Source organism: Pseudacidovorax sp. DMC4 (assembly GCF_056314265.1).
Genome location: NZ_JBQUYR010000017.1, coordinates 1 through 114,610, shown reverse-complemented (window position 1 = coordinate 114,610; position 114,610 = coordinate 1). Strand labels below are relative to the sequence as shown.

The 114,610-nt window shown below is 69.3% G+C and carries 94 protein-coding genes, 1 pseudogene and 1 riboswitch (1 of these 96 cut by a window edge); of the genes and pseudogenes, 42 read left to right on the top strand and 53 right to left on the bottom strand.

The genetic code is table 11. The features are described from left to right. On the top strand, positions 1-889 hold the 3' portion of the coding sequence (locus ACT54X_RS25615; RefSeq protein WP_476349390.1) for an AraC family transcriptional regulator. The gene continues 155 nt to the left of window position 1, outside the view; the window shows 889 of its 1,044 coding nt (coding positions 156-1,044); the start codon falls outside the window, past its left edge; it ends in the stop codon at positions 887-889. 86 nt (positions 890-975) lie between these two features. On the opposite strand, the gene ACT54X_RS25610 is transcribed toward ACT54X_RS25615, so the two are convergent. The 4 genes from ACT54X_RS25610 to ACT54X_RS25595 form a co-directional block, all read right to left on the bottom strand. Further along, positions 976-1,902 (bottom strand): class I SAM-dependent methyltransferase, encoded by a 927-nt coding sequence (locus ACT54X_RS25610; RefSeq protein ID WP_476349388.1) that lies wholly within the window; start codon positions 1,900-1,902, stop codon positions 976-978. Between the two features lie 45 nt (positions 1,903-1,947). Then, complete coding sequence (locus ACT54X_RS25605) at positions 1,948-2,934, bottom strand: rhodanese-like domain-containing protein (RefSeq protein WP_476349386.1); 987 nt, start codon at positions 2,932-2,934, stop codon at positions 1,948-1,950. Positions 2,935-2,944: 10 nt separating this feature from the next. Then, entirely contained in the window at positions 2,945-3,766 is an 822-nt protein-coding gene (locus ACT54X_RS25600; RefSeq protein ID WP_476349384.1) for a DUF3047 domain-containing protein, read from the bottom strand. 335 nt (positions 3,767-4,101) lie between these two features. Further along, the gene (locus tag ACT54X_RS25595) at positions 4,102-4,308 is read right to left on the bottom strand and encodes a hypothetical protein (RefSeq protein ID WP_294375095.1); all 207 of its coding nucleotides are present in this window, start codon (positions 4,306-4,308) and stop codon (positions 4,102-4,104) included. A 203-nt stretch (positions 4,309-4,511) separates the two neighbouring features. On the opposite strand from ACT54X_RS25595, the gene ACT54X_RS25590 reads away from it, so the two are divergent. Continuing rightward, on the top strand, positions 4,512-6,458 hold the full coding sequence (locus ACT54X_RS25590; protein ID WP_476349382.1) for an alkaline phosphatase PhoX: 1,947 nt from the start codon (positions 4,512-4,514) through the stop codon (positions 6,456-6,458). Continuing rightward, positions 6,455-8,185 carry a hypothetical protein gene (locus tag ACT54X_RS25585; protein WP_476349380.1) on the top strand — a complete coding sequence of 577 codons (1,731 nt, stop codon included), beginning with the start codon at positions 6,455-6,457 and terminating at the stop codon, positions 8,183-8,185. Before ACT54X_RS25590 ends, ACT54X_RS25585 begins: the two co-directional genes overlap by 4 nt. A gap of 131 nt (positions 8,186-8,316) precedes the next feature. Here the strand turns inward: ACT54X_RS25585 and thiC are convergent, their stop codons facing one another. Then, on the bottom strand, positions 8,317-10,182 hold the full coding sequence (gene thiC / locus ACT54X_RS25580; protein ID WP_476349378.1) for a phosphomethylpyrimidine synthase ThiC: 1,866 nt from the start codon (positions 10,180-10,182) through the stop codon (positions 8,317-8,319). Positions 10,183-10,298: 116 nt separating this feature from the next. Continuing rightward, positions 10,299-10,407, bottom strand: a riboswitch (TPP riboswitch). A gap of 256 nt (positions 10,408-10,663) precedes the next feature. Here thiC and ACT54X_RS25575 point away from each other — a divergent pair. The 8 genes from ACT54X_RS25575 to ACT54X_RS25540 all read left to right on the top strand — a co-directional run bounded on the left by ACT54X_RS25575 (position 10,664) and on the right by ACT54X_RS25540 (position 22,492). Beyond that, the gene (locus ACT54X_RS25575; RefSeq protein ID WP_476349376.1) at positions 10,664-13,768 is read left to right on the top strand and encodes a type I restriction endonuclease subunit R; all 3,105 of its coding nucleotides are present in this window, start codon (positions 10,664-10,666) and stop codon (positions 13,766-13,768) included. Then, positions 13,758-15,023, top strand: a complete 1,266-nt coding sequence (locus tag ACT54X_RS25570) for a restriction endonuclease subunit S (RefSeq protein ID WP_476349373.1) — start codon at positions 13,758-13,760, stop codon at positions 15,021-15,023. Before ACT54X_RS25575 ends, ACT54X_RS25570 begins: the two co-directional genes overlap by 11 nt. Further along, entirely contained in the window at positions 15,020-16,240 is a 1,221-nt protein-coding gene (locus tag ACT54X_RS25565) for an AAA family ATPase (RefSeq protein ID WP_476349371.1), read from the top strand. Before ACT54X_RS25570 ends, ACT54X_RS25565 begins: the two co-directional genes overlap by 4 nt. Then, positions 16,237-17,238 carry a virulence RhuM family protein gene (locus tag ACT54X_RS25560; protein WP_476349369.1) on the top strand — a complete coding sequence of 334 codons (1,002 nt, stop codon included), beginning with the start codon at positions 16,237-16,239 and terminating at the stop codon, positions 17,236-17,238. The genes ACT54X_RS25565 and ACT54X_RS25560 overlap by 4 nt, the downstream gene beginning before the upstream one ends. Beyond that, a complete protein-coding gene (locus ACT54X_RS25555) occupies positions 17,235-18,845 on the top strand; it encodes a type I restriction-modification system subunit M (RefSeq protein WP_476349367.1) in 1,611 nt (536 codons plus the stop codon). Before ACT54X_RS25560 ends, ACT54X_RS25555 begins: the two co-directional genes overlap by 4 nt. Before the next feature lie 307 nt (positions 18,846-19,152). Further along, on the top strand, positions 19,153-20,130 hold the full coding sequence (locus ACT54X_RS25550; RefSeq protein ID WP_476349366.1) for a Bug family tripartite tricarboxylate transporter substrate binding protein: 978 nt from the start codon (positions 19,153-19,155) through the stop codon (positions 20,128-20,130). 10 nt (positions 20,131-20,140) lie between these two features. Continuing rightward, complete coding sequence (locus tag ACT54X_RS25545; RefSeq protein WP_476349364.1) at positions 20,141-21,889, top strand: thiamine pyrophosphate-requiring protein; 1,749 nt, start codon at positions 20,141-20,143, stop codon at positions 21,887-21,889. 84 nt (positions 21,890-21,973) lie between these two features. Further along, complete coding sequence (locus ACT54X_RS25540) at positions 21,974-22,492, top strand: MarR family transcriptional regulator (RefSeq protein WP_476349362.1); 519 nt, start codon at positions 21,974-21,976, stop codon at positions 22,490-22,492. Positions 22,493-22,579: 87 nt separating this feature from the next. Here ACT54X_RS25540 and ACT54X_RS25535 read toward each other — a convergent pair whose 3' ends face one another. Continuing rightward, complete coding sequence (locus ACT54X_RS25535) at positions 22,580-23,440, bottom strand: LysR family transcriptional regulator (RefSeq protein WP_476349360.1); 861 nt, start codon at positions 23,438-23,440, stop codon at positions 22,580-22,582. Positions 23,441-23,563: 123 nt separating this feature from the next. Between ACT54X_RS25535 and ACT54X_RS25530 the strand changes: the two genes are divergently transcribed. Together ACT54X_RS25530 and ACT54X_RS25525 are read left to right on the top strand one after the other, a co-directional pair. Beyond that, positions 23,564-24,406 (top strand): oxidoreductase, encoded by an 843-nt coding sequence (locus ACT54X_RS25530; RefSeq protein ID WP_476349358.1) that lies wholly within the window; start codon positions 23,564-23,566, stop codon positions 24,404-24,406. Between the two features lie 48 nt (positions 24,407-24,454). Next, positions 24,455-25,867: an MFS transporter gene (locus tag ACT54X_RS25525; RefSeq protein WP_476349356.1), complete on the top strand. Its 1,413-nt coding sequence runs from the start codon at positions 24,455-24,457 to the stop codon at positions 25,865-25,867. A 52-nt stretch (positions 25,868-25,919) separates the two neighbouring features. Here ACT54X_RS25525 and ACT54X_RS25520 read toward each other — a convergent pair whose 3' ends face one another. The 7 genes from ACT54X_RS25520 to ACT54X_RS25490 all read right to left on the bottom strand — a co-directional run bounded on the left by ACT54X_RS25520 (position 25,920) and on the right by ACT54X_RS25490 (position 32,177). Continuing rightward, entirely contained in the window at positions 25,920-27,158 is a 1,239-nt protein-coding gene (locus tag ACT54X_RS25520) for a PrsW family intramembrane metalloprotease (RefSeq protein ID WP_476349354.1), read from the bottom strand. Beyond that, positions 27,155-27,775, bottom strand: coding sequence for a hypothetical protein (locus ACT54X_RS25515; RefSeq protein WP_476349352.1), 621 nt, complete (start codon positions 27,773-27,775; stop codon positions 27,155-27,157). Before ACT54X_RS25515 ends, ACT54X_RS25520 begins: the two co-directional genes overlap by 4 nt. Before the next feature lie 106 nt (positions 27,776-27,881). Beyond that, positions 27,882-28,214: a hypothetical protein gene (locus ACT54X_RS25510; RefSeq protein WP_476349350.1), complete on the bottom strand. Its 333-nt coding sequence runs from the start codon at positions 28,212-28,214 to the stop codon at positions 27,882-27,884. A 59-nt stretch (positions 28,215-28,273) separates the two neighbouring features. Continuing rightward, entirely contained in the window at positions 28,274-28,972 is a 699-nt protein-coding gene (locus ACT54X_RS25505) for an HAD family hydrolase (RefSeq protein WP_294375151.1), read from the bottom strand. A gap of 155 nt (positions 28,973-29,127) precedes the next feature. Next, positions 29,128-29,901: a citryl-CoA lyase gene (locus ACT54X_RS25500; protein ID WP_476349440.1), complete on the bottom strand. Its 774-nt coding sequence runs from the start codon at positions 29,899-29,901 to the stop codon at positions 29,128-29,130. Positions 29,902-30,005: 104 nt separating this feature from the next. Continuing rightward, entirely contained in the window at positions 30,006-31,205 is a 1,200-nt protein-coding gene (locus tag ACT54X_RS25495; protein ID WP_476349348.1) for a CaiB/BaiF CoA transferase family protein, read from the bottom strand. 3 nt (positions 31,206-31,208) lie between these two features. After that, a complete protein-coding gene (locus ACT54X_RS25490) occupies positions 31,209-32,177 on the bottom strand; it encodes a Bug family tripartite tricarboxylate transporter substrate binding protein (protein ID WP_476349346.1) in 969 nt (322 codons plus the stop codon). 185 nt (positions 32,178-32,362) lie between these two features. On the opposite strand from ACT54X_RS25490, the gene ACT54X_RS25485 reads away from it, so the two are divergent. Next, positions 32,363-33,265: an IclR family transcriptional regulator gene (locus ACT54X_RS25485; protein WP_476349344.1), complete on the top strand. Its 903-nt coding sequence runs from the start codon at positions 32,363-32,365 to the stop codon at positions 33,263-33,265. 60 nt (positions 33,266-33,325) lie between these two features. Here the strand turns inward: ACT54X_RS25485 and ACT54X_RS25480 are convergent, their stop codons facing one another. The 10 genes and pseudogenes from ACT54X_RS25480 to ACT54X_RS25435 form a co-directional block, all read right to left on the bottom strand. Then, positions 33,326-34,102 (bottom strand): alpha/beta hydrolase family protein, encoded by a 777-nt coding sequence (locus tag ACT54X_RS25480; RefSeq protein ID WP_294375160.1) that lies wholly within the window; start codon positions 34,100-34,102, stop codon positions 33,326-33,328. Beyond that, positions 34,086-35,252 carry a DUF3182 family protein gene (locus ACT54X_RS25475; RefSeq protein WP_476349342.1) on the bottom strand — a complete coding sequence of 389 codons (1,167 nt, stop codon included), beginning with the start codon at positions 35,250-35,252 and terminating at the stop codon, positions 34,086-34,088. The genes ACT54X_RS25480 and ACT54X_RS25475 overlap by 17 nt, the downstream gene beginning before the upstream one ends. A 70-nt stretch (positions 35,253-35,322) precedes the next feature. After that, positions 35,323-35,562 (bottom strand): DUF3606 domain-containing protein, encoded by a 240-nt coding sequence (locus ACT54X_RS25470; protein ID WP_234197810.1) that lies wholly within the window; start codon positions 35,560-35,562, stop codon positions 35,323-35,325. Between the two features lie 95 nt (positions 35,563-35,657). Then, positions 35,658-40,757: a malto-oligosyltrehalose synthase gene (gene treY, locus ACT54X_RS25465; protein ID WP_476349340.1), complete on the bottom strand. Its 5,100-nt coding sequence runs from the start codon at positions 40,755-40,757 to the stop codon at positions 35,658-35,660. Positions 40,758-40,946: 189 nt separating this feature from the next. Continuing rightward, the gene (treZ, locus tag ACT54X_RS25460) at positions 40,947-42,857 is read right to left on the bottom strand and encodes a malto-oligosyltrehalose trehalohydrolase (RefSeq protein WP_476349338.1); all 1,911 of its coding nucleotides are present in this window, start codon (positions 42,855-42,857) and stop codon (positions 40,947-40,949) included. A 283-nt stretch (positions 42,858-43,140) separates the two neighbouring features. Further along, positions 43,141-43,797 (bottom strand): annotated as a pseudogene (locus tag ACT54X_RS25455) (mechanosensitive ion channel family protein); the annotation flags it as partial. Further along, complete coding sequence (gene treS, locus ACT54X_RS25450; RefSeq protein WP_294375174.1) at positions 43,794-47,147, bottom strand: maltose alpha-D-glucosyltransferase; 3,354 nt, start codon at positions 47,145-47,147, stop codon at positions 43,794-43,796. The pseudogene ACT54X_RS25455 and the gene treS, both read right to left, overlap by 4 nt. Positions 47,148-47,180: 33 nt before the next feature. Continuing rightward, positions 47,181-49,250, bottom strand: coding sequence for an alpha-1,4-glucan--maltose-1-phosphate maltosyltransferase (locus ACT54X_RS25445; protein WP_476349336.1), 2,070 nt, complete (start codon positions 49,248-49,250; stop codon positions 47,181-47,183). Next, positions 49,247-51,181, bottom strand: coding sequence for a 1,4-alpha-glucan branching protein GlgB (gene glgB, locus ACT54X_RS25440; protein WP_476349334.1), 1,935 nt, complete (start codon positions 51,179-51,181; stop codon positions 49,247-49,249). Before glgB ends, ACT54X_RS25445 begins: the two co-directional genes overlap by 4 nt. 253 nt (positions 51,182-51,434) lie before the next feature. Continuing rightward, the gene (locus ACT54X_RS25435) at positions 51,435-51,983 is read right to left on the bottom strand and encodes a DUF3455 domain-containing protein (protein WP_294375181.1); all 549 of its coding nucleotides are present in this window, start codon (positions 51,981-51,983) and stop codon (positions 51,435-51,437) included. A 239-nt stretch (positions 51,984-52,222) separates the two neighbouring features. On the opposite strand from ACT54X_RS25435, the gene ACT54X_RS25430 reads away from it, so the two are divergent. From ACT54X_RS25430 to ACT54X_RS25420, 3 genes are all read left to right on the top strand, one after another. Continuing rightward, a complete protein-coding gene (locus ACT54X_RS25430) occupies positions 52,223-52,801 on the top strand; it encodes an RNA polymerase sigma factor (RefSeq protein ID WP_476349332.1) in 579 nt (192 codons plus the stop codon). A 43-nt stretch (positions 52,802-52,844) separates the two neighbouring features. Beyond that, on the top strand, positions 52,845-53,600 hold the full coding sequence (locus tag ACT54X_RS25425) for an anti-sigma factor (protein WP_354321402.1): 756 nt from the start codon (positions 52,845-52,847) through the stop codon (positions 53,598-53,600). Positions 53,601-54,365: 765 nt separating this feature from the next. After that, the gene (locus tag ACT54X_RS25420; RefSeq protein ID WP_354321401.1) at positions 54,366-54,932 is read left to right on the top strand and encodes a fasciclin domain-containing protein; all 567 of its coding nucleotides are present in this window, start codon (positions 54,366-54,368) and stop codon (positions 54,930-54,932) included. Between the two features lie 178 nt (positions 54,933-55,110). Here ACT54X_RS25420 and ACT54X_RS25415 read toward each other — a convergent pair whose 3' ends face one another. Further along, on the bottom strand, positions 55,111-57,645 hold the full coding sequence (locus ACT54X_RS25415; RefSeq protein WP_476349329.1) for a YbcC family protein: 2,535 nt from the start codon (positions 57,643-57,645) through the stop codon (positions 55,111-55,113). 35 nt (positions 57,646-57,680) lie between these two features. Next, positions 57,681-59,234: an NADH-quinone oxidoreductase subunit L gene (locus tag ACT54X_RS25410; RefSeq protein WP_476349327.1), complete on the bottom strand. Its 1,554-nt coding sequence runs from the start codon at positions 59,232-59,234 to the stop codon at positions 57,681-57,683. Between the two features lie 98 nt (positions 59,235-59,332). Between ACT54X_RS25410 and ACT54X_RS25405 the strand changes: the two genes are divergently transcribed. After that, the gene (locus tag ACT54X_RS25405; protein ID WP_476349325.1) at positions 59,333-60,241 is read left to right on the top strand and encodes a LysR family transcriptional regulator; all 909 of its coding nucleotides are present in this window, start codon (positions 59,333-59,335) and stop codon (positions 60,239-60,241) included. A gap of 21 nt (positions 60,242-60,262) precedes the next feature. Here ACT54X_RS25405 and ACT54X_RS25400 read toward each other — a convergent pair whose 3' ends face one another. The 5 genes from ACT54X_RS25400 to ACT54X_RS25380 form a co-directional block, all read right to left on the bottom strand. Further along, positions 60,263-60,529, bottom strand: a complete 267-nt coding sequence (locus ACT54X_RS25400; protein WP_476349323.1) for a hypothetical protein — start codon at positions 60,527-60,529, stop codon at positions 60,263-60,265. Positions 60,530-60,634: 105 nt separating this feature from the next. Beyond that, the gene (locus ACT54X_RS25395; RefSeq protein ID WP_294375204.1) at positions 60,635-61,633 is read right to left on the bottom strand and encodes a TRAP transporter substrate-binding protein; all 999 of its coding nucleotides are present in this window, start codon (positions 61,631-61,633) and stop codon (positions 60,635-60,637) included. A 56-nt stretch (positions 61,634-61,689) separates the two neighbouring features. Next, positions 61,690-62,970, bottom strand: coding sequence for a TRAP transporter large permease subunit (locus ACT54X_RS25390; RefSeq protein ID WP_476349321.1), 1,281 nt, complete (start codon positions 62,968-62,970; stop codon positions 61,690-61,692). A gap of 10 nt (positions 62,971-62,980) precedes the next feature. After that, positions 62,981-63,475, bottom strand: coding sequence for a TRAP transporter small permease (locus tag ACT54X_RS25385; RefSeq protein ID WP_294375211.1), 495 nt, complete (start codon positions 63,473-63,475; stop codon positions 62,981-62,983). Between the two features lie 131 nt (positions 63,476-63,606). Beyond that, on the bottom strand, positions 63,607-64,284 hold the full coding sequence (locus ACT54X_RS25380; protein ID WP_294375214.1) for a TetR/AcrR family transcriptional regulator: 678 nt from the start codon (positions 64,282-64,284) through the stop codon (positions 63,607-63,609). Positions 64,285-64,345: 61 nt separating this feature from the next. Here ACT54X_RS25380 and ACT54X_RS25375 point away from each other — a divergent pair, with 61 nt between their 5' ends. Further along, positions 64,346-64,657 (top strand): ATP-binding protein, encoded by a 312-nt coding sequence (locus ACT54X_RS25375; RefSeq protein ID WP_476349319.1) that lies wholly within the window; start codon positions 64,346-64,348, stop codon positions 64,655-64,657. On the opposite strand, the gene ACT54X_RS25370 is transcribed toward ACT54X_RS25375, so the two are convergent. From ACT54X_RS25370 to ACT54X_RS25330, 9 genes are all read right to left on the bottom strand, one after another. Beyond that, positions 64,633-65,082 carry a YchJ family protein gene (locus ACT54X_RS25370; protein WP_476349317.1) on the bottom strand — a complete coding sequence of 150 codons (450 nt, stop codon included), beginning with the start codon at positions 65,080-65,082 and terminating at the stop codon, positions 64,633-64,635. The genes ACT54X_RS25375 and ACT54X_RS25370 overlap by 25 nt on opposite strands. A gap of 11 nt (positions 65,083-65,093) precedes the next feature. Continuing rightward, complete coding sequence (locus tag ACT54X_RS25365; RefSeq protein ID WP_476349315.1) at positions 65,094-66,893, bottom strand: hybrid sensor histidine kinase/response regulator; 1,800 nt, start codon at positions 66,891-66,893, stop codon at positions 65,094-65,096. A gap of 30 nt (positions 66,894-66,923) precedes the next feature. Then, a complete protein-coding gene (locus tag ACT54X_RS25360; protein WP_476349313.1) occupies positions 66,924-68,054 on the bottom strand; it encodes an acyl-CoA dehydrogenase family protein in 1,131 nt (376 codons plus the stop codon). A 51-nt stretch (positions 68,055-68,105) separates the two neighbouring features. Then, on the bottom strand, positions 68,106-68,738 hold the full coding sequence (locus tag ACT54X_RS25355; protein WP_476349311.1) for a pyridoxamine 5'-phosphate oxidase family protein: 633 nt from the start codon (positions 68,736-68,738) through the stop codon (positions 68,106-68,108). A 13-nt stretch (positions 68,739-68,751) separates the two neighbouring features. After that, on the bottom strand, positions 68,752-70,002 hold the full coding sequence (locus ACT54X_RS25350) for a glutamate carboxypeptidase (RefSeq protein ID WP_476349309.1): 1,251 nt from the start codon (positions 70,000-70,002) through the stop codon (positions 68,752-68,754). Between the two features lie 252 nt (positions 70,003-70,254). Next, positions 70,255-71,439, bottom strand: a complete 1,185-nt coding sequence (locus ACT54X_RS25345; protein WP_294375233.1) for an acetyl-CoA C-acyltransferase — start codon at positions 71,437-71,439, stop codon at positions 70,255-70,257. A gap of 35 nt (positions 71,440-71,474) precedes the next feature. Further along, positions 71,475-73,391 carry a bifunctional isocitrate dehydrogenase kinase/phosphatase gene (aceK, locus tag ACT54X_RS25340; protein ID WP_294375236.1) on the bottom strand — a complete coding sequence of 639 codons (1,917 nt, stop codon included), beginning with the start codon at positions 73,389-73,391 and terminating at the stop codon, positions 71,475-71,477. A gap of 34 nt (positions 73,392-73,425) precedes the next feature. Continuing rightward, complete coding sequence (gene can, locus ACT54X_RS25335) at positions 73,426-74,136, bottom strand: carbonate dehydratase (RefSeq protein WP_294375238.1); 711 nt, start codon at positions 74,134-74,136, stop codon at positions 73,426-73,428. Between the two features lie 33 nt (positions 74,137-74,169). Then, on the bottom strand, positions 74,170-74,574 hold the full coding sequence (locus ACT54X_RS25330) for a MerR family transcriptional regulator (RefSeq protein WP_294375239.1): 405 nt from the start codon (positions 74,572-74,574) through the stop codon (positions 74,170-74,172). Between the two features lie 139 nt (positions 74,575-74,713). Here ACT54X_RS25330 and ACT54X_RS25325 point away from each other — a divergent pair, with 139 nt between their 5' ends. Beyond that, complete coding sequence (locus ACT54X_RS25325; protein WP_294375241.1) at positions 74,714-75,802, top strand: MBL fold metallo-hydrolase; 1,089 nt, start codon at positions 74,714-74,716, stop codon at positions 75,800-75,802. A gap of 106 nt (positions 75,803-75,908) precedes the next feature. After that, entirely contained in the window at positions 75,909-77,231 is a 1,323-nt protein-coding gene (locus ACT54X_RS25320; RefSeq protein WP_294375244.1) for a leucine-rich repeat-containing protein kinase family protein, read from the top strand. Between the two features lie 51 nt (positions 77,232-77,282). On the opposite strand, the gene ACT54X_RS25315 is transcribed toward ACT54X_RS25320, so the two are convergent. Continuing rightward, a complete protein-coding gene (locus ACT54X_RS25315; RefSeq protein WP_294375246.1) occupies positions 77,283-77,927 on the bottom strand; it encodes a pyridoxamine 5'-phosphate oxidase family protein in 645 nt (214 codons plus the stop codon). 70 nt (positions 77,928-77,997) lie between these two features. On the opposite strand from ACT54X_RS25315, the gene ACT54X_RS25310 reads away from it, so the two are divergent. Continuing rightward, positions 77,998-78,774 carry an AraC family transcriptional regulator gene (locus tag ACT54X_RS25310; protein ID WP_294375249.1) on the top strand — a complete coding sequence of 259 codons (777 nt, stop codon included), beginning with the start codon at positions 77,998-78,000 and terminating at the stop codon, positions 78,772-78,774. A gap of 40 nt (positions 78,775-78,814) precedes the next feature. On the opposite strand, the gene ACT54X_RS25305 is transcribed toward ACT54X_RS25310, so the two are convergent. Continuing rightward, positions 78,815-80,413 (bottom strand): OpgD/OpgG family glucan biosynthesis protein, encoded by a 1,599-nt coding sequence (locus ACT54X_RS25305; protein ID WP_294375251.1) that lies wholly within the window; start codon positions 80,411-80,413, stop codon positions 78,815-78,817. 169 nt (positions 80,414-80,582) lie between these two features. On the opposite strand from ACT54X_RS25305, the gene ACT54X_RS25300 reads away from it, so the two are divergent. Continuing rightward, entirely contained in the window at positions 80,583-81,353 is a 771-nt protein-coding gene (locus ACT54X_RS25300) for an SDR family oxidoreductase (RefSeq protein WP_294375254.1), read from the top strand. On the opposite strand, the gene ACT54X_RS25295 is transcribed toward ACT54X_RS25300, so the two are convergent. Next, a complete protein-coding gene (locus tag ACT54X_RS25295; RefSeq protein ID WP_476349303.1) occupies positions 81,299-82,273 on the bottom strand; it encodes a DMT family transporter in 975 nt (324 codons plus the stop codon). The genes ACT54X_RS25300 and ACT54X_RS25295 overlap by 55 nt on opposite strands. Positions 82,274-82,339: 66 nt before the next feature. Between ACT54X_RS25295 and ACT54X_RS25290 the strand changes: the two genes are divergently transcribed. From ACT54X_RS25290 to ACT54X_RS25275, 4 genes are all read left to right on the top strand, one after another. Continuing rightward, a complete protein-coding gene (locus ACT54X_RS25290) occupies positions 82,340-83,263 on the top strand; it encodes a LysR family transcriptional regulator (RefSeq protein WP_476349300.1) in 924 nt (307 codons plus the stop codon). A 7-nt stretch (positions 83,264-83,270) separates the two neighbouring features. Further along, positions 83,271-84,164 (top strand): LysR substrate-binding domain-containing protein, encoded by an 894-nt coding sequence (locus tag ACT54X_RS25285; protein WP_476349298.1) that lies wholly within the window; start codon positions 83,271-83,273, stop codon positions 84,162-84,164. A 290-nt stretch (positions 84,165-84,454) separates the two neighbouring features. Then, positions 84,455-86,116 (top strand): L-lactate permease, encoded by a 1,662-nt coding sequence (locus ACT54X_RS25280; RefSeq protein WP_017760114.1) that lies wholly within the window; start codon positions 84,455-84,457, stop codon positions 86,114-86,116. 54 nt (positions 86,117-86,170) lie between these two features. Then, the gene (locus ACT54X_RS25275) at positions 86,171-87,325 is read left to right on the top strand and encodes an alpha-hydroxy acid oxidase (RefSeq protein WP_294375271.1); all 1,155 of its coding nucleotides are present in this window, start codon (positions 86,171-86,173) and stop codon (positions 87,323-87,325) included. Positions 87,326-87,970: 645 nt separating this feature from the next. On the opposite strand, the gene ACT54X_RS25270 is transcribed toward ACT54X_RS25275, so the two are convergent. The 5 genes from ACT54X_RS25270 to glyQ all read right to left on the bottom strand — a co-directional run bounded on the left by ACT54X_RS25270 (position 87,971) and on the right by glyQ (position 93,550). Further along, positions 87,971-88,900, bottom strand: a complete 930-nt coding sequence (locus ACT54X_RS25270; protein ID WP_294375278.1) for a M48 family metallopeptidase — start codon at positions 88,898-88,900, stop codon at positions 87,971-87,973. Between the two features lie 26 nt (positions 88,901-88,926). Continuing rightward, on the bottom strand, positions 88,927-89,661 hold the full coding sequence (locus tag ACT54X_RS25265) for a lysophospholipid acyltransferase family protein (protein ID WP_294375280.1): 735 nt from the start codon (positions 89,659-89,661) through the stop codon (positions 88,927-88,929). Between the two features lie 118 nt (positions 89,662-89,779). After that, positions 89,780-90,427: a D-glycero-beta-D-manno-heptose 1,7-bisphosphate 7-phosphatase gene (gmhB, locus tag ACT54X_RS25260; protein ID WP_294375282.1), complete on the bottom strand. Its 648-nt coding sequence runs from the start codon at positions 90,425-90,427 to the stop codon at positions 89,780-89,782. A 42-nt stretch (positions 90,428-90,469) separates the two neighbouring features. Then, positions 90,470-92,608 (bottom strand): glycine--tRNA ligase subunit beta, encoded by a 2,139-nt coding sequence (gene glyS / locus ACT54X_RS25255; protein ID WP_476349294.1) that lies wholly within the window; start codon positions 92,606-92,608, stop codon positions 90,470-90,472. A gap of 3 nt (positions 92,609-92,611) precedes the next feature. Then, positions 92,612-93,550, bottom strand: a complete 939-nt coding sequence (gene glyQ / locus ACT54X_RS25250; protein ID WP_476349293.1) for a glycine--tRNA ligase subunit alpha — start codon at positions 93,548-93,550, stop codon at positions 92,612-92,614. A 200-nt stretch (positions 93,551-93,750) separates the two neighbouring features. On the opposite strand from glyQ, the gene ACT54X_RS25245 reads away from it, so the two are divergent. From ACT54X_RS25245 to ACT54X_RS25225, 5 genes are all read left to right on the top strand, one after another. Further along, a complete protein-coding gene (locus tag ACT54X_RS25245) occupies positions 93,751-94,719 on the top strand; it encodes a diacylglycerol/lipid kinase family protein (RefSeq protein ID WP_294375289.1) in 969 nt (322 codons plus the stop codon). 17 nt (positions 94,720-94,736) lie between these two features. Further along, positions 94,737-95,585: a metallophosphoesterase family protein gene (locus tag ACT54X_RS25240; RefSeq protein WP_294375297.1), complete on the top strand. Its 849-nt coding sequence runs from the start codon at positions 94,737-94,739 to the stop codon at positions 95,583-95,585. Positions 95,586-95,624: 39 nt separating this feature from the next. After that, on the top strand, positions 95,625-96,455 hold the full coding sequence (locus ACT54X_RS25235) for a phosphatase PAP2 family protein (RefSeq protein ID WP_294375300.1): 831 nt from the start codon (positions 95,625-95,627) through the stop codon (positions 96,453-96,455). An 84-nt stretch (positions 96,456-96,539) separates the two neighbouring features. Continuing rightward, positions 96,540-96,839, top strand: coding sequence for a type II toxin-antitoxin system RelE/ParE family toxin (locus ACT54X_RS25230; protein WP_294375303.1), 300 nt, complete (start codon positions 96,540-96,542; stop codon positions 96,837-96,839). Further along, entirely contained in the window at positions 96,836-97,153 is a 318-nt protein-coding gene (locus ACT54X_RS25225; protein WP_294375305.1) for an addiction module antidote protein, read from the top strand. Before ACT54X_RS25230 ends, ACT54X_RS25225 begins: the two co-directional genes overlap by 4 nt. Positions 97,154-97,442: 289 nt before the next feature. Here the strand turns inward: ACT54X_RS25225 and ACT54X_RS25220 are convergent, their stop codons facing one another. Continuing rightward, positions 97,443-98,513 (bottom strand): type II asparaginase, encoded by a 1,071-nt coding sequence (locus tag ACT54X_RS25220; protein ID WP_234197856.1) that lies wholly within the window; start codon positions 98,511-98,513, stop codon positions 97,443-97,445. Positions 98,514-98,744: 231 nt separating this feature from the next. Here ACT54X_RS25220 and ACT54X_RS25215 point away from each other — a divergent pair, with 231 nt between their 5' ends. The 8 genes from ACT54X_RS25215 (at position 98,745) to ACT54X_RS25180 (ending at position 106,868) form a co-directional block, all read left to right on the top strand. Next, on the top strand, positions 98,745-99,425 hold the full coding sequence (locus ACT54X_RS25215) for a TetR/AcrR family transcriptional regulator (protein ID WP_294375310.1): 681 nt from the start codon (positions 98,745-98,747) through the stop codon (positions 99,423-99,425). A gap of 124 nt (positions 99,426-99,549) precedes the next feature. Beyond that, complete coding sequence (locus ACT54X_RS25210) at positions 99,550-100,137, top strand: NAD(P)H-dependent oxidoreductase (RefSeq protein ID WP_354322360.1); 588 nt, start codon at positions 99,550-99,552, stop codon at positions 100,135-100,137. A gap of 81 nt (positions 100,138-100,218) precedes the next feature. After that, the gene (locus ACT54X_RS25205) at positions 100,219-101,514 is read left to right on the top strand and encodes an amidohydrolase family protein (protein ID WP_476349288.1); all 1,296 of its coding nucleotides are present in this window, start codon (positions 100,219-100,221) and stop codon (positions 101,512-101,514) included. A 28-nt stretch (positions 101,515-101,542) separates the two neighbouring features. Further along, the gene (locus ACT54X_RS25200) at positions 101,543-102,397 is read left to right on the top strand and encodes a creatininase family protein (RefSeq protein WP_476349286.1); all 855 of its coding nucleotides are present in this window, start codon (positions 101,543-101,545) and stop codon (positions 102,395-102,397) included. A 272-nt stretch (positions 102,398-102,669) separates the two neighbouring features. Further along, complete coding sequence (locus ACT54X_RS25195) at positions 102,670-103,671, top strand: ABC transporter substrate-binding protein (protein ID WP_476349284.1); 1,002 nt, start codon at positions 102,670-102,672, stop codon at positions 103,669-103,671. Next, on the top strand, positions 103,668-104,486 hold the full coding sequence (locus ACT54X_RS25190) for an ABC transporter ATP-binding protein (RefSeq protein WP_476349282.1): 819 nt from the start codon (positions 103,668-103,670) through the stop codon (positions 104,484-104,486). Before ACT54X_RS25195 ends, ACT54X_RS25190 begins: the two co-directional genes overlap by 4 nt. A 74-nt stretch (positions 104,487-104,560) precedes the next feature. Beyond that, positions 104,561-105,484, top strand: coding sequence for an ABC transporter permease (locus tag ACT54X_RS25185; protein ID WP_476349280.1), 924 nt, complete (start codon positions 104,561-104,563; stop codon positions 105,482-105,484). Positions 105,485-105,509: 25 nt separating this feature from the next. Further along, complete coding sequence (locus ACT54X_RS25180) at positions 105,510-106,868, top strand: FAD-binding oxidoreductase (RefSeq protein ID WP_476349278.1); 1,359 nt, start codon at positions 105,510-105,512, stop codon at positions 106,866-106,868. A 27-nt stretch (positions 106,869-106,895) separates the two neighbouring features. On the opposite strand, the gene lnt is transcribed toward ACT54X_RS25180, so the two are convergent. The 5 genes from lnt to ACT54X_RS25155 all read right to left on the bottom strand — a co-directional run bounded on the left by lnt (position 106,896) and on the right by ACT54X_RS25155 (position 111,796). After that, positions 106,896-108,434 (bottom strand): apolipoprotein N-acyltransferase, encoded by a 1,539-nt coding sequence (lnt, locus tag ACT54X_RS25175; RefSeq protein WP_476349276.1) that lies wholly within the window; start codon positions 108,432-108,434, stop codon positions 106,896-106,898. Then, on the bottom strand, positions 108,434-109,312 hold the full coding sequence (locus ACT54X_RS25170) for an HlyC/CorC family transporter (protein WP_017758362.1): 879 nt from the start codon (positions 109,310-109,312) through the stop codon (positions 108,434-108,436). Before ACT54X_RS25170 ends, lnt begins: the two co-directional genes overlap by 1 nt. A 97-nt stretch (positions 109,313-109,409) precedes the next feature. Next, on the bottom strand, positions 109,410-110,156 hold the full coding sequence (locus tag ACT54X_RS25165) for an N-acetyltransferase family protein (protein WP_476349273.1): 747 nt from the start codon (positions 110,154-110,156) through the stop codon (positions 109,410-109,412). 110 nt (positions 110,157-110,266) lie between these two features. Beyond that, entirely contained in the window at positions 110,267-110,740 is a 474-nt protein-coding gene (locus ACT54X_RS25160) for an Lrp/AsnC family transcriptional regulator (protein ID WP_017758360.1), read from the bottom strand. Between the two features lie 105 nt (positions 110,741-110,845). Continuing rightward, positions 110,846-111,796 carry an esterase/lipase family protein gene (locus ACT54X_RS25155; RefSeq protein ID WP_476349271.1) on the bottom strand — a complete coding sequence of 317 codons (951 nt, stop codon included), beginning with the start codon at positions 111,794-111,796 and terminating at the stop codon, positions 110,846-110,848. A 33-nt stretch (positions 111,797-111,829) separates the two neighbouring features. Here ACT54X_RS25155 and ACT54X_RS25150 point away from each other — a divergent pair, with 33 nt between their 5' ends. After that, positions 111,830-113,536, top strand: coding sequence for an AMP-binding protein (locus tag ACT54X_RS25150; protein ID WP_476349269.1), 1,707 nt, complete (start codon positions 111,830-111,832; stop codon positions 113,534-113,536). An 11-nt stretch (positions 113,537-113,547) separates the two neighbouring features. Continuing rightward, a complete protein-coding gene (locus tag ACT54X_RS25145) occupies positions 113,548-114,540 on the top strand; it encodes an MBL fold metallo-hydrolase (RefSeq protein ID WP_294375337.1) in 993 nt (330 codons plus the stop codon). The last annotated feature ends 70 nt before the right edge of the window (positions 114,541-114,610 follow it).

Below are 114,610 nucleotides of genomic sequence, written 5' to 3'. Positions count from 1 at the left end.
CCGCGTCACCGCGGCGCAGTTCGAGGCGCTCAACGAGCATGCGATGCAGGAGCTGGACGACGAGGCCCTGGGCTGGTTCAGCCGCCGCCTGCCCTGGGGCAGTCACGGCATGCTGTGCCGCGCCTCGATCACGGCGCCCGACCTGGGCGTGGCCATCAAGCGCTGGTGCCGTCACCACCGGCTGCTGGTGGACGACATCGCGCTGCGGCTGGAGGTGGAGGACGAGGTCGCCTCGGTGTGGATCGAGGAGCGGCGCCCCCTCGGCAGCTTCCGCGAGTTCTGCCTGGTCTCCAGCCTGCGCTTTCTGCATGGCTTTGCCAGCTGGGCCATCGACTCGCGGCTGTGGCTGCAGGAGGCGCACTTTCCTTTCGAGGCGCCGCCGCATGCCGACGCCTACGGGCTGATGTTCAGCGGTCGGATCCACTTCGGCGCGACGCAGGCGGGCTTTCGCTTCGACGCGCGCTACCTGGCGCTGCCGCTGCTGCGCGACGAGGCGGCCCTGCGCACCATGCTGCGCCGCGCCCTGCCGCTCACCGTGCTGCAGTACCGGCGCGACCGGCTGCTGGGCCAGCGCGTGCGCGAGACGCTGCGCACCCACGGCGCGCAGGCCGCGACCGCGGAGGGCCTGGCGGCGCTGCTGCACATCTCCAGCCGCACCCTGCACCGGCAGCTGCTGGCCGAAGGGCTGAGCCTGCAGGGCCTGAAGGACGAGGTGCGCCAGCAGCAGGCCATCGAGCTGCTGCAGCGCACGGCGCGGCCGGTCAAGCAGGTGGCGCTGGCGGTGGGCTTTCGCAACGAGAAGAGCTTTTCGCGCGCCTTCCGCGAATGGACGGGGCAGAGCCCCGGCGCCTTTCGGGCCGCGGCGGCGCAGCAGAAACCGGAGGGCTGATGGGCAGTCCCTTCTCTGTCGTCACTGGCCTGGCCTGACCGCCTCGCGCATGACCGGGCCACCCATCGCTGAATGACGCCCGCGGCCTACTCGCCGGCAGGCGCCGCGTACACCAGCACCTTCAGCGCCCGGTCGGCCGACACATCCGCGAAGGCGGCCGGGTTGGCCACGCGCTCCACGAACCGCAGCGAAGGCGCCAGCTCGGCCATCTGGTCCTGCAGAAAGGCCACGCCCAGCTCCGGCGCGTTGAGGCACAGCAGCGCATGGCCGCCCGGCGCCAGCAACTCGGGCAGACGGCGCATCAGCCGCGCATAGTCCTTGGTCGCCACGAAGCTGCCCTTCTGGTAGCTGGGCGGATCGACCACCACCAGCTCGTAGGGCCCGCCGCGCGTGACCTTGCCCCAGGTCTTGAAGAGGTCGTGGGGCAGAAAGCTGGCGCCGCCTTCCACGCCGTTGAGCCGGTGGTTCTGCTGGCCGATGGCGATGGCGCCGGCGCTCATGTCCACATTGACCACGCGGCCCGCGCCGGCCTGCAGCGCCACCACCGAGAAGGCGCAGGTGTAGGCGAAGAGGTTGAGCACCGCCGAGCCCGGCCGCGCGGCCACGTGCGCGCGCACCCAGCGCCGGCCCCCGGCCATGTCGAGGAAGAGGCCGTGGTTCTGGCCGCGCAGCACATGCACGCGGTAGCGGGCGCCGTCCTCGGTCACCACATGAGGGTCGGGCACTGCGCCGGCCATCAGGCGCGTTTCGCTGCGCCCCTCGTGCCGGCACTGGTAGACCCAGTTCAGCGGCTCGCCGGGCGCCACCTCGGCCCATCGCGCCTGCAGGGCCTCACCGATGCGGGCCAGGTCCTCATCGGCCAGCGGCTTGAAGCTGGTGAGCACGAAGACCGGGGGATAGGCGTCGAGCACCAGGTGCTCGCAGCCGGCGTGAAGGCCACCACGGCCGTGGAAGATCCGCCGCGCGTCAGGGGCGGGCGCTAGGGAATGGATGGCGTCGAGAAGGGCTTGCATGAGCCGGCGAGGTTGCCACGAAAACCTCGCCGCCTTGCCCAGGCCTCAGGCGGCGCCGGTCGCGCCCAGCGATGCGGGAACGGGCAGCGCCGCCTCGACCGCCCCGCCATCGCCCACGTCGGCGGCCGCCCAGGCCGACAGGCCACCTTCCAGCACGCGCACCCGCGGCAGCCCTGCCGCCATCAGCGCCCGTGCCGCCGCGATGGCCGATGCATCGGCCGGGCAGTCGCAGAACACCACCAGGTCGCGGCCATCGGCCAAGGGGCCGAGCGCATGCGGAAGCTCGGCCAGCGCGAAGCCCACCGCGCCCGGGATGGCCCTGGGGTCGATCGCCCGCACCTGATCGCCACGCACGTCGAGCAGCGTCGGCGCGCGCCCCTGCGCCAGCGCCGTGCGCAGGGCGTCGACGCTGATCGTCACGATGTCGTCGGCGCGGCGTGCCATCCGGCGCTGGTGGTAGCGCCAGAGCACGAAGGCCACCAGCAGCACACCGCCCACCACGGTGGCGGCCAGCCCGATGTTGGCCAGCACGGCCAGCACATCGCGGATGGCGGCGTGGAACACGGCACCCAGCAACAGATAGCCCAGCGTCCAGACCAGGGCGCCGGCCGTCTCGAAGGCCAGGAAGCGCGCATTCGACATGCCCAGCGCGCCAGCCATGGGCGGCGCCACCACCGACACGCCGGGCACGTACTTGGCCGCGATCAGCGACAGCCCGCCCCACCGGCCGAGGATCGCTTCGCTGCGCGACACGCAGGTGTCGGCCGAGAGCGAGACGCGGCACAGCAGCCGCATCACGGCATAGCCCCAGCGCCGTCCGGCCAGGAACCAGGCGCCGTCGCCCAGGATGTTGCCCAGCAGCGAGGCGAGGACGATGGCCACGGCATTCAGCACCGTGCCCCCCATCGCCAGGCCACCCGCCACCACCAGAAACGGCACGGCCGGGACGGGCGCGCCCAGCCGGGCGGCCAGCGTCACCACCAGAACCACGGCGGGGCCCTGGGTGGCGAGCAGCGAGATGACGTCGTTCATGGCAGTCCCCCTATTCGGCCATGCCACTGGCCGTGGGCCGCGCTTCGGCGCGCACGCCGGCGGGGCCCACGAGGCTCAGGTCGGAGAAGTACGCCAGGCCGTGGCCGTGCGTGTTGTCGGCATCGGCCGAGACCACCACCGCCGCCACGCCGGGCGTGGCGCCCTGTGCCTCGGTGCCGAAGGCGCGGCGGTAGTCGGCCAGCAGGTTGCGGCGCTCGCTCACCCAGGTGCCGGGCTGCGCGGCGGGGCCGGATTCGAGCACCACCATGTGCATGCGGTTGGTGAAGGCGTTGACGAGCATCTGGCCTTTGGCCTCCTTGCCGTCCCAGACGTAGCACAAGGCCTCGCTGGGCACGTCCTCGCCCGAGACGCTGCGCGCCACACCCAGGCGCGTGCGCTCCAGCAGCGGCAGCCGGTCGGTCGGAAAGTCGAAGAAGACGCAGAGCTTGGCCGCGCCATCGTCACCCGTGCGGGTGCGCAGGTCGGCGCCATCGACGAACTGGTCGACGCGCCAGCGCCAGCTGAGCACCGTCGACTCGTTCAGCGGCAACTGCACGCGGTGCGACAGCAGGCTATAGGAATCGTTGGCCTCGACCTTGAGCACGCGGCGCCCGTCTTCCGAGACGACGTCGAAGTGGGTGGGCGTCTTGTTGGGCAGCGTGCTGAAGTGCCAGGGTGCGGGCGGAGTTGCGCCGGCCGCGGCCGAGAAAGGCGTCAGCGCATTCGGCTCCTGTGCCTGCACGAGCGGCGCAGCAAGCGCCAGGGCCAGCCCGGCACCGGCCAGCGGGCCAGCGCCACGGCGAGCAGAGACGAAAACGGAAGCGATGTGCATGGACGGGCCCCGGGGTGACGCCTCGCGCTCGGATGGCAACGAGACGGCATGGAACCGGTCGCGCGCGGGCAGCCGAAAGTGTGCCGCAGGGCCACCCACAGATAAATCCCGCAAAAGGAATTACTTTGTCTCCCGCATGGGGACAATCCAACGCCGGCGCGCACACCGCCGGGGCGCGCGGCACATGCACGCACCCGAAGGTGACGTCCTCGCCAGCGCCATGCGGCTTGGACACTGGCCCGATCCTCCGACTCGCCTCGCTGGGACCGGCGTGTCGGAACTGGCAGGCCCCCTTCAGCGGCGCGTACGACGCGCCGAAGGCTCAGACATGCCTATCAGGCATGCGACGGCTCGCCCTCGCGCAGAGCCGTCTTCAGCGCCCGCGTTCCGCTGGCCAGCGCGGCCTCGTAGCTGTCCGCGGGCGACTCGCACTCGCGCACGGTGCGCCGGGGCTGCCCCTGCGCATCCGTCTGCTGGAGCTTCCACACGAAGGCGCCGGGTTGCGGCTCCTCCACGATGAGTTGAAGAGGTGGATGGTTCATGTCCGCGATGGTGGACCTGTTGCTGTGCCCCGGCTGTAGTCGCAGGCCTACGGGCTGCCATCCAGAGGGAACGGTGCGATGGCTGCCGCCAAGCTGACCATGCGAGTCAGCTTCCGGTCACTCCGCTTTCATGGCCGGGAACCAGACTCCGCCGCGAGCGAGGAGCTCAGGAATCACCCCACATGAAAACCAGAACCCCAACCATGTCCCTCCAGAAACTTTCCACCCGCCTCGGCGCGGTCGCGCTGGCTGGTGTGACCATCCAACTCGCCGCCTGCGGCGGCGGCTCGTCGTCCGTCTTCACGCCCGTCGCCACTCCCACGCAGAGCGGCAGCACCAGCAGTACGACCACCTCGTCTTCGAGCAGCAACACTGGCGGGTCGGTGCTCACCGCCATCGCCCAGGCCTTCGACGCCGCCTTCGGCAGCATCACGGCCGCCTTCACCGACAGCGAGAAGCGCCAGGTGCGCGCCACCAGCTCGGCCACCATCAACGGGCAGACCGTGCCCACCGGCTTCAACACCATCCTGCGCTCGGGCGACCGCCGCGGCAGCGACGCCAGCCTCAACACCTACGGCCTCATCCTGGACAACCAGATGAAGCCCATCCTGGCCTCGGACGGCTCGACCACCATCTCCGACGCCAACGACTTCACCTCGATCCTTAAGGTCGGCAGCAAGCTGTTCTCCGTCGCGCACATGGAAGACATTCCCGGCGCGCTGTACCTGACCGAGCTGTCGCAGGACAAGCAAAGCGGCGCCCTCACCGCCGTGAGCACCCGCGCGCTGGACCTGTCGGGCATCAACGGCATCGTCAGCCCCTGCGCGGGCAGCGTCACGCCCTGGCAGACCCACCTGGGCAGCGAAGAGGACGCGCCGGACGCCCGCGCCGGCCGCGCCGGATACATGGCGACCTACTTCGGCGGCGGCACCACCATCGGCGGCGATGCCTCCAAGAGCAACCTGTACTTCTGGGGCTACCCGGTCGAAGTGGCGGTGGACGAATCGGCCAACGCCACGGTGACCAAGCACTACAGCATGGGCCGCATGTCGCACGAGCTGTCGTACGTGATGCCCGACAACCGCACCGTCTACCAGTCGGACGACGAGACCAACACCAGCTACTACATGTACACCGCCGACAAGGCGGGCGATCTGACGGCCGGCACGCTCTACGCCATCAAGGTCAACCAGACCACCCCGGCCGGCACCACCGACCTGGTGGACGCCAACGTGTCGTGGATCAAGCTGGGCCACGCCAGCGACAGCGAGATCAAGACGCTGATCGACGCCGGCACCAAGTTCTCGGACATCTTCGACACGGCCACGCCGGATTCGAATGCGCAATGCGCCACCGGCTTCAAGTCCGTGAACACGACCTACGGCCTGGAGTGCCTGGCCCTCAAGTCGGGCAAGGAGAAGGCCGCCGCCTTCCTGGAGACGCGCCGCTACGCCGCCTACCTGGGCGCCACCATGGAGTTCCGCAAGGAAGAAGGCATGACCTTCGACCCGGACGGCAAGCGCATGTACGTGTCGTACAGCTTCCTGGAGCGCGGCATGGAAGACAACCGCAAGCTGGGCGTGGCCAACACCCAGTACGACCGCGGCGGCAACAACGACATCAAGGCCATCTTCAACCACTGCGGCGCCGTCTACGCCTACGACATGGGCAGCGATGCCACCATCGGCAGCGACTACGTGGCCAAGTCCATGCACGGCGTGCTGGCCGGCATCATGACCGCCAAGGCCGACCCCAACCGCCTGAACCCGCGCACCGTCGACGCCTACCCGAGCGGCCCGAGCGTCGGCAACGTCTGCTCGCTCGACGGCATCGCCAACCCGGACAACATCACCTTCATGCCGGGCCAGAAGACCCTGCTGATCGGCGAGGACTCCGACGACGGCCACCAGAACGACATGACCTGGGCCTACAACATCGAGACGAAAAAGCTCACCCGCATCATGACCACGCCCTACGGCTCGGAAGTGACCAGCCTCTACTACCACCCCAACATCAACAACTTCAGCTACATCCTGAACGTGGTGCAGCACCCGTATGGCGAGAGCGACCAGAGCATGGTCAGCCCCACCAGCGCGGAGCGCCGCTCGTACTTGGGCTACATCGGCCCGCTGCCGGTGCTGAAGAAGTGAGGGGCCGCCAGGGGCGGGCAAGCGCGGCGCTGACGCCCCTGCTGGTCGGCGCAGCATTGCTGCTCGCGGGCTGCGCCGACCCGGACGATGGCGGCGTGAGCCTGGAGGGCCGCACGCTGGAAAACCGGCTCGCCTACATCCCGCCGCAGTGCTACACGATCGCCAAGGTGGCGGCGTTGCGCCACAACCCCTGCTACGTCTGCCATGCCGAGGCGCCCGAGCCCAATCCCAACGGCCAGCCCGAGCTGCAGCAGGAATATTCCTTCCCGCAGTTGCAGGCAGGCATGGCGCCACGCAACCCCTGGACCAACCTGTTCAAGGACCGGCGGTCCGAGGTCGCGGCCATCGCAGACGCCGACATGGCCCGCTATGTCGCCGAGGACAACTACCACGGCGCCAACGGCACGCTTCGGCTGACCGAGCGCCTGGCGCAGCTGCCCGCCCGCTGGGACGCCGACGGCAACGGCCGCTGGGACGGCTACCGCCCCGATGCCTGGCTGAACTTCGACGCCCAGGGCTGGGACCATGCGCCCGACGGCACGCCCACCGGCTGGCGCAGCTTCGTCTACCACCCCTTCCCCGGCGCCTTCATGCCGACCAACGGCTCCTTCGACGACGTGGCGATCCGGCTGCCCGCGGCCTTCCGCCGCGACGCGCAGGGCCGCGAGAGCCTGGCGGTCTACACCGTCAACCTGGCCATCGTCGAGTCGCTCATCACACGGCAGGACGTCCTCATCGACCCGGTGGACGAGCGCGCCCTGGGCACGGACTTGGACGGCGACGGCCACCTGGGCATGGCCGACCACATCGCCTACATCTGGCCGGCAGGGCCGCAGCGGCGCATGCGCTATGCCGGCCAGGCCGGTGACCAGCAGGCGGCCGGCCGGGTGCACCTGGCGGCGGGGCTGTACCCCGAAGGCACGGAGTTCCTGCACAGCGTGCGCTACCTGGCGGTGGGCAACGACGGCACCGTGTCCGCATCGCCGCGCATGAAGGAGCTGCGCTACGCCCGCAAGGACGGCTGGCGCACCTATTCGCAGCTGCGCCACACCGCCTCCATCGAAGGCAAGGAGCAGGCGCTCAAGCCCGAGAACCCGGAGGTCTTCCCGGGCAATGCGGAGCGGGGGCTGTCCAACCGGCAGGGCTGGGTCTACCAGGGCTTCATCGAGGACCGCCGAGGCCAGCTACGGCCGCAGAGCTTCGAGGAAACCGTCTACTGCATGGGCTGCCACAGCGGCATCTCGGCCACCGAGGACGGCAGCTTCGCCTTCGCGCGCAAGCTGCGCACCGGCGCGGCGCATGGCTGGCTGGCCTGGAGCGACATGGTGCACCAGCCGCCCGTGCCCGACCCGCTACGCACCGATGGACAGCCCGAGTACGCGAGCTACCTGCGCGCCAACCATGCGGGCGACGAGTTCCGGGAGAACCTGGAGCTGCTGACCAAATACTTCGGCCCCGACGGCCGCGAGAAGCCCGAGGCCTTCGCGCGGCTCGCCACCGACGTCTCGTCGATGACGCTGCCCAGCCCGCAGCGCGCCATGGCGCTGAACAAGGCCTACTGGCTGCTGGTGCGCGAGCAGTCCTTCAAGGACGGCCGCAGCCCGGTGGTGGCCCCGGCGACAAATGTCTACCAGGAGGTGCCGCAGGACGCGACCACCGGCGTGGAAGAGCCGCTGCCCGCGCCGCGGCTGGCGGCTGCGCGCGCCGTGGCGTACCCCGCGCACTGAACGGGCCGCCCCGGCAGGCAAGGTGCCTTGCCCCCTCTCCCGCGGGGGAGAGGGCCTGTAGGCGACCGCCGCCTTGCGACGCGCTCCGCTCGTCGGACCGGCATGCGGCCCGCTCGCACGCCGCTCAGGCTTCAGCCCTTGGCCGGCTGGATCGGCACGTAGAACTCGCCGCCGCCCTCGCGGAACTCGCGCGACTTCTGGTCCATGCCCTGGGCGGCGTATTCGCGCACTTCCTGCGTGATCTTCATCGAGCAGAACTTGGGCCCGCACATCGAGCAGAAGTGCGCCACCTTGCTCGAATCCTTGGGCAGCGTCTCGTCGTGGAAGTCGCGGGCCGTGTCCGGGTCCAGACCCAGGTTGAACTGGTCTTCCCAGCGGAACTCGAAGCGCGCCTTGCTCAGCGCGTCGTCGCGCGCGCGGGCGCCCGGGTGGCCCTTGGCCACGTCCGCGGCGTGGGCCGCGATCTTGTACGCAATGATGCCCTGCTTGACGTCGTCGCGGTCGGGCAGGCCCAGGTGCTCCTTGGGCGTCACGTAGCACAGCATGGCCGTGCCCATCCAGCCGATCATGGCGGCGCCGATGGCGCTGGCGATGTGGTCGTAGCCCGGGGCGATGTCGATGGTCAGCGGGCCCAGCGTGTAGAACGGCGCCTCGTGGCAGTGCTTGAGTTGCTCGTCCATGTTGGCCTGGATCATGTGCAGCGGCACATGGCCCGGGCCTTCGATCATGGTCTGCACGTCGTGCTTCCAGGCGATCTGCGTCAGCTCGCCCAGCGTGCGCAGTTCTGCAAACTGCGCCTCGTCGTTGGCGTCGGCACCGCAGCCGGGGCGCAGGCCGTCGCCGAGCGAGAAGCTCACGTCGTAGGCCTTCATGATTTCGCAGATCTCCTCGAAGTGCTCGTAGAGGAAGCTCTCGCGGTGGTGGGCGATGCACCACTTGGCCATGATCGAGCCGCCGCGCGAGACGATGCCCGTCATGCGCTTGGCCGTCATCGGGATGAAGGGCAGCCGCAGCCCGGCGTGGATGGTGAAGTAGTCCACCCCCTGCTCGGCCTGCTCGATCAGCGTGTCGCGGAAGATGGCCCAGGTCAGGTCTTCGGCCACGCCGCCCACCTTTTCGAGCGCCTGGTAGATCGGCACGGTGCCGATGGGCACCGGCGAGTTGCGCACGATCCAGTCGCGCGTGGTGTGGATGTTCTTGCCCGTGCTCAGGTCCATCACGTTGTCTGCGCCCCAGCGGATGGCCCACACCAGCTTCTCCACCTCTTCCTCGATGCTCGAGGTGACGGCCGAGTTGCCGATGTTGGCGTTGATCTTGACCTTGAAGTTGCGGCCGATGGCCATCGGCTCGACCTCGGGGTGGTTGATGTTGGCCGGGATGATGGCGCGCCCGCGCGCCACCTCGTCGCGCACGAACTCCGGCGTGATGATCTTGGGGATCGAAGCACCGAGCGGGTTGCCCGCCACGCGACGTGCGCGCTCCTCGTCGGCCAGGTACTCGGCCATCCATTCGCGGCGGCCGTTCTCGCGCAGGGCCACGTACTCCATCTCGGGCGTGACGATGCCGCGGCGGGCGTAGTGCATCTGCGTGACGTTCATGCCGCTCTTGGCCCGGCGCGGCTGGCGCTGCAGGGCGGCCGCCTCGGCGCGCAACTGGGTGATGCGCTCGTGCTCCTGCGGGGCCTGCTGCTCGGCATGCTTGGCACCGTCGTCCAGCGCCTGGCGGATGCGGCCTTCGTAGCTTTCGGTGTCGCCGCGCTCGTCGATCCAGGCGGCGCGCACGCCGGCCAGGCCGCGGCGCACGTCGATCTCGGCATTGGGGTCGGTGTAGGGGCCGGAGGTGTCGTAGAGCGACACCGTCTCGCCGTTGGTCAGGCGCACGTCGCGCACCGGCACCCGCAGGTCGGGCCGGCTGCCGGCGATGCGGCCTTTGGTGGAAGCGGGAAAGGGCTCACGCGTCAGCGCGAGCAGATGGGCGAACTTGTCGGGGGCGTTCATGGGGCGGACTCTCCAAAGCACATGGGTGGATGGATGCCCCGCCATCGGCGCCAAGAGGGATGCGGGTGAGCCCGGCCCCGCCGATGGATCGGCGGACGGATGGACGGACACACGCGCCTTGGCGCTGCAGCTCTTCTTACGCTGGTACTAACCAGATCAAGTTCGCGGTTCCGGCGGTCAGGTCCGCCGTCTCAGCACGCCATACGTGCACCCCGGAGCGGGGGCGATTCTAGGCGGGGGGTGGTGATGGGGGTCAAGACAGACCCTTTTTGAAAGTAGCTGGCGCTCGCCGTCGGATCTGCGTTGCTGCTGATCTAAAGCCGCACATCTCATCGCAACCCTGTCCGAGGGCCACGGCATGTCGACATGCATCGCTTCGAATGGCCGCGTCGGACGGATATTGAAGGTGACGAACAGCTAAAGTTCGCAGGAGTAGCCCAACTTGCGTTGGCGCTTGCGCCGACACAACGCCCGTTCTCCCATGCCGCCATCCAAGCCTCCCTACGATCAGCCGTCCGGCACTCAGAGCCACTACGTCAAAGAAGAGCACCTCGAGTACGGATTCGTCGGCAAGCTTCAGAACCTGAAGTACGAATATCGCAGTGACATTGGAGATCGCGCCGGCCTGGAAAAGAACTTCCGCGAGAAATTCAACGCCCTCAATCGGGTCACGCTGACCGACGCCGAGTTCGCCAGGCTCCTGGACGAAATCGTCACGCCGGATGTCTTCGCGGCCGCCAAAACCCTTCGAAGCGTCAATGCCTTCACCCGCGACGACGGCACGCCGCTGAACTACACGCTGGTGAACGTCAAGGACTGGTGCAAGAACCACTTCGAGGTTGTTCGCCAACTGCGCATCAACACCGACTACAGCCACCACCGCTACGACGTTCTCATCCTCATCAACGGCGTGCCCTGCGTGCAGATCGAGCTGAAGACGCTCGGCATCAATCCACGCCGGGCCATGGAGCAGATCGTCGGATACAAGCAGGACCCCGGCAATGGCTACAGCAAGACGCTGCTCTGCTTCATGCAGCTCTTCATCGTCAGCAACCGCGACCGTACTTACTACTTCGCCAACAACAACGCTCGGCACTTTGCCTTCAATGCTGATGAGCGCTTTCTGCCCATCTATGAATTCGCGGACGAGGCCAACCGCAAGATCACCCAACTCGACGAGTTCGCCGACCACTTCCTGAAAAAGTGCGACCTGGGCCGGACCATCAGCCGCTACATGGTGCTGCTGGCCGGCGAGCAAAAGCTCATGGTCATGCGGCCGTATCAGGTCTATGCCGTACAGAACATCATCAAGTGCATCGACGAGGACAACGGCAATGGCTACATCTGGCACACCACCGGCAGCGGCAAGACGCTGACCTCCTTCAAGGCGTCCACCCTGCTGAAGGAGAACGAGCACATCCACAAATGTGTGTTCGTCGTGGACCGCAAAGACCTCGACCGCCAGACGCGGGAGGAATTCAACCGCTTCCAGGAGGGCTGCGTCGAAGAAAACACCAACACAGGCGCCCTGGTGCGCCGGCTGCTGTCTGACGACTACGCCGACAAAGTCATCGTCACCACCATCCAGAAGCTGGGCTTGGCGCTGGATGAAAACAGCAAGCGCAACAAGCAACGCAGCAAGAGCGGCCAGGCAACTTACAAGGAACAGCTCGAAGCGCTGAAGGACAGGCGCATCGTCTTCATCTTCGACGAGTGCCACCGTTCGCAGTTCGGCGAGAACCATAAGGCCATCAAGACGTTCTTCCCCAGGGCCCAACTCTTCGGATTCACCGGCACACCTATCTTTGGTGGCCCCAACGGCAACGCCAGCCGCGTCAAGATCGACGGCGAGGTGGCTTCGTACCAAACCACCGAAGAGCTCTTCGAGAAGCAGCTCCACGCCTACACCATCACCCACGCCATCGAGGACGGCAACGTCCTGCGCTTCCACATCGACTACTTCAAGCCAGAGGGCAAAAACCCGCCTAAGCCGGGCGAGCCCATCCCCAAGAAGGCCGTCATCGACGCGATCTTGGCAAAGCACGACGCCGCCACCGGCGCGCGCCGCTTCAACGCCATCCTCGCCACGGCGTCCATCAACGACGCCATCGAATACCACGCCCTCTTCAAGGCCATGCAGGCGGACAGGCTGGCCGCCGACCCCGACTTCAAGCCGCTCAACATCGCCTGCGTCTTCTCGCCGCCCGCCGAGCTCGCCGAGAACGAAACGGCAAAGAAGGACATCACCCAGTTGTCCAGCGATCTTCCTCAGGAGCAGGAGGACAACAAGGTCGATCCGGAGAAGAAAAAGCAGGCGCTTGAATCCATCGTTGGCGACTACAACGCCCGCTATGGCACCAACCACCGCTTGAGCGACTTCGACCTCTACTACCAGGACGTGCAAAAGCGCATCAAGGACCAGCAGTGGCCCAACGCGGACTACCCGGCCGTGGAGAAGATCGACATCACCATCGTCGTGGACATGCTGCTCACGGGCTTCGATTCCAAGTTCCTGAATACGCTCTACGTGGACAAGAACCTCAAGCACCACGGCTTGATTCAGGCCTTCTCGCGCACCAACCGCGTACTCAACGGCAGCAAGCCTTACGGCAACATCCTCGACTTCCGGCAGCAGCAAGAAGCGGTCGATGCCGCCATTGCCCTCTTCAGTGGCGAAAAGACCGCCGAACAAGCGCGGGAAATCTGGCTTGTGGACAAAGCGCCGGTAGTCATTCAGAAGCTGGAAGCCGCCGTGCAGAAGCTGGGGGACTTCATGCAGTCCCATGGCATGGCCTGCACACCCTCCGCCGTGGCCAACCTGAAGGGTGACGCGGCCCGCGCCGCCTTCGTCACCCACTTCAAGGAAGTGCAGCGACTCAAAACCCAGCTGGACCAGTACACCGATCTGACCGACGACAACAAAGCCGCCATCGAGAAGGTGCTGCCTGATGAAAACCTGCGCGGCTTCAAAGGCCAGTACCTGGAAACCGCCAAACAGCTCAGAGACCAGCAGAACCAGACCGGCGGCCAAGACAGCAACACCACCGACGACCCGGTGGACCAGCTCGACTTCGAGTTCGTGCTCTTCGCCTCCGCCGTCATTGACTACGACTACATCATGGGCCTCATTGCCAAGTACTCGGCGGGCGAGATGGGCAAAGGCCGAGGCAAGGCCACGATGACACGCGAGGAACTCATCGGCCTCATCAGTGCTGACGCCAAGTTCATGAACGAGCGCGAGTCAATCGCCGAATACATCGGCACGCTCAAGGCCGGAGAAGGCCTGTCTGAGACCGCCATCCGCGACGGCTACGCTAGCTTCAAGGCAGAGAAGAGCGCCAAAGAACTCGCTGCCGTTGCCGCCAAGCACGGCCTGGCCACCGCCGCCCTGCAAACCTTTGTGGACGACATCCTCGACCGAATGATTTTCGATGGCGAACAACTCAGCGACCTCATGGCCCCACTCGACCTTGGCTGGAAAGCCCGCAGCCAAGCCGAACTTGCCTTGATGAAGGACCTGCACCCCTTGCTGGCTCAACGGGCTGGCGGCCGCGACATTTCAGGACTCAGTGCTTATGAGCAATAACACCAAGATTGCCACTTCGAAAGAAGACGGAAAGTCAGCTCTCGTCCCGAAGAGGCGGTTCCCGGAGTTTCGGACCGCACAAGGGTGGACTCTGGAAGCCGGCAATTCGTTATTTGATCAGATCAACGATCGGAATCCTGAGTGGGGTCTTCCTGTTCTTGCAATCACCCAGGAGCACGGGGCCATTCCCCGACACATGATCGACTATCACGTGTCGGTTACTGAAAAAAGCATCGAAAGCTACAAAGTCGTTCGTGTTGGCGACTTCATCATTAGTCTCAGATCATTCCAAGGTGGTATTGAGTATTCCCGTTACCATGGAATCTGCAGTCCGGCGTACGTTATCCTTCGTCGTCGCGACGAAGGAAGTAACGAATATTTCCGCCACTACCTCAAAACTGACGAATTCATCCGCGTTCTTACCAAGAACCTTGAAGGGTTGCGGGACGGGAAAATGATCAGCTATGCACAGTTCTCAGAACTGATGCTCCCGGTCCCAAAACTCGCCGAACAACAGAAAGTGGCCGCCTGCCTGAGTTCGGTGGACGAGCTAATAGCCGCGCAAGCGCGGAAAGTAGACGCACTAAAGACACAAAAAAAAGGGCTGATGCAGAAGCTCTTCCCCTTCGGAAACGAAACCCGACCCCGCCTCCGCTTTCCGGAGTTCCAATACTCTGGGGATTGGCTGAATGAGCCACTGGCGGGGCTTGGGGAAATCATCACCGGAAAAACACCTAGCACTAAAGAGCCTGATCTTTGGGGCGGCGACATCCTTTTCATCACACCGACAGACATCGACGAGGACGCCAAATACCAGCACATTACCGCCCGGAAAGTTAACCAAACGAAAAGCACTAAGGTGTTGCCAGAGGGCAGCATTGTGTACACATGCATTGCCTCCATAGGAAAAATGGCGCTCACGGTAGGCCCAAGCATCACCAATCAGCAGATCAATGCCGTAGTGCCGAATAGGAAGACGGTCGGAGAATTTACTTATTACGCGCTGCTCAACCTTACGCCGAGGATCAAAACCATTCCGGCATCGTCCACATTGCCCATTATTAACAAAACTGAGTTCTCCAAAATAGAAATCGCTTATCCTGAGGACACAGCCGAGCAGCAACGCATAGCTGGCTGCTTGAGTCGCCTCGACCGCCTGATCACCGCCGAAACTCAAAAGCTCGAAGCCGTCAAGACACACAAGAAGAGTCTAATGCAGCAACTTTTCCCATCGCTGGAAGAGGTTGAGGAATGAGCGCAACTCCCTACGCCAATCTGAGTGCCCTAGCAGTGGATTTCCGAAGTCAATTGGAAATCAAGAGGTTCATTCTGCTCTATGCCTACAACGGCACAGGAAAAACGCGCTTATCTGGCGCCTTTAAGGATGTGGGAAAGCAAGCGGGGCAGCCCGACACACTTTACTTCAACGCATTTACCGAAGATCTGTTCTCTTGGCACAACGATCTCGATGGGGACAGCGAGCGCTATTTGATGCTTCATCCATCTTCCAAGTTCTTTGCCGGTCTTGAGGAACTTGAAATGGACAATCGGATTCGTCCGCTGTTGCAGCGCTACGCTGATTTCGACTTCAAGCTGGACACCATTCCTTTGAAGAACGATGAAGGAAAGACTATCGGTGAGCGCAGGATTGTCCGATTTTGGCGTCACATGGTGAATGAAGGATCCACCACCACCGTGGACAATATCAAGATTTCACGAGGTGAAGAGAACATCTTTATCTGGTGCTTTTTTCTCGCTATCGTCCGGCTTGCAATGGATGACGATGGCACTGGACCCTACAACTGGGTTAAATACATCTACATTGACGACCCGATTTCATCACTGGACGAGCATAACGCTATCGTGGTCGCCAATCATCTAGTACAGCTATTCCGTGAAACGCCGAATCAACTCAAGACGGTCATCTCTACGCATCACATCCTGTTCTTCAATGTTCTGAGTAACGAGATCAAAAACCTGCTGAACACGCGGGACTTTCCGCAATACTGCCTTAACAGAGATCGAAATGGTGGAGGCTACAAGTTGCACCGGCAAAAGTCCGACACACCATTCTTCCACCACGTCGCTTCAATGGTGGAGCTCTATGAAGCGGCACAGAGCGACAAAATCTACACTCATCACTTCAATACGCTTAGATCAGTGCTGGAAAAAACAGCCGTTTTCCACGGCTACGGTCATTTTTCCGCATGTATCAAGAAGGACCCAAAAGATGCTGACGGCGTCCTACACCAACGGTTCATTGATCTTCTCAGTCACGGCAAATACTCATTGTATGAACCAAAGGAAATGGGCGAGGAAACGCGGGACTATTTCCGCACCATCCTTTACGGTTTCCTCAGAGATTACCCTTTTAATCCAGCATTGTTTCCGGCTGCACCACGCCCAACCGCAGGGGCTCCCGCACTAGCTGAGCCGATCGTTGAGCAACCCTTACAGGCGCCAGCACCATGAACGACCTGATCCTCTACACCACGGAAGACGGCCGCAGCCAGATCAAGCTGCGGGCGCAGGAGCAGACAGTCTGGCTGACCCAGCTTGAGATGGCAGAGCTCTTCGATGCCACCAAGCAAAACATCTCCCTGCACCTGAAGAACATTTTCGAGGACGGGGAGCTGGACACCGATTCAGTTGTCAAGGAATCCTTGACAACTGCCGCTGACGGCAAGAGCTACCAGACGCTGCTCTACAACCTCGACGCCATCCTGGCCGTGGGCTACCGCGTGCGCTCACCTCGTGGGGTGCAGTTCCGCCGTTGGGCGTCCACCATCCTGAAGCAGTACCTGTCCAAGGGCTTTGTGATGGATGACGAGCGGCTGAAGAACCCGGACGGCCGCCCGGATTACTTCGACGAGATGCTGGCGCGCATCCGGGATATCCGGGCGTCGGAGAAGCGCTTCTACCAAAAGGTGCGCGACCTTTTTGCGCTCTCCAGCGACTACGACAAGACGGACCAAGCTACGCAGGTGTTCTTCGCCACTGTGCAGAACCTGCTGATCTATGCCGTGACGCAAAAGACCGCCGCCGAGCTCATCATGGCCCGAGCGAATCCGGCCGATGCGCATTTCGGCCTGCTGGCCTGGAAAGGCGACAAGGTGCGCAAGGCGGACATCGTGGTGGCCAAGAACTACCTGACCGAGGACGAGATCGACACGCTGAACCGTCTGGTGGTCATCTTTCTGGAAACCGCCGAACTGCGGGCCAAGAGCAAGCAGGAGACGCGCATGGCTTTCTGGAAGCAGAACGTGGACCAGATCATCACGTCCAACGGCTTCCCGCTGCTCACGCATGCCGGCAGCATCAGCCATGAGCAGATGGAGGCGCGCGCAGGTGATCTGTACATCAAGTTCGATCAGGAGCGCAAACGACAGGAGGCCATTCAGGCCGACCAGCAAGACCAAGCCGAACTCACCGCGCTGGAAACCAAGATCAAACGACGTCAGAAGTCATGACCGAAGCAAATCAAAAACAACTGGGCAATACGCTCTGGAGCATCGCGGACCAACTGCGCGGGGCGATGGACGCGGACGACTTCCGTGACTACATGCTGTCGTTCCTGTTCCTGCGCTATCTGTCTGACAACTATGAGACTGCGGCGGAGAAGGAGCTGGGACGGGACTACCCCGCCAAGATCGACAGCTCCGTGCCTTTGCAGCTGTGGTACGAAGGCAACCTGAGCGATGTGCCTGCCTTTGAAAAGCAGATGCGCCGTAAGGTGCACTACGTCATCAAACCGGAGCACCTTTGGAACAGCATCGCCAACATGGCGCGCACGCAGGACGCGCTTCTGCTCAACACGCTGCAGGAAGGCTTCAAGTACATCGAGAACGAATCGTTTGAGAGCACCTTTCAGGGCCTGTTCTCGGAGATAGACCTGAGCTCGCCCAAGTTGGGCAAGACCTACGTTGACCGCAACGCCAAGCTCTGCACCATCATTCAGAAGATTGCCGATGGTTTGGAGGCTTATCACCTTTCGACCCGCGACGCGCTAGGCGATGCCTATGAGTACCTGATCGGCCAGTTTGCCGCCGGCTCCGGCAAGAAGGCGGGCGAGTTCTACACGCCTCAGCAGGTGTCCGACATCCTCTCCGCCATCGTCACTTTGGACAGCCAGGAGCCGAAGACCGGCCCCAAGAAGCGGCTTGATAGCGTGATGGACTTTGCCTGTGGCTCGGGTTCGCTGTTGCTCAATGTGCGCAAGAAGGTGGCCAAGGCGGGGGGCACCATCGGCAAGATCTTTGGCCAGGAAAAGAACATCACCACCTACAACTTGGCCCGCATGAACATGTTGCTGCACGGGGTCAAGGACACGGAGTTCGATATCTTCCACGGCGACACCCTGCTCAACGAGTGGGACATGCTGCGCGAGCAGAACCCGGCCAAGAGGCCGAGCTTTGACGCCATCGTCGCCAACCCACCCTTCAGCTACCGCTGGGAACCCACCGACGCGCTGGCTGACGACGTGCGATTTAAGAGCCATGGCCTCGCGCCCAGGTCCGCCGCCGATTTCGCCTTTTTGCTGCACGGCTTTCACTACCTCAAGGACGAGGGCGTGATGGCCATCATCCTGCCGCACGGGGTGCTGTTTCGTGGCGGGGCGGAGGAACGCATTCGCACCAAGCTGCTGAAGGACGGACACATCGACACGGTGATCGGCCTGCCCCCCAACCTGTTCTATTCGACCGGCATTCCCGTGTGCATCCTGGTGCTGAAGAAGTGCAAGAAGCCGGACGACGTGCTGTTCATCAACGCGTCCGAGCACTTCGTCAAAGGCAAGCGCCAGAACCAGCTGACCGACGGGCACATCGCCAAGATCATCGAAACCTACCAATTCCGCAAGGAAGAAGCGCGTTACTCACGCCGGGTGGAGATGGCCGAGGTCGAGAAAAACGATTTCAACCTGAACATCTCGCGCTACATCAGCACGGCGGTGGGCGAGGCGGAGATCGATCTCGACGAAGTGCACCAGGAGTTGGTGAAGATCGAAGAAGCGATTGCGGTGGCGAAGAACGCCCACAACGCCTTTCTGCAAGAACTGGGTTTGAAGCCGTTGCCATAGAGCCACTCACACCTCTCAAGGCAACCGCTCATACGCAGCTCCATCGCCACGCCCAGCGTCCCGCGCCGCGCCGGATGCGCCCCTCGTTTTCACCAGAGCAATGAAGTCTCGCAGCCGGCGCAGGCTGCCGCACCTTGCAGGCATCACCTGGGGCAGCACGGCCTCGCAGCTGAAAGCGGGCGCGACATCCTGCGGGTAACTGCTGACCCCCCACCCCCCCTTCCCCCGTAGCATCCCCCAATCGCTCACATATTAGTGATCTGCCGCCCGAGCGACGCCCCAAGCAGTCACGACTCAGGAGACAGACATGGTGAAGCTATTTCGTTGCGTCCTCGCGGTCGCGCTGTCCGTGGTCGCGGGGGCCGGCCTGTCCCAGGAGGCCTATCCGTCCAAGCCCGTGCGCATCCTCATTCCCTACGCCCCGGGCGGCGGCGTGGATGCCGCTGCCCGACTCGTGGCCCAGTCGCTGGGGACGGCGATGGGCCAGAACTTCGTCGTCGAGTCCAAGCCCGGTGGCAACACCGTGATCGCGGCCGAAGCCGTGGCGCGCGCGGCGCCGGACGGCTACACGCTGCTGCTGACGGGCGGCTCCACCATGACGCTGCTGCCGCTCACGCAGGCCAGGCTGCCCTTCGTGCCACTCAACGACTTCGCGCCGGTGGGCCAGGTGTCGCGCCTGCCCTACTTCCTCGCGGTGTCGGCCACGCAGCCCTACAAGAGCGCGAAGGAGCTGCTCGCCGACCCGAAGGCGCGCGACGGCACGCTGGCCTATGCCAGCAACGGCATCGGCTCGATGGCGCACATCGGCACCGAGATGCTGATCCAGCGTGCCGGCGCCAGGATGATCCACGTGCCCTACAACGGCTTCACGCCCGCCATCGCCGATCTGGTGACGGGGCGGACCGTGATGGTGATGGCCGATCTGGCCCCGCTCAATGCGCAACTCCAGGACGGCAAGCTGCGCCCGCTGGCCGTCGCGTCCGAGAAGCGCTCGCCCTTCCTGCCGGACGTGCCGACCCTGGCCGAAGCCGGCTACCCCGGCACCGAGTTCGAGGTGTGGCTCGCGCTCTACGCACCGGCCAAGACACCGCGGGCCGTGGTCGACAAGCTGTCCGCCGAGCTGAACAAGGTGCTCGCCAACCCCGCCACGCGCGAGGCCTTCGTGCGCCTGGGCCACGAGGCCGACTACGCCGCACCCGATGCCGTGCGCAAGCGCATCCAGGCCGAGCAGAGCGCCTTCGCGCCGGCCGTTCGGGCCGCTGGCCTCGCCGCGCAGACCAACTGACCACGCCCCCATGGAATTCCAACGCTCCCCCGACGACGACACCACCCCCCACACGGCCTCGCACCATTTGCTGCAGGCGCTGCTGGACCACGGCGTCGAACACCTGTTCTGCAACCTGGGGACGGACCACGCGCCGCTCATCGAAGAGATGGCGCGGTGGCGCGAGCAAGGGCGGGCGTTGCCACAGGTGGTGCTCTGCCCGCACGAGAACACGGCCCTGCACATGGCCGGCGGCTACGCCATCGCCACCGGCCGCGGCCAGGCGGTGCTGGTGCATGTCGATGCCGGCACGGCCAACTCGGCCATGGCCATGCACAACCTGTTCCGCGCCCGCGTGCCGGTGCTGCTGATGGCCGGCCGTGCGCCCGCCACCACCTTCAACCAGGTGGAGGGCGGGCGCGACACCTATGTGCACTTCGTGCAGGAGCCCTTCGACCAGGGCAGCGTGGTGCGTCCCTACGTCAAGTGGGAATACACGCTGCCCTGGCCGTCGATGGCGGCCGAAGTCATCGCCCGCGCGCACTCGGTGATGCAGAGCGATCCACCGGGCCCCGTGTACCTGATGCTGCCGCGCGAGATGCTGGCCGCGCCCTGCCCGCCGCAGGAGCTGCATCCCTTTCCGGCGACCAGCCATCGGCCGGTCAAGGCCGGCGGCGCGCATCCGGCGCCGATCCAGCAGATCGCGGAAAAGCTCGTCGCCAGCGAAGACCCACTGCTCGTCACCGCCTATGCCGGCCGCCATCCGCGCACGCCCGCCCTGGTGGACGCGCTGGCGCGGCTCACCGGCATGCGCGTGTGCGAGTTCAACAGCGTGCACCTGAACATCCGCCGCGACAGCCCCTGCTTTGCCGGCTACCTGCCCGGCCCCTTCGCCGAGAAGGCCGACGTCGGCCTGATGCTGGACGTCGACGTACCCTGGGTGCCCAAGACCACGCGCGTCAACCCGAACGCCTGGTGGGCGCAGATGGACCTCGACGCCATCAAGCGCGACATGCCGATGTGGGGCTTTGCCACCCACGCACGCATCGAGGGCGACAGCGAACTGCTGCTGGCCCAGCTGATCGACGCGGTGAAGGCGCTCGCCACACCGGCCTTCGAGGCACGGGTGGCGGAGCGGATGAGGAAGCTGGAACGCGAACATGCCGAGCGCCAGCGCAGGATCGACGCCGCGGCTCAGGCGCCCGGCGAGCGCGGTGCCATCAACCCGGCCTACCTGTGCGCCGCCATCCACCGGGCGCTGGACAGCCGCGACACCGTGATCAACGAAGGCATCCGCAACACGCTCACGGTGTTCGACCAGGTGCCGCGGAACGAGCCCGGCACGCTGCTGGGGCTGCCGGGCGGGGGGCTGGGCTTTTCGGCCGGCACGGCGCTGGGCGTCAAGCTGGCGCGGCCCGACGCCCGCGTGGTGCATTTCGTGGGCGACGGCACCTTCTACTTCAGCAATGCCACCTCCACCCTGGCCGTGGCGCGGGAGTACGGCCTGCCGATCTTCACCGTCGTGCTCGACAACGGCGGCTGGTCCGCGGTGAAGGAAGCCACCCTGCGCATGTACCCCAAGGGCCGGGCCTTCGCGACGGACGAGTACGCATCGGTGCTGCCCACCGGCATGGACTTCGCCGGCGTGGCCGAGGCGGCGGGTGTTCACGGCGAGCGGCTGGTCGATCCCGCCGATGTCGAGGCGGCCGTCGCCCGCTGCATCCGCGCGCTGGACGAAGGGCGCAGCGCCTTGCTGCACGCGCGCATCGCGCCGCTCTGAAGGGTGCTGAGCAAGGGGGCTCCAGTACCATCCGGGCGACCCGCAGGCCGCCCCATCGGGAGGCCGCCCGACCGAAGCCGCATCTTGACGAACAAGCCCGCCGCGCGCAGCAGCCAGCGTCGACCCTCCCCCGCCCCTTCAGCCCGTGCGCAGCCGCGGCGCAACCTTCCCTTGCTGCTGCTGCAGGTGCGCGCTGCCATCGTGGGCCGCTTCCGCCATGTGCTCAAGAAGACGGGCCTGACGGAGCAGCAGTTCCGCATCCTTCGCGCGCTCCATGTGCGCGGCACGCTGGAGCCCCGGGAGCTTTGCGCCATCTGCCATATCTCCAGCCCCAGCCTGAGCGGCGTGCTCGCGCGCATGGAAGCCCTGGGACTGGTGCAGCGCGAGCGACACCCGGACGACCAGCGCCGGCAGCATGTGTCGCTCTCGCGCCGGGCGCAGCAGATGTTCGCGGATGTGAGCGAGGACATGGAGGCCGTCTACCAGGAACTCGAAGCGGCCCTGGGCCCGGCCTTCGTGGACCAGATGTACGCCATGTGCGACACGGTGCTCGAGGTGCTCAAGGGTCCGGAGGGCGAGGCCCCGGCCGAGGACGACGCCTGAAGACGGCACCGGCCTGATCTGCCCGCCTCGATAAGGACAAGCCGCAACGTACCGCCGCCGGCGGCCGCTCGGCAAGTGCCCGGCGCCTCAGCCCTGCAGCCCCGCCACGTGCTCATTCACGATCGCAATGAACGCCCGCAACCGGTTCAGCCGCCGCAGGTCGCGGTGGTAGCCCATCCAGATCTCCCGCGCGGGCGGCTCTTCCGGCAGTTGCAGCCGGCGCAGGCCGCCCACCTGGTTGCCCACCACCTGCGGCAGCACGGCGATGCCGATGCCGTGGCTGCTCATGCGGGCCTGCACGTTGCGGTTGTTCGATGCCAGCAGCGGCCGGGCGTTGGGAAAGCGGGTCTTCAGCCACGCGATGTCCGGGAACTGGCCGGTCGAGGTGTCGTGCGTGATGAGCCGAAAACCCGCGCCGTCGCCGAACACCGGGTCGGGTGAGGCCGTGGCGATGTAGACGCCGTAGGGCAGGCGCACCAGCTTTCGCTGCACCACGTCGGGCGCGTTGAAGGGGACGATGCGGAACGCGATGTCGGCCTCCCGCTGCGCCAGGTTGAACAGGCGCGTGCCGGTCAGCACTTCGAGATCGACGCGCGGGTACGACCGGGCGTAGTCCGCAATGATCGGCGGCAGGACGAAGGCGCCGAACCAGTCGGCCGACGAGATCCGCAGGCTGCCCTGCAGCTTCTCTTCCCCGCCTGCCAGGCGCCGCTGCATGGCGAGCGCGCCCTCCTCCATCTGCTCGGCCAGCGCCACGATGCCGGCGCCCTCGTCCGTGGGCACAAAGCCGTCCGCGGTGCGCTGGAACAGCGTGTGGCCCACGGCCTGCTCCAGCGCCCGGAGCCGGCGCCCGATGGTCGGATGGCTCAGCTGCAAGGCGCGTGCGGCACCGCCCAGGGTGCCCGCGCGCACCACGGCCAGGAAGATGCGGACATCGCTCCACTCCACGGCACGACCCCTTTCAGAAATGAACGGGCAGCGTACAGCACTGTCAGTTGTCGAACAGATTCAGATCGCTAGATTCCTTCCATGCCGGCGCCTCGGCCGGCTCACCGCATCGAAAGGAAAAGCATGCAGAAGAAGACCTGGTTGATCACCGGCTGCTCGGCGGGCCTGGGCCGCGCCCTGGCCGAGGCGGTGGCCGCGCGCGGCGACCGGCTGGTGGTCACCGCACGGTCCGTCGCCGCGCTGGAAGACCTGCGCCAGCGCTACCCGCAGACCGTGCAGGTGGTCGCGCTCGACGTCACCCGCCCCGGCGATGCCGCGCAGGCCGTGGCGCTGGCCGAGCGCACCTTCGGCGGCCTGGACGTTCTGGTCAACAACGCGGGCGTCGGCTTCATCGGGGCCATCGAGGAAGGCGAGCCGCACGAGTACCGGCCGGTCTTCGAGATCAATGTGTTCGGCCTGATCGAGACCACCCGCGCCGCGCTGCCGGCGCTGCGCCGGCGTCATGGGGCGCGCATCGTCAACCTGTCGTCCGGCGCCGGCATCGCGGGCTCGGCCGGCTCGGGCTTCTACAACGCGACCAAGTTCGCGGTGGAAGGGCTCTCCGAAGCGCTGGCCGAGGAACTCGCGCCCCTGGGCGTGAAGGTGATCATCGTGGAGCCCGGGCCCTTCCGCACCGAGTTCCTGGGGCGCTCGATGGCTACGGCGGCCCGCCGGATCGACGCCTACGCGCAGACGGCCCATGCCCGGCGCGACTACCGCGAACGCAACGATGGCAGGCAGGCCGGCGATCCGGCCAAGGCCGTCGCCGTCATGCTGCAGGCCGTCGACGCCGGCAACCCGCCGCTGCACCTGCCCCTGGGGCCGGCGGCGCACCGGACGGCCGCGCGCAAGCTGGAGGCCTTCCGCGCGGACATCGCTGCCTGGCGCGACCTGTCCATCGCGACCGACTTCACGCCGCAAGACTGAGGGCCGGGTCATGACAGTCACAAAGGCTCGGTCCTCATGAAGGCGGCCATGAACCTTTCGACGTCCGGGCAGCAAGGCAGCGGCGCCGATGCCCGCCGCTGGCTGGCCCTGTGCGTGCTGCTGGCCGGCACGCTGCTGCCGCCGCTGGACTTCTTCATCGTCAACGTGGCGCTGCCCGCCATCCAGTCCGACCTGCAGGCGACGCCTTCGCTGGCCCAGCTGGTCGTGTCGGTGTATGCGGCCGCCTATGCCGTGACGCTGATCCTCGGCGGGCGGCTGGGCGACCTGTATGGGCGCAAGCGCATGTTCATCGCCGGGATGCTGGGCTTCGGCGTGGCGTCGGCGCTGTGCGGCTGCGCGCCCTCGCCGGGCGTGCTGGTCGCGGGCCGGCTGCTGCAGGGCATCACTGCGGCGGTGATGGCGCCGCAGTCGCTGGCGTCCATCCATGCCATCTTTCCGGCCGGGGAGAAGTCGCGTGCCCTCGGCATGTACGGCGCCACCTTCGGCGCGGCCTCGGTGGCCGGCCAGTTGCTGGGCGGCCTGCTGGTGTCGGCCGACCTCTTCGGTCTAGGGTGGCGCACGGTCTTCCTGATCAACCTGCCCGTCATCGCGCTGGCCATTCCGGCGGCCGTCGCCTGGGTGCGCGACAGCCGCTCCGAGCAGGCGGCGCGCCTGGACATCGTGGGCGCGCTGCTGCTGGCCGCCGGCCTGCTGGCGCTGGTGGTACCGCTCATCGAAGGGCGCGAGCGAGGCTGGCCCGCGTGGTGTATCGGCGTTCTCGCGCTCACGCCGCCGCTCCTGCTTGTGTTCTGGCGTTGGGAACAGCGGCAGGAGCGGGGCAGCGGCACGCCGCTGGTGCCGCCCGCTGCGCTGGCCTCGCCGGGCCTGCGGCGCAGCCTGGCCGCCGCGTTCTTCTTCTACACGCTGGCGCCCTTCTTTCTGGTGTTCGCCGTCTACGAACAGAGGGGGCTGGGCCACGACCCGTTGACCGCGGGTCTGGCCGTGCTGCCACTGGGCGTCGGCTTCCTGCTCGGTCCTTTCGGCGGTGCGACCCTGGCGCGACGGCTGGGCGCTGACACCGCGGCATTCGGCATGGGCCTGGAGGTGGTGGGCGTGCTGGCTGCCGCGGGCCTGGCCTGGGTCGATGCGCCAGGATGGCTGCCGGGGCCGCTGTTCCTTATCGGACTCGGCCAGGGCATCGCGCTGCCCGCGCTGGTGCGGCTGAACGTGGACCAGGTGGATGCACGCTGGGCCGGGCTGGCGGCCGGCATGGTCAATGCCACGCTGCAGATCAGCGCGGCGGTGTCGACCGCCGTCATCGGGGGGCTGTTCTTTGCGCTGTCCTCGCACGGCGCCGGGCCGGCGGCGGTGAAGGCGGCCTTTCCTGTTGCGCTGCTGGTGATCGCTGCGGGACTGGCGCTGGCGGTGGTCTTGAGCCGGAAGACCCGGGCGATGCCTTGAGGTCAGGCCGGGCGCCCGCTCATCAACGGCACAGGCCCGGGCGTCGCCCGGATCACGGCAGGCGCCCCACCCGCGGCTCCATCAGCACGCCCAGCGTCTCGCGCAGGCGGCGGATGCGCCGCTCGTTCTTCAGCGTCCTGCGCCCCCGCCCATAGATGGAGGCCTTGAGCACCAGCCGCAGTTGCTCGCGCTGCAGCCGGCGCTTGAGCCGCCGCGCGCGGCGGCCGTAGTCGCGGCCGATGGCCCGCCGGGCGCGCAGGCGCTCCAGCGGGTCGCCCAGGCGCTCTCGCTCGTCGTCGCCCAGCAGGTCGCGCTCGGGCACCAGCGCCTCGGCCTGGGCATGCAGGTAGGCGCCGGTCTCGCGCGTGGCGGCGCGCCAGATCAGGACCGCGGCCAGCAGCAGGGGCAGGCCCTTGGTCACCATCAGCAGGCTGACGCCCAGGTTGCTGTTGGGAAACCAGCTTTCCAGCCAGGGCGAATTCCAGACGAAGTGCATGGCCCAGGCCAGCCCGAAGCAGGCCACGGCCACGCCCACGCGCACCGGCCGGCTGCGCTCGGTGTGCCGCAGGTACCAGGCCACGCCATAGGCCGCCACCGCGCTGAAGGCGGCATGGGTCCACGGGCCCGACAGCACGCCGCGGCTCAGCAGGTTCCACAACACCGGATAGACCTGGTTCTCCAGCGGGAAGTTGATGGCCGCGCGCACGGTGTACGCCAGGTTCTCCACCACCTGGAAACCCAGCCCGGCCATGGCGCCGACGATGAGCACCGACAGCTCGGTGCGGAACTGCCGGCGCGCCATCTGCACCAGCAGCAGCACGCCCGCGAGCTTGAGGAATTCCTCGGTGATGGGGCCGGCCAGGGCCGGGCCCCAGGTGGCGGCGAATTCGGGCGAGACCTGCTTGGCCGCCAGGCTCTGGATGGCGCGATTGGCCGGCGCCGCCAGCGTGGGCGCGGCCAGGCCGCCCCAGGCGAAAGCGAGGCCATAGGCCGCGGGCCGGTGCTGCGCCAGCAGGTCCATGGCGCCGAAGGCGGCCATGAACAGGCGCGCGTACAGCGCCCAGGCCAGCGTGGCCAGCAGCGCCGCCACCGGCACCACGCGCAGGCCCGACAGGTAGAGCTGACCCATGGACCAGAGCCCGAGCAGCAGCAGCGCCACCATCAGCCAGAAGGCGGCCCGCCGCGGCTGGAAGAAGGGCTCCTCGGCCTCGAAGGCGTGCAGGCGCGCCAGAGCCTTGGGCTCATGGTCGGATGCGGGTGAAGGCGCCGCCGGCACGACAAGCGGTCTCATGCGGCGCCCAGGTCCATCGAGGCCAGCATGTCCTGCGCCTCGGTCAGCGCCTGCGCGCCGGCGTCGGTGTCTTGGTTGGGGCCGTAGAAGTCGACGGTGACGACGGTGGCGCGCGCCTCGTCCATCACCAGCCACAGCCGACCGCTCGTGCGCGCCCCGTAGTAGGCGAAGGTGGTGCCCTGCAGGCCCCAGTCGGTGAAGAAGCCCGAGGGCTCGCCTTCCACGCGCAGGCGGTAGCCGCGCTCCAGCAGCCGCTGTTCGCGCCGCAGCAGGCCGTCGGCGTCGCCATGCCAGGCGGCGGTCTGCACCGAAAAACTGTGGCCGCTCTTGACCAGCACCAACGACTGGCCGGGCCGCGAGCGGGCCACGTCCATCTGCCAGCCGGGCGCCGGCACGAAGCGGGCCGGGCCGATGGTGAGCGGCTGCCCCTGGGCCACGGCCCGCGCGCTCGGCGTGAGCTGGTCCCACAGCTGCAGCCCGCCCACGTACAGCACCATGGCGGCCGCCAGGGCGAGCGTGGCGGGCCAGGTGGACTGGCCAGGACGAGGAGTGGCAGGCATGCCGGCGATGCTGCCATGGCCGGACTGCACGGCGCTGACACGGGATGGCGAGGTCATGGGGACAGGCGTGCAACGCGCATGCCAGCGGCCGGGCGGGCGAGCATTCGGACGCCTTCGGCTTCGCCTGCGGTGCGAGCGCCCTTCGGAGTGGCCGGGCGGGCGCTCATTCCTTCTCGGTCTCCAGGTGCGCGTCGCAGCCCTGGCCCGCGGCGATGTAGCGCCGGGCCAGGCGCGCCAGCAGCGGGGCGGCGCGCCGCAGTGGGCGCGGCAGCCAGCGCTCGGGTTGCACGATCAGCCCGCAGCGGTAGACCTGCGCCTCGGCCTGCCAGACCAGCGCGGCGCAGGCGCCCTGCGTGCGACGGCTGGCCACGATGCCCAGCGGACAGGGCGCATGCGCACAGCACACGCCGCAGCCGTTGCACGGGGCGCCGTAGGGCGGCTTCTCCGGCGCTTCGGGCTGCAGGTGGATGACGCGGTGGGATCGGGGGGCGCCCATGGTGGCAGGGGCAAGGCGGCGAGGGCGGCGGCGCGACGGACGCAGGGCAGAGGCCGGGCTCAGCGCCCGGTCCACGCGGCCAGCAGAGCGGGCAGCCGAGCCATGTCCTCGAACGTGGTCGCCGCGCCGACCGACAGCAAGGCCTGGCTGCCGCTGTGGCCCGGCCCGCCCGGGCTGTAGCCGAAGACAGTCGCGCCCGCGGCCACGCCGGCCGTGGCGCCGGTGACGGTGTCTTCCACCACGGCGCAGCGCCCGGCCGGCACGCCCAGGGCGGCGGCGGCGGCCAGGTACACGTCGGGATGCGGCTTGCTGCGCGGCGTCTCATGGCCGCTGAAGATGCGGCCTTCGAACAGCTCCAGCAGTCCCACCTTGGCCAGCTGCAGCTCGACCTTGCGCCGATCGGCGCCCGAGGCGCAGGCGATGCGGCCGTCCAGCCGCTGGTGCAGGTCACGCACGGCCTCCACCGCACCGGGAATGGCGACCAGCTCGCGCTCCAGCGCCTCGTTGCGACGGGCCCAGAAGCGGTCGAGCCAGGCGCGATCGATGCGCACGCCGGTCTCCTGGAAGATGCGCTCGGCCTCGTCCTTCACGGCCTTGCCGATGAAGACCTGCATCGCCTCTTCCTCGGTGATGGCCCAGCCCAGCTCGTGGAGCATCGTCACCAGCACGCGGTGGGTGATCGGCTCGGAATCGACCAGAACGCCGTCGCAGTCGAAGAGCACGGCGTCGAAGGGGAACGGGGAGGCGGCAGAGGACATGCGGGCTGGGGAAAAGGAAGACGACGGAAAGCCGACGAGCATAGCCGCCGGCCTCCGTCACCGCCCTGCCCCGCGCCGCCGACCCCGGCGCTGGCGCGACCACGGCGCGTCGACGGACCGACTGCCGCACATGCCGGCCCGTCGACGCGCCAGCCTCAGCGCTGCGCCGGCACCTCGCGCGGCGGCGGCCCGTCGTAGGTGGGCTGGTACTGCCGCGGGATGGGGCCCTTGATGCGCACGTCCTGCGCGGTCTGCTCCCACGCATGCGCCAGCACGCCCACCGAGCGCGACAGGCAGAACAGCCCGCGCGCCAGCGGCGCCGCAAAGCCCAGCTCGGCATAGATGACGGCCGTGGCGCCGTCGATGTTCATGGGAATGGGCCTGCCCTTGGCGGCCGCCAGGCGCGCCTCGACCGCGCGGCCGATGCGGGCGAAGCGCCCGCCCACCTCGCCGGCCGCCGCGGCCTCGTCCACCAGCGCCAGCAGCGGCGCCGAGCGCGGATCCACCGGATGGAAACGGTGGCCGAAGCCCGCCACCACCTTGCCGCGCGCGGCGATGAAGGCGTCCAGGCCGTCCTGCACGGCGCGGTCCTCGTCGGCGCCGGCGTCGATGCGGGCGGCGATGTCCTCGTACAACTCCACCGCCTGCTCGCCCGCGCCGCCGTGCACGTCGCCCAGCACGTTCACGGCCGAGGCCATGGCGCTGTTCAGGCCCACGCCGCAGGTGGCGGCCATGCGGGCGATGGCGATGCTGGGCGCCTGCGGGCCGTGGTCCACGGCGGCCATCAGCGCGGCCTCCAGCAGCGCGGCCTGGCCGGGCGTGGGCAGGTCGCCGCGGGTCATCAGCCAGATCATCTGGGCCAGGCTCACCCGCTCGCGGATCAGGTTCTGGATCGGGTAGCCGCGGTAGCGGATCACGCCCGGCGACATGTCGATGATCGAGGTGCGCCACCAGTCCTCGGTGGTGCGGCGGGCATCGGGGGCAGGCTTGGCGCCGCCGGCGGAAGCACCAGCCGGCAGGGATGCGGGATCGGTCATATGGCTTGTTCGTCTTGCAGTTGTGCGATCTCCCCGGCCGAGTAGCCGAGGCTGGCCAGGATCTCCGTGGAATGCTGGCCCAGCGTGGGCGGCGGCGTGTCGACACGCGGCGCCTGGCCGTCGATCTTGAAGCCGGTGCGCACCACGCGGATGTCGCGGCCCACGCCCGGCACGTCGTCGAAGCGGCCGATCATGCCGCGGCCGGCCACCTGCGGATGCGCCAGCGCCTCGCCCACGGTGTAGACCGGCCCGGCCGGCACGCCGGCCTGGTTGAGCAGCGGCCACCAGGCTTCGGTGGTGCGCGCGGCCAGCGCCGCTTCGAGCTGGGCCTTGAGTTCGGCGCGGTGCTGCAGGCGGCCCTGGCGCTCACGGAAGCGCGGGTCCTGCGGCAGGTCGGGCCGCTCCACCACGCGGCACAGGGCCTCGAACTGCTCCTGCTTGTTGGCGGCGATGTTGAGCAGCCCGTCCGCCGTGCGGAAGGTGCCCGAGGGGCTGGCCGTGAAGTTGTCGTTGCCCATGGGCTGCGGCGCGCGGCCGGCGATCAGGTGGTTGGAGACCACCCAGCCCATGGTCGCCATCACCGCCTCGAGCATGGAGACGTCGATGAAGGTGCCGCCGGTGCGCTGCCGGTCGGCCAGTGCCGCGGCGATGGCGAAGGCCGCCGTCATGCCGCCGATGGTGTCGGCCATGGGGTAGCCCACGCGGTAGGGCGCGTTGTCGGGCGCACCGGTGATGCTCATGGTGCCCGACATGCCCTGGATGATCTGGTCATAGGCCGGCAGGTCGCGCAGCGGGCCGTCCTGGCCGAAGCCGGAGATGGCGCAGTAGACGAGCCGCGGGTTGTCGGCCAGCAGCTCGTCGTAGCCCAGGCCCAGGCGCTGCATCACGCCGGGGCGGAAGTTCTCCACCAGCACATCGGTCGTGCGCACCAGGCGGCGCAGCACCTCCTTGCCCTCGGGCTTCTTGAGGTCGACGGTGATGGAACGCTTGCCCGCGTTCTGCGCCAGGAAGGACACGCCCATGTGGCGGCGGTTGAGTTCGGCATCGGCACCCAGTTGCCGGGCCAGGTCGCCGCCCTGGCGGCTCTCCACCTTGATGACGTCGGCGCCCATGTGGGCCAGCTGGTGGCAGGCGAAGGGCCCGGCCAGCACATTGGTGAGATCGAGGACGCGGATGCCCTCCAACGAAGCACCCATCCTTCAATCCACCCGCGCGCCGGACTCGCGAACGGCCGTGCCCCAACGCGCCTGCTCGCTCTTCATGAAGGCACCCAGCTCGGCCGCCGTGCCGCCGCGGGCCGCGCTGCCTTCGTCGCGCAGGCGGGCGACCACGTCGGGGCGCTTGAGCGCGGCATTGGCCACGGCATTGAGCGCATCCACCGCCTCGGCCGGCGTGCCGGCGGGCGCCACCAGGGCCTTCCAGTCCTCGGCGACGAAGCCGGGGTAGCCGGACTCGACCACCGTCGGCACGTCGGGCAGCACCTCGATGCGCTGGCCCGAGGTCACGGCCACGGCGCGCAGCTTGCCGGCCTTGACCATCGAGATGACGCTGGGCGGCGTGGCGAAGTAGATGTCGGTCTGGCCGCCCAGCATGTCGGTGATGGCCGGGCCGGCGCCCTTGTACGGCACATGCATCACCTGGATGCCGGCGCGGCGCGCGAACATTTCGCCGGCCACATGGCCCACCGTGCCGGTGCCGGCGGAGGCCATGGTCAGCTGGCGGGTCTTGGATTGGGTCTTGAGGTCGGCCAGCGTGTGGATGGCCGAATCGGCCCGCACCACCAGCACCACCGGCTGCGAAGCGAGCAGCACCACCGGCGCGAAGTCCTTGGCCGCATCGAAAGGCATGCGGCTGTAGAGCGCGGGGTTGATGGCCAGGTTGGCCGTCTGGCCGGCGCCGAAGGTGTAGCCGTCCTTGCGGGCCTTGGCCACCGCGTCCAGGCCGATGTTGCCGCCGGCGCCCGGCTTGTTGTCGATGACGAAGTTCCAGCGCGTGTCCTTGGCCGTGATCTCGTTGACCACGAGCCGCGTGAGCACGTCCGTGCCGCCGGCCGGCGGGAAGGGCACCACGATCTTGATGGGCTGGGTGGGAAAGCCGGCCTGCGCGGCGGCCAGGGCGCCGTGCAGGGCGAGCGTGGCGCACAGCGCCAGACGGTGGAAGGTCTTCACAGGGGTCTCCTTTGTTTCATGCAGTTCTATTAGATAGAACGTCAATCTGTTGGATAGAACTGTAGGCCGGCCGCAGCGCCAAGGCGCACCGGGTTAACCCTGGCATTCCCGGCGCGTCGGGCGCGCAGTTCGGCCATGTCACACTGCGGCCGCTCCCGCGAACCGACCCTCCTCCCGCCGCCGCCATGACCGACGCCGCCCCCTCGCCTGCCGATCCCGCCGCCGACACCGCTGCCTCCGACTCCAGCGGCGTGGCCGTGCTCGACCGGGCCTTCGCGCTGCTGGCCGCCTTCGACGCCGACAGCGCGCGGCTCACGCTGTCGGAGCTGTCGCGCCGCACGGGCCTGTACAAGAGCACGGTGCTGCGGCTGCTGGGCGCGCTGGAGCACGGCGGCTTCGTGCGGCGACTGCCCGACGGGCAGTACGCCATCGGGCCGCAGCCGCTGCGGCTGGCGGCGGTGTACCAGCGCTCCTTCCAGGTAGGGCATGTGATCGAGCCGCTGCTGGAGCAGCTGAGCGCCGCCAGCGGCGAGACGGCCTCCTTCTACGTGCGGCATGGCCTGCAGCGGGTGGCGCTGTTCCGCGTGGAGCCCGCGCGCTCGGTGCGCGCCTCGGTGCAGGTCGGCCAGGGCTATGCCATCGGCCAGGGCGCCTCGGGCAAGGTGCTGATGGCCTTCGGCCTGCAAGGCGAGCCCGACCTTCCCGAGCTGCCGGAAGCCGACGCCATCCGCGCCCAGTTCTGGGCCACTTCCTGGGGCGAGCGCGACCCCGAGACGGCCTCCGCCGCCGCGCCGGTGTTCGGCGTGGGCGGCGCGCTGCAGGGCGTGCTGGCCATCTCCGGCCCGCGCCAGCGGCTCGAACAGGGCGACACCATGCGCACCGCCTGCCGCCAGGTGCTGGAGGCCGCGCGCAACGCCACCGCGGCGCTGGGCGGCAACGTGAGTGGCTTTACCGCCAGCCTGGCTGCGCTGGCCGTGACTGGAGACACCGCCCACCTTTTGCGCAACCCAACCAATGCACAACACCTTCTCGGCGCTATCGAACAACTCGACGGCGGACGTGCCAAGCGTCTCTCACCGAAGGAGTGAGGTGGGTCCGGACCCATACGGCCGTCCGGCACTGAACGGAACGCCGCGCGGGCGCCTGCCTCAGGGCGGGCTGACCGGCGCCCGCGAGGCCGCCATGTCGGGCGCCACATGCAGCCCGCGCATCATCTCGGTCATCCAGGTCACCAGCAGCGCGCCGTAGGCCTTGCGCCAGGCTTCCTTCGACAACGCATGGTCCGCGCCCGACAGCACCCGGTAGGTGACCGAGCGCACGGCGCGGAAGGAGCCCAGGTAGTTGGCGATGACCGGATGCGGCACGGTGCTGTCGTGCTCCGACTCCACCACCAGCACGTCGCCACGGAAGGCCTCGCAGGCGCCCAGCGCGCGGTTGGCCTCCGGCGCGATGGAGGTCAGGCGATAGGCGGCCAGATCGCTGCGGCTGAGTTGGCCCTTGGGCACTTCCCAGTCCTCGTCGCGGTAGAGCGCGGGCGCGCGCATGGCCAGCCAGCGCACCGGCCGCAGGCCCGTGACCAGCGCCGCCAGGTAGCCGCCGTAGCTGCTGCCGACGATGGCGATGGCGGTGGGGTCGACGGCGGGGTGGCCGGCCAGCGTGTCGTAGGCGGCCAGCACGTCGCGCAGGTTGTCCTCGCGCGTCACGTCCAGCCGCTGCGCCGCATGGCGCGCGTGGCCGCGCAGGTCGAAGGTCAGGCACACGCAGCCGAGTGCGGCGATCTCGCGGGCCCGGGCCAGGTACTGCGCCTGGCTGCCGTCCCAGCCATGCACCAGGAGCACGCCGGGCACCTTGGCCGCGGCCACCAGGGTGCCGTCGATCTTCTGGTCGTCGACGGCGATCTGCAGGGTCTCAAGCTGGGTCTGCATCGGGAAGGATCAGCGCATAGCGGGTGATGAGGCCCACGCTCGGGTCCACATCGCGGTAGTAGATCTGCGCGCCCTCGGGCGGTTGCTCCTCGCCATAGCACTCGCCGCTGGCGGCGCGCAGCCGCTGCAGGGTGGGGTCGGCATGGAAGCGCTCCAGCGCGGCGATCTCGGCGCTGGTAGCGCCGCCCAGGCGCCAGGACTGCTCCAGCACGCCCGATCGCCACTGGCCGTGCACGTCCATGCCCTGCGCCACGTCGTAGTTGATGCGCGAAGCGAAGAAGCCGGCATAGCTGCGCTCCACCGCCGCGTGGTAGCTGCGCGCCTGGGCCACGGCCAGGCGCAGCGCGTCGGGCAGGAAGGGCTCGGCCATCAGCACGTCCAGGCCGCCGCGCACCAGCGTGAGCTGCGAGCCGCCATACACCGCCTCGCCCTGGTTGTCGTAGGTCAGCCGCTGATGGCCGTGGTAGCTGAGCACCAGGCTGCCGACGATCACCTGGCCCACGCTCACGGTATCGGGATGGCGCAGGTTCTCTTCCAGCACCACGCCATCGGCGGCGAGGGCGGGCTCGCCCAGCGCCTCCAGCTGGCGGTCCAGCGATTCGGTGTCGCGGGCCACGCTCTGGCCCCGGCCGGCGGTGCCGCGCACGGCCTTCACGCGCACGGGCCCGCGGGCCAGCAACATCCGGCCAGCTCGCTGTGCCTCCGCCAGGCTGAAGGCGGTGTAGCCGTGCAGCACCGCATCGGCCGACTGCGCGGCAAAGTCGGTCGACCAGCCTTCGGGCCGCGCCGCATCCGCATCGACCAGCGGATGGGTGATGGCCTTGGTGGCGACGAAGGAATGGGGAACGACGCCGCCGAACAGGTCGTGCGGGCCTTGGATGCCGGCGACGCGCGCGTCAGCAGCGGTGAGGGTGTCGTTGGGCACCACGTACTGGGGTGCACCGGCGGGCCGCTGCGGATCGAAGTCGCCGGCAAAGCGGTGGCCCTTGAGGGCCGCCAGCCGCTGGGCGAAGTCGGTACGGGCGGCACGCTCGTGGGCGCTGTCGTAGCCTCGGCCGGCCACATGCCAGAGCCAGGTTTCACCCGGCGGGGTGCCCGGCGCGGGCATCAGCGGAGGGGCCAGGCCCTCCTCGAAATCCAGTGGGGGCATCGGTGCTCTCCAGTGTCCGGTGGCCATGGAGCGATGCTGCGAAGGCGGCCGGGCGGCCGCGTAGGTGCTTTCAGGCAGTGAGCGTCGGCCACGGCGCGGCGGCGGGCGGCCGGGCGCCCCAGCCGTCGCGCATGAGGCGGCGCACGGCGCCGGGCGAATCGCCCACGCGCTCCACGGCCAGGCGCAGCAGCGATTCGGTGACGCCGAATTCGCCCATCCAATAGCTCACGTCGTCCCGGCAGTCGAGGTGGATGCGCTCGGGGTGCTGGAGCACGCTGCCGGGGAACACGGCACTTTGCAGGGTAGTCATGGCTGTCTCCGTCGGACCTGGATGTGGAGCACCATGATGAGGCGCGACGCCTCCAAAAGCAGCAGGCATCGGCCGGCCGCCATGAAGGACGCCGCCTACACCGCGTGTTCCGCGGGCACCAGCACCGCGCAGGGCAGTGTCTGCAGCAGCGCGTCGACGGCCACCCAACCGCCCTCGACATGGCGTCCGCTGAGCACGTCGCGCCAGCCGCCCGGGCGCTGCGGCAGCGCCAGCGTGGTCGCCGCCCAGGCCTGCGCGTCCCAGCCCTCAGGCGGCGGCGCGTCGCGCCGGTCGTCATCCTGCTCGGCAAAAAACCGGCCCGCGACGAAGACGAGCGCATCGTCCCCGACCTGCCGGGTGAAGGCGACGACGGCCTCGTCGGCCGGCCCATTGGCGTAAAGGGGCTGGTGGTCGCCGTCGCGCACCAGGGCGGCATGCTCGCGGCGCATTTGCAGCAGGCGCCAGGCCGTCCACAGCTTGGCTTCGCCCAGGCGCGCGGGCGTCATGCGCTCAGCCAGGCCCTCGGCCATGCGCTCCGGACGGGCGGCCAGGGCCTCCAGGCCGGCCAGCAGCTCGCTGCGCGCCGCGTAGTCGACCGGGCGGCGGTTGTCGGGATCGACCAGGCTGAAGTCTAGGCACTCGGTGCCCTGGTAGGTGTCGGGCACGCCAGCCGAGCAGAACTTGAGCGCCGTGAACACCAGCGAATTGAGGCCGCCCCACCAGGCCAGCCGCGCGGCCAGCGGCTCGAAGTCGGCGCGGAACTCCTCGCTGTCCACCACGCCGCGCACGAACTGCGCCAGCGCGCCTTCGTAGGCCTCGTCGGGCATCACCCAGCTGGTGTGGCGCTTGCCCTCGCGCGCGGCCTTGTGCATGTAGCGCACCAGCCGCTCGGCCAGCTCCTCGCGGGCCTCTTCGTCGGCGCCTCCGGCGGGCCAGATGCCCAGCATGGTCTGGTAGAGCAGGTATTCGTCGGCGCGCGACGGCGTCACGCCGTGGTCGAGCAGCGCGACCTGCGCCTCCGGCTCGGCCAGCGCATGCCAGCGGCGCAGCGCCAGGCGCCAGGTGGCCGGCATCTCCGAGAGCACATGCAGGCGCATGCGCACGTCCTCGGCGCGCTTGTTGTCGTGGGTGGAGCTGGCCAGCAGCGTGTGCGGCCAGCGGCGGGCGCGGTCGGCGCTGGCCTCGTGGAACTGCTCCAGCGTGAAGCCGAAGGTGGCCGGATCGCCCCCCACCTCGTTGAGCGAGGCGAGCGGATACCAGCGGTAGAAGGCCGTGTCCTCCACGCCCTTGGCGGCCACCGGCGCACTGAACTGCTGGAAGCGCGCCGCCAGCCGCAGCACCTGCGGATGCAGCACCGGGTCGCCCGCATGCAGCTCGCCGCGCAGCGCCTGGCCGACGAAGTCGTAGATGCTGTCGTCGGCCAGCTCGCCCCGCTCGCGCGCGGCGGCGATGGCATCGTCGATGTAGCGCTGGTCCTGCGCGGAAAGGCCGCGGTCGGTCACGTAGCTGCGGTAGACGCGCATGCAGGTGGCCACCTCGGCCAGCGCGCGGCGCAGGTTGTTGAGCGTGTAGTCGCGCGTGCGGCGGTCGGCGCGGGCGATGCGCAGCGCGGCCGTGGCGATCATGGTCAGGTCCGAGGCCAGCGCATTGCGGGTGACGGCCCGCTTGCCCAGGTACTCGACCTCGTGGAAGGGCGCGTCCTCGCCCGTGAAGCCACGCCAGATGCGATCGAAGGCGGCGTCCGATTCGGTCTGCACCAGCACGCCCGCGGCCACATTGGCGAAGCGGTAGCCGGTGGTGCCGTGGATGGCCCAGGCCTCGGGCACCTCCTCGTGGCCGGCGGCGATCTTCTCGGCGACCACGTAGAGCGGCCGCTCGGGTCGGCCGCTGCCGTCATCGGCCGCCAGGCGCCGGCCGGTGCGCCGCGCAAAGCCCTGCTGCAGCCGGTCGAAGTACGCCGCCGGGTCGTGCAGGCCGTCGGGATGGTCGATGCGCAGGCCGTCCACCAGGCCGCGCGCAGCCAGGTCCAGCGGCAGGGCATGCGTGGCCTCGAAGACCTCGGGCCGCTCCATGCGCAGCGCGGCCAGCTCGTTGACGTCGAAGAAGCGGCGGTAGTTGATCTCGTCCGAGGCCACGCGCCAGAAGGCCAGGCGGTAGTGCTGCGCCTCCAGCAGCTGGTGCAGCGCCTCGCGGTGGCGCGGATGGTTCCAGCGCGCCACGGCCGCCTGCACGGCGCTGCCGAAGGCAACCGATTCGCCGATCAGCGCGGCCAGGCGGGCCTGGGCGGCGGTCTTGTCGCGGGCGCGCCGCGCGGCGTCGTCCGCGCCGGCGGGCAGCGACTCGAAGGCCTGCGCCACGCCGGCCAGGGCGGCCGCGTCCTCGGGACCGGCCATCAGCGGCTCGGCCGAGCGAAGCACGGGCGCATAGCTTTCGGGCGCGACCGGGAAGCAATGGTCGTGGTAGTGGATGGCCAGCCGGCCGCCCGTGGCGTCCAGGCCCAGCTTCAGCTCGCCGTCGTCCAGCACCTGTCCGTAGGCGCCGCCCAGGACGGCCAGCAGCACCTTGCCGGCCAGCTCCGGGTCGGCGGGCTGCCATTCGATGTCGAAGTGGTTGGCGTAGAGGGAGGCGGGGCCGTTTTCCAGCACGTCTTCCCACCAGGGGTTGTCGCCGCCGAGCACGCCCATGTGGTTGGGCACCAGGTCCAGGATCTGGCCCATGCCGTGGCGCTGCAGCGCGGCGCAGAAGCGCATGAAGCCGGCCTCGCCGCCCAGCTCGGGGTTGATCTGGTCATGCGCCACCACGTCGTAGCCGTGGGTGCTGCCCGGGCGCGCACGCTGCAGCGGCGAGCAATAGACATGGCTGATGCCCAGCCGCTGCAGGTAGGGCAGGATGGCGATGGCATCGTCGAAGGTGAAGCCGGCATGGAACTGCAGCCGGTAGGTGGCCCGCGGCAGGCGCAGCGGATGGCGCACCGGACCCTCGGCCGCAGCCGCACCGCCCACGGCCGGCCGTTCGGCGGCCACAGCGGCGGCGATGGCGGCCACGCGCGGCGCCTGCGCCCACTGTTCCACAGGCAGCGCCAGCCGCCGGCGCCAGTTGGGATGCTCGTTCACCGTGCCCGGCAGGTTGGCCTGGCCGCGCTCGCCCAGCAGGTCCTCGGCCTGCACCATCAGCAGCCGCGACGGCGCCTGGGCCAGCCAGCCGTGCACGGCGGCCGCGGCCTCGGTGCCGAAGTCGCCGCTGCCCAGCAGGCGCGCACCCGCCTCGGCATCGAGCCGGCCGGCATCCTCCAGCGCGAAGGCCAGTTGCACGCGGTCGGCCGCGCGTTCCGCCAGTTGCTGGCGCGCCATCTCGTCGCTGGGGTAGAGCTGCAGGCGGATGCGCTCGCCCAGGTCGGCCCCCGACCACCAGCCTTCCAGCGTGGCCAGGTCGTGCGTGCTCACCGCCGCCAGCGCCTGGGCCGGGTAGGCCGCGGGGCGCTTGAAGGCGGCGCCTTCGCGCTCGAACACCATCAGCCGGTACGACAGCAGGCCGTAGCGCTGCATGAGCGCCCGCGTAGCGTCGGTGACGGTGCCCAGGTCCTCGCCGATGACGACGCAGCGCTGGCGCCGGCTTTCGAGGGCGACGATGGCCATCATCTCCTCGGCCGGATAGGCCACGTAGGCGCCGCTGGCGGCCTTCTCGCCGGGCGGAATCCAGAACAGGCGGGTCAGTCCCATCACATGGTCGATGCGCACCGCGCCGGCGTTGCGCATGCTGGCGCGCAGCGCCTCGATGAACAGGCCGTAGCCGCTGGCGCGCAGGGCCGCGGGCCGCATGGGCGGCAGGCCCCAGTCCTGGCCCAGCAGGTTGAGTGCATCGGGCGGCGCACCCACGCTGGCGCCGGGCGCGAAGACGTCGCCGCCGGCCCAAGCGTCGGCGCCGTGACGGTCCACCGAGACGGCCAGGTCCAGGTACAGGCCGATGGCCATGCCGCGGCTGCGGCACTGGCGTGCGGCGGCCTCGAGCTGGCTGGCGGCCAGCCACTGCAGCCAGGCCTGGAACTCGACCTGCGCCGCATGCTGCTGCGCGAAGGCCTTCACCTCGGCCGAGCCCGGATCGCGGTAGGCCGCAGGCCAGCAGGGCGGGCCCCAGCAGTCGGGATCGCGGGCACGCAGGTGACGGCGCAGGGCCTCGAAGGTGGCATGGCGCTGCAGCGCCTCGCCACGCTGCTGGCAGAAGGCCCGGAAGGCGTCATCGCGCTGGCGCGCGACCAGGCCGGGCTCGGGCACTTGGCGCCGGGCCTGCACATGCGCGTGCAGCAACGCCAGCACTTCCTGCTTGGCGGCGGCCACGCCTTCGTGGTCCACCAGCGACTGGGCGCGCAGGTGGCCCAGCCGGGCCTGGAACTCGTCGGACTCCACCAGCCGCCGCGCCTCCAGGCAGTCGGCATATTCGGGCAGGGCCTCGACGGCGATGTACAGCGGATTGAGGAAGAGCCGCGAGGACGGGCTGTACGGGCTGCACTGGCCGGGATCGTCCGGGAACAGCGCATGCAAGGGATTGAGGCCCACGGCCTGCGCCCCCAGGCCGGCGGCCTGTTCGACCAGGCGGCCCAGGTCGGCGAAGTCGCCGATGCCCCATTGCGTGTCCGAGCGCAGGCCATAGAGCTGCGCGGCCACACCCCAGTGCCGCACGCCCTCGGCATCGCCGGGTGGCGGCTGGCACGAGGCCGGCGCGGCGATCACCAGCAACTCGGCCGCGCCGACGCGCAGGCGGTGGTAGCCCATGGGCAGGGCGTCGGGCAGCTCCAGCACGGCATGGCGCTCGACGACCATGCGCCCGTCGACCTGCCGGCGCGCGCCCTCGCCCTGGCCGAAGTCGATCAGGCCCTCGTGGGCGCCGCCCTGCTCCAGTTGGAGGGTCCAGGGCGGCGCGGACTCGCCCTCGGGCCAGCGCAGGCTGAGGGGCACGCGCAGGCTGTCGGCCTGGGCCAGCAGCACCGGCGGCAATGCCGTGCGCCATTCGGCCTCGTCCATGCGTTCGATCTCGGCCTGCCACGCGGCCTCGTCCTGCGGGTCATGGCGCCCCAGGCCCAGCTCGTGCAACAGGCTGGCCAGGTGCCGCGGCTCCACCGCCACCTCGCGGCCCCAGACATCGTGGTAACGGGGGGACAGGCCGCAGCGGGCGCAGGCGCGATAGAGGGCTTCGGACATGGCGGGACAGTCGCAGGAGAAAAAGGAAAAGGCTCACCCAGTGTGGACCAATCCGCCGTGGCTGGGTGGATTGCCTGGGCATGGGCGGCACCGGCGCAACGCGCAACCCGGGGCCGGGCACGCCCACGCAGTACCGGGGAATGGGCCGGGGCACGGCAGGGCGGGCACGGCGGCGGTGGTCACACCTCGTCAGGGCGCCTCGAACACGGACAGGGTGTCGTCGTCCTCGTCGAAGACCGGCAACTGCAGCAGGGCCGCACATCCGCCGCCCGGCGACAGCGCCAGCAGGGGCAGGCGCGGGCTCGGCCCGGCTGCCAGGTGGCAGCCCCAGCTGTGGAACACGCGGCCGGTGGGTGCGGCGCCCAATTGCTCGGTATCGCCCAGGTTGATGACCATCTGCAGCCAGCATAGACCGTCCGGCAGCGACGGCGTCATTTCCCACTGCAGGAAGAGCAGGTCGCCAGACAGTTGCCAGCGGCCGCTGCCCGGCCTGGCCGGCAGGTGCGGCACCACGCGGCGCTTGCGCACCGCCAGCAGCGTGCGCACCTCGTGCACGCGCTCGCGATGGCCGGGCTGCTCGCGCTCGGCCCAGTCGAGCCGGCTGGCGGTGAAGGTGCTTTCGGCATTCGGGTCGGGGATGCGGGCCCGCGCCTCGGCACTGGTGAAACCTTCGAAACGGCCGAACTCGCGCCGGCGGCCATCGGTCACCGCCTGGGCCAGCTCAGGCCCGAAGTCGCAGAAGTACAGGAAGGGCGCGGTGGCCGCCCATTCCTCCCCCATGAACATCAGCGGCACATGGGGCGACAGCAGCAGCGCCGCGCGCAGCGCCCGCAGCCGGTGGGCCGGCGCCAGTGCCTCGATGCGCTCGCCGAAGGCGCGGTTGCCGACCTGATCGTGGTTCTGCAGGAAGGAGACGAAGGCCGTGGGCGGCAGCGTGTCGGTGGGCTCGCCGCGCGGGTCGCCGTCGCGCATCACCGAGGGCTGGCCGGTGTAGATGAAGCCGCCCGCCAGCGCCCGGCCGACCAGGGCCTTGGGCTCGCTCGCGTAATCGAGGTAGTAGCCGTCGATCTCGCCCGTGGCCTGCACATGCGCGGCATGGTGGAAGTCGTCGTTCCACTGCGCCGTGGCGTCGTGTGGGCGGCCCTCGGCGTCGCGTGTGAGCAGGTGGACGTGGTTGTGCTCGTTCTCCAGCACCACGTGGATGGCACGCTCGCGGCCGGGGCCCTTGCGCAGCGCCTCGGTGATCTCGCGCACGATGTGCAGCTCGGAGTCATCGCGGATGGCATGCACCGCGTCCATGCGCAGGCCGTCGAAGCGGAATTCCTCGATCCAGTAGAGCGCGTTGTGCACGAAGAAGTCGCGCACCGGCCGCGAGTGGTCGCCGTCGTAGTTGATGGCCGCGCCCCAGGGCGTCTGATGCGCAGGGTTGAAGAACTGCGGGCAGTAGGCGTGCAGGTAGTTGCCTTCGGGACCGAAGTGGTTGTAGACCACGTCCAGCAGCACCATCAGCCCCAGGCCGTGGGCCGTGTCGACGAAGGCCTTGAGCGCCTCGGGCCGGCCGTAGCTGGCCTCGGGCGCGAACTGCAGCACGCCGTCGTAGCCCCAGCCGCGGGTGCCGGGGAAATCGGCCACCGGCATCATCTCGATGGCCGTGACGCCCAGCGCCGCAAGTTCGGGCAGCTTCTTGCGGGCGGCGTCGAAGGTGCCCTCGGGCGTGAAGCTGCCGATGTGCAGCTCATAGACCACCGCTTCGCGCCAGGGGCGGCCCTGCCAGTCATCGTCGTGCCATTCGTAGGCGGCCGGGGCCACCACGCGGCTCGGGCCGTGCACGTCGTCGGGGTTGTGGCGCGAAGCCGGGTCGGGCACCTTCAGGCCATCGGGGAGCACGAACCGGTAGTCGTCGCCGGCGGCGGCCATGGGCACGTCGCAGCCGAACCAGCCCTCGTCGCCGACCGCCTTCATGGGGTGCGTGGCCCAGCCGGTGCCCCGCGCACGCCGCTCCAGCACCACGTCCGCCACGCCGGGCGCCCACAGGCGAAAACGAACGCCCCCGCCCTCCAGCACCGTGGCGCCGAAGGGCATCTTGTGCTCACGTCTCATCGTTCGCTTTCAGCTTTCCATGTCAAAGAGGGGGCGGCGGATCGACCGGCCGGCGCGGGATCAGCGGATCGTCCGCGCCGCGGGCCGAGGCCGGGCGAGGCAGCGTCTCGCCATCGACCTGGGGCGCGGGCGGCGTGGCCGTGGCCGGCACCTCGGGCAGCGGGTCGAGCACCGTGGTGGGTGCAGCGGCATCGGCCGCGTTCGCCTGGGCCGCCGCGGCCGCTGGCGAGGCCACGGCAGGCCCCGCAGCGCTGCCCGTGCGGGGCACACCCTCGGTCTCCGGCGGCAGCCATTGCTGGATGTGGCGCGACGCCCAATCCTTGCCGGCCAGCCCGAAAGCCAGTGCCAGCGCAAAGACGAAGCCGGCCAGGATCACCAGGAAGCTCTCGCGCACGATGTCGCCGCCGATGCGCAGGTGGTCCAGCGCGATCAGGATGACGAACACCAGGATGGCGTACTGCGCAATGCGCGAGAAGAAGGTCGCATCGGGCATGCCCACGTTGCGCCCGTAGGTGCGCACGGCATCGCCCACGAAGCGCGCGAAGTAGGCGCCGAAGGCCAGCACCAGCAGCGCCACGAACACATTGGGCACGAACCAGATCACGCGCCCCAGCAGGTCGGTGATGTAGGTCAGCCCCAGGCCGTTGAAGGCGATGATCAGCGCCGCCAGGATGACGGCCCAGTAGGCCAGCAGGCCCACGAGCCCCGTGGTGTCCACCCGCACCCCGCCCTGGCGCAAAAAGCCGTCCAGCCCCGCCCTTTCGGTCAGCACCGGGAAGTTGACGGCCCGCAGCGCCTTGGTGACGGCGAAGCGCACCACCTTGGCGACGAGCCAGCCGCCCACCAGCACCAGTGCCGCGAACAGCAGCCGCGGCAGGAAGGCCGCGATCTGGTACAGGAAGGCCCGCAGGGGCAACAGCTGCATGCTGAAGTCGTTCATGGATGCTCACCTCCTCGTGATGCCTCGGACACCCCCGGCGCGCGTGCCAGGGCCAGCAGCCCCTGAAGCGGCACCTGGGCCCAGTCGATGCGGTTGTTGAGTTCGTAGCGCAGCTCGTACAAGGCCTTGTCGATCTCGAAGAGCGACATCAGCGCCTCGTCCGGTGCCCCGGCGCCGGCATGGGCCAGCGTGTCGCGGTAGCCACCCAGGTAGGCGGCGCGCACGGCCGCCTCCCAGTCGGCGGCCACGGCGTTCAGGCGGGCCAGCTCGTCCACGTTCTGCGCCACCCGCTTGAGGGCCGACCAGCGCGCGTAGTTGAAGGAGCGCAGCATGCCCGCCACGTCGCGCAGGGCCGGGCCCTTGGCGCGGCGCTCGTCGATGCTGCGCGCCGGCTCGCCCTCGAAGTCGATGAGGATGAAGTCGTTGCGCGAGACCAGCACCTGGCCCAGGTGGTAGTCGCCATGCAGGCGCGTCTTGATGCCGCCGGTGCCCACGCCGTCGAAGGCGGCAATGCGCTCCAGCAGCTGCGCCTGGCGTTCGATGAGCTGCCGCGCATCGCCCTGCGCGCCCTCGCCCAGCGTGGGCAGGCGCTCGGCCAGCAGGCTCATCGTGGCACGCGCATCGTCGTGGGCGCGAAGGCGCAGGGCCTCGCGGTCTTCCGACGTGAGCGGCTCGGGCGCGAAGGCCGGGTCGTCCGCCGGTGCCGACGCGAAGGCCAGGTGCATCTCGGCCGTGCGCTGGCCCAGCAGGCGCATCAGCGTGAGGAAGGCGCCGTGGTCCACCTGCGCGGCCTCGGGCGCGGCCTGGTGCTCGGCCAGGGCGCGCTCCAGGTAGGCCAGCGTGTAGTCCCAGGCATCGCCCTGGTTGGGCACGAAGGCCTGCAGCAGGCCCAGCGTCATGACGGTGCCGTCGTTGCCGTGGTACTCGATCGCACCGGCCACCGGCACGCAGTTGGCAAAGCGCACCGTCTCCGTGAGGAAGCGGCCGATCTCCAGCTCGGGGTTGATGCCCGGCTGCACGCGGCGGTAGCACTTGAAGAAGAGCTGGTCGCCGAAGGTGAGGGCGGTGTTGCTGCTCGCCACGCTGGGCCGGCTCACGGCCAGGGCCTCGATGGCCGCGGCGTCCACGCCGGCCAGGTCGCGGCTGCCGGTGAAGCGGATCTCGCCGCCGGTGGCCGGCAGCACCAGCCCCTGTGCCATGGCCACCGCCACCGCATGGGCGAAGGCGGGGTCGAACATGGCGTCGCCCATCACGCCCACCTGGGCCTGCTGGCGCACCTTGGCGACAACGGCGGGGGCGTACTGCTTGATGGTCTCTTCGTCCAGGTCTTCCCAGGCGATGCCCAGCGGCATGAAGTAGCGGCCGCTGCCGCTGCCCGCCTGCACATCCAGCAGCGGCAGCACATAGGCGCGCTCGCCGCGGTCCCAGGTCGCATGGTCGGCGATGCCCACGCGCTGGATCGGCTCGCCCTTGGCGCCATACCAGCGCTGCACCTCCAGGTGGCGCGGCATGACGTCGACCTCGAACTGCTCGCGCAGCCGGTCGGCCATGCCGATGCGCCAGGGCATCACGCGCTCGCGGAACAGACTGGACCAGCCGTCGAACAGCACCAGCACCGGCCGGTCGCGCAGTTGCAGGCCTTCCTGGTGCCAGCTGGGCACGTCCACGTCGGTGGCCAGGCGGAACCAGAAGAAGCCGTACGAGGGCATCGTCAGCATGTACGGCAGCTCGCCGATGGGCGGGAAGGTGGTGCGGCCCAGCATCTCCACCGGCACGCGGCCCTTGAAGGCGCCCAGGTCCAGCTCCACCGGCTGGGCCGCGCGCGAGAGGTTGAAGACGGTGAGGATGACCTCGCCCTCGTACTCGCTCAGGTAGGCGAGCACCTTGCGGTTGCCGGGCTTGAGGAAGGTCTTGCGGCCGCGCCCGAACGCGCGGCTGGTCTTGCGCACGGCCAGCATGCGGCGCGTCCAGTGCAGCAGCGAGCTCTGGTCGCGCAGCTGCGACTCGACGTTCACGGCCTCGTAGCCGTAGATCGGGTCCATGATGGGCTGCAGGTACAGCCGCTGCGGGTCGGCGCGCGAGAAGCCGGCGTTGCGCTCGTTGCTCCACTGCATGGGGGTGCGCACGCCATTGCGATCGCCGACGAACACGTTGTCGCCCATGCCGATCTCGTCACCGTAGTAGATGATGGGCGAGCCGGGCATGGACAGCAGCATGCCGTTCATGAGCTTGATGCGGTCCTTGTCGTTGCCCATCAGCGGCGCCAGCCGGCGGCGGATGCCGAGGTTGATGCGCGCCTGCTTGTCCGCCGCGTATGTGCTGTACATGTAGTCGCGTTCGCGGTTGGTGACCATCTCCAGCGTCAGCTCGTCGTGGTTGCGCAGGAAGATGGCCCACTGGCAGCCCTCGGGGATGTCGGGCGTCTGCTGCAGGATCTCGACGATGGGGTCGCGGTCTTCCTGCGCGATGGCCATGTACATGCGCGGCATCAGCGGGAAGTGATAGCACATGTGGCATTCGTCGCCGGTGCCGAAGTACTCGCGCACGTCCTCGGGCCACATGTTGGCCTCGGCCAGCAGGAAGCGGTTGGTGTAGTTGGCGTCGATGGCGGCGCGCAGCTTCTTGATGACGTCGTGCGTCTCGGGCAGGTTCTCGTTGCTGGTGCCGTCGCGCTCGATCAGGTAGGGGATGGCGTCCAGGCGAAAACCGTCCACGCCCATGTCGAGCCAGAAGCGCATGATGCCGAACACCGCCTCCAGCACGTCGGGGTTGTCGAAATTGAGGTCGGGCTGGTGGCTGAAGAAGCGGTGCCAGTAGTACTGCTTGGCCACCGGGTCCCAGGCCCAGTTGCTGGTCTCGGTGTCGGTGAAGATGATCCGCGTGCCCTGGTAGATCTGGTCGGTGTCGCTCCAGACATAGAAGTTGCGCTCGGGCGAGCCGGCCGGGGCCTGGCGCGCACGCTGGAACCAGGGATGGTCGCTGGAGGTGTGGTTGATGACCAGCTCGGTGATCACGCGCAGGCCGCGGGCATGGGCCGCGTCCAGCATTTCCTTGAAGTCCTCCAGCGTGCCGTACTGCGGATTCACGGCGCAGTACTCGCTGATGTCGTAGCCGTCGTCGCGCAGCGGCGACGGGTAGAAGGGCATCAGCCAGATGGTGTTGACGCCCAGCTCCTTCACATAGTCCAGGCGTTCGGTCACGCCCTTGAAGTCGCCGATGCCGTCACCGTTGGTGTCGTTGAAGGCCTTGACGTTGAGCTGGTAGATGACCGCGTCGCGGTACCAGGTGGGATCCTCGGAGCTGTCGATCTCGACGTTCTCCAGGGCCAGGCGGGGTGCGGTCTGCGTCATGCGGCGCGCCTCCTCAGAAGTGACTTGTTGCTGTTATTGGTAGTAGTCGAAGTCGCGCTCGCTGCGCGTCTTGCGCAGCAGATGCATGACATGGGCCACGCTGACGGCCGGGTCGAGCCGGATGAAGTGGCGCGCGCCCTGGCACATGAAGCGCTCGCCGCCGAGCAGGTCGTGCATCTGGAAGGTCTGGCCGGGCTCCACACCGAAGCCCATGGCCGCCGGGTCGAACTGCAGCCAGCCCCACTGGGCATGGTGCGGGTCCAGGTTGACCACGGTGACGATCACGTCCTGACCATCGGGCGACTGCTTGGCCCAGGCGATGAGCTGGTCGTTGTCGATGGGCAGGAAGACCAGGCCATCGTTGCGCTGCAGCGCGGGGTGGGCGCGGCGGATGGCATTGAGGTGCGCGATGTAGGGCGCCAGGCTGTCGGCGCGGTCGCGGTCCCAGTGGCGCAGCTGGTATTTCTCGGAGTCGAGGTATTCCTCGCTGCCCTCGTGCCGCGGCAGGTGCTCCTTGAGCTCGTAGGCCGGGCCGTAGATGCCGTAGCTGGCGCTGAGCATGGCGGCCAGCACCAGGCGCAGGCGGAACATGGCGTCCGAGCCGGTCTGCAGTTGCGCATGCAGGATGTCGGGCGTGTTGGGCCAGACATTGGGGCGGAAGTAGTCCAGCCCGGGCCGGCTGGACAGCTCGGTGAAGTACGCCACCAACTCTTCCTTGGTGTTGCGCCAGGTGAAGTAGGTGTACGACTGCGAGAAGCCCAGCTTGGCCAGCCGGTGCATCACCTTCGGCCGGGTGAAGGCCTCGGCCAGGAAGATGACCTGTGAATGGCTGCGCTTGACCTCGCCGATGGCCCACTCCCAGAACGGGAAGGCCTTGGTGTGCGGGTTGTCGACGCGGAACACCGTCACGCCCTGCGCGATCCAGTGGTCGAGCACGCCCTTGAGGGCGAGCCACATGCCTTCCCAGTCCTCGCTCTCGAAGTTGAAGGGATAGATGTCCTGGTACTTCTTGGGCGGGTTCTCGGCGTACTGCACGGTGCCGTCGGGCCGCCACTTGAACCAGGCCGGATGTTCCTTGACCCAGGGATGGTCGGGCGCGCACTGGAAGGCGATGTCCAGCGCGATCTCCAGACCATGCCCACGCGCGGCCTTGACCAGCGCGCGGAAGTCCTCGTGCGAGCCCAGCGCGGGCAGGATCGCGTCATGGCCGCCCTCCTCCGCGCCGATGGCCCAGGGGCTTCCGACGTCACCGTCTTCCGTCACCAGCGCGTTGTTGCGGCCCTTGCGCTGCATCCGCCCCACCGGATGGATGGGCGGGAAGTACAGCACGTCGAAGCCCATCTTCGCAATGCCGGGCAGCAGGGCCTGCACATCGGCGAAGGTGCCGTGCCGGCCCGGCTCGGGCGAGGCGGAGCGCGGAAAGAGTTCGTACCAGGTCGAGTAGCGCGCCAGCGGCCGGTCGACCACCAGCGGAAAGCCGGGCTTGAGCGCCGTGGCATGGCGCCGGTCGGGATAGCGGCGCACGATGGCCGACAGGCCCTCGTCCAGCGCCTGGGCCTTGAGCAGGGCGGCGTCCTCGCCGGCATCGGCGGCGCGGGCCTCCAGCGCAATGGCCCAGCCCTGCAGGCGGGTCGCGTCCTGGGCCTGGCCGGCATCGCGTGCCCGGCCGGCGGCGGCCAGGATCTCGGCCGCGCCCACCCGGGCGGCGATGCGGATGTCGGCCGCATCCACGCGACGCTCCAGCTCGTGGTGCCAAGACTCGAAGGCGTCCACCCAGGCCTCGACGGTGTAGCGATAGCGCCCGGGAACCGGCGGCACGAACTGGGCATGCCATTCGTCGTTCCACTTCAACGCCATCTCGACCTCGGTCCAGGTGGCCTCGCCCTCGTGCTGCCAGTGCAGCATGACGCGCAGCATGTCATGGCCCTCGGCGAAGCAATGGGCCTCGACCGCGAAGGACTCGCCGGCCACGCACTTGGCGGCGAAGCGGCCGTTGTCCACGCAGGGCAGCACGGCATCGATGACGGCACGCTGCCGGCCATCGGCCAGGCCGATCGGGCGCACCAGCGGCTGGGCACTGAGCAGGGAGGCCGGAGCGCTCATCGGAGGAGACCTTTCTCGGATTCGGTGTCGGGCGAAAGCGGTGCGCGCAGGTAGAGCGTGGACAGCGGCGGCACCGCCAGCACCAGCGACTGCGCCTGGCGGTGGGCCGGCACCGGCACGGTGTCCACGCCGCCCAGGTTGCCCCAGCCGCTGCCGTCGAACTCCTGCGCATCGCTGTTGAGCAGCTCCGTCCAGGTGCCGGCCACCGGAACGCCCACGCGCAGGCCGGGGCGCGGCACCGGTGTCATGTTGCACACGACCAGCACAGGCGCGCCGCCTTCCTTGGGCTTGCGCAGGAAGATGTAGAGACTGCGCTCGGCATCGTCGGCGTCCAGCCACTGGAAGCCGGCCGGGTCGAAGTCGATCTGGTGCAGCGCCGGCTCCTCGCGCAGCAGCCGGTTGAGCTGGCGCACGAAGCGCTGCACGCCGCGGTGGCCCCACTGGTCGCTGACCCACCATTCCAGCTCGCCTTCGTGCGTCCATTCGCGGCGCTGGCCGAACTCGCCGCCCATGAAGAGCAGCTTCTTGCCCGGATGGGCCCACATGTAGCCGAACAGCGCGCGCAGATTGGCGAACTGCTGCCACTCGTCGCCGGGCATCTTGCCGATCAGCGAGCCCTTGCCGTAGACCACTTCGTCGTGCGAGAACGGCAGCACGAAGTTCTCGGTGAAGGCATAGACCAGCGAGAAGGTCAGCCGGTGGTGGTGGTAGCGGCGGTGGATCGGGTCGTCGTGCACGTAGTCGAGCGTGTCGTGCATCCAGCCCATGTTCCACTTCATGCCGAAGCCCAGCCCGCCCATCTCGATGGGGCGGGACACGCGCGGCCAGGCGGTCGATTCCTCGGCCACCGTGAAGGTGTCGGGATGCTCGCGGTAGACGGCGCGGTTGAGGTCCTGCAGGAAGGAGACCGCCTCCAGGTTCTCGCGGCCGCCGTGCACGTTGGGCACCCACTCGCCGGGCTGGCGCGCGTAGTCCAGGTAGAGCATCGAAGCCACGGCGTCGACACGGATGCCGTCGATGTGGAAGCGGTCGAGCCAAAAGAGCGCCGACGAGATCAGGAAGGCCCGCACTTCGTTGCGGCCGTAGTTGAAGATGGCCGAGTTCCATTCGGGATGGAAGCCCTGCCGCGCATCCGCGTGCTCGTACAGGTGCGTGCCGTCGAACTCGGCCAGGCCGTGCGCGTCGGTGGGGAAGTGCGAGGGAACCCAGTCCAGGATGACGCCGATGCCCTGCTGGTGCAGGTGGTCGACGAAGTACATGAAGTCTTCCGGCGAGCCGTAGCGCGACGTGGGCGCGAAGTAGCCGGTGGTCTGGTAACCCCAGGAGCCGTAGAAGGGATGCTCGGTGACCGGCATCAGCTCCACATGCGTGAAGCCCATCCAGCCGATGTATTCGGCCAGGGCGTGCGCCAGTTCGCGGTAGCCCATGAATTGCCCGTCGCGGCGGCGCCAGGAGCCCATGTGCAGCTCGTAGGTGCTCATGGGGGCGTCGAGGGCGTTGCGCGCGGCGCGGCTGGCCATCCATGCCGAGTCGCCCCATTCGTGCGTGCCGGCCCAGATGCGCGAGCCCGTAGCGGGCGGCAGTTCGGCGCTGAAGGCGAAGGGGTCGGCCTTCTCGCCCACGTAGCGGCCGTCCGGGCCCCAGATGCGGTACTTGTAGGCCTGCCCAGGCTGCGCCGGGATGCCCTCGCCCTCCCACACGCCGCTGCCGTCGGGCCGGGGCTGAAGGGGGTCGGCCTCGTCGTTCCAGCCGTTCCAGTCGCCGATCACCGCGACGCGGCTGGCATTGGGCGCCCAGACGGCGAAGTGGAAGGTGACGTCATCGTCGGGATGCGCGCCCAGCCGTTCATACAGGCGGGCGTGGCTTCCCTCGCGCAGCAGGTGCACATCCAGGGGACCGAATCGGGACGACGGAGCAGGGAGTTGGGACATGGGACCGGCGGGCTTGATGGGCAGCGTATGTTGTACCCCGCTGCCCCGGCAGCGCCCGGACGGCAAAGCCGCGGTGCCTTGTCGGACGGATGCCCACGTCCTTCGCGAGCGACGGGCATGGTCCCACTCCCACCCCGTCTTGAGCCCCTCTCCTGCGAGGGGAGAGGGAGCAGGGGCGCGCATGCCAGCCTCCCATCCTGGCCAGTGCGCCAGGTTCCATAAAAGGCAGGTGGCCCGCCGCGCCCCGCGGGGCTTACATCGCCGGCTTGTAGAAGATGTAGTCCGCCTGGTAGTTGACGACCTGCTTCTGGCCCAGGCTGGCCTGACCGCAGGGCAGCATGGGGGCGACGCCACCCTTGGTGGCCACGCGCTGGATGTAGCTCACGCCCTGCATGGCGCCCATGCCCATGGCCGGGTTGGCCTTGACCAGCTGCAGCGGGATGTTGCCGGCGCCGCCCGGCGCGACCGCGACCTGGGTGGCGGTGACCTTGGAGCCGTCCATGCTCTCCCAGGTGGCCGGCGGGCCGTAATAGCGGCCGATGGCCTTGCCGCTGCGGTCCATCAGGCGCGCATCGGGGCCGACGAAGAACCACTCGTACTGGCCTGCCATGTCGGCCTTGGCGCGGCATTCGTAGGTGATGGTGCCGGCGCCCACGGTCTCGAGCGCGACGCGCTGGCCGGCGGGCACCTGGACGGGGGCGGGCAGGCCGGCCTGCGAGTACGGGGCCGGCATGGGCGCGGTGGCACAGGCGGACAACAGGACGGCGGCGGCCACGGTGGCCAGGGGGGCGGTCATGCGCATGGAATGCTCCTTTCGATGGGCAACAACGGGTTTGAGGTTGACGGGGCGGCAGTCGGCGGCCGCCCTCCGCGACCTGTCCTTGCTGCCTGCCCCGTTCGACTTACGGCCCCGTTCATGGACCGGATGCATACCCGGCGAAAGTTGAAGGACTTGTGAATTCATCGCCGCCCACCGCGCGCATCCGGCAGCCGGGAACGCGCGTACCCACCAGATGGCCGCCGCTCCCGCACAATGTCCAGATGCCTTCCGCCACGACGCCCGACGACGAGCTGCTGGGTCTGCTCGATCGTGTCGCCCGCCGCGACGCCTCTGCCCTCCAGGTGCTGTACGAACGCACCTCGTCCCGGCTCTTCGGCCTGGCGATGCGCGTGGTGCGGCAACACGAATGGGCGGAGGACGTGCTGCAGGAGGCCTTCCTCACCATCTGGCGCTCGGCGCCCGATTACCGCGCGACGCTGAGCCCGCCGATGGCCTGGATGTCGCTGATCGTGCGCAGCCGCGCCCTCGACCTGCTGCGCCGCCAGACCAGCCAGGGCGCCGACGTGACGCAGGAATTCAGCGAGACACTGGCCGACACCCTGCCCGCGTCAGGGCCCGGCCCGCAGGAGCTGGCCGATGCCAGCGAGCAGGCCTGGCTGCTGCACCAGTGCCTGCAGCAGCTGCCCAACGCGCAGCGCGAGGCGCTGTCGCTGGCCTACCTGCGCGACCTGAGCCACAGCGAGCTGGCCGCGCGCCTGGCGCAGCCGCTGGGCACCATCAAGACCTGGATCCGGCGCGGGCTGGACAAGCTGCGCGGCTGCATGGAGCAGGCGGCATGACGCGGCCCCGTCCTTCCGCCGCCACCGGCCCGAGGAGACTCGCATGAACATCGCCGCCAATGCCCGCCTGCTGGCCCTGCTGTCGGCCGCCCATGCCCTGGGCACCCTGCGGGGCGGCGCCCGCCGGCGCTTCGAGGCTCTGGCACGCGAGCAGCCCGCGGTGCGCGCGAGCGCGCTGCTGTGGCGCGAGCGGCTGACCGGTTTCGTCGAACTCGCGCCTGCGGTGAACCCGCCGGCCGCGGTGTGGACGCGCATCCGCAACCTGGTGGACGCCGACCTGCAGGAGGCCCGCCTGGCCCAGCAGAAGGCGGCGCCGTCCACCATGCCGCCGACACGCACAACGGGCTGGTGGGGCAGCCTGGCGCTGTGGCGCGGGGCCTCGGCCGCCGGCGTGGCGGCCACGGTGCTGGCCGGGGTGATCGGCCTGCAGTTCTGGCAGCAGGCACGCGAGGCGCAGCAGGTCAAGTACGTGGCGGTGCTGAACGACGACCGTTCGGCCGCATCGATGCTGGTGACCTTCGATGCGAAGCATCGCCAGCTCACGCTGCAGCGGGTGGGCGACTTCAACGTGGCGCCCGACCGCTCGCTGCAGCTGTGGGCCTTGCCGCCCGGTCGCACGCCGCAGTCGCTGGGGGTGGTGGATTCGCCCGCAGGCATGCGTCTCGCGGCCAGCGCGCAGGTGCTGCAGCAGGCACCCGCGCTCGCCGTCAGCCTGGAACCCAAGGGCGGCGTGCCGGGCGACCGCGGGCCCACGGGGCCGGTGCTGTTCCATGGGGCGTTGATCGAGAAGACGCTGTGATGGGTCTGCCCTGCATGTGCGTTCACAGCTGACAAAGGACGCACGAGGGCTGGACCGCTAACCCGGCAGAGGACGCCGGCATGCGCCTCGACGCTGTGCGCGAACCCATCCCTTTCCGCGCAGTGGGGTCTTGGGCTCGGCGCCACACAGGGGAGCCGACCCTGGACCATTCGGGCCGAGCCAACCGACTACCGTTCGGGCTGAGCCTGTCGAAGCCCCGCCCCACGGGGGTGGTGATGTATCGATCGGGGAAACATCGGGCATTCGCGAAGCGCGCCGTTCCGCCCTTCGACAGGATCAGAACGAACGGATTCGGAAGCCCTGAGCGCCAAACCCGGCCATTCGGACACACCGTCGAGGTGGAGGGCGCCGGTGTGCGTGCGGAGGTGCCATTCGCGGCGCCGTGCAGTGCGCAAGGCACGTCGGTGGAGGGCGAGCACATCACGGGTGCAACAAGCCGGTCAGCGCGAGCGTGCACCGGGAGCGCGCATGCCGGCGCCCTCTGCCGGTTAGCGGCGCAGCACTTGTGCCCCATCAACCCACGCAAGCGCAAGCCCACTCCAGAGCACCCAACCGCACAGCACAGCACGCACAGCACCTGCGAACGCCAACGTGCACCCGCAGTGCGCGCGCATCTACGCAAAAGAACGCGTGCCGGATGCATTCCCCGACGCCGCGCAGGCCGATGCCATCCAGCCTAGCCACAGGCCCGTATCTGAAGAGCCTGCCGCATATCCGGCGGTACAACAGCCCAAGGAGCCTTGCATGACTTTCTCGAAGAAGACCACCCGCATCCTCGCCGCCACCCTCACCGTCTTCGCACTCGGCGGTGCAGCCATCGGCGCATCGGCCCAGGTGACCGTGGGCGGCGCACCGATGTACGCCACCAAGGACATCATCGACAACGCCGTCAACTCCAAGGACCACACCACGCTGGTCGCCGCCGTCAAGGCCGCCGGCCTGGTCGACACCCTCAAGGGCCCGGGCCCCTTCACCGTCTTCGCGCCCACCAACGCAGCCTTCGCGGCACTGCCCGCCGGCACCGTCGACACGCTGCTCAAGCCCGAGAACAAGGGCCAGCTGACGACCATCCTGACCTACCACGTCGTGCCCGGCAAGGTCGACTCGGCAGCCCTCGTGAAGATGATCGACGACGGCAAGGGCCAGGCCATGCTCAAGACCGTGGCGGGCGGCAACCTCAAGGCCACGCGCAGCGGCAGCACCGTGAAGATCACCGACGAGAAGGGCGGCTCGGCCGATGTGACCATCGCCGACGTCTACCAGTCCAACGGCGTGATCCACGTCGTCGACAAGGTCCTGCTGCCCAAGTAACGAAGGCCGCGAACGGTCCGTTACCTTTGCGTGCGGACCGTCAGGTGCCACTCAGGGCACCGCTACATACTTCGTTCTCGGCAGTCCGATCTTCTCCGACTCTTGCTTCCCCTCCACACCCGGACTGTCTTGGGGCCCGCTTTACGGCGGGCCCTTTTTCTTTTCAGGGCCCGCATCTTCAGGCCAGCATGTGCCACCGGCCTTCCGCCAGACGCTGCAAGGCCTGCCCCTCGAAGCGCCACAGGTGCAGCCAGCCGTTGACCAGCAGGTCGCGAACCACGGCATGCTCGGTGATCACCGCCTCGATGGCCGCCTGCGGTGCGTCGATGACCACGGTGAGCCGCAGCGGCTCATGCACCCAGCGTTGGCCATCGTGCAGCGACTGACGCGCGAGGCCGATGCGCAGGTCGCCGCCATTGCCCTCGAACACCCCCAGCGTGCCGCCCACCACGTTGTGCAGCAGCTTGTTGCCACTGCCCATCCGCACGGGGTCGCAGGTGGAGGCGTGGTACTGCCAGTTGATCCAGTGCGTGACCAGCATGGGCGCGGTCATCAACTGGGTCAGCAACTGGCCTTGCGGGTCCAGCGCGGCGTCGTAGTCGTGCAGGAAGACGCGCCCGCCCAGGTCCACGTTCTGGCTGCGATGGCGTGGCGCGATCAGGAAGGCGGCATTGCCCGCGAGACCCCATTCCGGACGCGTCTGCGCCCCGTCGTTGGCGCGGCGGCGCAGCTGGCGATGCAGCACCTCCGCCGGCGCCCTCGGATCCAGGCCCAGGCGCGGCGCGCGCTCGCGGCGCACCTGGTCCGCGGCGGCCTCGATGACGGGCTGCAGCCGGTCCCAGCGGGTGCGGGCGTCGGGTGAGAGCCGGTCGAGGTCGAAGCCCTCGATCTCGTCGGTCGAGGTGTTGTGCAGCGCGGCCACGAACACCGTGGACGCGGGCACGTCGATGCCCTGCGCCTTCAGGCCTTCGCGCACCGCAGCATCGTTGAGCAGCTGCGCCAGGCTGCGCGCATTGACTTCGCCCGTCTGGCCGCAGCACGCGCCGCAGTCGAGCGCCGCCGCATGCGCGTTGTTGGCCGACTGGCTGCCGTGGCCCACCAGCAGCACCAGCGGCGCGAGCCCCCGCACGAGGCCCATGGACTGCAGCACGCGCGCCGCCAGCGTCACGCGCGCCTCGTCATCCAGGCCGAGCAGCTGCGGCCGGCACACCGACCGGTAGCGCGCGGGCAGGCCGTCCAGATCGTCGCGCGCGCGGTCCTGCACGCCAGGGCGCAGCCAGCGGCCCAGCCGGCCCAGGTAGCCCAGGCCGGCGGCCTCGACGAAGGAGAAGGCCGCGCCCGGCCAGCGGCTGGCGGCATGCCACTGGTCGCCCAGCGCGAAGCGATGCTGGCGGGCCCGCACGGCCTGCCGCTGCAGCTGCGCCGCTGCGGCAGCGTCGCGGGCATCGGCCGGCACCAGGACATCGCCCACCGTCACGGCGGGCGCCAGGAGCCCGGGCAGCTGCGGCCGCTGCGCGGCGGTGCCCAGCGGCGTGTACGCGAGCGGCAGGCCGAAGAAGCCGGCCACGCCCAGGGTCTGCATACTGGGGCAGGCCGCTTCCAGCGCGCGGCGCAGGGGCTCGCTGCGCACGTCGATGCAGAAGGCGGCCTGTACCTCGGGCGTCGGCACCGCAGGCGACAACGTACGGCCGGCCAGCGACGCCGCAAGGCCACGCTGGTAACCGGCCTCCAGGGCCACCTGCCAGACCTCGTCCACACGCAGCGCCTGCTCGGCCTGCGCCAGCACCTCCGGCGCACGGCCCCACTCGCGCTGCACGGTCGCGAAGGCCTGCCGGGCGGCGAGGTCGTCCTTGCAATCCAGCAGCAGCGCGCCCCAGGCCAGGCGGATGGCCAGCAGCTCGCGCAGGTGCGGGTCCTCTCGGCCCACCAGCCGGGCCTGCCAGCCCAGGTAGGCGCACCACGACGCCCAGCCATTGACGGTGAGCAGCACCGACTCCAGGTAGTCGGCCCACACGGCCGGCGGCAGGCCCAGGCGCTCGATCACCCAGTGCTCGGCCTCGCGGGCCGTGGGTGGCAGGGCGTCGATGCTGCGGCCGATCTGCGGCAGGCCCATGAGCAGGCCGATGCCGTGGTCGTGCAGCAGCGTCTCGCGCCAGAAGGCATAGAGGTCTTGCGCGCGCGCCGGCTGCCAGTCGGCCTGGTGCCGGTCGAACCACGCGGCGCAGGTCTGGCTGACCTGGTGGGTGATGGCCTGCCGCCAAGCCAGGCGCGTGTGCCGCTGCGGGTCGTTGTCGAGCACGTCGATCAGCAGCGGCAGCGGCTGCACCGGCAGGGGCCGCGCCAACGCGGCCACGCAGGCCTCGGGCGTGAGTGCGGTCTCATGCTGCTGCTGCAGGGCCTGCTGCAGGTCGGCGGCCGTGATGCGGCCTTCGGTCCAGGCCTGCGCCTGCCGCTCGCGCGGCGGGAAGACCTGAATGCCGCCCAGCACGGCCATGCGCGCCGCCACCCGGCGCACCGGCATGCCGATGCGCGACCAGTGCGGGTTGACGGCAATGGCGCTGTCCAGTGGCCACGCGGGCGCGATCGCCTCGCAGGCGCGGCGGCAGGCGGCGTCGATCCGGTCGGCCTGCAGGCCGCCGGGTGGGGGCCGCGTCGCGGCATCGATGGATGCCGCGGCAGAGGCAGCGCGTGGAGGATTCAGGACATCCGTCATGGTGTTCTCCGTGTGAGGGATGGGATCGGGCGCACTCAGGCGGCGGGCACCGACAGCTGGCCGGCCTGCGCAGTACGACGCGCCTCGGGCGTCCACCTGGCCGGCCACAGCCGCAGGGCGAGGCGGGTGTAAACCTCATCGACATAGAAGCCGGCATAGCTCCAGCGCCGCGCGCGTGCCAGGGCCTGGGGCCGCCATTGCAGCGTGGCGAGGCCCAGGTAGAGCAGGACCATGCCCAGCAGCGCCACGGGGCCGGCCAGCGCCTGCGGCGCATCCTGCAGCCCCAGCGGCAGCGCATGCATCAGGCGCGCGGCCAGGGCCAGGCCGCCGACCATCAGCAGGCCCCAGAGCAGGGCCCGCACACGGGCACCGACCGCCGCCGGCGCGGCCGGCAGCCACAGCATCGGCGCCCAGGCCAGGCCCAGCAGCGCGCTCCACCACAGCGGCCAGGCCGGGCCGCCCACCGCGGCCAGCACCACCAGCACCGTACCGATGCCCAGCACCGGCGCCATCAGCAGGCTGAGCGATGTCGGCGTGACCGGCGCATGCAGTGCCTGCCGCCGCGTGTCGCGCACCACGCCCGAGGCCGACAGGAAGGCATGGGCCTTGTAGAGCGAGTGGCCGATCAGGTGCAGCGCCGCCAGCGTGTACAGGCCCACCGCGCACTCCAGCAGCATGAAGCCCATCTGCGCCACGGTGGACCAGGCCAGCCGCACCTTGATGCTGATGCGCGTGAGCATGACAAGGCCTGCCAGCACCGCCGTGGCCAGGCCGAAGCCCAGCAACAGCCAGCGCGCCGGCGCCGCCGCATCCAGCAGCGGCTCAAAACGGATCAACACGAAGCCGCCGAGGTTGACCACGCCCGCATGCAGCAGGGCCGACACCGGCGTCGGCGCCTCCATCACCTGGATGAGCCAGCCATGCACCGGCAGCAGCGCCGTGCGCAACACCACCGCCAGGATCAGCGCCACGGCAGCCCACTGCAAAGGCATGGACAGGCCGTGCTGCGCGACATGCGCCCACAGCGCCGACAGCGAGCCGCTGCCCACCTCGCGCCAGGCCAGGCCCGCGGCCAGAAGCAGCAGCCCGTCGGCGACCCGGTCGGCGATGCGCTTCTTATGCGCGGCCAGCAGCGCGAAGGGACGGTCCGGGTAGAAGCACAGCAGCGACTGCATGGCGACGCCGACGGCGGCCCAGGCGGCGATCAGCACCAGCCAGTGGTCGGCCATCAGCAGCAGGTGCACGGCCGCCAGCACGCCGCCCAGCGCGGCGGCATAGCGGCGCTGGCCGGCCTCGCCTTCCAGGTAGCGCGCCGAGAAGCCGGCGATCACGGTGCCCAGGCCCTGCACCAGCAGCGCCAGCACGAGGCCGAGCACCGTGGGCTGCAGGCCGGGTAAGCCCTGCAGCCGCACCGGGCCGGCCAGCAGCGCCAGCGCCGCAGCCGCCAGCGCCAGGCCGCACAGCGCCTGGAAGCCGCGCCAGCTGGCCGCCAAGGCCAGCCGGCCGGACAGGGCGAGCGCTGCGGCCAGCGCCATGGCGAGGGACGGCAGCAGCGACAGCGCCGGCCCCGGGATGTGTGCGAAGTCCATCGCGAACCCTCCGAAGAAAAACTGGGCGCGATGATGCTTGGCGGCTTTCGTTCTGTAAATTACATTGATACGAACCAATCAATCTTCAAAAAAGAACAATGCAGCTGGAGCAGCTCAACTTCCACCACCTGTTCTATTTCTGGCGCGTGGCCACCCTGGGCCACCTGACGCGGGCGGCGGAGGAACTGCACACCTCCCAGTCGGCCGTATCGGCGCAGATCCGGCAGCTGGAGGACCGGCTGGGCGAGGCGCTGTTCACGCGCGAGGGCCGGCGGCTGGTGCTCACCGACACCGGCCAGCTGGTGCTGGCCTATGCCGAGAACATCTTCGGCCTGGGCCAGGAGATGCTCGGCCGGCTGCAGGGCCGCAGCGCCGGCGTCACGCGCCTGCGTGTCGGCGCCGTGGCCACGCTGTCGCGCAACTACCAGGAGAACTGGCTGCGCCCGCTGCTGGCCGATCCGGCGGTGGTGCTCACGCTGGAGTCCGGCCTGCTCGAAGGGCTGGTCGAACGCCTGGTGCAGCATCAGCTCGACGTGGTGCTGGCCACCGAGACCGTGCCTGCCGACCCTGACCGGCCGCTGCACTGCCGGCTGCTGGGCAGCCAGTCGATCTCGCTGGTGGGCCCGGCCAGCCGCTGGCAGGGCCGGCCGCTGCGCATCCCGGAGGACCTCGATGGGCTGGAGATCGCCCTGCCCGGCCCACGCCACGCGCTGCGTGGGCAGTTCGACGGCCTGTGCGCCTCGGCCGGCGTGACGCCCCGGCTGCGCGCCGAGGTGGACGACATGGCCATGCTGCGACTGATCGCGCGCGACAGCGGCTGGCTCACGGTGCTGCCCGAGGTGGTGGTACAGGACGAGTTGCGCAACGGCACGCTGGCGATCGTGGGCCGCTCGGATGCGCTGCAGGAGCGCTTCTACGCCATCACCACGCCGCACCGCCACCGCATCGAGGTGCTGGAGCGGCTGATGACGCAGGCGCCGGCGCAGCGCGGACCCGGCGCTGCATAGGTTTGGTCGGACGAGGCGGCGTCAAACGCCGGCCAGCGGCCACTCCTGTCCGTCGGCCGTCACGAGCACGCCGAGGGTTGACTCGCTCTGCGCCAGCGGCACGCCCATGAAGCGTTCCTTGTCCAGCCCTTCGTCGCCCATGTTGATAGCGATGCGGCCATTGCGCCGGGCCTGGATCAGCGCGTCGTACTGGGCCGGCGTGAGCAGCAGCTTCTGCGGGTAAGCGTTGTCGTGCTCGGCCCAGTGCTTGCGGATGGCGTGGAGGGCGAGGTCGTAGAGAGTGGCCATGGCGGGATCATAGAAAACATGGGCACCGGGCCCTGCGGGCCCAAAGAAAAAGGCGGCCCGCAGGCCGCCTCGATGGACAGGGCCGCACGCGCGGCCCTCCCGCCATCACTTCCGCAGCTTGGCCAGCTCGGCCATCATGGCCTGCACGGTGCCCTCGCCCACGCTGGCCGAGTTCTTGTCGATCACGGGCTTCATCTTCTCGCGCAGCTTGGTCACCTCGGCGGCGGACAACTCGTTCACTTCCATGCCGGCCTTCTTCAGGTCTTCCAGGCCGCTTTGCAGAATGGCGCGCGACTGGGTGCGCTCGTACTGGGCCGACTCGACCGCGGCCTCCTTCAGGATCTTCTGGTCGGCCGGCGGCAGCTGGTCCCAGAACTTCTTGCTGATCACCACCGACTGCGGGTTGTACTGGTGGTTGGTGATCGTCATGTACTTCTGCACTTCGTAGAGTTTGGCGGCCTTGATGGTGGCCACCGGGTTCTCCTGGCCGTCCACCGCCTTCTGCTCCAGCGCGGCATACACCTCCGGGAAGGGCAGCGGGGTGGGGTTGGCACCCAGCGCCTTGACCCAGTCCACATTGATCGGACTGGGGATCACGCGCAGCTTGAGGCCCGCAATGTCTTCCACCTTCTGGATCGGGCGCTTGCTGTTGGTGATCTGGCGGAAGCCCAGCTCGTAATAGGCCAGGCCGACCAGGCCCTTGTCTTCCAGCTTCTTGTGCAGGTTCTGGCCGAAGGGGCCGTCCACCACCGCATCGGCCTCGCGCGCGTTGCCGAAGAGGAAGGGGAAGTCGTAGATCGCGAAGTCCTTCACCAGGCTGGAGAAGATGCCCGAGTTCATCGACGCCATCTCGAGCGTGCCGCCCTGCAGGGCCGACACGTTGGCCTGGTCGCTGCCCAGCACGCCGCCGGGGAAGACCTGCACCTTCAGGCGGCCGGCGGACTTCTTGTCCACCAGTTCGGCGAACTTCTCCATGCCCAGCACGATGGGATGGCCCTTGGCGTTCTGGTTGGCGAACTTGATGGTGCGCGTCTGCGCGGGCGCCATGCCGGCGGCGGCGAGGGCCACGGCGGCCACGATGGTCTTGAGGAAGAGTCGCTTCATGTCGGGGGTCTCCTGGGTCGCGAGAAGAAAAACGGAAAGAAGAAAGGAGCGGTCGCTCAGCCGTGGAACCAGCGCGCAGGCACGATCACCAGGGCGGGAAAGAACACCATCAGGAACATCACGCCGAACTGCGCCACCATGAAGGGCCACACGCCCTTGGTGACCTCGTCCATGCTGACCTTGCCCACGCCGGCCACGGTGCTGAGCACCGTGCCCACCGGCGGCGTGATCAGCCCGATGGCGTTGTTGATGATGAACAGCACGCCGAAGTACACCGGGTCGATGCCGGCGGCCTTGATGATGGGCATGAACACCGGCGTGAGGATCAGGATGGTGGGCGTCATGTCCATGGCCGTGCCCACCAGCATGGTGATGACCATGATCACGAACATCAGCAGGATCGGGCGGTCGAGCAGGGGCTGCAGCACGGCCACCAGTTCGGCCGGCAGGTTGGCCACGGTGATCATCCAGGCCGACACCATCGCTGCGGCCACCAGGAACATGATCACCGCCGTGGTGCGCGCCGCGGCCTCGAACAGGCCATAGAGCTGCGAGAGCTTGAGCTCCTTGTAGACCACGGTGGACACGAAGAGCGCGTACACCGCGGCCACCACGGCGGCCTCGGTGGGCGTGAAGACGCCGAACTTCAGGCCCACGATCACGATCACCGGCAGCACCAGCGCGAAGGTGGCGTCCTTGAGGGCGGTGAGCACTTCGGCGCGGCTGGCACGCGGTGCGGGCTGGATGTTCTCCTTGCGCACCAGCCACCACCAGGTGAGCCACAGCGCCGCGCCCAGCATGACGCCCGGCGCAATGCCGGCCATGAAGAGCTTGGAGATCGACACGTTGGCCGCCACGCCGAAGACCACGAAGCCGATGGAGGGCGGGATGATGGGCGCAATGATCGAGGCCGCCGACAGCAGGCCCGCCGAGCGCGCCTTGTCGTAGCCGGCGCGGTTCATCATGGGCAGCAGCAGCGCCGCCAGCGCGGCGGCATCGGCCACGGCCGAGCCCGACAGCGAGGCCATGATGATGGCCGCCATGATGCCCACGTAGCCCAGGCCGCCGCGCACATGGCCCACCAGCGTCATCGCGAAGTTGACGATGCGCCGAGACAGGCCGCCGGCATTCATGATCTCGCCGGCCAGCATGAAGAAGGGCACGGCCAGCAGCGGGAAGCTGTTGGCGCCCTCCAGCGTGTTCTGCGCCAGGATCTGCGGATCGAACATGTCCATGTGCCACATCAGCGCCGCGCCGCAGGCCAGCAGCGAGAAGGCGATGGGCACGCCCAGGGCCATGGCGCCGAGCAGGGCGCCGAGGAAGATCGCGATGGTCATGGCCGTCCTTTCAGCGCGAGGGTTGGGAGGCGGCCTCGTGCGGCGCGTCCTCGGATTCGGTCACGCCGATCAGCTCGGACTCGGCGAGCCGGCCCGCCAGCAGCGCCACGAACTCGGTGGCGATGAAGACCATGGCGATGGCCGAGAAGAACACGCCCGCGCCGTAGAACCAGGCCATGGAGACCTCCATGACGGCGCTGGTGCTCTCGCGGTTGATCTGCATCTGCACCCACGAGCCCTGCAGCATGAAGAAGCACAGCATCAGCATCAGCAGGTGGCTGGCGCCCAGGCACAGCTTCTTGCCCACGCGCGGCAGGCGCGACACCAGCGTGTCTGTGCCCAGGTGCTGGTGCGAGCGCAGCGCCACCAGCGCGCCCAGGAAGGTCATCCACACGAAGAGCCAGCGCGACAGCTCCTCGGAGATCAGCAGGCCGTCGTTGAAGCCATAGCGCAGCACGACGTTGCCGAACACCATGACCACCATCAGCGCCAGGCAGACGACCATGGCGAAGGAGAAAAACCGGCACAGCCGATCGAGACAGTTCCCCCACATACACGCTCCTTGAAGAAGGGCGGAGTTTGTACGAACTGGTTAGTTTTGCGCTCCCGGAGAAACCCGAGGCCGGGGGGCGGCGGTCAGGGCGCGCTGACGAAGCGCACCACCATGTCGATCACGCTTTCCCGGCGGTGCGCCATGTAGGCGGCGGAGGTGGTGTCGAGCTTGAACAGCGCCCCGAATGTATGCCGGTTCGAGACGTTGAAGAAGCTCAGCGCCGAAATAGAGGCATGGATGTCCACCGCGTCGAGCCCGGGCCGGAAGACGCCGCTGGCGAGGCCCCTCGCATACAGCCGCTCGATGGCCGCAATGGCCGGCACGTTCAGCTCCTGGATGCGCTGCGAGGCGGCGATGTACTGGCCGCGGTGGATGTTCTCGCTCATCACCAGGCGAATGAAGCGTTCGTGCTGCAGGTGGTGGTCGAAGGTGAAGGCCACCAGGCGGCGCAGTGCGGTCTCGGGCTCCAGGTCCTCCAGGCGCAGGTCGGCCTCGATCTCGCGGACCTGCCGGTACGACTCTTCCAGCACGGCAAGGTACAGGCCCTCCTTGCTGCCGAAGTAGTAGTAGATCATCCGCTTGCTCGTCTGCGTCAGCGCGGCGATCTCGTCGATGCGGGCCCCGGCCAGGCCCTTTTCAGCAAACTCCTCGGCCGCCACTTCAAGGATGTTGGCGCGCGTGCGCTCCGGATCGTTGGTGCGGCTGGCGGCAGGCTTCGCGGCGGCACTGCGGCGCACGCGCGAATGGACGAGTTCGTTCATTTTTTCAGTATAGGGCGCGGCCCTGCCTCGGCGAGCGAACGTAGACTGGGCCAGGAACACCATGGCCAGCGACGCCCCTCCCGCTTCATCGCGCGACAGCCGCCACCGCCCCGGCTGGCTGCCCCTGGTCGACGCCGCGCGCTGCACCGGCTGCGGCTGGTGCGTGGCGGCCTGCCCACCGCATGTGCTCAGTCTCGAAAGCCGCGACTGGAAGAAGCAGGCGGTGTTGCATGACGCCCCCGCCTGCACCGGCTGCAGCGACTGCGCGGTGGTGTGTCCTTTCCATGCCATCGCCATGCGGCGGGTGGCTGCGGCGGGCCCACGGGTGGACGCGCCGATCGAGGCAGATCAGCGCAGGTCGCCGTCCACGTAGTACCAGCGGCCGTCTTCGCGCACGAAGCGGCTGCGCTCGTGCAGGCGCGAAGCCCGGCCGGAGGCATCGCGCGAACGGGCGACGAATTCCACCTCGGCCCGGTCTGCGCCCAGCGGCAGGTGCGCCCGCACATCCAGGCCCAGCCATTGCACCGAGGGCGACTCGGACAACTGCAGCATGGCGGGCCGCGTTCGCGGATGCCAGGTGGCCAGCAGGTAGGCCTCATCGCCCAGGCCATAGGCGGTGTAGCGCGAACGCATGAGCGTCTCCGCATCGGACACGCGCGCGGCACGCTCGTCGGCAGGCGTCTGCGCATCGGCCAGGAAGCGACCGCAGCAGTCGGCGAAGGCGATTGAACGGCCTCGCGCCTTGCGGCCGCAGGGGCAGGGTTGCGAGGACGCGGGCAGCGTCGCGGGTGCGGGCATGGGAAGAGGCATCAGGAAAAGACAGGGCCGGCGGCGGCACCACCGGCCTCCAGGCAGGGGCCGACGGCGCGCACGATGGCGGCCCGCAGCGCAGCCGACGACACGGGCTTGTACAGCAGCTGGAAGCCGGCCGCCTCGACCTGGGCCCGGTCGGCCTGCGCGGTCTCGCCGGTCACCACGACCACCTCGCGCACCTTGCCCAGGCCATGGAGCGTGCGTGCCGCGGCCAGGCCCGACAGGCCTTCACCCAGGCGAAGGTCGCTCAGCAGCAGGTCGAAGCGACCGGGCAGCGCCAACGCCTCGCTGGGCGAGGCGGCGACCACCACGTCGTGGCCCCAGCCGCCCAGCAGCGCACGCATGCCCTCGCGCACCGGCGCCTCGTCGTCCAGAACCAGGATGCGTGCCGGTGCACAGGGCGGCAGCGCTTCGGCGGCCGGCGCCTCAGGCAGCGGCGCGGCGGCAGCGAGCCACAGCGAGAAGGTGCTGCCCCGCCCGGGCGCGCTGCGCAGTGCGATGCGGCTGCCCAGCGTGTGCGCCATGCTGGCCACCAGCGCCAGACCGAGCCCAAGGCCGCGCGAACGGTCGCGGCCCGGGTTGTCGACCTGGAAGAACTCCTCGAAGACCTGCTCCCGGTGCTCCGGCGCAATGCCGATGCCGCTGTCGCGCACCTCGATGCGCCAGCCTGCCTCGCCGTCCTGTGTGGACGCACGCGCCGCCATCAGCACGCTGCCCTGGGCGGTGTACTTGAGCGCGTTGTCCACCAGGTTGGCGAGCAGGCGGGAGAGCATCTGCCCATCCGCATTCACGCGGGCCGCGGTGGGGCGCGCCCGCAGCCGCAGCCCCTTGGCCGCTGCCGCCGTCGCGAAGCGTCCATGAAGGGCGTCGAACAATTCGCCCAGGTCCACCGGCGCCAGCTGCACGGCCACAGCACCGCGGTCCAGTTGCGCGATGTCGAGCAGCGCATCGACCGAGCCGCGCAGGGCCTCGATGCTGCCCTGCATATGGCGCACGGCGGCCGGTGCGGCGGGACGGCCGCCTTCCAGCGCATCGATGAAGACGGCCAGGGCATGCATGGGCTGGCGCAGGTCGTGGTTGGCTGCGGCAAAGATGCGCGCGCGCTGCGCCGCCAGCTGGGCCACGCGGTCGAGCTCGGTCTGCAGCGCCTCGGCGAGGCGCGCGTTCTCCAGGCCGGACTCGATGGCGCCGACGATCAGCAGGTTCTGCTTGCGGGCGTAGTGCAGAGTGGCCATCAGCTGCGACAGTGCGAGCACACCCATCAACATGGCCGGGCCGCCCTCGCCGGCCGTCATCAGCCGAATGGCAATGCTCAGGTACAACGGCACGCCGAAGCACAGCGTGGCCAGCCACCACTGCGCCAGCGCGGCGATGGAGACGCTCGCCACGCCACTGATGAAGAAGTACTGCAGCAGGATCAGCGCCAGGTCGCCGCGCGGGAAGAACAGCCACGGCGCCGCGGCCCAGACCAGCCCCGGCAGCAGCATGCGCCACTCCAGCCGGCGGCGCCAGCGTGCCGCGTCCGCGGTCTGGAAGGTGGCCGGGTCCACGCCGTGCAGGTGGCGGTACATGTGCCACTGCATGCCGTGGACCATCGCGGCCCACACGAAGACCCCGGTCTGACGGGTGAGCACGGCGAATGTGATCCAGAAGACGGCCGCCGTGAGCGCCGCCACGAAGGGCGTGTCGCGGGTGTCGAGGATGTAGGCCCGCGCCAGCGTGAGGTCCACGCGCGCATCGGCATGGGGCGCATCGCCCCACCATCGCCGAAGCCGTTGAAGCCTGTCGCCCGTCATCCGGGCAGGATAGCAGCGGCCCGTGACGGCTCAGGCCAGCGCGCGCTGGATCAGCAGCTTCTGGATGTCCGAGGTGCCTTCGTAGATCTGGCACACGCGCACGTCGCGGTAGATGCGCTCCAGCGGAAAGTCCTTCACGTAGCCGTAGCCGCCCAGCGTCTGGATGGCGGCGCTGCATACGCGCTCGGCCATTTCGCTGGCGAAGAGCTTGGCCATGGCGGCCTCCTTGAGGCAGGGCTGGCCGGCATCGCGCAGGCTGGCCGCGTGCCAGATGAGCTGGCGCGCCGCCTCGATCTGCGTGGCGCAGTCGGCCAGGCGAAAGCCCACGGCCTGCTGGTCGAAGATCGGGCCGCCGAAGGCCGTGCGGTCCTTGGCGTACTGCAGCGCGAATTCGAAGGCGCTGCGGGCCATGCCCACGCTCTGCGCGGCGATGCCGATGCGCCCGCCCTCCAGCGCGCCCAGGGCGATCCTGTAGCCCTCGCCTTCGGCGCCGATCAGGTTCCCGGCCGGGATGCGGCAACCGTCGAACTGGATCAGTGCCGTGTCGCTGCTGTGCTGGCCCAGCTTGTCCTCCAGCCGGGCCACCGTGTAGCCGGGCGTGTCGGTGGGCACGAGGAAGGCGCTCATGCCGCGCTTGCCGGCAGCCTTGTCGGTCATGGCGATGACGATGGCCACCTGGCCGTTCTTGCCGCTGGTGATGAACTGCTTGGTGCCGTCGATCACCCAACCTTCACCATCCTTCCTGGCCGTGGTACGCAGGCTGCTGGCATCGCTGCCCGCCTGCGGTTCTGTCAGGCAGAAGGCGCCCAGCATGCGGCCCTGGGCCAGGGGCTCCAGCCATTGCCTCTTCTGCTGCGCACTGCCGTAGCGCATCAGGATGGCGTTGACCGGGCAGTTGGTGACGCTGATGGCGGTGCTGGTGCCGCCGTCACCGGCGGCGATCTCTTCCAGCACCAGCGCGAGCGTGAGGTAGTCCAGGCCGGCGCCGCCGTGTTCCTCCGGCACGCAGATGCCATAGGCGCCCAGTTGCGCCAGGCCCTGGTGCACGTCCTTGGGGAAGTGGTGGTCGCGGTCCCACTGCGCGGCGTGCGGCCACAACTCGGCCTGGGCGAACTCGCGCACCGCGTCGCGGATGGCTTCCTGGTCGGGGGTGAGCAGCATGGATCGTGTCTCCTGTCGTTGTCGTGGGCGCAGGGCCCGGTGCCTGGCGGGTCAGGGGCCGGGTCGGCCTTCCTCGTCGAGCTGCGTGCGGTAGCGGGCCAGCATCTGCTCCTGCGACTCGGCCGCGGTCGCATTGCCCATCTGGTCGTGGATCATCTGGTTGAGCGTGGGCAGGGCCGAGCGCGGTCCCCAGGTGGTCGCATCCCACAGCTGCGAGCGCATGAAGGCCTTCGGGCAGTGCAGGTAGGCCTCGTGCACCTGCACCTCGACCACCAGCCTGGGTCTCTGGCGCTCGCCCTCGAACTGGCCGGTGAACGCCGGCTCGTCGCGAAGCCGGGCACGGCCGTTGACGCGCAGCGTCTCGTCCACGCCGGGCACCAGGAAGATCAGCGCGATGCGCGGATCGGCCAGCAGGTTCTCGAAGGTGTCGAGCCGGTTGTTGCCGCCGGAATCGGGCAGCAGCAGCGTGCGGCCGTCCTCGCTGGCCTTGACGAAACCGGGCGCACCGCCGCGCGGCGAGGCATCGAGCAGCGCGCCATGCACGCCGCCGCTCGCCACCACGCAGAAGGGCGACAAGGCCACGAAGCGCCGGCCGTGCACGTCAAGGTGGTCGAGTTGCTTGCGCAGCGCGCGCTCGCCGGGGGCGGCATAGAGCGCGCGGAGTTGTTCGGCGTTCTGGATCATGGTGGCGTGCGCTTCAGCGGCCTGCGCCAAGGTCCATGATGAGCCGGGTCGCCATGTACAGGCGGCGCGGGATCGCGTCGATCTGCACATACTCGGCCTTGTCGCTGTGATAGTTGAAGCCCGGCAGGCCCAGGCTCTCGATCACCGGTTTGCCGGCCAGCGCGGCGTAGGCCGCATCGGTACCGCCGCCGGAGCGTTCCTCGATCACCAGGCTGCCGCCGGCCTCGGTGTAGTAGCCCACGGCCTTGTCGATCAACACCTTGCCCGCCTCGCCGGCGTTGAAGGCCGGCCGGCCACGGGTGACCAGCACCTGCACCTCGGCATTGGGCAGCTTCTTCTTCTGCGCGCGGGCCTCCAGCTCCTTCATGGCTGCTTCGAAGTCCTCGTTGCGGGCATAGCGCACGTCGGCATTGAGCGTGGCGCTGTCGGGAATGATGTTGGACACGGCGCCGGCCTTGGCAATGGTCCAGTTGAAGCGCAGGCCGCGGGCCTTGTCGTCGATGTCCATGGTGCGCAGCACCAGGTCCGAGGCCTCCACCAGCGCATTGACGCCCAGCTCGGGCGCGGCGCCGGCATGCGAGGCCTTGCCCTTGATGTTGACCTGCACATAGGCAATGCCCGAGGTGCCCAGCGTGAAGCCTTCCTTGATGGCCGACGAGGGCTCGAAGGACAGCACATAGTCGGCCTTGGCCGCCTCCTGCTGGATCAGGTCGCGCGAGCCGAAGGAGCCCTTCTCCTCGTCGGTGTTGAACAGCACCGTGATGCTGCCGAAGTCCTGGAAGCCGCGCGCCTTGAGCAGTTGCAGCGCATGCAGGATGACGGCGTTGCCGCCCTTGTCGTCGGCGATGCCGGGACCATAGGCCTTGTCGCCTTCGATCTTGAACGGCGATTTGGCCAGCGTGCCCTTGGGATACACGGTATCCATGTGCGAGATCAGCAGCAGTCGCTTGCCGCCCTTGCCCTTGAGCGTGCCGACGATGTTGTCACCCACCACCGGGCCGGCCGCCGCGCTGCGCGTCACCGTGAAGCCCAGGGCCTTGAGGCGCTCTTCCAGGTAGGCACCGGCCGCCGCCATGCCGTCGGCATTGCCGGTGCCGGTCTCGATGTTGACGAGCTGCTCCAGCGTCTTGACCACCGCCGGCTGCTCGGCCGTTGCGGCCTGGAGCAGCGCCTCGTCACGGGCATGGGCCGGCGCGGCGGCGAGGAAGGAGGCAGCCATCAGGCCGGCGAGCAGGGGACGGAGCTTGAAGGAAGACGAAGTCACAGGGAGTCGATAAAAGAAAAGGAACGAGTGGGTCATCCTGCATCCGCGCACATCGAGGGGCCGCGGAGCAGGCCATGTCAAGGCACCCGAGGAACTGGCTTTGCCAGGCCTCCGGGTGCGCCCCCCTCCAAGCCGAAGGCGCAAGAGAGGGGCTGAGGGCCGCGGCTCCGAGCCTGCCTGCGCAGCTTGGACGTGCCCGAAGAGCAGCCGCCTCTGGCGGCCGCCTGGAGCCGCGAAGCGGCTTGGGGGGTGTCATAGCAGTTCAATGGCGACCGCGGTGCCTTCGCCGCCGCCGATGCACAGCGTCGCCACGCCGCGCTTCCTGCCGCGCTGCTGCAGCGCGTGGATCAGCGTGACCATGATGCGCGCGCCGCTGGCGCCGATGGGGTGGCCCAGCGCGCAGGCGCCGCCGTGGACGTTGACGATGTCGTGCGACACGCCCAGCTCGTGCATCAGCGCCATGGGCACCACGGCGAAGGCCTCGTTGACCTCCCACAGGTCCACGTCCTTGACCGTCCAGCCGGTCTTGGCGAAGAGCTTCTGCACGGCCCCCACCGGTGCGGTGGAGAACCACTCGGGCTGCTGCGCATGCGTGGCATGGGCCACCAGGCGGGCGATGGGCCTGGCGCCGATCTTCTTCGCATGCGACTCGGTGCTCATCACCAGCGCCGCAGCGCCGTCGTTGATCGAGGAACTGGAGGCGGCGGTGATGGTGCCGCCATCCTTCTTGAAGGCGGGCTTGAGCGTGGGGATCTTGTCGAGCTTGACCTTTCCCGGGCCTTCGTCCAGCGCGATCACGGTCTCGCCGGCGCGGCCCCTGACGGTGACGGGCGCGATCTCGGCCTGGAACAGGCCGTCGCGGCTCGCATGCTGGGCGCGCTGCACGCTGGCGATGGCGAAGGCGTCCTGCTGCTCGCGGGTGAAGTGGTACTTGGCGGCGCAGTCCTCGCCGAAGGTGCCCATGCTGCGGCCGGGCTGGTAGGCGTCCTCGAGGCCGTCGAGCATCATGTGGTCGAAGATGCGGTCATGGCCCATGCGGTAGCCGCCGCGGCCCTTGAGCATCAGGTAGGGCGCATTGGTCATGCTCTCCATGCCGCCGGCCACCATCACCTCGTGGGTGCCGGCCAGCAGCAGGTCGTGCGCCAGCATGGCGGCCTTCATGGCCGAGCCGCACATCTTGCTGAGCGTGACGGCACCTGCGCTGTCGGGCAGGCCGCCCTTGTAGGCCGCCTGGCGGGCCGGCGCCTGGCCCTGGCCGGCCATCAGGCAGTTGCCGAACAGCACCTCGCCCACGGCATCGGGTGCGATGCCGGCGCGTTCGACGGCCGCCTTGATGGCAACACCGCCCAGGTCGTGCGCGGCGAGCGAGGCGAAATCGCCCTGGAAGGCACCCATGGGCGTGCGGGCGGCGCCGAGGATGACGATGGAGTCGGACATGGCGGGGGTCTCCTTGTGCAAGTGGGTGGAAAGGATCAGGGCGTTGCGGCGGCAGCCCGGGCGTTCGGTACCGGGGCCGGACCGGCAGCAGCAGCGGCGGGCATCTCGGCGGCGTCGTCGGCATCGCTCGCACCGACGCTCTCGCCGCGCTGGGCACGACTGAAGCGCCGCCGCTCGTCGTAGGGAAACACGTCCAGCATGTGGCCGGCCAGGATGCGTTCCTTGTGGCGCTGCCAGAAGGCGGCGTCGAGCAGGTCGGCGTGGTGCGCCATGAAGGCGGCGCGCACATGGTCGTTGGCCAGCAGGAAGGGCTCGAAGGTCTCGGGGAACACGTCGCGCGGGCCCACGCTGTACCAGGGCTCGCCGCTCAGCTCGTCCTCCTCGCAGCGAGGCGGCGGCACGCGGCGGAACTGGCAGTCGGTGAGGTATTCGATCTCGTCGTAGTCGTAGAACACCACCTTGCCGCCGCGCGTGAGGCCGAAGTTCTTCCACAGCATGTCGCCGGGGAAGATGTTGGCGGCCACCATGTCCTTGATGGCATGGCCGTACTCCACCACGGCCTGCGTCAGCTGCTGCTGCGCCCGCTCGGCCGCGGCCGGCGACTCGGGCTGCGCGATCTGCTCCAGGCATTCGGCCAGCAGGATGTTCAACGGGATCATGCGCCGCTCGATGTAGACATGCTTGATGACGAGCTCCATCTCGCCGTTGCCGTCGCGGTCGCCGATCTCGACCTGGCTCGGCGCGAAGCGTTGCAGCTCATCCACCAGTGCGGGCTCGAAGCGGTCGAGCGGGAAGCCGACCCCGCTGTACTCGAGCGTGTCGGCCATGCGCCCCACGCGGTCATGCTGCTTGACCAGCTGGTACTTGCGCTTGACCTGCTCGCGCGTGGTGTCCTTGGGCGGCGGGTAGAAGTCCTTGATGACCTTGAAGACGTACGGAAAGGACGGCAGGTCGAACACCAGCATCACCATGCCCGGAATGCCCGGCGCCAGGCGGAATCGGTCGCTGCTGTAGTTCAGGTGCGAGAGGAAGTCGCGGTAGAACAGCGTCTTGCCCTGCTTGGCCAGGCCCAGGGCGCTGTAGAGCTCGGCCCGCGGCTTGTGCGGCATGAGCGCGCGCAGGAAGCGCACCCAGGCGCTGGGCACTTCCATGTCGACCATGAAGTAGGCCCGCGCGAAGGAGAACAGCATCTGCAGCTCGTCCTCGCCGAACAGGGCCGCGTCGATCACCAGGCGCCCGTTCGCGTCATGCAGGATGGGCAGGGCGAAGGGCAGCTCGGTGAAGCCGTTCTGCACGCGGCCCACCACGTAGGCGCCCTTGTTGCGGAAGAACAGCCCCGACAGCACCTGCAGCTGGAAGTTGGCCCGTAGCCGCACCGGCCCCAGCGCGCCCAGCACGGCCTGCGCCACCTGCTGCGCGTCGCCCGCCAGATCGGCGAAGGGCACGATCAGGCCGAACCCGTTCACCAACTGCATCACGCTGCCAGCCAGCGAACCATCCCGCGGGTAGTAGGCGCGGTAGGTGGGCGCGCCCTGCGGCTCGATGTACTCGGTGCTGATGGCCGGCCGCACGAAGATGAAGTCGTTCTGGAAGTAGGCCCGGTGCAGGATCTTGATGGTGACCGAGTTGAAGAAGCTCTCGGCCAGCTCGGGCTGGTGATGGTCCACCAGCAGGCCGATGTAGTGCAGCTTGACCTGCTGCCACACATCCATGGGCTGGGTGCCCGCGCTGAACTCCTTTTCGAGCCGGGCGACGGCCTCGGCGACGCGCAGGGCGTAGAACTCGATGCGCTCGCGCTGCGCGCGCTGCTGGCCGGCCCAGTCGGCGGTCTCGAAGCGGTGCTTGGCGCGGGCCGACTCGGCGCGGAACAGCCGGTAATGCCGGTTGAAGCCGTCGATCAGCGCCTTGGCGATGCCATAGGCGAGCGGCGAATCCAGGCGCTGGGGAAACATGACGGCCGCGCCCTTCCTGCCCCTGCGCCCGGCCTCACTGGCCCTGGATGACCGCCTGTGCGCGCGGCTGCGGCGTGGCGGCGGCGGGCGCACTCCACTTGGCACGGATTCGCTGAACCGCCGCCTTGTAGATGCCGTCGAGCGGCTTGCCGCCGTCGACGCTGATGCCCAGGTCCTGCAGCAGGCCGTCGTGCACACCGAAGGCCCAGCCGTGGATGGTGACCTTCTGGCCGCGGCTCCAGGCGTCGACCATGACGGTGCTCACCGCCACGTTGACCACCTGTTCGGCCACGTTCAGCTCGCATAGCGCATCGTCGCGCACGGCCTCGGGCAGGCTCTCCAGCATGACATGGTGTCGATCGCGCACGTCCTGGATGTGGCGGATCCAGTTGTCGGCCAGGCCCACGCGGGTGCCGTTCATCGCCGCCTTGACGCCGGCGCAGCCGTAGTGGCCGACCACCATGATGTGCTCCACCTTGAGCAGGTCGACCGCGAACTGGATGGTGGACAGCGCATTGAGGTCGGAATGGACCACCACGTTGGCCACGTTGCGGTGCACGAACACCTCGCCCGGCTCCAGGCCGGTGATCTGGTTCGCGGGCACGCGGCTGTCGGAGCAGCCGATCCACATGAACTTGGGCGTCTGCTGCTTGACCAGGCTGGTGAAGAAGCCGGGGCGGTCGCGCTCCATCTGGGCAGACCAGGCGCGGTTGTGGGCGAACAGTTCTTGGATCGGGTCGGTCATGGCGGGCATTGTGTCAGCGGGCGGCGTGCCGTCCTACGCGGTGGCCTTGGTGGCGGCCTTGCGGGCGCGGGCCAGCGCCGAGCGGCTGGCAGTCTCCTGCGCGCGCACCTCGGCCAGGTTGGCCTGCAACTCGGCCATCTGGGCCTCCAGCCGCTCGCGGTGGGCGCCCAGCACGCGCAGAAAGGCCTCGAGCTGGGGCACGGTGTCGCGCGGGCTGTCGTACATGTCGAGCACGTCGCGCGCCTCGGTCAGGCTCAGGCCGAGCCGCTTGGCGCGCAGCGTGAGCAGCAGCCGCGCCCGGTCGCGCGCGGTGTAGACGCGGTTGCGGCCCTGGCGCTCCGGCGTGAGCAGACCCATGTCCTCGTAGAAGCGGATGGCCCGCGTCGTGAGGTCGAATTCCTTGGCCAGTTCGCCGATGGTGTAGGTGGTGTTGGACATGCCAGAGGGATCGCCGCGCCCGGCGAAGGGTCGCGCACCGGTGACAGCGCCATCTGAAGGCGCTGCCTACAATGAGCGCAACTCTTACGTTGACGTAAACGTCAATACTAGCCGAGCCGGCCGCCACCGGCAATGCCGCATGAACCTCCTCGAACGCGAACTCCACTACCCCCTGGGCGACGCCCTGCCCGAGCCCGGCAAGACCATCGAGGTCGCGCCCGGCGTGCGCTGGATCCGCATGCGCCTGCCCTTCGCGCTGGACCACATCAACCTCTGGCTGCTGCGCGACTGCATCGACGGCCGCGAGGGCTGGAGCGTGGTGGACTGCTGCATCGCCCGCGACGAGGCGCGCCAGCAGTGGGAACAGGTGTTCGAGACCGAACTGCAAGGCCTGCCGATCCTGCGCGTGATCGTCACCCACATGCACCCGGACCACATCGGCCTCGCGCACTGGTTGTGCGAGCGCTGGGACGCGCCGCTGTGGATCAGCTCCACCGACTATCACGTGGCCCGCGTGCTCAGCACCGCCGGCGACACGCTGGCCGGCGGCGAGGCCGCCGCGGCCTTCTTCGCGTCTCATGGCATGAACGACCCCGAGGCGCTGGCCAAGCTGCGGGCGCGCACGAGCTACTACAGCAACATGGTGCCCGCCGTGCCGGACCGCTTCGTGCGCATGATGGACGGCGACGTCATCCGCATCGGCGACCATAACTGGCGCTGCATCGCCGGCTACGGCCACGCGCCCGAGCACATCTCGCTGTTCTGCGAATCGCTGCAATGGCAGGACGAGACCGGCCGCCACGCCGGCGTTCTGCTGGGAGGCGACATGATGCTGCCGCGCATCTCCACCAACGTGAGCGTGCATGCGGGCGAGCCCGAGGCCAATTCGCTGCGACTCTTCCTCGACAGCATCGAACGCTTCAACGCCCTGCCTGCCGAGACTCTGGGGCTGCCGGCCCACGGCAAGCCCTTCCGCGGCATCCACCGCCGCGTGGAGCAGCTGCAGGAGCACCACCGCGACCGTCTGGCCGAACTGCAGGCTGCCTGCGCGCAGAAGCCGCACACGGCGGCCGAGGCCCTGCCCATCCTGTTCAAGCGCGAGCTGGACCTGCACCAGATGACCTTCGCCCTGGGCGAGACCATCGCCCACCTGCACTGCCTCTGGTTCGCAGGCCAGTTGCGGCGCGAGCGAGGCGAGGACGGCATCTACCGCTTCCGTCTGGCCTGAGGCGCGGCCCGAACGAAACCCTCGCGCCCGACCTGAGGCGCGGCACGGATGAGGCCCCCTCCCCTCGCGGGAGAGGGAGCCACCCCCTCCCGCCTAAACTGCCACGATGACCGACGACCTGCGACGGCTGCGCGCCGGCGAACTGACTGGCGCGAGTCGGCTGCGCATCGCGGCCGACCTCGACACCTTCCCGCGCGAGGTCTTCGATCTGGCCGACACGCTGGAGGTGCTGGACCTGTCCGGCAACTGCCTGAACACGCTGCCCGACGACCTGCACCGGCTGCACCGGCTGCGCGTCCTCTTCGCCTCATCCAACCGCTTCACTGAACTGCCCACCGCGCTGGGCACCTGCCCGCAGCTGGAGATGGTGGGCTTCAAGGGCAACCGCATCGCCCATGTGCCCGCCGAGGCGTTGCCCACGCGGTTGCGCTGGTTGATCCTGACCGACAACGACCTCGCCGAACTGCCTGCCGAACTGGGCCGGCGCCCGCGGCTGCAGAAGCTGATGCTGGCCGGCAACCGGCTCGCGGCCCTGCCCGACCTGCGACAGTGCCAGGCGCTGGAACTGCTGCGCCTTGCGGCCAATCGCTTCGGTGCGCTGCCGGGCTGGCTGGCCGAGCTGCCGGCCCTGTCGTGGCTGGCCGTGGGCGGCAACGCCTTCAACGCAGCGGTCGAGGACGCGGCACGCCATGGCCTGGCCTCGGACGCCATCGACTGGTCGGCGCTGCACATGGGCGAACTGCTCGGCGAAGGCGCCTCGGGCCGCATCCATGCCGGCATGCTGGGCGAAGGCGCGGCGGCACGGCCAGTGGCGATCAAGCTCTTCAAGGGCGAGGTCACCAGCGACGGTTGGCCACTGACCGAGATGGCGGCCAGCCTGGCGGCGGGTACGCATCCCCGGCTCATTCCGGTGCTGGGGCGGCTGCAGGGCCATCCCGAGGCTACGCAGGGCCTGGTGATGGCGCGCATCGCCCCGCACTACCGCACGCTGGCCGGCCCGCCCAGCTTCGACAGCTGCACGCGCGACGTGTATCCGGCCGATCTTCAGCTGACTGTCGATGTGGCCCTGCGCATCGCGGCCGACGTGGCCTCGGCGTTGGCCCACCTGCATGCGCGCGGCCTGGTGCACGGCGACCTGTATGCCCACAACCTGCTGTGGCGCCCCGATGCGCCGGCCGGTGAAGCGACCGCGCTGCTCGGCGACTTCGGCGCCGCCGCCTTCGCGCCGGAAGGCGCGCTGAGCGAGGCCCTGCGTCACATGGACGTGCGCGCCTTCGGCGTGCTGCTGTCGGAGCTGTGCGCGCTTGCCGAAGGCCCCGCGCCGGACGACGCGGCAGCCCTGGCCGAACGCTGCATGCAGCCCCACCCCGCGCAGCGGCCGGGCGCGCCGGCGCTCGCCGCCGCGACGGCCGCCTGGGCCTCTCGCTGACCCACCGCGAGGACCACAAAGACTGCTTGCAGCACGGGACGGGGCCGCGGGTCAGTACAGGTCGTGGCGCACAGCGTGCGTGTAGTGCGCGTCCACCTGCGCCACCTGCCCCTCGTCCAGCCCCATCACCGCCGCCTTCATGCGGCCGATGGACGGCAGCACCGCGCGGTCCAGCTGCGACTCGGGCGCCCACAGCCGGGCCCGGTTGATCGCCTTGCCGCAGTGGAACAGCGTCTCGTCGATGTCGACCACGACCCCGAGCTTCGGTGTCTTGCCGCTTTCCGCGAGGCGCGCCAGCAACTCCGACGCGCGGGACAGGCGCGCCCGGCCGTTGATGCGCAGGAACACCTCCAGGCCCGGAAAAAGGAAGAGCAGGGCCACCCGCGCGTCTTCCTCCAGGTTGCGCAACGAGGCCAGCCGGTTGTTGCCGGGCCAGTCGGCGAAGGCGACGGTCCGCGCGTCGAGTACCTGTACGAAGCCCGGTGGCCCGCCGCGCGGCGAAGCGTCCAGGCCGCCGCTGCTGCCCGTGGCCAGGCAGAAGAACGTGGCCGCGCGCAGGTAGTCGGCATGGAAGTCGGTCAGCTCCGGCAGCACGCCCTTGAGGATGGATTCGGCGGGCGGAGCATAGAGCCGGTCGAGGTCGATGGCCTCGGTGCCGTGCGGCGCGCCGGCCTGAGAAGGGTTGTGTGAAGTCATGCGGCCCATGCTAGGGCGCGCCAAACGCCGGTGCTAAGCTCGCCGCGCCATTCGATAGCGCGATCACGCCATGCTCCACCACGGCCCCTGGCTCGACCTGCACGACGACGACGGCGGCCCCCTGGTGGTGGGCCGCGCCGGGACCGAAGCGGACCATGACACCGCCCCGCATCGCCATGTACGCGGCCAGTTGATCGGCTGCGGCCGAGGCGTGCTCAGCGTGGGCACCGACGCCGGCAACTGGGTGGTGCCGGCGCGCCATGCCGTGTGGATACCGCCGCGCGAGCAACATGCCGCCCGCATGCATGGCGCCTTCACCGGCTGGTCGCTGTACGTGGCGAGTCCGGCCTGCGATGGGCTGCCGGCCGTTCCGTGCACGCTGTCCGTCACACCGCTGCTGTGGGAAGCTGCACTGCGCTGCGCCGGACGCACGAGCGCCGGACCCGATGCCGCGCAGGACCGCTTGGCCGTGGTGATCGTGGACGAGATCCGGGGCCTGACACTGCAGCCACTGGGCCTGCCGATGCCGCGCGATGCAAGGCTGCTGCGCATCGCCCGCGCCCTGCTGGCCGCGCCCGGCGAACGCCGTTCCCTGGTGGACTGGGCGGCCTGGGCCGGACTGTCGGACCGCAGCCTCAGCCGCCGCTTCGTCGCCGAGACCAGCCTGAGCTTCACTGCCTGGGTGCAGCGTGCACGTGTGCTGCGCTCGCTGGAATGGCTGGCCGAGGGCAGGCCTGTCACGCAGGTGGCGCTGGACCTGGGCTACGACAGCGTCAGTGCCTTCATCGCGCTGTTCAAGCGGCAACTGGGCCGCACGCCGGCAACGTACTTCGACCGCAACGCCTGAAGCGCGTCGCCGCGCCTGGCCCGGCGACCTCGCCGCCCGCTCAACCCGGCTGCAGCTGGTACAGCCAGGTCTCCGTCAGCGTGACGCCGCCGTTGCGCAGGTACAGGCGCATGTCCACCGGCTCGTTGTTGCCGGGCGCGGGCGTGAAGTCGAACTGCGCACGCCAGTGGCCCGGCACGCCGTTGGGCACGGCCTCGGTGAAGACGTACGAGAAGCTGCCGCTCGACGCCGTGAGCACCGCCTCGGGCTTGACGCCGAAGGGAATGTCCTTGAGCGTGCCGCCCACGAACTCCACCATGAACTTGCGCACGCCCTGCGGACGCGGCTGACCCGGCTGGCCGCCGCGTCCGATGCGCGTGGCCACGCAGCGTGCCAGCGGGCCGGGGAAGGGCTCATCGGCCTGCCAGTACAGGCGGTAGCGCAGGCTGTAGCTGCTGCCCTTGGTGGCGGGCGCGGCCGGCACCCAGAAGGCGACGATGTTGTCGTGGATCTCGTCGTCGGTCGGGATCTCGATCAATTGCACCGAGCCATCGCCCCAATCGCCGAGCGGCTCCACCCACAGGCTCGGACGCTTGTCGTACATCACGCCGTCCTGGTAATGGTCGAAGGCGCGGTCGCGCTGCAGCAGGCCGAAGCCCTTGGGCGCGCGGTCGTTGAACTGCGAGGCGCGCGTGACGGCCGGGTTGTTGAGCGGGCGCCAGATGCGCTCGCCACCGCCCGTCCACAGCGCCAGGCCGTCGGAGTCGTGCACCTCGGGCCGCCAGTCGATGCCGCGGGCGCCCAGCGTCTCGGAGTACCAGTACATCGAGGTCAGCGGCACCAGGCCCAGGCGGCCCACATCGCGGCGCAGGAAGAGGCGCTGCTCGATGTCCATGATGACCGCCGCCTTGCGCTGCATGACGAAGCGGAAGGCGCCGGTGACGCTCGGGCCTTCCAGCAGCGCATAGACCACGACCGTGGTGTCGTCCTTGGGCGGCTCGAACCAGAAGCGGGTGAAGTTGGGGAATTCCTCCGGCCGGTCGGCCAGGGCCACATCCAGCGCGATACCGCGGGCCGAGAGGCCGTACTGGTAGAGCTCGCCGATGGCGCGGAAGTACGAAGCGCCCAGGAAGGCCACCCAGTCGTTCTTGCGCCAGTCCAGCTTGGCCTGGTCGCCCAGGCGGCTTTCCTGGAAGCGGAAGCCGGCAAAACCTGCGCCGTCGGGCAACTGCTTGGCCGGGCTGTCGGCGGGCATGTCGAAGTAGGCGCTGTCGTAGACGATCTCGCGCGAGAAGACATCGCCGCCCGCGTTCTCCAGCACATGCATGTGCACCGGCACCTGGAAGAAGCGGCCCAGGTGGAAGAAGGTGACCGGGAAGGCGCCGGGCCCGTCCTTGAACAGCGCGTAGTCGGTGTCGAAGCGAATCTTGCCGTGGGCGTCGTAGTCGATGCGCTCCAGCACGTCCTTCGGCAGGCGGTTCTCCTGTGCATAGGGCCGGCCGGCCAGGGCCTGGGCGTCGGCCACGAGGCCGTCCCACGAGAAGGGCCGCGGCTGGCTCAGCTGCAGGGCCTTGGCGTTCTGTGCGGAGGCAGGCCGGCCCAGAAGACCCAGGGCGAAGGCGGCGGCGCCGGAAGAGACGAAGGAGCGTCGGTCGAGCATAGGCAGAGGCAGGCGTTGTTCTTGTGAAGGCCGCAACCATACCGCGCTCCGGGATTCCCCTCATGTCGGAAATCCGCTTCGATGCATCCCGTTGCGTTTGGCGCCTTGGCGACGGCCCCGCGCGGCAGGCGCTCTTAAGCTGCCGCACCGAAGGAGACAGACACGCACCATGGACACCTCGAACCTCTTCTCGCTCAAGGGCCGCACGGCCCTCGTCACCGGCGGCTCGCGCGGCATCGGCCGCATGATCGCCGAGGGCTACCTGGCGCAGGGCGCCCGGGTCTACATCTCGGCCCGCAAGGCCGACGCGTGCGACCAGACGGCGAAGGAGCTGTCGGCGCTGGGCCACTGCGTCTCGCTGCCGGCGGACGTGTCGACGATGGAAGGCGTACAGGCGCTGGTCGCCGCCTATGCCAAGCACGAGGACTCGCTCGACATTCTGGTCAACAACGCCGGCGCGGCGTGGGGCGCGCCCTATGAAGAGTTTCCCGAGAGCGGCTGGGACAAGGTGGTGGACCTCAACATGAAGTCGCCCTTCTTCCTGACGCAGGCGCTGACGCCCATGCTCAAGAAGGCGGCCACCGACCACCTGGCGAAGGTGATCCACATCGCCTCCATCGACGGCATCTCGGTCAACCCCTGGGAAACGTATTCGTACGCCGCCAGCAAGGCCGGCCTGATCCACCTGACCAAGCGCATGGCGCTGCACCTGGCACCGCAGCGCATCGTGGTCAGCGCCATCGCGCCGGGCCCCTTCGCCTCCAGCATGAACAAGGAGGCCCGCGACCACGCCGAGGAGGTGGCCGACCGCGTGCCGCTGCGCCGTGTGGGCACACCGGAGGACATGGCCGGCGCCGCCATCTACCTGGCCTCGCGCGCGGGCGACTACGTGGTCGGCTCCACGCTGGTGGTGGACGGCGGCTGCGCCTGGGGGCGCTGAGGCCGCTCACGGCGCGGCAACCCGGCCCACGCCGCGGCACCGGCGATGAGCAGGCCGCCGAGCCAGCCCGCCGCATCCAGCCGCTCGCCCAGCAGGGCGACGGCGATCAGCGCGCCGAACAGCGGCTCGCTGCCCATCAGCAGCGCAGCCCGGCTGGGCGGCATGCGCTGCACCGCATGGTTCTGCGCGAAGAAGGCGAACACGGTGCAGCCCAGCACCAGGAAGGCCATCGCGGCCCAGAAAGCCACGGACGCGGGCGGCGGCATCCAGCCGCCTGACCCCGGCCGCAGCGCCAGCACCGAGGCCCCCAGCGCCACCACGCCGCACTGCACGGCCGTGAGCGACAGCGCCGGCAACGCGTGGCGCGGGGCCAAGCGCCGTGTCAGGCACACCATGCACGCCCGCAGCAGCGCCGCCGCCAGCATCAGCGCCGCGCCCGTGGCATGGCCCGCCGGCGCCTGGCCATCGAGCGCCAGCAAAGCGGTGCCCGCCACGCACAGGCCGGTGGCCGCAAAGAGCCGCAGCGCCGGCCGGTGGCCGGACAACGCCCAGTCCACCCAGGGCGTGAAAGCCACGCACAGGCTGATCAGGAAGGCGGCCTGACCGGCCGGCGTGCGCCGCAGGCCCTCGGTCTCGCAGACGAAGATGGCCAGCAGCAACAGCCCCAGCACCCCGCCCACCGCCAGCCCGGCCGCCCCGCCCGGGCGCCGCAGCGGTCGCAACGCGGGCGCCAGTACCGCGAAGGTGAGCGCAAAGCGCAGCGCCAGGAAGGCGGCCACGGGCATCTGGCCCAGCACCGGCTTGGTGACGGCATAGCTCGCGCCCCACACGGCGGCCACGGCGAGCAGCAGCAGTTCAGGTGCGGCCAGGGCACCGGTGACCCGGTGGGCGCGCAGGCGGGAAGAGAACGTGATCGGCATGGCGGTGATTCTTGGGCGCCATCTTTCCCACGACCAGCCGCTGCGCCGGAACAAAATCCCTTCCCCATGGGAATCAATGCGCCAATGCACCTGCTGTCCGAGATGGTGGCGTTCGCCCAGGTGGCGGAGCGCGGCAGCTTCTCGGCCGCCGCCCGCGCGCTGGGCATGACGCCCTCGGCCGTGAGCCGCCAAGTGGCGCGGCTGGAGGAGGCCCTGGGCGTGCGCCTGCTGGCCCGCACCACCCGCCAGCAGCGGCTGACCGAGGCAGGCCGCGAGGCCTTCGCCCATTGCGCCGAACTGGCGGCCGCAGCCCGGGCCACGCTGCAGGTCGGCCAGCGCTTCGCGGCGGCGCCGGCCGGCGTGGTGCGGCTGAGCGCGCCCAAGGCCCTGGCCCATCAGGTGCTGCATCCGCTGGTGCTGGAGCTGCTGGCCACGCAGCCCAACCTGGAGGTGCATCTGGTCGCCGACGACCGCGACATCGACCCGGTGCGCGAGGAGGTCGACCTGGTCGTGCGCATCACCCGCCAGCCCCCCGAAGGCCTGGCCGGCCGGCCGCTGATGCCGGTGCGCCACCTGCTGTGCGCCGCGCCCGCCTACCTGGCAGCGGCCGGCATGCCCGCGCATCCGCAGGACCTGCCCGGCCACAGCTGCCTGTGGCTGGGCGAGCATCCGCGCGACCACCACTGGCGCCTGCGCCGCGGCGACGAGCAGGCGGAGGTGGCGGTGCATGGCCGCTATGCCGTCAACCACAGCGGCGCGCGGCTGGCCGCGGCGCGCCGCGGCCTGGGCATCGCCTGCCTGCCCGATTTCAGTGCCCGCGCCGCCCTGGCCGCCGGCGAACTGCAGCAGGTGCTGGGCGACTGGGAGTTCCTCGGCCCCTACACCGGCCAGGCCTGGCTGCTGTATCCGCCGGACCGGCACCTGCCGCCCAAATGCCGCACCGTGATCGACCATCTCGCGGCCCGCCTCTCGCCCACGCCCGATCCGTGACCACCCCATGACCGCCGTCCGCATTCCGCCCATCCAGTCCCTCCTGGCCTTCGAGGCCGTCGCGCGCCTGCGCAGCGTGACGCAGGCGGCGGCCGAGCTGTCGGTCACGCCCAGCGCGGTGAGCCACCGCATCCGGCAATTGGAGACGCAGCTGGGGCTCAAGCTCTTCGCGGCGCGCGGCGAGTTCCTGCCTTCGGCCGAGGGCGCGGCCTATCTGCTGCGGGTGCGCGAAGCCATGGCCGCGCTGCAGGACGCACCGCGCCCGGCCCGGGCGGCGCCCGCCTCCACGCGGCTGCGCGTGGCCGTGACGCCCACCTTCTCGCGCCAGTTGCTGTTGCCGCGGCTGGCGCTGTTCCGCCATGCCTACCCGGACATCGAGCTGATGCTGCAGGTGGCCATCCCCATCCACAACGTGACGGCCGAGGAGGCCGACATCGAGCTGCGCTTCGGCGTCGGCCCCTTTCCGGACCGGGAGTCGATGCACCTGCTCTCCGACGAGGTCTGCCCTGTGTGCAGCCCCGAGTACCTGGGCGAGGCCGGCCCCTTCGAGGGCGACTTCGACACCGAGGCCGAGATCGGCCGCGCCCACCTGATCCGCTCGCCGCTGGAGCCCTGGCGTACCTGGTTCCGCGCCTGCGGCATCGGCCTGCCCGAGCCCGCCTCGGGCAACCAGTTCAACGACCTGGGCCTGGTGCTGGACGCCGCCGTCGCCGGCTTTGGCGTGGCGCTGATGCGCCTCCGGCTTGGACAGGGCTGGCTGGACAGCGGCCGGCTGGTGCGCCTGTCGCGGCGCAGCGTGCGCTCGCCGCACGACTACTTCCTGTGCTGGAAGCCCGGTACGCTGGAACGCTGGGAGTGCGCCGCCTTCGTCGACTGGATCCGGCAGGCGATGCGGGGCTGAGGGCGCGCTGCGCGCCGGCCGTCCGCGGGCACCTTCGCCGAGGCCCGCCGCCCCCCGTCCGGCCGGGGCAGCTTCGCCGACGCCTGCCGCACCCCAGACCGTTCGCGCTGAGCTTGTCGAAGCCCCGTCCCGCTCCTTGCCGGCCGGCCGTGAAAAAGATTCACGCCCGCCGCGCATCGTTTTCAGCCCCCTGGCCGCCGCCCGCTCCTAAAGTCGCGTCCCGTTGCGTGGCAGCCGCACGACAGGCAGCATGCCCGCACCGTCCACAACAACACGCAAGGAGACACGCCATGCCCTGGCAGCAGATCTACGACCCGTTCGGCAACATGTTCATCTCCACCGCCCTCGCGGCGATCCCGGTGGTGGTGATGCTGGCCGCCTTGGGCTTCTTCCACATCAAGGCGCACATCGCCGCCGGCATGGGCCTCGTCGCCGCGCTGCTGGTGGCCGTCTTCGCCTACGGCATGCCCGCCGACCTGGCCGGGCGCGCGGCGCTCTTCGGTGCCTTCACCGGCCTGCTGCCCATCGGCTGGATTGTGCTGAACATCATCTTCCTGCACCAGCTGACCGAGCAGAACGGCAGCTTCGCGGTGCTGCAGGATTCGCTCTCGGGCATCACCGAGGACCGGCGCATCCAGCTGCTGCTGATCGCCTTCTGCTTCGGCGCCTTCTTCGAGGGCGCGGCCGGCTTCGGCACGCCGGTGGCGGTGACGGCGGCGATCCTGATCGGGCTGGGCTTCTCGCCGCTGGCGGCCTCGGGCCTCTCGCTGATTGCCAACACGGCGCCGGTGGCCTTCGGCGCGCTGGGCACGCCGGTGATCACGCTGGCCAAGGTGCACGGCTACGACCTGATGGAGGTGACGGCCATGATCGGCCGGCAACTGCCCTTCTTCTCGCTGATGGTGCCCTTCTGGCTGATCTGGGCCTTCGCCGGCCGCAAGGCCATGATGGAGATCTGGCCCGCCATCCTGGTCACGGGCGTGAGCTTCGCGGTGCCGCAGTTCCTGGTCTCCAACTTCATCGGGCCGGAGCTGGTGGACATCATCGCGGCCGTCGTCTCGATGCTGAGCCTGGTGGCCTTCCTGCGCGTGTGGCAGCCCAAGCGCATCTGGACCTCGCCCTCGATGCGCGGCAACGACCCCAGCGCCGCCGAGGCCAAGCCGCCGCAGCCGGTGCGCCAGCACAGCCGCGCCGCGCTGGTGCGGGCCTGGATGCCGTGGCTCATCCTGTCGGTGTTCGTCTTCGTCTGGGGCCTGCCGGCGGTCAAGACCTGGCTCAACGGCCTGTTCGCGCCCAGCTTCCCGATGCCGGGCCTGCACAACATGATCGACAAGATGCCGCCCGTGGTGACCACGCCCCACAAGGAGGCCGCCGTCTACGTGCTGAACCTGCTGTCGGCCACCGGCAGCGGCATCCTGCTGGCGGCCGTGCTCAGCGCCCTGCTGATGAAGTACAGCCCGGTGGCCATCGTGGGTACCTTCTTCCGCACGCTGTGGATGGTGCGCTACTCGCTGCTGACCATCGTGCTGATGCTGGCGCTGGGCACGCTCACGCGCTTCTCGGGCACCGACACCACGCTGGGCCTGGCCTTCGCCAACACCGGCGTGCTGTATCCCTTCTTCGGCACGCTGATGGGCTGGATCGGTGTGGCGCTCACGGGTTCGGACACCGCCTCGAACGTGCTCTTCGGCGGCATGCAGAAGGTGGCGGCCGAGCAACTGGGCCTGTCGGCCAACCTGATGGGCGCGGCCAACAGCTCGGGCGGCGTGATGGGCAAGATGATCGACGCGCAGTCCATCGTCGTCGCCTCCACGGCAACACGCTGGTTCAATCACGAAGGCGATATCCTCCGTTACGTTTTCTTCCACTCGATCGCGCTCGCGGCACTGGTGGGCCTTTACGTCACGCTGCAGGCGTATGTCTGGCCCTTCACCCTGACCGTGGTCCATTGACTAGGCCGAAGGCCGGCGCGCCCGTCGCGCCGCGCCGGCCCTTCCGAAGCATCCATGACCGTCATCACCAACATCGAAGACCTGCGCGTGCTGGCGCAGAAGCGCGTGCCGCGCATGTTCTACGACTACGCCGACTCCGGCGCCTGGACCGAAGGCACCTACCGCGCCAACGAAGAGGACTTCCACAAGATCAAGCTGCGCCAGCGCGTGGCCGTCAACCTGGAGAACCGCAGCACCGCCACCACCATGGTGGGCGTGCCCGCGAAGATGCCGGTGGCCATCGCGCCGGTGGGCCTGACGGGCATGCAGCATGCCGACGGCGAGATCCATGCGGCGCGGGCGGCCGAGAAGTTCGGCATTCCGTTCACGCTGTCGACCATGAGCATCTGCTCCATCGAGGACATCGCGCAGAACACGACGGCACCCTTCTGGTTCCAGCTGTACATGATGCGCGACCGCGACGCCATGGCCCGCATGATCGACCGCTGCAAGGCGGCCAAGTGCAGCGCGCTGGTGCTCACGCTCGACCTGCAGGTGATCGGCCAGCGCCACAAGGACCTCAAGAACGGCCTGACGGCGCCGCCCCGGCCGACGCTCAAGAACATCCTCAACCTGGCGACGAAGCCGCGCTGGGTGCTGGGCATGGCGCAGACGAAGCGTCGCACCTTCCGCAACCTGGTGGGCCATGTGAAGGGCGTGAGCGACATGAGCTCTCTGGCCGCCTGGACCAACGAGCAGTTCGATCCGCGCCTGTCGTGGGCCGACATCGAATGGGTCAAGCAGCAATGGGGCGGCAAGCTGATCCTGAAGGGGATCATGGTCGAGGAAGACGCTCGCATGGCCGCCGATGCCGGTGCCGACGCCATCGTGGTGAGCAACCACGGCGGCCGCCAGCTCGACGGCGCGCCCAGCAGCATCTCGGCCCTGCCTGCCATCGTGGACGCGGTGGGCCACCGGCTGGAGGTGTGGATGGACGGCGGCATCCGCAGCGGCCAGGACGTGCTCAAGGCCTGGGCCCTGGGTGCCCGCGGCACGATGATCGGCCGCTCGATGGTCTACGGCCTGGGCGCGATGGGCGAGGCGGGCGTGTCGCGGGCGCTGCAGATCATCCACAAGGAGCTGGACACCACGATGGCCTTCTGCGGGCACACGCAGTTGCAGAACGTGGATCGGAGCATTCTGTTGCCGGGGACGTATCCCATCGCCTGATGGGTGGTTGCTCAGGGTCTTGGATGTGCCTGGGGCTTTGAGGCTTTGACACTTTGAGGTGCTGCTTCGGCAAGGGCCGGGAGGTTCCGCCGTTGTCGATGGTCCGGCCCTGGCGCCGGTGAGGGCGTGTCGGCGCTTCAAGTGGGGCGGTCGGCGCTGCGCGCCGACTTCCCTGCGGTGCTCGGGCAGACGGGCCGCGGCAGAACTCGCTACGCGCTTCGCGCTGCGCTCAAACAACTGCCGCGAGTCAGTTCACGAAGCGGGCCTGTCCTTCGGCAGGCCCGCAGCCCGTCCGTCCTGCGCTCCTCGGCGCCCCACAGGCGCGCCGCCACACCCTCACCGGCACCAGGGCCTGCGTGATGGTTGATCGGCTGGCATGAGCGCCCTGCCAGCCTCAGGAGGACGTTTGCTGGTCGAGCGCCCGTCTTGCACCGGCTCTCTTAGTGCACCCCGCGGTGTCACGCGCGGCGGGGTCGGGGCCTGGGGGCCGCGGGCGATTTCTGAAAAAGTATGAGCCCGCGGCCCCCAGGCCCCGGCCCCGGCGCGCGCCCCCTGGCGCCAACACCCCGGCGCCCAAACCCCGATCCGAGCACAACCGAACCGACCCCGGACTAGAACCAGTTCAGGCGGGCCTCAAACCCAGCCTCACCCCCAGCGCGGCGCCGGCTCGTCCTTCAGCACCTGCCGCCGCTGCGCGTAGTCCGGCAGCACGCGCCCCACCTCGTCCCAGAAGCGCGGACTGTGGTCCATCACCCGCAGATGCGCGAGTTCGTGCACCACCACGTAGTCGATGATCGGCAGCCGATAGTGGATCAGCCGCCAGTTGAGGCGGATCGAGCCGTCCGCGCTCGCGCTTCCCCAGCGGGTGGCGGCGTTGGACAGCGACAGTTTGGTCCACTGCACGCCCAGCTGCGGCGCGAAGTGCGCCAGCCGCTCGGTGAAGACGCGTCGCGCCTGCCGCGTCAGCCAGGCCTGCGCCGCGTCGCGGATGCGGGCCTCGCCCACGTCCGGCGAGAGTGCCAGCCGCAGCACCTGCGGCGCATCGGCGCTGCCGTCGCCCACGTCCAGCAGGCCGCCCGTGCCGGCCTGGCGGTCGGTGGAGTCCAGGCGCAAGGTGACCATGCGCCCCAGGAAAGGCAACTGCGCCCCCTCGCGCCAGTCGATGCGGCCAGCCTCCCGCTGCGACTCGCGCTGGCGGGCCTCCGACAGCTTTCGCAGGATCCAGCCTGCCTTCTCCTGCAGGGCCGCCTCCACGTCGCGGATGGCCGCCCAGCGCGGCGCGCGCACTGCCAGACCCTCGCCGCTCACCGAGAAGCCGATGGTGCGGCGATGGCCCCGGTCGAAGGCATAGGCGATGCGCACGTCGCCCAGCACGATCTCGCGCGAGGCGCGCGGATGGGTGAAGACGAGGGTGCGGCTGTCCGGCGCGCGAAGCGGCTGCGCCGGCGCAGCCACGCCCTGGGGGGTCGGCGCAACGCCGCGCGCCTTCGCAGGCGGGAGGGGCGGCTCGACCGCCGGCGCTGGCGCCGGCGAATCGCCGAACAGGTCCAGCGTCAGCTGCAACAGCCGGTGCATGCCTGCGCCCTGCTTGCCAGCCGCCTTCAGTGGTAGGCCTCCGGGTCCAGGCGACGCATCTCGGCCTCGATCCAGGCCTGCACCTCGACCATGAGTTCGTCCGCCTTGCGGCCCGCGCTCGGGATGGCCGGGCCGATGGACACATGCACCGTACCCGGCGTCTTGACGAAGGCCTTGCGCGGCCAGCAGCGGGCGGAGGTCACGGCGATGGGAACGACAGGCACACCAGTCTCGATAGCCAGCCGCGTGCCGCCCGTCTTGTACTGGCCCACCTCGCCGCGCGGGATGCGCGTGCCTTCGGGGAACATGATGATCCACACGCCCTTGGCCAGCAGCTTCTTGCCCTGCGCCACCACCTTCTGGAAGGCCTGCGTGCGCTGCTTGCGGTCGATGTGCACCATGTCCAGCCGCGACATGGCCCAGCCGAAGAAGGGCACGTACAGCAGCTCCTTCTTGAACACGTAGGCCAGCGGATGCGGCATGAGCGTGGGCATCAGGAAGGTTTCGTAGGTGGACTGGTGCTTGACCAGCAGCACGGCACCGGCCTCCTTGTCCTGCGGCAGGTTCTCCATGCCGATGACCACGGGCCGGATGCCGAGGATCCAGCGCGCGCCGCCGATGGCCACGCCCAGCCAGCCGGCGGCGATGCGGTAGAGCGGCTCGCCGCGCACGAAGAGCGAGGCCAGCAGCAGCACGATGGCGTAGGGGACGACGGTGACCGCCATCCACAACACGTGAAGGGTCGAACGGAGAAAGGCCATCGGAACGAGGAAGGAGGAGGAGAAGGGAGGAGGAAGCGCCGCGCCCGGCAAGTCGGACCGGATCAGGGACGGGGCCAGCCGCCGCGGCGGTTGGACAGGGTCGATGCCGGACGGATCATCAGCTGCGCGGCGCCGCGGGCGCGCCGGCCGGGGCCGGAGGCGCGGGTGCCGCATGGGCCTCGCGCGCCAGCAGGAAGCGGACGAAGTCGGCCAGGTCCTCGTGCACCTGGGTGCCGGGCGGAAACTCCGGCGGCAGCGGATGCACGCCCCGGCAGGCCGCGCCCATGCCGGTGAGCAGCAGGTGCGGCTCGCAGCCGGCGGCAGCGCCGGCCTGCAGGTCGCGCAGGCTGTCGCCCACCGTGGGCACGCCGCGCAGGTCGATGCCGAAGCGCTCGCCGATCTGCGTGAACAGGCCGGGCCTGGGTTTGCGGCAGTCGCAGTCGTCCTCGGGACTGTGCGGGCAGTAGAAGATGGCGTCGACGCGGCCGCCGAAGGTGGCCAGCATCTTCTGCATCTTGGCGTGCATGGCGTTGAGCGAGGCCACGTCGAACAGGCCGCGGCCCAGGCCCGACTGGTTGGAGGCGATCACCACATGCCAGCCGGCCTGGTTGAGCCGCGCGATGGCTTCGAGCGCGCCGGGCAGCGGCGTCCACTCGGTGTCGCTCTTGACGAAGTCGTCGCGGTGCTCGTTGATGCTGCCGTTGCGATCCAGGATCACCAGCTTGAGGGCCTGGCTGCGCTGCTGCTGGCGGGCGTTCTCGGGCATGGTGATGGACTCTCGCGGTGTGAAGGTGAAGAGCGTCGACGCTCAGGCCGCCAGGCGCTCCAGCAGCGCCACGCGGTTCATCGCCCGGTGCAGCGCGGCCAGCAGGCCCAGGCGGTTCAGGCGCAGGTCCGCCTCCTCGGCATTGACCATCACGCCGTCGAAGAAGGCGTCGACCGGCGCGCGCAGCGCAGCCAGGGTCTGCAGCGAGGCGGTGTAGTCGCCGGCGGCGAACTGCGCATCGGCCTGCGGCACCACCTGCTGCATGGCCTGGTAGAGCGCCTGCTCGGCCGGCTCGCGCAGAAGGCCTTCGGTGACATGGGCATCGGCCTCGGGCGACTTCTTGAGGATGTTGCCGATGCGCTTGTTGGCGGCCGCCAGGGCCGGCGCCTCGGGCAGGCGGGCGAAGGCGCGCACGGCAGCCAGCAGGCGCGGCACCTCGGCCAGGCGCGGCGGGCGCTGGCCCAGCACGGCATCGACTTCCTGGGCGCTGGCGCCCTGCTCGCGCAGGCTGCCGGCCAGGCGGTCCTGGATGAAGTCCAGCAGCTGGGCGCGGGCATTGGGCTCGGTGGCCAGCGCACCCATGGCGCCGAGGGCGATGTCGATCAGCGCGGGCAGTTCCAGCGGAAGGTCGCGCTCGATCAGCATGCGCACCACGCCCAGCGCATGGCGGCGCAGCGCGAAGGGGTCGCGGTCGCCGGTGGGCAGGTTGCCGATGCCGAACATGCCGGCCAGCGTCTCCAGCTTGTCGGCCAGCGCCACCGCCAGGCCGACCGTGCCGCGCGGCAGCTCGTCGCCGGCGAAGCGGGGCTTGTAGTGATCCTCGATGGCGTCGGCCACGGCCGCGGGCAGGCCGTCGTTGAGCGCGTAGTAGCGCCCCATGATGCCCTGCAGCTCGGGGAACTCGCCGACCATGTCGGTGACCAGGTCGGTCTTGGCCAGCCGGGCGGCCTGCTCGGCCTGGGCCGCCAGCGCGCCGTCGCCCAACTGGGCGGCGATGGCCTTGGCGATGGCCACGACGCGCTGCACGCGCTCGCCCTGGGTGCCAAGCTTGTTGTGATAGACCACCTTGTCCAGCAGCGGCAGGCGCGATTCGAGGCTCTTCTTGCGGTCCTGGTCGAAGAAGAACTTGGCGTCGGCCAGGCGCGGGCGCACCACGCGCTCGTTGCCGCCGGTGACGGCGCTGGCATCGTCGGGACGGATGTTGCTCACCACCAGGAAGCGGTGCGTGAGCCGGCCCTGCGCGTCCAGCAGCGGGAAGTACTTCTGGTTGGCCTTCATCGTCAGGATGAGGCATTCCTGCGGCACGCCCAGGAACTCCTGTTCGAAGCTGCAGGTGAGCACGTTGGGCCGCTCGACCAGGGCCGTGACCTCGTCCAGCAGCGCGTCGTCGCGGATCGGCTCGCAGCCGTTGCCCACAGCCACCGCGGCAGCGGCCAGCTGGCGGGCGATCTCGGCGCGGCGGGCCTCGAAGCCGGCGATGACCGCGCCCTCTTCCTCCAGCTGCAGCGCGTAGTGGTCGGCATCGCGCAGCACGACCGGGTCGACCGCGGCCTCGAAGCGGTGGCCGTGCGTGTCGCGGCCGGCCTCCAGGCCCAGGGCGGAGACGGGCACCACCTCGGTGCCATGCAGCGCCACCAGGCCGTGCGCCGGGCGCACGAAGCTCACGCTGCTCCAGCCGGGCAGCTCGCAGCGGGCTTCCAGCTGGTAGCTCATGACCTTGGGGATGGGCAGCTTGGCGATGGCCTCGGCCAACGCCTTCTGCAGGCCCTCGGCCAGGGTGGCGCCAGCCACGGTGCTGTCATGGAACAGGGCCTCGGCCTTGCCATCCGGCGCGCGGCGCAGGCCGGCAGCGGCGGAGGCATCCAGGCCCAGCGCGGCGAGCTTCTTGGCCAGCGCGGGCGTGGGTTGGCCGGCGGCGTCCAGGCCGACGCTCACCGGCATCAGCTTCTGCGACACCGCCTTGTCGGCGGCGCGCGGCGCCACGTTCGTGAGGTGCGCGGCCAGGCGGCGCGGCGAGGCATAGGCCGTGAGCACCGAGGCGCCACCGGCCAGGCCCTGGGCGACCAGCTGGTCGCGCAGCACGCCGGCGAAGGCGTCGCCGAGCTTCTTGAGCGCCTTGGGCGGCAGTTCCTCGACGAAGAGTTCGACGAGCAGGCTGGGATGCGAGGACGTGGCGTTCATGGCTCAGGCGGCGGCTTTCTCGCTGGCGGCGGTGGACTCGTTGTTCTTCTTGGGGATCTGCGCGACCCATTCGCGCGGCGCCAGCGGGAAGCCCAGGCGCTCGCGGCTGTCGTAGTAGCTCTGGGCCACGGCACGGGCCAGGTTGCGGATGCGGCCGATGTAGGCGGCGCGTTCGGTCACGCTGATGGCGCCGCGCGCATCCAGCAGGTTGAAGGTGTGGGCCGCCTTGAGCACCTGCTCGTAGGCCGGCAGCGCCAGCTGCTCCTGCATGAGGTGCCTGGCCTGCTTCTCGTGCGCACCGAAGGCGGTGAACAGGAAGTCGGCGTCGGAATGCTCGAAGTTGTAGGTGGACTGTTCCACCTCGTTCTGGTGGTAGATGTCGCCGTAGGTGACGCCCGGGGCGTACTCCAGGTCGAAGATGCTTTCCTTGCCCTGGATGTACATGGCCAGGCGCTCCAGCCCGTAGGTGATCTCGCCGGTGATCGGCCGGCAGTCGATGCCGCCCACCTGCTGGAAGTAGGTGAACTGCGTCACCTCCATGCCGTTGAGCCAGACCTCCCAGCCCAGGCCCCAGGCGCCGAGCGTGGGGTTCTCCCAGTCGTCCTCGACGAAGCGCACGTCGTTCTTCTTGAGGTCGAAGCCCAGGGCCTCCAGGCTGCCCAGGTAGAGCTCGAGGATGTTGGAGGGCGCGGGCTTGAGCACCACCTGGAACTGGTAGTAGTGCTGCAGGCGGTTGGGGTTCTCGCCGTAGCGGCCGTCCTTGGGTCGGCGGCTGGGCTGCACATAGGCGGCCTTCCATGGCTCGGGGCCCAGGGCACGCAGGAAGGTGGCGGTGTGGCTGGTGCCGGCGCCCACTTCCATGTCGTAGGGTTGCAGCAGGGCGCAGCCCTGGGCGTCCCAGTAGGCCTGGAGCTTGAGGATGATCTGTTGGAAGGTCAGCATGGTGCGGGAAGAAGGCAGGCCGGAGGCAGTCGCAGCGCCGGCGCAGGGAACCGCGCATTTTATGGGCGTGCCCGCCGTGCGGCGCCGCGGCGGGCATGCGAGGCCGGCGGACGACTACACGGGCTGGCGGCGCGCGGGCCTGGCGAAGTCGGCTTGCCATCAGCAGCATGTCGGCTTCGCCCGACACACCGCCTGCCCCCATGCCCGCAGCCCCTGCCCTTGCCCCTGCCGCACCGCTCTTCGTGGTACTCAACCGTGGATCGGGCCGAGGCAGCGCCGACGAGGCGCGCCAGGCCATCGAGGCCGCCTGCCGCGCCGCCGGTAGGGCGCTCTCGCTGCGCGTCGTCGGCCGGGGGCATCGCCTGCCCGACCTGGCGCGGGAGGCGGTCGAATCGGCCCTGGCCCAGGGCGGCATCGCCGTGGCGGCCGGCGGCGACGGCACCATCAATGCAGTGGCGCATGCGGCCCTGCGCGCCGGCTGCGCCTTCGGCGTGCTGCCGCAGGGCACCTTCAACTACTTCAGCCGGGTGCACGGCATCCCGGCGCCCATCGAGGAGTCGCTGCAGTCCCTGCTGACCGGCACGCCGCAGCCCGTGCAGGCCGGCGAGGTGAACGACCGCGCCTTCCTTGTCAATGCCAGCCTGGGCCTGTATGCCCGCATGCTGGAAGAGCGCGAGGACTTCAAGGCCCGCTTCGGTCGCCGACGCTGGGTGGCCTTCGGCGCCGCGCTGGCCACGCTGCTCAAGGGCTTTCGCACCTGGACGCTCCACGTGAGCGCGGGCGGCGGCACGCAGGTGCTGCGCACGCCCACGCTCTTCGTCGGCAACAACGCGCTGCAGTTCGAGCAGGTGGGCGTGGAGGAAGGCCAGGCCGTGGAAGAAGGCGGTGCCCTGGCCGCCATCGCGCTGGAGCCGCTGGGCCGGCTCGCCATGATCGGGCTGGTGCTGCGGGCGGCCATGGGCCGGCTGGGCAGCGCCTCCAAGGTGCGCAGCTTCACCTTCCGCGAGATCGAGGTGCAAGCGGCAACCGGCGCCTCCCCCGCGCGCCGACGCGTGCGCGTGGCCACCGACGGCGAGGTGCAGTGGATGGACATGCCGCTTCGCTTCCGCGTCTCGCCGCGGCCGCTGTGGCTGGTCAAGCGCCTGGATGCGAAGGCCGAGCGCGCATGAGGGATCGGCCCGCGCCCATGCCTCACGCCTTGCCACCCGGGAACCTGCCCGTCGAGCGTGACTGCGTGCTGCTGCACCTGTCGGACCCGCACTTCGGCACTGAGCAGCCCTCTGTCGTCGAGGCCCTAGTGCGCTGGGTACGCGCGCAGGCAGCCGACGCGGTGCTCGTGACCGGCGACATCACCCAGCGCGCCACGCGGGCGCAGTTCGCAGCGGCGCGCGCATTCCTGCAGCGCCTGGATGCGCCACGCGTGCTCGTCGTCCCCGGCAACCACGACATTCCGCTCTTCGACCTCGGCACGCGGCTGCTTGCGCCCTACCGCCGCTACCAGGCGGCGCTGGGGGACGACCTGGAGCCCACGCTGGACCTGCCGCACTGCCTGGTGCTGGGCGCCAAGACCACACGCCGCTGGCGCCACAGCGATGGCGAGATCAGCCCTGCGCAGATCGAGCGCATCGCCCGCCGGCTGGCAGACGCCGGACCGGCGCAGTTGCGCGTGGTGATGGTGCACCAGCCGGTGGCCGTCACCCGGCCGGAGGACCACGAGAACCTGCTGCACGGCCGCGAAGCCGCACTGGCCCGCTGGGCAGAGGCCGGCGTGGACCTGGTGCTGGGCGGCCACATCCACCTGCCCTTTGCCGTGCCGCTGCCCCAGGCCGGCGGCGCCTGGGCCGTGCAGGCGGGGACGGCCGTGTCCTCGCGGGTACGATCCGGCGCCCCGAACTCGGTCAACCTGCTGCGCTGGCCCGGGGCGGACGATGACGGACGGCGCTGCTGCACACTGGAGCGCTGGGACTTCGACGCCCGCCTCGAGGCCTTCGCGCTGGCACTGACCGACACCCTGGAACTCCCGGCCCGCGGTTGACACCACCGGGGCTGGACCTGCACCCGACCCCAAGGATCGATGACCCCTGACGACTGGAGCGCGCTCGGTGCGCGCATGGGCAGCCTGGCCTGGACGGCCTTTCCCTTCATCGTGCTCGCGGCCATGCTGCTGGCACTGCTCGCAGGCAGCCTGGGCCTGGCCTGGCGCCGCCGCACCCGGCCAGAACCCGATGCGCCGCCACAGCTGGGGCGCATCGTGCCCGGGCTCGTGATCGGCTTCCTGTTGATCGTCGGCCTGGCCAGCCTGTTCACCCTCTTCGCCCGACACCTGGGCGAGGGCCGCCCCATGGGCCGCATGGACGACGCCCTGAGCATGGCCGTGGGCACTCACACGCCCGACTGGGCGAGGCAGGCCTTCTCCGTCTTCACGCACATCGGCGACCCGCTGCCGGTCGCCACCTTCGTGCTGCTCTTCGCCCTGTTCCTGCGGCTGCGCGGCCACCCGGGCTTCGCCTGGGGCTGGCTGCTGGCGAACGCGGGGAATGCGGTCCTCAACTATTCCCTCAAGCAGATCTTCGAGCGCGTGCGGCCGGTGCACGACACGCTGCTGGTGAATGCGCCAGGCTTCAGCTTTCCCAGCGGCCACAGCTCGGCCGCGATCGTGCTGTGGGGCATGCTGGCCTACCTGTGCCTGCGCATCGGACCCAAGGGCCTGCGCCTGCCGATGCTGGCACTGGCTGCGGCGATGGCCGTGGCGATTCCGGCCAGCCGCGTGTTCCTGCAGGCGCACTTCCTGACGGACGTGGTCGCAGGCCTGTGCTCGGGCGCGGCCTGGCTGGCGATCAGCATCGTCAGTGCCGAATCGGCGCGTCACCGGCGGCGCGCGCGGCTATACGTGCGCACCGCCTGAGCCCAACGATGATGGCGCGCCCACAGCGGCTCTGCAGCCCAGCGGACCACCTTGGATTCTGTCGCTCACAGGCTACAATCCGGCATGCGCGTCGAGCAGACAGACGAGTACAGGGAGTGGATCGGTGACCTGAAGGATGTGGTCGGTCGTGCGCGAATCCTGATGCGCGTAGACCGGCTCATTCATGGCAATCCGGGCACGCATCGCCATCTGACGGGTGGCGTATCTGAACTGAAGATCGACGTCGGCCCTGGCTACCGCGTCTACTACTGCCAGCGCGGCGACCGTCTTCTGCTGCTTCTTGCAGGCGGCGCCGGCCTCCCAGAGCCGGGACATCGCCACCGCGCTCCAACTGGCGAAGGACTACGAAGGGTAAGCGCATGACCAATGCACACGCTGGCAAGACATCGAGGACCAGAACTTCCGCCTATGACGTGGCGGAGCACCTGCGTACGCCTGAGGAGATGGCGGCCTACCTCGACGCGTGGCTGGACGAAGCGCCCGACGATAGCGCCGGTATCGCACGCGCTTTGGGTGACATCGCGCGTGCCAAGGGCATGAGCCACGTCGCCAGGGAGGCGGGCCTCAGCCGCGAGAGCCTGTACCGCGCGCTGAGCGCAGACGGCAACCCCAGCTTCGCCACCGTGCTCAAGGTGGCCAAGGCCCTCGGCCTGCGGCTGCATGCCCAGCCGGCTTGAGACACAGGACTTGCATTCGCCCCTGCCCCGTCAGAGAGAACTGACCCCAGAGCAGCCCAGCGCCGGCCCGGCACACGCCGCCACTGATCGAAAGGCCGCGGAGCAGCCAAGCCAGCAGGCCGCGCGGAAACGGCTCCGCCGGGCCGCCGGAGCGTCTTGCAGACCGCGCTGCGCCAGTGGCGCAGCCCCTCGCCAGTCGCAAAAGGTCCACCGGACCTTTTGTGTACGGGCTCGGCCCCTTGAGGGGAGTGCGGGCCACACGCAGGGAGGCCCGCACACGGGGTGGGTGTCAATACTCCCAGAAGATCCGCTGCAGCTCCTTCGTGTCGCGCGTCTTGGTCAGCGCCACCATCGCCAGGATGCGGGCCTTCTGCGGGTTCAGGTCGTGCGCCACCACCCAGTCGTACTTGTCGTCGGGCTGCTCGGCATTGCGCAGCACGAAGCCGCCGGTATTCACGCGCGAGCTGCGGATGATCTGCACGCCTTCGCTGCGCAGCTTCTGCAGCGCGGGCACGGCGCGGTCGGCCACCGAGCCGTTGCCGGTACCGGCATGGACGAGCGCGGCCTTGCCCTTGCCGATGGCCTCGTACTGGTCGGCGGGCACGTTGCCGTAGCCGTAGGCGATGTCCACCGCAGGCAGCGCGGTGATCTGGTCGATGTCGAACTCCGACTGCATCGTGTGCTTCTTCACCGGCGCGCGGAACCAGTAGCTCTTGCCCTCGACGATCATGCCCAGCGGGCCCCACTGACTCTTGAAGGCCTCGGTCTTGATGTTGATGGCCTTGGCCACGTCGCGGCCCGACTGGATCTCGTCGTTCATCGTCACCAGCACGCCCTTGCCGGATGCGTCCTTGCTGGCGGCCACGTTGACGGCGTCGTACAGGTTTAGCGCGCCGTCGGCCGACAGCGCCGTGCCGGGGCGCATGGAACCGACCACCACGATGGGCTTGGCCGTGTGCACCGTCAGGTTGAGGAAGTACGCGGTCTCTTCCAGCGTGTCGGTGCCGTGGGTGACGACGATGCCGTCCACGTCGGCCTGCTTGGCCAGGGCCGAGACGCGCTTGGCCAGGGTCAGCAGGTTGTCGTTGGTGAAGCTTTCCGACGCGATCTGGAACACCTGCTCGCCACGCACGGTGGCCACCTTGGACAGCTCGGGCAGGCCGGCGATCAGCTTGTCCACCGGCACCTTGGCGGCGGCGTAGGTGGCGCTGTTGGCCGCCGAGGCGCCCGCGCCGGCGATGGTGCCGCCGGTGGCCAGGATCACCACATTGGGCAGGGCCTGCTGGGCCTGGGCGAGGGCAGCGCCGGCCATGAGCGCGGCGCCGGCAGCCAGGGCACGAAGACGGTAGGAAAGGTACATGCGGAAACTCCGTTATCGATATGTGGTCACACGGCCTGCACGGTCCTCAAGGAGGCTCTCGACCTTCCTGCAGGACCACCGATGCGGCCGCCCGCAACGCTAATCAGGATTTGTGCCGAGGCCCGCCGCGTTCGATGCCGAAGCGGCATCCGGCCATGCCCCGCAGTACCATCGCGCGACTCTCGACCGCCCTCGCGCTGCGCCTTGCCTCCCCATCTCTCCGATCCCGATATGCCTGCCGACGGCACCTCGCCCCCGCAGGAGATGCCCGCGCCCGACGGGCCTCTGTCGCGCGCACGCCCCGGGCGCGAGCGCATCCTGGCGGCCATCCGCGCGGCGGCCATCACCGAGTTCAGCCTCCACGGCCTCAAGGGCACCTCGACCCAGGCCATCGCCCAGCGCGCGGGCCTGACCAAGCCGCAATTGCACTACTACATCGCCGGCAAGGAAGAGCTCTACTCCGAGCTGCTGATGCAGGTGCTGCACGAGTGGAAGGTGGTCTTCTCCTTCGACGAGCATGCCAACGACCCGGCCCGGGTGCTGGCGGCCTACGTGCGGCAGAAGCTGGACCATGCCTTCGACAAGCCGGAGATGTCGCGCATCTTCACGCGCGAGGTGCTGGACGGCGGCCGCAACCTGGAGCGCTTCTGGCCCATGTCGCGCCAGTGGACGCAGAAGAAGATCGACATCATCGATGGCTGGATCGCCCGCGGCCTGATGCGCCCGCTCGATGGCCGGCTGCTGCTGCAGCACATCTGGGCCATGACCCAGTACCACGCCGACTACGCGCTGCAGGTGCGCTCGATGGGCGGCCTGCCCGAGGACGCGCACATCGACCGCGAGCCCATCGCGCGCGAGCTGATCGGCTTCGTACTCGCCGGCTGCGGCATGGCGGTACCGGCCGACGCCTGACGGCGGCCCGTCTCGCGCCCCCTCTTTCTCCTGCCTCCGACCTGCTTGCACCGCCCCGGTGCATCCGTCCTGGCACGCCACGTGCTTAATTTGACCGATTGCTCTGACTCATCGGTCAAACACCATGCGCGTGCTCGTCGTCTACTGCCATCCAGTCGAAACCAGCTTCGCTTCGGCCATGCACCAGGAGGTGCTGCGCAACCTGCGCGCCGCGGGCCACGAGGTGGACGACTGCGACCTCTATGCCGAGGGCTTCAACCCGGTGATGTCGCGCGAAGAGCGCCTGGGCTACCACGACGTGCCGGCCAACCGCGCGCCGCTGCAGTCCTATGTGGAGCGGCTGGAGCGGGCCGAGGCCATCGTGTTCTGCTTCCCGACCTGGTGCTTCGGCCTGCCCGCCATGCTCAAGGGCTGGTTCGACCGGCTGCTGATGCCCGGCGTGGCCTTCGACATCAGCGACCCGGCCAACGTCCGGCCGATGCTGCGCAACATCAAGCGCATCAGCGCCGTCGTGACCTACGGCCGGCCGCGCTGGATGGCCTGGTACATGGGCGATCCGCCGCGCAAGATCATCACACGCTACATGAAGCGGCTCACCGCGGCCCAGGCCCGGGTGGACTACCACGCGCATTACCACATGAACGTGGCGACCGAGGCGCAGCTGGGTCGCTTCAAGGCCCGCGTGGGCGCCGCCATGGCAGCCTTCCGCTGACCCCGAACCGGCCGACGCCATGCCTGCCTGTCTCGCCACCCGCCCCTCCGGCCCCGTGCGCCGTGCGCCGAAGGTCTGGCCATGACCACGCATTCCACCCCCGCCGTCCTGCGCCATGCCCGCCTGCCGGCCTGGCTGCTGGGCGACGCCTGGCCGCGCGCCGGCACCGCGCCGGCGCTCGCGCGCATCGAGCTGGCGCACGGCCGGGTGCAGGCCGTGGTGCCCGAAGATGGCAGTCCCATCGAGCCCGGCGCCTGGCAACTGCACGGCGCGCTGGTGCTGCCTGGCCTGGTCGATGCCCACGTGCACCTGGACAAGACCTTCACCCTGGCCCGCATCCCCGAGGTGCAACCCGGCCTGCTGGGTGCCATCGAGGCCTCGGTGGCCGACATGGCCCGCTGGACCCCTGAGGACATCCGCACCCGCGCCAGCCAGGGCCTGCAGTGGGCCTGGGAGGCCGGCACGACGCTGCTGCGCACCCACGTCAACTGGCCCGAGATCGGCCCGCTGCCCTGCGCCTGGCCAGTGCTCGACCGGCTGGCGCACGACTGGGCCGACCGCCTCACCCTGCAGTTGGTGAGCCTGACAAAGCTCGACAGCTTTGCCGACCCCGCCGCCGCGCGCACCGTGGCGGCGCAGGTCAAGGCCAGCGGCGCGCATGCGCTGATGGGCGGCTTCGTGCACTCCACCAACTGGAACGCACAGGCCATGCGCCACCTGCTGCAGGCGGCCCAGGCGCAGGACCTGGATGTCGACCTGCATGTGGACGAGGAGCTGCACCCGACGGCCGAAGGTCTGCTGGGCACGGCGCGCATCGCCCGCGAATTGGGCTTTGCCGGCCGCATCGTCTGCGGCCACGTCTGCGCCCTGGCGGCCATGCCCGAAGCCCGCGCGCTCTCCATCCTGGATGAGGTGGCACGCGCGCCCATCACGCTGGTCAGCCTGCCCATCACCAACCTGCTGCTGCAGGACGCCCGCACCGGCCGCACGCCGCGCCAGCGCGGCCTGACGCTGGTGAAGGAGGCGCGCGCCCGCGGCATTCCGCTGCTCTTCGCCAGCGACAACGTGCAGGACCCGTTCTGCCCCGTCGGCAGCTACGACCCGCTCGAAGGCATGGCCGCGGCGGTGCTGGCCGGCCAGCTCGATGCGCCCTTCGACCGCTGGTCCGACACGCTGTGCCGCACGGACTTCCTGGCCCGCGGCACGCCCAGCCTCGCGCGGCTGGAAGGCCGGCCGGCCGACCTGCTGATCTTTCCCCAGGCCGACGCCAGCGCCTGGCCCTCGCGCACCGGCACGCGCGTGGTGCTGCGCACCGGCGTGGCCCATGGCGCGGCACCGACGGCCTTCCTGCCGCCCAGGACCGCCGCCACCGCCTGACACGCCCCCACGAACAAGGACGCCCGACATGCTGCACGGCTACATCCCCCCGCACCGCTTCCTGCCCTACCTCAGCTGGACCGAAATCGACCAGTTGCCCGACCGCGAGAACACCGTCATCGTGCTGCCCTGCGGAGCCATCGAGCAGCATGGCCCTCATCTGCCCTGCTCGGTGGACAGCGTGATCGCCTCCGGCGTGATGGGCGAGGCGCTGCGCCGGCTGCCCGCCTCGGTGCGCGCCTTCGCGCTGCCGCCCATCACCTACGGCAAGTCGGAAGAGCACCTGCATTTTCCCGGCACCGTCACGCTCACCGGCACCACGCTGCTGTCCACCGTCACCGAGATCGGCGAGTCGGTCTACCGCGCGGGCTTCCGAAAGCTGCTGCTGGCCAACGGCCACGGCGGCCAGCCACAGGTGCTGGAGATGGCCGCGCGCGAGCTGCGGCTGCGCCACGGCGACTTCGTGGTCGTGCCGCACGGCGTGAGCCGGCTGCCCAGCGCCGCGAGCCGGCAGGTCAGCGAGCAGGAGAAGAGGCTCGCCATGCATGCCGGCCATTCCGAGACCGCGCTGATGCTGGCCCTGGCGCCCGAGACGGTGCACATGGAGCGGGCCGCCGCCAACTTTCCGCCGCCCTTCCCCATCAAGCTGCTCTCGCCCGACGGCCGCCCGGCCTGCGCCTGGACGGCACGCGACTTCGGCCCCAGCGGCGTCATCGGCGACCCCACCAGCGCCACGCGCGAGCAGGGCCAGGAGATCCTGGACACGCTGGCCGACAGCTGGGTGCAGGCGCTGACCGAGCTCTACCAGCTGCGCTGGCTGGTGCGCGAAGAAGCCACCTGGGAGCGCGGCCATTTCACCGGCCACATCGAAAGCGCCCGCTGAAATGAACCCACCCCGTTTGGACTTCCTCACTGCGTGTGGAAGTCCCATCCCCCTCAAGGGGCGCACCCGGCGGCCGGGCCGCGCCCGTTCCGCGGGTGCCCTGGCGCGGCCTGCTCCGCGGACTTTCGATCAGGAGGGTGGCGCCTGTGTCGTCGAAAACCGAAATGACTTTTCAAACGGTGCGGCTCTTGCTTGGGCAACGCACCGGCCCACGCCCCTTTTTCGTCCCCCGTCCCCGCACTGATTTGTCCGACCTTTCCAGGAGCCCTGCCTTGAACCACCGTTTCACCCGCCTCGCTTCGCAATCCGCCCTGGCCCTGGGCGCCGCCGTTTTGGGACTCGCCGCCACCGGCGCCCGGGCCGAGGAAAAGTTCACCTACATGACCAACTGGTATGCGCAGGCCGAACACGGCGGCTTCTATCAGGCGGTGGCCACGGGCATCTACAAGAAGTACGGCCTGGACGTGACCATCAAGATGGGCGGCCCGCAGGTCAACATCCTGCAGATCATGGGCGCCGGCCAGGCCGACTGCGTGATGGGCTCCAGCGACCTGCAGATGATGCGGGCCCGCGACAACGGTCTGCCCGTGGTGACCGTGGCCGCGCTGTTCCAGAAGGATCCGCAGGTGCTCATCGCCCATGAAGACGTCAAGTCCATGGAAGAGATGAAGACCAAGACGGTGCTCATCGCGGCCAGCGCGCAGCAGGGCTACTGGGCCTGGGTCAAGGCCAAGTACGGCCTGACCGATTCGCAGACCAAGCCCTACACCTTCAACATCCAGCCCTTCCTGGCCGACAAGAACATGGTGCAGCAGGGCTACCTCACGTCCGAGCCCTACGCGATCCAGAAGGCTGGCGCCAAGGCCAACACCTTCCTGCTGGCGGACCACGGCTATCCCTCGTACGCCACCACCATCTCCTGCATGGAGAAGACGGTGAACGACCGCGCCAAGGCCGTGGCCGACTTCGTCAAGGCCTCCGCCGAGGGCTGGAAGAGCTACCTGGCCGACCCGGCACCAGGCAATGCCCTCATCAAGAAGGACAACCCGAACATGACCGACGACCAGCTGGCCTACAGCGTCGCCAAGATGAAGGAGATGGGCATCGTGGGATCCGGCGATGCCACCAAGAGCGGCATCGGCACCATGACCGAAGCCCGCATCAAGGCCAACTACGACTTCCTGGTGGGCCAGAAATTCATCGACCCGGCCAAGGTGGACGTGAGCAAGGCCTACAAGCTGGACCTGGCCCGCAACGCCAAGGTGCTGCCGTGACGGACCTCGTCCACGCGCCCGCCGCGGGCGTGCCGGCCATCGAGGTGCTGTCGGCGCAGAAGACCTACCCCAACGGCACGGTCGCGCTGCAGCCGGTGGACCTCACGATCCAGGAGGGCGAGTTCGTCACGCTGCTCGGCCCTTCGGGCTGCGGCAAGAGCACGCTGCTGAAGATGGTCGCGGGCCTGCTGGAGCCCAGCGACGGCCGGCTGCTGCTGTGGCGCAAGCCGGTGCAGCAGCTGCACGAGAGCACACAGAAGATGTCCTTCGTCTTCCAGTCGCCCACGCTGATGCCCTGGGCGACGGTGCAGGCCAACGTGCGACTGCCGCTGGACCTGGCCAAGGTGCCGCGCGCCGAGGCCGATGCGCGCGTAGCCGAGGCGCTCGAACTGGTGGGCTTGGCCAAGTTCGCCAACGCCCTGCCGCGGGCGTTGTCGGGTGGCATGCAGATGCGCGTCTCCATCGCCCGCGGGCTGGTGGTGCAGCCCAACCTGCTGCTGATGGACGAGCCCTTCGGCGCGCTGGACGAGATCACGCGCCACAAGCTCGATGCCGACCTGCTCGAACTCTGGCGCAAGAAGAAGCTGACGGTGGTGTTCGTCACCCATTCCATCCACGAGGCGGTGTTCCTGTCCAGCCGCGTGGTGATGATGGCCGCCCGCCCGGGCCGCATCGTGGAAGAGGTGCGCATCGACGAGCCCTATCCGCGCAGCGCGGAGTTCATGGTCTCCTCGCAGTTCCAGCACTACGCCAAGCACCTGCAGCGCAGCCTGCTGGCCGCCAGCCAGCACACCGACGAGGAACACACGGCCTGACCGCTGCGGGCCCATGCGCCCGTCGCTTTCGCCACAGCAGACCGGCGGCCTGGGCCGCCACGGAGATCGACCCCATGAGCATCACCTGGAACGCCGCCGCGCCGGCGCCTTCCGACGCCCCGTCCGCCGCGCACGCCGTTGCCGCGCCGGCACCCGCTGCCTTCGCGCCTGCGCCGCCACGACCGCCCGCACGCGAGGCCCGCGTGCCGCTGCTGCGCCAGCCGCGCGTGCAGCGCATCCTGCTGCCGCTGATCGTCGGCCTGGTGCTGCTCGGCGGTTGGCAGGCGCTGGTGGTCGGGATGGAACTGCCGCCCTACCTCGTGCCCTCGCCGGTGCTGATGCTGCAGACGCTCTTCACCGACTGGGCCGTGCTGGGCGGCGCACTGCTGGTCACGCTCAAGATCACCGTGCTGTCCTTCGTGGTGGCCACGGTGGTGGGCGTGCTGATCTCCTTCCTCTTCGTGCAGAGCCGGCTGATCGAGACGGCGCTGTTTCCCTACGCGGTGCTGCTGCAGGTCACGCCGATCGTGGCGGTGGCGCCGCTGATCATCATCTGGGTGAAGGAGCCCACGGCCTCGCTGGTGATCTGCGCGGCGCTGGTGGCGCTGTTCCCGATCATCTCCAACACCACGCTGGGCCTGCGCAGCATCGACCCCGACCTGCAGGCCTATTTCCGCATGAACCGCGCGACGCGGCTGCAGACGCTGGTGCGCCTGCGCATCCCGAGCGCGTTGCCCTACTTCTTCGGCGGCCTGCGCATCTCCAGCGGCCTGGCGCTGATCGGCGCCGTGGTGGCCGAGTTCGTCGCCGGCACCGGCGGCAACGCCACCGGCCTGGCCTACCAGATCCTGATGGCGGGCTATCAGCTGAACATTCCGCGCATGTTCGCGGCCCTGCTGCTCATCTCCCTGACCGGCGTCGCTCTCTTTGCCGCCATGGCCTGGCTCACGCGCGTGGCGCTGGGCGGCTGGCACGCCAGCGAGCTGTCGCACGACTGAACCTGATTCCGAGGAAATCTTGACCATGAACGCCCGCCTGCGTGACATCGAACAGCTGCACCTGGAACTGCCCGACCTCGACTGGATCACCGACCCGAACCGCATCGAGCGGCTGTCGCAGGACTTCTCCTGGTTCAGCCCAGTGCTGAAGCGCCAGCTCGAAGGCAAGGTGGCCGACAGCGTGGTGCGGCCCCGCACCGAGGACGAGATCCGCCGCCTGGTGGCCGCCTGCGCGCGTCTCAAGCTGCCGCTTACCATCCGCGGCAGCGGCACCGGCAACTACGGACAGACCACGCCGCTGGCCGGTGGCGTGGTGCTGGACATGACGGGCTACAACGGCGTGCTCTGGACGCGCCCCGGCGTGGCACGCGCCCAGGCCGGCATCCGGCTGAACGAGCTGGAGAAGGCCACGCGCCCCACGGGCTGGGAGCTGCGCTGCGTGCCCTCCACCTTCCGCAGCGCCACGCTCGGCGGCCTCTTCGGCGGCGGCTTCGGCGGCGTGGGCTCGATCAACCACGGCCCTCTGGCCGCGCCCGGCAATGTGCTGGGGATCAAGGCCATGACCATCGAGTCGGAGCCGCAGATCGTCGAGCTGCGCGGCGCCGAGGCGATGCGCATGCACCACCTGTGGGGCACCAACGGCCTGGTGCTGGAGATCGAGGTCGGCCTCGCGCCCTGCCAGCCCTGGCTGGAAACGCTGGTCACTTTCAGCGACTTCGACCAGGCCATCGCCTTCGCCGACGAGCTGGCGCGTGCGCCCGGCCTGGCCAAGCGCGAAGTCGCCTTCTTCGCCAGCCCCGTGCCGGACTACCTCTCGCAGCTGGCCGAGCACCTGCCCAAGGGCTGCCATGCCGTGCTCTCGCTGGTGGCCGAGCCGGGCGAAGAGACGATGAAGGAGATGGTGGCCGCCCGCGGCGGCACGATCAGCTACCGACGCACCGCCGACGAGGTCGCTCGCAGCCACAAGACGCTGATGGAGTTCACCTGGAACCACACGACGCTGCATGCGCTGAAGGTGGACAAGAACCTCACCTACCTGCAGACCAGCTTCACCGCCGGCCAGCATGTGCAGCAGATCACCGAGCTGACGAAGCGCTATGCCGGCGAGGTGTTCATGCATGCCGAATTCCTGCGCACCATGGACGGCCAGATGAACTGCAGTGCGCTGCAGCTGGTGCGCTTCACGACCGAGGAGCGCCTGGCCGAAATCATCCGCGAGCACCGCGAATTCGGCGTGCGCATCAACAACCCGCACACCTTCATCGTCGAGGACGGCAAGGCGGGCGGCGATCTGCCCGAAGAGGTGGTGGCGATGAAGCGGCGCTTCGATCCGCTCGGCCTGCTCAATCCCGGCAAGCTCCGGCACCACCCCGTCGCGAGCTGAGGCGCCGGGTCTTCCAGCGCCGCCGCGTCAACGGCGCTTTCGCACGCGCCAGACCGAGAACGCCAGCACCGCCAGCGACAGCAGCCACAGCGGGGCCAGGCCGAAGCGCGACACCCACCAGGCGAAGGGCGTGATGCCGGTGCGGCCTTCCACCTCGGCCTCCAGCACGCCGCGCGTGAGGCGGGGCAGTTCGTGCGTCACACGGCCGCGGTGGTCGATCACCACGGTCGCGCCCGTGTTGGTCGCGCGCAGCATGGGCCGCTCGAACTCCAGCGCCCGCATGCGTGAGATGGCACGGTGCTGATCGATGGCCACCGTGTCGCCGAACCAGGCGATGTTGCTCACGTTGAGCAGCATGGTGGGCGCGGTGGCCGCATCGCGGAAGCCGGCGCCGATCTCGTCGCCGAACAAATCCTCGTAGCAGATGTTCGGCGCGATGCGCTGGCCCTGCCAGTCGAAGCTGCGCTGGGGCAACCCGCCGCGGCCGAAATCGGCCAGCGGAATGTTCATCATGTCGGTGAACCAGCGGAAGCCGAAGGGGATGAACTCGCCGAAGGGCACCAGGTGGTGCTTGTCGTAGCGGTACGGCCGCTCGGCGAGCCCGGGGCCGAAGCCCAGCAGCGAATTGGCATAGCGGCCCGGACCATCCTCCATCGGTACGCCGACGATGGCGGCCTGCCCGCCCTGCGAATAGCGCGCGGCGATGGCGGACAGGTAGCCTTCGGGCAATTGGCGCGGCAGCAGGGGCAGCGCCGTCTCGGGCGTGACCACCAGGGCAGCACGGTTCTTTTGCAGTTGCTCGCCGTACCACCGCAGCGCGGTGTCGATGCCGCTGCCTGGGACGAACTTCTCGTCCTGCGGAATGTTGCCCTGGAGCAGTGCGACCGACAGGCGACCGGTGCTGGCCCCGGGCCCGCCGTCGCTGTGCATGAAGCCCAGACCCGACGGCAACGCGAGCAGGACTGCAGCGGCCAGCGGCAGCATCCCTGTGCGACGCTGCCTCTTCCACAGGCCCACACAGGCCGCCGAGGCGGCCGCTGCGGCGCCGAGGCCATAGACGCCCAGCCATGGCGCATAGCCAGCCAGCGGGCCGTCCACATGGGCATAGCCGCCAGCGCCCCAGGGGAAGCCGGTGAACAGGCTTCCGCGGACCAGCTCGGCCAGCGTCCAGACGGCAGCGAAGAGCAGCACCCGGCTACCTGCAGAGAGCCGCGGCGCCAGCCAGCCCCACAGTCCGCCGGCCACGCCGTAGTAGATGGCGAGCCCGCCGCCCAGGAACAGCACGGCCAGCGCCGCCAACGGGGCCGGCAGCCCGCCGTAGGTGTTCATCGAAATGAAGAGCCACCAGAAGGTGCCGCACAGCCAGGTGGTGGCGAAGACCCAGGCGCCCAGGGCCGGCCTGCGCCAGCCGGACGCCTGGCGTTGCTCGCCGTCGAGCAAAGCGGTCAGCGCGGCCAGGGACAGCAGTTGCAGCCACCACAGCGGCTCGCCACCCCAGGGCCAGGCCATGGACGCCGCCTGGGCCAGGCCGGCCAGTGCGTAGGCCGGAAGGCGGCGCGCGCGCATCAGGCGGCGGTGTCTTCGGCCCGGGCGGGCGAGACCTTGAACCAGCGCACCGCGCCGCCGCGGGTGTGCATCACGACAAAGTCGAAGCCGCCCACCTCGTGGCGTTCGCCGCGCTTGGGCACATGGCCCATCTCGTGCGCGATGAGGCCACCGATGGTCTCGAAGTCCTCGGACTGCTGCTCTTCGCTGAACTGGATGCCGAAGGCTTCGGCCACACGCTCGATGGGCGTGTCGCCGCTCACGCGGTAGGTGTGGTCGGCCAGGCCGAAGATGTCGCCTTCGTCCTCGGCGACGTCGAACTCGTCCTCGATCTCGCCGACGATCTGCTCCAGCACGTCCTCGATGGTGATCAGGCCGGCCACCCGGCCGAATTCGTCGATCACCACGGCAAGGTGATTGCGGTTGCCGCGGAACTCGCGCAGCAGGTCGTTCAGGCCCTTGCTCTCGGGCACGAAGGTGGCGGGCCGCAGCAGGGCGCGGATGTTCAGCTCCGGCGAGCGCTGCAGCTTGAGCAGGTCCTTCGCCAGCAGGATGCCGATGATGTTTTCCTTCTCGCCCTCGTAGACCGGGAAGCGCGAGTGCGCGGTGTCGATGACGAGGTAGAGGATGTCCTCGTAGGCCGCATCGATGTCGATGAGGTCCATGCGCGGAGCGGCCACCATCACGTCGCCGGCCGTCATGTCGGCCATGCGCAGCACGCCTTCGAGCATCACCCGCGAGTCGGGTCCGATGATGTCGTTGTCTTCGGCGTCGGCGAGGGTTTCGATCAGTTCGTCGCGCGAATCCGGTCCGGGGTGGATGAATTCGGCGATCTTCTGGAGGAGGCCGCGCTTGTCGTCCCGGGGATGGGAGGCGCGTTCAGGGTGGGGGTCGGCCACTGCGTGAGGGCGGGAGTTGAGGGAGGCCTAGGATACCGGAATGCCTTGGCGGCATGATGTCAGCCGCCATCTGCGCGCTTGCGCAGCCCTTGCCTGCTCAGGGGGCCGAGCGCTGGCGCGCCTCGCGCACACCCGAGCGCACTTCCTGCAGGCCGGCCAGGAAGGACCAGAACTGGTGGGCCCGCGCCTTCAGCTGGAAGTCGACTTCCCCGAACTGGTCCAGCGCGATGCCGGACATCCGGCTGTCGAAATCGGCGGCGGGCAGTTCGAGGTGGGCTTCGGATTCGGAGCCGCTGCGCACCACGGTCGCGCCGGCATGGCGGGCGATCTTGAGCATGGCGGTGTTCTCGCTCAGGGCATGGATGAACAGCATGCTCACGCCCTCATTGCGGGCCACCATGACGGCGCGCTCGAAGAGCCGGCCACCGTAGCCACGGCCCCGCGCGTGCTCGGACACGGAGACGCCGAACTCGGCGCAGCTGCCGTCCTGCCCGGTGGGCGCGAAGGCCAAGTGCGCCATGGCGATGATCTCGAGCCGGCGGTTGTAGATGCCGAAGATCTCGTCGCGCTCGAAGTCCAGCCCGTCCACATAGCGCTGAACCTGCTCGTCCGAGGCGGCATAGCCGAAGCGCAGGTAGCGGTCGCGCTGGGAAAGCGCGAGCAGATGGGCCAGGATGCGGTGACGCTCGCGCGGTCCGACGGAACGGATAGGAACCAGCCCGGCGGCGGCGCGGGGACGCAGGGGGCGGGCCGTGCCCGTCGGCGCGGGATCGGCGGCGACCACGCCGGGGCGCAGCAGTTGCATGCCGGCACGCACGGTCTGGACAAGGGCCTTGGGGAACATGGGGTCAATCATAAGGGTTTTCCCTATAACTACCGACGAGGCGCTGTCACCGACCGGTCACGGGCGGGGGGCATTCGCTGAAATGTTGCGGCGCAGCAACCTTTGAGCACTCAGACCGGCACGGCGGTCGTCGCCTTGACCCTGTCGAGCACGAAGCTGGTCTTGCAATCCTGCACGCTGGGGTGTTTGAGCAGGGTGTCCATGATGAAGCGGCTGTAGTGCGCCATGTCGGCCACGACCACACGCAGCAGGTAGTCCATCTCTCCCGTGAGCGCGCTGCATTCGACGACCTCGGGCCAGGCCTGGATGCTGGCGCGGAACAGGTCCATCGGGTTGCGCTTGTGGCTTTCGGTGTGTTTTTCGAGACGCACATTGAGGTAGGCGGTCAGGCCCAGGCCGACGGCTTCGGGCCGGACCAATGCGACATAGCGGTCGACCACACCACTTTCCTCCAGCCGCCGCACGCGCCGCAGCACCGCACTGGGCGAGAGGCTGACCTGCTCGGCGATCTGTTCGTAGGTGGCCCGGCCGTCGGCCTGGAGCAGTTGCAGGATGAGCCGGTCCTGCTTGTCGAGTGCGTGCATGGGGCAATTCTTGCCGCGATCGGCCGCGATGGCGAACGACGGCGCCCGGGCACCCTGCGGGGGACGGGCCCATCGCGACGCCTGCCGAGTGTGTTCGATGCCGCCTCAGTCTTCGTCCAGCAACGCCAGTGTCTCGGCCATGACGACCGTGTCGAAGGCCAGCTCCACGTGGGCCAGGCCGTGGGCCGGCCGGTTGTCGGCGCCGGGCAGGGTGGCGGTGTGCATGGGGAACACCATGTTGTCGCAGTTGGAGTACCAGCAGGTGAAGCGCGCGGGCGGGCAGGCGCGCTGGGCGACATCCAGCGCTCGCAGCCAGGCGCTGCCGATCCGCATCTCATGGCTGCTGGCGGCGCGGCCGACGCGTGCCGTCCAGGTTCCTGCATGCGGCGTGCCCAGCGTGACGATCCGGTGGATCGGCACGCGTCCGCCGGTACGGCACCACCAGGCGCGGGCAACCAGCCCGCCCATGCTGTGCGCCACGAGCATCGGCGCCTGGCCGGTGGCGGCATGCGCACGTCGCACTGCGGCGTCGAGCGTGTCGATGAAACCGTCCAGGCCGCCCAGCGGCGGCTCCAGATCGACGGCAACGACGCATCGGCCTTGCGCCACGAGGCGGCTCAGCCAGGGGAGCCAGAAGCCCCGATTGCACGAAAAGCCATGAACGAGGACGACGCCTCGCCGGCCGTCTGGCGGCGGGACATGGTCCGGAATGCGGTTCGCGCGGAACGGCTGGCGCCACGCCCAGATTCGCGGCGACAACAGGCATTCGGCCCACCAGGCGCGCAGGAGCTGGGCGAGCGTCGCATGGGGCCCTTGGACGCGTCGATTGACGACATTCGAGGCGAGGAATTCGGCGGCCAGCACCACGCCGTGCCCGCCCAGCAGCACCGCCCAGCCGCCGATGAGCCAGGACAGGGAACGGGCTGCCGCAAAGCCGGTCCATGCCAGCGCCGTGAGGCACCACGCGGCCACGAACCACCGCTGCCATCTCGCGATCATCGGCGCATGATCGCATGCGCCCCGGGCAACCCCGGGGACCTCGGACGAGGAGGCCATCCCACAATGCGGCAAGCAGAGCCCGGAGACCGCATGCATCCCTCCCACCTTCCCAGCTATCCGCCCGGCGTCCCCTTCGAGATCAATCCGGAGCAGTACCAATCACTGAACGCGTTGTTCGAGGCATCGTTCAAGACGCATGCCGAGCGCCCGTTCTCGGTCTGCATGGAACGCTGGATGAGCTACGGCGAACTGGACCGCCTGTCGCGCACGCTGGGCTGCTGGCTGCAGTCGCTGGGGCTTGAGCCGGGCGCGCGCGTGGCCCTGATGCTGCCGAACATCCCGCAGTTCGCCATCGCCATGGTGGCCGTGCTCCGGGCGGGCTACACCTGTGTCAACGTCAACCCGCTCTACACGCCGCGCGAGCTGGAGCACCAACTGAGCGACTCGGGCGCGAGCGCCATCATCCTGCTGGAGAACTTCGCAGCGACGCTGGAACCCGTGCTGCTGCGCACGCCGGTCCGGCATGTGCTGCTGACCGCCATGGGCGATCAGCTGGGCGGCCTGTACGGCGTCTGGATCACCACGGCCGTACGCCATCTCGCCAAGATGGTGCCGCCCTTCAAGCTGCCCATCGACAGCGGCCACAGCGTCACCACCTGGTCAGACGCGATGGCCAGCGGCCGTGACCGCACCCTTGCCGCCGACGGGTGCACGCTCAATTCCATCGCCTTTCTGCAGTACACCGGCGGCACGACGGGGCGATCCAAGGGGGCCATCCTCACGCACCGCAACATCATTGCCGCGACGCTGCAGGCCGAGGCCTGGTTCGCCCCGGCCATGGCCAAGGTGGGGGATCCGGCGCGCATCAACGGCATCGCGGCGCTGCCGCTGTATCACATCTTTGCGCTGACGCTGTGCCTGCTGGCCATCCGGCAGGGATCGCACATGACGCTCGTGCCCAATCCGCGGGACATCGGCAAGTTTGTCGAGGTGCTCAGAAAGCGGCCCTTCCATGTGCTGCCGGCGGTGAACACGCTGTTCAATGCCTTGCTGGCCCATCCGGCGTTCAAGAGCGTGGACTGCTCGCAGCTCGTGATCTCCCAGGCCGGAGGCATGGCGGCGTCGGAGGGCACAGCGCGTGCGTGGTTCGAAGCCACGGGCTGCGCGATGATCGAAGGCTGGGGCATGAGCGAGACCTGCGCCATCGGCACCAACAATCCGGTCACCAACACCACTTTCTCCGGCACCATCGGCGTGCCGCTGCCGAGCATCGAGATCGCGATCAAGGACGACGAGGGACGCACCCTGCCGGAGGGTGAGTCCGGGGAGTTGTGCATCAAGGGCCCCAACGTGATGGCCGGCTATTACGGCCAGCCCGAGGAGACCGCGGCCGCCTTCACGCCAGACGGTTTCATGCGCACGGGCGACATCGCCGTCATGCTGCCGGATGGGCAGACGCGGATCATCGACCGCAAGAAGGACATGATTCTCGTCAGCGGCTTCAATGTCTTTCCGAACGAGCTGGAGAACGTGATTTCCCTGTGCCCTGGCGTGCTCGAGTGCGCAGCAGTCGGCGTGGCGGACGACAAGCAGGGCGAGGCGATCAAGGTGTTCGTCGTGCGCAAGGACGCCCAGCTAGACGAGGAGGCCCTCATGCGCTACTGCCACGCCGAACTCACCGGCTACAAGCGGCCCAAGTACATCGAGTTTCGCGACGCCTTGCCCAAGACCAACGTGGGCAAGATCCTACGGCGCGAACTGAGGCAGGACATTCGCAGCACCGCCGCGCATCATTGAAGGCGACTCGCATGGCGATTGAGTTGCCGGTCCAGATCACCGTCTTCGAGCGCGGCTGGCTGTCGTCCAACAACATCCTCCTGACCGGCGGGCGAGAGACGGTGCTGGTCGATACGGGCTACTGCACCCACGCGGACCAGACCCTTGCGCTGGTGCAGGACGCGCTCGCAGGTCGGACGCTCGACCGCATCGTCAACACCCATCTGCACAGCGACCATTGCGGCGGCAATGCGCAGCTGCAGGAGGCCTATCCCAGCGTACGGATCGGCATTGCGCGATCACAACTGGACAATGTGCGGTACTGGCGGGAAGAGGCGTTGACCTACCGAGCCACCGGTCAGCAATGCCCCCGCTTTGTTGCTCACGATGCGCTGAGCCCGGGTGACGTGATGGAGATGGGGGACCTCGCCTGGTCGGTGGTCGCCGGTGCCGGGCACGACCCCCACGAATTTCTGCTCTTCGAGCCGGAGCACCGCATCCTGATCTCGGCGGATGCCCTGTGGCAGCACGGCTACGGGGTCGTCTTTCCGGAGTTGGAGGGCGAGGACGGCTTCGCCGACGTGGCCGCCACACTGGACCGGATCGAGGCCCTGGCGCCTCGGATCGTGATTCCAGGTCACGGCGCGGCATTCCTGGATGTTGAGGAAGCGCTGGTGCGTGCCCGGCGTCGCCTGGCGCAGCAGCGTGACGATCCTCGATCCCATGCCTGGCATGCACTGAAGGTCCTGCTGAAGTTCAAGCTGCTGGAGCAGCGCCGTGTCGAGCGCACGGCCTTGCTGGAGTGGGCATCCACCATGCCCTATGCAACAGCGCTGGGGATGATGCACTTCGCCGACGAGCCGCTGTCGGCGCTCATGGAGCGCGCCCTGGGCAGCCTGCTCAAGAGCGGCGCGGCTCACCAACATGAAGAGTGGGTCGAGGACGGCGGCCGAATTAGCGCTCGCACGATTGCAATGACGGCTGTTACGGCTGCCCAAAACAAAAAGCCCCGCAGCGATTGCTGAGGGGCTTTTTGAGGGCTGTAAGAGCCTGACGATGACCTACTTTCACACGGGAGTCCGCACTATCATCGGC

Excerpts from the sequence above, each read along its gene's own strand:
- ACT54X_RS25610 (WP_476349388.1), bottom strand. The coding sequence starts at position 1,902 with ATGCAAGCCCTTCTCGACGCCATCCATTCCCTAGCGCCCGCCCCTGAC.
- ACT54X_RS25605 (WP_476349386.1), bottom strand. The coding sequence starts at position 2,934 with ATGAACGACGTCATCTCGCTGCTCGCCACCCAGGGCCCCGCCGTGGTT.
- ACT54X_RS25600 (WP_476349384.1), bottom strand. The coding sequence starts at position 3,766 with ATGCACATCGCTTCCGTTTTCGTCTCTGCTCGCCGTGGCGCTGGCCCG.
- ACT54X_RS25595 (WP_294375095.1), bottom strand. The coding sequence starts at position 4,308 with ATGAACCATCCACCTCTTCAACTCATCGTGGAGGAGCCGCAACCCGGC.
- ACT54X_RS25590 (WP_476349382.1), top strand. The coding sequence starts at position 4,512 with ATGTCCCTCCAGAAACTTTCCACCCGCCTCGGCGCGGTCGCGCTGGCT.
- thiC (WP_476349378.1), bottom strand. The coding sequence starts at position 10,182 with ATGAACGCCCCCGACAAGTTCGCCCATCTGCTCGCGCTGACGCGTGAG.
- ACT54X_RS25575 (WP_476349376.1), top strand. The coding sequence starts at position 10,664 with ATGCCGCCATCCAAGCCTCCCTACGATCAGCCGTCCGGCACTCAGAGC.
- ACT54X_RS25570 (WP_476349373.1), top strand. The coding sequence starts at position 13,758 with ATGAGCAATAACACCAAGATTGCCACTTCGAAAGAAGACGGAAAGTCA.
- ACT54X_RS25565 (WP_476349371.1), top strand. The coding sequence starts at position 15,020 with ATGAGCGCAACTCCCTACGCCAATCTGAGTGCCCTAGCAGTGGATTTC.
- ACT54X_RS25560 (WP_476349369.1), top strand. The coding sequence starts at position 16,237 with ATGAACGACCTGATCCTCTACACCACGGAAGACGGCCGCAGCCAGATC.
- ACT54X_RS25555 (WP_476349367.1), top strand. The coding sequence starts at position 17,235 with ATGACCGAAGCAAATCAAAAACAACTGGGCAATACGCTCTGGAGCATC.
- ACT54X_RS25550 (WP_476349366.1), top strand. The coding sequence starts at position 19,153 with ATGGTGAAGCTATTTCGTTGCGTCCTCGCGGTCGCGCTGTCCGTGGTC.
- ACT54X_RS25545 (WP_476349364.1), top strand. The coding sequence starts at position 20,141 with ATGGAATTCCAACGCTCCCCCGACGACGACACCACCCCCCACACGGCC.
- ACT54X_RS25530 (WP_476349358.1), top strand. The coding sequence starts at position 23,564 with ATGCAGAAGAAGACCTGGTTGATCACCGGCTGCTCGGCGGGCCTGGGC.
- ACT54X_RS25525 (WP_476349356.1), top strand. The coding sequence starts at position 24,455 with ATGAACCTTTCGACGTCCGGGCAGCAAGGCAGCGGCGCCGATGCCCGC.
- ACT54X_RS25520 (WP_476349354.1), bottom strand. The coding sequence starts at position 27,158 with ATGAGACCGCTTGTCGTGCCGGCGGCGCCTTCACCCGCATCCGACCAT.
- ACT54X_RS25515 (WP_476349352.1), bottom strand. The coding sequence starts at position 27,775 with ATGACCTCGCCATCCCGTGTCAGCGCCGTGCAGTCCGGCCATGGCAGC.
- ACT54X_RS25510 (WP_476349350.1), bottom strand. The coding sequence starts at position 28,214 with ATGGGCGCCCCCCGATCCCACCGCGTCATCCACCTGCAGCCCGAAGCG.
- ACT54X_RS25505 (WP_294375151.1), bottom strand. The coding sequence starts at position 28,972 with ATGTCCTCTGCCGCCTCCCCGTTCCCCTTCGACGCCGTGCTCTTCGAC.
- ACT54X_RS25500 (WP_476349440.1), bottom strand. The coding sequence starts at position 29,901 with ATGTCGCCGGGCGTGATCCGCTACCGCGGCTACCCGATCCAGAACCTG.
- ACT54X_RS25495 (WP_476349348.1), bottom strand. The coding sequence starts at position 31,205 with ATGGGTGCTTCGTTGGAGGGCATCCGCGTCCTCGATCTCACCAATGTG.
- ACT54X_RS25485 (WP_476349344.1), top strand. The coding sequence starts at position 32,363 with ATGACCGACGCCGCCCCCTCGCCTGCCGATCCCGCCGCCGACACCGCT.
- ACT54X_RS25480 (WP_294375160.1), bottom strand. The coding sequence starts at position 34,102 with ATGCAGACCCAGCTTGAGACCCTGCAGATCGCCGTCGACGACCAGAAG.
- ACT54X_RS25475 (WP_476349342.1), bottom strand. The coding sequence starts at position 35,252 with ATGCCCCCACTGGATTTCGAGGAGGGCCTGGCCCCTCCGCTGATGCCC.
- ACT54X_RS25470 (WP_234197810.1), bottom strand. The coding sequence starts at position 35,562 with ATGACTACCCTGCAAAGTGCCGTGTTCCCCGGCAGCGTGCTCCAGCAC.
- treY (WP_476349340.1), bottom strand. The coding sequence starts at position 40,757 with ATGTCCGAAGCCCTCTATCGCGCCTGCGCCCGCTGCGGCCTGTCCCCC.
- treZ (WP_476349338.1), bottom strand. The coding sequence starts at position 42,857 with ATGAGACGTGAGCACAAGATGCCCTTCGGCGCCACGGTGCTGGAGGGC.
- treS (WP_294375174.1), bottom strand. The coding sequence starts at position 47,147 with ATGACGCAGACCGCACCCCGCCTGGCCCTGGAGAACGTCGAGATCGAC.
- ACT54X_RS25445 (WP_476349336.1), bottom strand. The coding sequence starts at position 49,250 with ATGAGCGCTCCGGCCTCCCTGCTCAGTGCCCAGCCGCTGGTGCGCCCG.
- glgB (WP_476349334.1), bottom strand. The coding sequence starts at position 51,181 with ATGTCCCAACTCCCTGCTCCGTCGTCCCGATTCGGTCCCCTGGATGTG.
- ACT54X_RS25435 (WP_294375181.1), bottom strand. The coding sequence starts at position 51,983 with ATGCGCATGACCGCCCCCCTGGCCACCGTGGCCGCCGCCGTCCTGTTG.
- ACT54X_RS25430 (WP_476349332.1), top strand. The coding sequence starts at position 52,223 with ATGCCTTCCGCCACGACGCCCGACGACGAGCTGCTGGGTCTGCTCGAT.
- ACT54X_RS25425 (WP_354321402.1), top strand. The coding sequence starts at position 52,845 with ATGAACATCGCCGCCAATGCCCGCCTGCTGGCCCTGCTGTCGGCCGCC.
- ACT54X_RS25420 (WP_354321401.1), top strand. The coding sequence starts at position 54,366 with ATGACTTTCTCGAAGAAGACCACCCGCATCCTCGCCGCCACCCTCACC.
- ACT54X_RS25415 (WP_476349329.1), bottom strand. The coding sequence starts at position 57,645 with ATGACGGATGTCCTGAATCCTCCACGCGCTGCCTCTGCCGCGGCATCC.
- ACT54X_RS25410 (WP_476349327.1), bottom strand. The coding sequence starts at position 59,234 with ATGGACTTCGCACACATCCCGGGGCCGGCGCTGTCGCTGCTGCCGTCC.
- ACT54X_RS25405 (WP_476349325.1), top strand. The coding sequence starts at position 59,333 with ATGCAGCTGGAGCAGCTCAACTTCCACCACCTGTTCTATTTCTGGCGC.
- ACT54X_RS25400 (WP_476349323.1), bottom strand. The coding sequence starts at position 60,529 with ATGGCCACTCTCTACGACCTCGCCCTCCACGCCATCCGCAAGCACTGG.
- ACT54X_RS25395 (WP_294375204.1), bottom strand. The coding sequence starts at position 61,633 with ATGAAGCGACTCTTCCTCAAGACCATCGTGGCCGCCGTGGCCCTCGCC.
- ACT54X_RS25390 (WP_476349321.1), bottom strand. The coding sequence starts at position 62,970 with ATGACCATCGCGATCTTCCTCGGCGCCCTGCTCGGCGCCATGGCCCTG.
- ACT54X_RS25385 (WP_294375211.1), bottom strand. The coding sequence starts at position 63,475 with ATGGTCGTCTGCCTGGCGCTGATGGTGGTCATGGTGTTCGGCAACGTC.
- ACT54X_RS25380 (WP_294375214.1), bottom strand. The coding sequence starts at position 64,284 with ATGAACGAACTCGTCCATTCGCGCGTGCGCCGCAGTGCCGCCGCGAAG.
- ACT54X_RS25375 (WP_476349319.1), top strand. The coding sequence starts at position 64,346 with ATGGCCAGCGACGCCCCTCCCGCTTCATCGCGCGACAGCCGCCACCGC.
- ACT54X_RS25370 (WP_476349317.1), bottom strand. The coding sequence starts at position 65,082 with ATGCCCGCACCCGCGACGCTGCCCGCGTCCTCGCAACCCTGCCCCTGC.
- ACT54X_RS25365 (WP_476349315.1), bottom strand. The coding sequence starts at position 66,893 with ATGACGGGCGACAGGCTTCAACGGCTTCGGCGATGGTGGGGCGATGCG.
- ACT54X_RS25360 (WP_476349313.1), bottom strand. The coding sequence starts at position 68,054 with ATGCTGCTCACCCCCGACCAGGAAGCCATCCGCGACGCGGTGCGCGAG.
- ACT54X_RS25355 (WP_476349311.1), bottom strand. The coding sequence starts at position 68,738 with ATGATCCAGAACGCCGAACAACTCCGCGCGCTCTATGCCGCCCCCGGC.
- ACT54X_RS25345 (WP_294375233.1), bottom strand. The coding sequence starts at position 71,439 with ATGTCCGACTCCATCGTCATCCTCGGCGCCGCCCGCACGCCCATGGGT.
- aceK (WP_294375236.1), bottom strand. The coding sequence starts at position 73,391 with ATGTTTCCCCAGCGCCTGGATTCGCCGCTCGCCTATGGCATCGCCAAG.
- can (WP_294375238.1), bottom strand. The coding sequence starts at position 74,136 with ATGACCGACCCGATCCAAGAACTGTTCGCCCACAACCGCGCCTGGTCT.
- ACT54X_RS25330 (WP_294375239.1), bottom strand. The coding sequence starts at position 74,574 with ATGTCCAACACCACCTACACCATCGGCGAACTGGCCAAGGAATTCGAC.
- ACT54X_RS25325 (WP_294375241.1), top strand. The coding sequence starts at position 74,714 with ATGAACCTCCTCGAACGCGAACTCCACTACCCCCTGGGCGACGCCCTG.
- ACT54X_RS25320 (WP_294375244.1), top strand. The coding sequence starts at position 75,909 with ATGACCGACGACCTGCGACGGCTGCGCGCCGGCGAACTGACTGGCGCG.
- ACT54X_RS25315 (WP_294375246.1), bottom strand. The coding sequence starts at position 77,927 with ATGACTTCACACAACCCTTCTCAGGCCGGCGCGCCGCACGGCACCGAG.
- ACT54X_RS25310 (WP_294375249.1), top strand. The coding sequence starts at position 77,998 with ATGCTCCACCACGGCCCCTGGCTCGACCTGCACGACGACGACGGCGGC.
- ACT54X_RS25305 (WP_294375251.1), bottom strand. The coding sequence starts at position 80,413 with ATGCTCGACCGACGCTCCTTCGTCTCTTCCGGCGCCGCCGCCTTCGCC.
- ACT54X_RS25300 (WP_294375254.1), top strand. The coding sequence starts at position 80,583 with ATGGACACCTCGAACCTCTTCTCGCTCAAGGGCCGCACGGCCCTCGTC.
- ACT54X_RS25295 (WP_476349303.1), bottom strand. The coding sequence starts at position 82,273 with ATGCCGATCACGTTCTCTTCCCGCCTGCGCGCCCACCGGGTCACCGGT.
- ACT54X_RS25290 (WP_476349300.1), top strand. The coding sequence starts at position 82,340 with ATGGGAATCAATGCGCCAATGCACCTGCTGTCCGAGATGGTGGCGTTC.
- ACT54X_RS25285 (WP_476349298.1), top strand. The coding sequence starts at position 83,271 with ATGACCGCCGTCCGCATTCCGCCCATCCAGTCCCTCCTGGCCTTCGAG.
- ACT54X_RS25280 (WP_017760114.1), top strand. The coding sequence starts at position 84,455 with ATGCCCTGGCAGCAGATCTACGACCCGTTCGGCAACATGTTCATCTCC.
- ACT54X_RS25275 (WP_294375271.1), top strand. The coding sequence starts at position 86,171 with ATGACCGTCATCACCAACATCGAAGACCTGCGCGTGCTGGCGCAGAAG.
- ACT54X_RS25270 (WP_294375278.1), bottom strand. The coding sequence starts at position 88,900 with ATGCACCGGCTGTTGCAGCTGACGCTGGACCTGTTCGGCGATTCGCCG.
- ACT54X_RS25265 (WP_294375280.1), bottom strand. The coding sequence starts at position 89,661 with ATGGCCTTTCTCCGTTCGACCCTTCACGTGTTGTGGATGGCGGTCACC.
- gmhB (WP_294375282.1), bottom strand. The coding sequence starts at position 90,427 with ATGCCCGAGAACGCCCGCCAGCAGCAGCGCAGCCAGGCCCTCAAGCTG.
- glyS (WP_476349294.1), bottom strand. The coding sequence starts at position 92,608 with ATGAACGCCACGTCCTCGCATCCCAGCCTGCTCGTCGAACTCTTCGTC.
- glyQ (WP_476349293.1), bottom strand. The coding sequence starts at position 93,550 with ATGCTGACCTTCCAACAGATCATCCTCAAGCTCCAGGCCTACTGGGAC.
- ACT54X_RS25245 (WP_294375289.1), top strand. The coding sequence starts at position 93,751 with ATGCCCGCAGCCCCTGCCCTTGCCCCTGCCGCACCGCTCTTCGTGGTA.
- ACT54X_RS25240 (WP_294375297.1), top strand. The coding sequence starts at position 94,737 with ATGCCTCACGCCTTGCCACCCGGGAACCTGCCCGTCGAGCGTGACTGC.
- ACT54X_RS25235 (WP_294375300.1), top strand. The coding sequence starts at position 95,625 with ATGACCCCTGACGACTGGAGCGCGCTCGGTGCGCGCATGGGCAGCCTG.
- ACT54X_RS25230 (WP_294375303.1), top strand. The coding sequence starts at position 96,540 with ATGCGCGTCGAGCAGACAGACGAGTACAGGGAGTGGATCGGTGACCTG.
- ACT54X_RS25225 (WP_294375305.1), top strand. The coding sequence starts at position 96,836 with ATGACCAATGCACACGCTGGCAAGACATCGAGGACCAGAACTTCCGCC.
- ACT54X_RS25220 (WP_234197856.1), bottom strand. The coding sequence starts at position 98,513 with ATGTACCTTTCCTACCGTCTTCGTGCCCTGGCTGCCGGCGCCGCGCTC.
- ACT54X_RS25215 (WP_294375310.1), top strand. The coding sequence starts at position 98,745 with ATGCCTGCCGACGGCACCTCGCCCCCGCAGGAGATGCCCGCGCCCGAC.
- ACT54X_RS25210 (WP_354322360.1), top strand. The coding sequence starts at position 99,550 with ATGCGCGTGCTCGTCGTCTACTGCCATCCAGTCGAAACCAGCTTCGCT.
- ACT54X_RS25205 (WP_476349288.1), top strand. The coding sequence starts at position 100,219 with ATGACCACGCATTCCACCCCCGCCGTCCTGCGCCATGCCCGCCTGCCG.
- ACT54X_RS25200 (WP_476349286.1), top strand. The coding sequence starts at position 101,543 with ATGCTGCACGGCTACATCCCCCCGCACCGCTTCCTGCCCTACCTCAGC.
- ACT54X_RS25185 (WP_476349280.1), top strand. The coding sequence starts at position 104,561 with ATGAGCATCACCTGGAACGCCGCCGCGCCGGCGCCTTCCGACGCCCCG.
- ACT54X_RS25180 (WP_476349278.1), top strand. The coding sequence starts at position 105,510 with ATGAACGCCCGCCTGCGTGACATCGAACAGCTGCACCTGGAACTGCCC.
- lnt (WP_476349276.1), bottom strand. The coding sequence starts at position 108,434 with ATGCGCGCGCGCCGCCTTCCGGCCTACGCACTGGCCGGCCTGGCCCAG.
- ACT54X_RS25165 (WP_476349273.1), bottom strand. The coding sequence starts at position 110,156 with ATGTTCCCCAAGGCCCTTGTCCAGACCGTGCGTGCCGGCATGCAACTG.
- ACT54X_RS25160 (WP_017758360.1), bottom strand. The coding sequence starts at position 110,740 with ATGCACGCACTCGACAAGCAGGACCGGCTCATCCTGCAACTGCTCCAG.
- ACT54X_RS25155 (WP_476349271.1), bottom strand. The coding sequence starts at position 111,796 with ATGGCCTCCTCGTCCGAGGTCCCCGGGGTTGCCCGGGGCGCATGCGAT.
- ACT54X_RS25150 (WP_476349269.1), top strand. The coding sequence starts at position 111,830 with ATGCATCCCTCCCACCTTCCCAGCTATCCGCCCGGCGTCCCCTTCGAG.
- ACT54X_RS25145 (WP_294375337.1), top strand. The coding sequence starts at position 113,548 with ATGGCGATTGAGTTGCCGGTCCAGATCACCGTCTTCGAGCGCGGCTGG.